This window comes from Paenibacillus massiliensis subsp. panacisoli DSM 21345, assembly GCF_000426545.1.
Taxonomy (GTDB): domain Bacteria; phylum Bacillota; class Bacilli; order Paenibacillales; family Paenibacillaceae; genus Paenibacillus; species Paenibacillus panacisoli.
In genome coordinates this window covers 1-115,343 of record NZ_AUFO01000021.1, presented here as the reverse complement: position 1 = coordinate 115,343, position 115,343 = coordinate 1, and the positions used below count along the sequence as shown (strand labels likewise).

The following is a 115,343-nucleotide window of genomic DNA, read 5'->3' as shown; positions in this document are numbered from 1 at the left end:
CGAAATAGGCACCCGACGTTGGCCAGAAGGTATGGATTATGGCCCCGATGAACAGCGGCACCAGCATCATGCCGCCAGGAATCTTGTCAATTTTCTTCTTAATGTTCATACATTGATCTATCCTTTCTGTATGCTCCATCCCGTTTGTTCCTATAAGATGAAGCCAAGCTTTAGTTAAAGCGGTATCATTTTCGACTTAGGCCAAGCTCCGGGATCAGTCGTGCGAACAAATCATGATATTCCTTCAGCTGACTACCGAAGCTCTCGCTATCTCTAACCATTAATCCCAAGCCATTTTGTCGCATTCGTTCCCGAAAGATCGGGTCCTCGGTCGCCTGCATGAATGCTTGCTCCAGACGATCCGTAATTTCCTGTGGCGTCCCCTTCGGAACGGCCAGCCCCCTGAGTGTTCCAATGAATTCAAATCTTACGCCAGTAGCCTCATAAAGAGTCGGCACCTTAGGAAGCGCTTCCGAGCGTTCGGCCGTGTTCACAGCCAACGTACGAAGCTGCCCTTGTTCAACTAGTGATTTCACTTCGGCAGGGCTAACTGGAACCGCATCCACGAAGCCGCTAGCCAAAGCCGATACTGCTGGACCGGCCCCTTCATAAGGGATGTGTGTAAACGTAACGCCGCTTTCTTTCTCCAACGTGGCAGCCGCTAGGTGCCAGATACTACCCGTCCCGGCGTTTCCCATCTTCACTTCTCCGGGATGTGTTTTTGCATACTCCAGAAACGCCGCAGCTGTCGTCCATGGCGCATCTGCACGAACCGTGATGGCAGAAGGATCAAAATTCGTCTGGGCAATCGGCTCGAATTTCTCATAGGTAATGGGCAGCAATCCCATATGGGGCAGCGTCGTCAGCTCAGCCACCAGATACGTTACCGTATAGCCATCTGGTCGGGCATTCGCTCCCTCCATAAGCCCGATCGCTCCGCCTCCCCCTGTCCGGTTCACCACGATAATCGGCTGATCCAGATACTTCTCGGCAGCCTCAGCCAGTGCTCTGGCCGTGATGTCAGTCCCACCACCGGCAGCATAAGGCACGACCAATGTGATAGGTTTGTTGGGAAAGGAAGCCGCGTCACGTTGCACAGCATCCGAAGAAAATTTGCTGCTGGGTAGCATCATTATAACGATCATTAGCAAAACGATACCTGCTCCTGCAATTACTATATACTTTCGCCATCCATGCCCTTTCACTGCCATCCCCTCTTTTCTGTAGGGTCACCTCCGTCTCTTCATGGTCTGCTTCATGAGGATATCATTCCCTATGGGCTCTGAATCCTGCAGTCGACATTCGTCAGGCGAAGCGCTTATCTCACCTGAAGTGTACCGTAAGAGACGGTGTGCAATCTATCGTATAATCTTATTCCTGATCGTCAAAAACCCCGGCGTTATCGGCATTTGGAGGATCTGCATATCCGCTGGAGGATTTGAAGGTCTCTCTGTACTTGCCTGGTGTAACTGATTTCTGCTTGCGGAAGGTGCGAATGAAGCTGTTCTCATTCTGGTATCCGACCAGCCCGGCAATGTCTGCAATCTTCAGGCTAGAATCCTGCAGCAACTCGCAGGCTTTTTCAATCCGAAGGTTCGTCAGATAATCATAGACGGTGCTTCCCGTCTCCTCCTTGAAGATACTACTGACGGATGAGATGCTCATGCGCACAGCATCAGCAATATTTTGCAGACCGATATTCAGATGCAGATTGTCCTTCATATATTGGATCATTTCCTGCACAAGCTTGTACTCTCTGGATTCACTATGAGCGGTCATATGACCAGATAAATACACAGCTGCTTGTGATAACATAATCTCAATCTCCGAAAGGGTCATGGTCCCTACCTGATTCGTGCTGTAGTGTGCAAGCTCGGACGGCAGCTCAATGCGCTGCAGCTCGGTGAGCTTCAGTAGATCCTGAACCAGCATGTCAGCTGAGATATAGACAACGGACGGTTGAATTCCGTTTTTTCGAATATACTCAGCCCACTGCTGAATCCAGCTCACACAGGCCTCCATATCACCAGATTTCAAGCTGGTATTCATACCGATTCGCCAGGAATCATCCAGAATGCTGCGTGGGTATTCGCCTGTCGGATAGGGAAGGGTCGCATATTCCATAATCGTTCCATAGCCCTCATACAGTCGATAGGAGAGTGCCTCTCTGGCTTCCTCATAAGACTGGTTAATTTGATACACATCCGCTACCGGACTGCCTACTCCAATTGAGATGGTCACATGCAGGTACTCCTGAACCGTCACAATCATGCGCTGCGCATCCTCCAGTAACGAAGGCGCATGTTCTGCCTCTCTTGGCTGAACCACAATGACATAATGATCCTTCTCCGCGGCAATGCTGACTGCTCTCCAGGAGGACATTAGCATTTCCAAAATAATATTATGCAAGGCGTACTTGAGCAGCATCTGATCCTCTTCCCTGTACTCATTGGTCCACTGCCAATAACGGTCAATCGACAACACCAAGACAGAGAGTGGTCCTTCCTCCCAATCCTGGAAGTAGTGCTGCCATTTTGTGCGAACCTCCTGTAAGCCAATGCTCTTGTTCAGGATGTCCTGCACATATTTGGAGCGGAGCTCAGGCAGGCTGCGTTCAGCCACAAGTGACTTCATCTGATATTCGCCCACCCATTTACCAATGATTGGCTCCAGTTCATAGAGATTCACTTGCCGACCCCCACGCTCCCCCGGATTCAAGAGTTGCTGGATTCTTCTGACCGGTCGAAGGGCCGCATAATTATAGTAATAAATCGCTGAACACCCGACCACAATCGAGAGCAACGATAAGAAGAGCATCATGTTCCGGGCCAGATTCACACTTTTCAACATCTGATCCATCGGCACCAAAGATACCAGACGCCATCCTGTCACATCCGAGAAGGTCTGATTCGCCATGTAGGCTAGCCCATCTACCTCTACATAGGTGAACGGGTTCACGTCAAGCTCACGAATGACATGCTGCATGTCTTCCAAAGGCACACTTGTATTCAGCTTTGGGTAGATCAGCTCATGATCCAAATTGAACACATATTGATGGCTGGGGAGATGCGTGTACATTTTGGAGAAAAAACGATCATAGTCCATATTCACCATGACTGCACCAATGATGCGGCCTTGATCTACGATCGGTCTCACTAGCGACAGCAGCTCCACCTGCCCTGGCGTCTGCGCCTCACCAGTCCATCTTCGCTCGATCAGCAGGGGCTTGCTGTTAATTTCTTGGATCCACGGAATCCAGCTTTGATCGGCCGCATCGGTCCAGCGTGATATATAGCCCTCTTCGCTGGAGAGCAGAGCCTCTTCCTGAAGGGAGATAATATACGCCGAATGTATGTCCTCTTCGTTTGATAGTGCTTTCAATAAGGAAAGCTCCTGCTCGGATGAAGGAGGCATTCCACCAGACATCGCCTGAACATATGAAATGACGGCTGGCTGGAACGCCAGGTCTACAGCTTTGCTATCCGATTCCCGGAAGGCACGATTTGTGACATCCAGATTAATTTGAAGCAGCTCCACATTAGGGGTGTTCAGCTCTGTATCCATACCTTTTCTATAGTTGTTATACGAGAAGAGACCAATCAGCGTAATGAGCAGCGAGACAGTCAGCGTCAGAAGCAGGATTAGCCGGGTCTGCTTATTCTTGAACATGAATTTTAACTTCAAACGAAGCATGGTGTATCTCATCCTTCCAGCCTTGAGCATGTATTGCAATTGCATAAGCATACTGCATATTTTATTAAAGAATACTTGCCTGTACAAAGGCATAGACATCGCAATGCAGCATACGAAAAATGCATCATATACTAACTTACACACACAGTATCTCTCATCCTGCATTGTAAGACATTAAAATTGAAATATCAGTGTGCTTTTTAACAGATCCTCCCCTCCTGCTCGCTCATCTCATATACAAATAGTTACTTAACCCACTGGCGCGTCACTTAACAGCGAAGCATCTGCCAGAACGTCGATAAATGTGTCTGAATCCTGACCAAACGCTCACAAACCCGGCCATTTAGCCGATATTAATTATGACTGGCAACATCATTTCATATAGACTAAAGAAGGCGATGACTTGGACATTTACTCCCAATTTATACGAAAAACAGTTCTGAATTATATTGTTGGATCATTCATCGCCGTGATGTTCACGGGCTTGTTTTTTATATTTGTAGCTATAAAAATGCCTGTAAAGGAAGCACTATTCTTAATGACCGTTCTGATGCTGTCCTTAGTAATAATGATTACAGTGGAGCTTGCTGTATTTTTTCGACATCTGTATCCGATTCACAGAATTTATCGTGAAGGCTCTATTCCGTCCTATGAGGAGCTACGGAAAGCTTACATTCAGACCCATCGCCTTCCGTTGCTGGCGATCAAGCGCATTGTACTGCCACATATGATGGGGCTGATGATTCCTGGAATATTGTTGACGTATCTGTCCATCTATATGAAGTGGATTCATGTTCCCTACAGCTATCTGGTGCTTGCCATTGTCTGTGCTCCCGTCGTAGCAGGTATGCATGCATTTATTGAATTCTTCCTGACGTCTCATGCGATCATTCCAGTGGTCAACCACATTCGCAGCATGGCTTACAACCTCTATGGTAAGGATTTGTCTCTAGAAGGCTCGGTTCTGATTTCGGTCCGCAAAAAATTTCTGTATAGTGCCTTTCTGATCGGCACCTTTCCATTATTTCTGTTCAGTATTGCAGGCTATATCCGTCAGGACTATCTGGATCAATATAACTTTATGAGCTATTGGGAATGGACGACTATCTTCCTCGTAGCAGGAGCGATCTTCTCATCCTTCGGTGCATGGGTACTGTCCAGGGACATACAGCATCCGATTCGCAACATCACAGCCTCCATGAGAATCGTTCAGCAGGGGAAGCTGGATCATCTAACCCCCGATATTTATTCGGATGAATTCTCCCAGCTGGTAGCCGGCTTCAACCACATGGTCAGAGCCTTGAAGAATCGGGAGGATATGACCAAGCTGCTCATTCAGAGCTATTTTACTACCCTTGCTACTGTGCTGGATGCCAGAGACCCCTATACGGCAGGGCATTCCAAGCGTGTGGCACATTATTCCCATGAGATCGGCAAGCTGGCTGGCTTGACAGACCAGGAATTGGATACCCTTCGCAAAGCTGCGCTGCTCCATGACATCGGCAAGATCGGGATTCGCGATACCGTGCTGCTCAAGGAGGGCAAGCTTACCGATGAAGAGTTCGAGATTATCAAGCAGCATACCGTGCTAGGTGAGAAAATCCTGCTGCAGATCGAGCCAGCTGATGCGATGGTTGAGATTTTGCCGGGAGTACGCTCTCATCATGAGCGCTACGACGGGAACGGTTACCCCGACCGTCTGGCGGGGAACAGCATTCCTGTAATGGGCCGCATTATCGCCATCGCAGATGCTTACGATGCAATGACCTCGAATCGTACCTACCGTCAAGGAATGACGGAAGAGAAGGCTCTGAGCATTATGCTGGAAGGAAAAGGTACGCAGTGGGACCCGTATTTTACAGGTCTGTTCATTGCCAACTTTGAGCGGATTCGATTGGAGCATGAGGATAAAGGAAGCTCTCCTACGAGTAAACATGCTACAATGTAGGCAAAATGGCATTTTGCATGTGTACGCATCACAAATATAGGTTCAGACGAGCCTGATTTGCTAGAGCCTACCAGCTCTCTTCGTGTCTGCTGACTTTAGCTTGAATGCTGCAGCATGCCCAAAATGCCAGATTCTATGAGCATGAGTAGCTCGTAAAGGGCGGTGTGAATGTATGATTTATCTAATCAAATGGTTGTATAGCTTCGTACTTCCCCCGGGATTGTTCGTGATCTTATTACTAGGCATCAGCATCTGGATATGGAAAAAACAACGCCGAGCAGCTATTACGCTACTCGGCGTTACCGTGTTGCTGTATGCTTCCATGATTCCGTTGACTGGTGATCTGCTCGTTGGTACCCTGGAGCGGCAATATGCTCAGCCACAGGAGACTCATGGTGATATTATTGTCGTACTTGGTGGTGGTGCCACGCAAGGTACTCCCGATCTTGACGGGGAAGGGAATATGCTGGGATCAGCAGCGAATCGACTGCTAACCGCAGCCAGGCTATATGAACAGACAGGCCTGCCGATCCTGTTCTCTGGCGGTCAAGTATTCCCGGACAGTGGGAATGAAGCAGACATTGCCCGCAGACAGCTGCTCGGCCTAGGAGTTCCTCCGCAGAACATTTACACAGAGAACCGCTCGCTGAACACAGAACAGAATGCTAGCTATTCAGCCTTCTTGCTTCAGGAGGAAGGCTTTCAGCGGCCCATACTAATCACTTCAGCTTTTCATTTGCCACGGGCTGTTCTGCAATTCGAGCGGGCAGGCATTGAGGTGACGCCCTTCCCGACAGACTATCTCGCAAGTCAGCCGCAGCACTGGTATGCAGGCAAGTTCTCGCCATCACCCGGCGCTTCATCCGTGATAGGGACTGCCTTCAAGGAGTATCTGGGAATTGCCGCGCTAAAGCTGAAGGACTAATACATGGACCGAATTAAAATGTGTGCATAGAGCCGCTGCAAGCGGGGAGCCCTGTCGATCACTGTTAAGCTTGCTGTTCTTTCGAACGAGGTTGATTAGGTATTGTTTGGAACCTGCAGACGATTAGTCCAGAACTCCTGCGCGTGGCGTCACGCCAAATGCTTTTGCCAGATCCAGAAGCTCCTGCTTCGTGATTCTCTGCTTGATCTCGTGATGGGCGATCAGCATATAGATCTGAGCTGCTTTCTCTACAGTCTCAATCAGTCCAAAGGCTTCATCAATCGAGCTTCCTGTGCCGAAGATTCCGTGCTGTGGCCACAAGACTACACGATGGTCCTTCATCTTGCCTGCCGTAGCACGCCCGATCTCACTCGAACCGGGAACCATCCAAGGAATGACGCCGATTCCGTCCGGGAATACCACCACACATTCAGTACACATCTCCCACAGCGTTCTGGTCAGCAGACATTCGTCCAGATCATGAATGAATGTCATCGCAATGACATTGGTCGCATGCGTATGAATCACGACTCTGTGTGTAGGATCAACCTTGAGTCGCTCAATGTGACTCATGAAGTGCGAAGCAAGCTCACTCGTCGGCACACTACCGTTGCCGAAGCCCCACAGAATCTCCAGCTTCTGTCCATCGGACGAGACGCGTAGTACCCCCAAGTTCATTTCAGGTGCAGCCAGCATGTTCTTGAAATATTTACCCGAGCCTGTCACCACAAAATACTTACCCGCCAATTCAGCTACTGGAAAAGCAGGCTCAATTGTCCGAATTACATGATGGATGTCTAAGTAGCTGCTTACCGTCTCCTCATCCAGCAGCCAGCTGATATTACCGCCGTTCCGCTCGTCCCAGCCCAGACTCCACATATCATATGCGATACCGGCCATTTCCTGAATGAACGGTACGTCGGCAGCATTCACTTCCTTATAGCTTACTTGCCCCATCTTGATCCACTCCTTAAATCTTATATTTTAAAAAGTAAAAATAAATACAGATAAACAATACCTTTTTCACTTTCATCCTACTGCTATATTTTTGTTCAGTCAATAAAACAACACACATAAATTCGTTTTTATTTTTATTTTTCTTTATTTAGTTCTGATTTCAGACAAATTTTCTCATAGAAGCTCCTTTAAATGCTAGTCGTTTACAACTTTATCCTTTTCGGCTTACAATACAACGAGCAATACCGCGAATAAGCTGTCGTTTGCATACGTTATGCAGTTGTCATTAACGCTATGGAGTCAACCCGTAGCAAACCCGAGAGACGGGGGAACGAACATGGATATGCGTCGTATGGCTGTCACACCGATGCAGGTGCCCTGGATGATTAGCCCATCCTACGACTTTGCCACCTATAGAGGAGATGATCGGCAAGAAGTCCGTGTACAGATGATGTGCGGGTATAGTAGCAAGCACTTTGAGAAGATCATTTCGGAGCTGTCGCTTCAATATCATGGGGACATACCTGATGAAGAATATAATAATGCCGGAAGCGCCCTTGTCGAGATTACCTTTGCCCCAGTGCTCCTCTTCAGCGTGTATAGCAAGCTTCGGGAATGGGAGCGATATGACTACAGTTATTTCGAGCCATATACTCGTGGGGAGCGCTCATTGCGGGAGGAGTGGAACTATACGGGAATGTGTCCCAATCCAGGCTTCTATGAAGTGATCAATTCACCATTACGAGCTGTCTACGGCTTCACCTCCCCCAAGATCAGACATTGGGTGCTGAGCGCACATGATTCATATATAGACGTGCTGGCTCATAGCTTTGCATGGCAGGAGGTAGGCTCACAGTCCGAAGCCTGACGAATGAAGCTTCATAGCCATAAAGTAATATACTAGTATGAATGAAAGAACAGCAAGCTTAACAGCAGTCGACAGAGCTCCCCGCTTGGAGCGGATCTACACTTACATTGGATACGGCCAATACAATTTAGAATGTTATAAATCAACAAAAAAACCACCTTCCCCCAGAGTCTTTCCGACCCCGAAGGAAGGTGGCACACCTGCTAACCACCAATATGAGACATCTCCACTTTGCCGTGAGACGTGCGGCCCAGCTCCCGTTCAAGCGAGTACTGATCTGTACGTCCACTCCAGATGGCGTGAACCTGCTCCCTTAGCATGGCATCATCAGCCTCTGATCGCAGTAGCTTGCGCAGATCATGTCCTTTAACGGCAAACAGGCACGTATACAGCATCCCACTCGCAGACAGACGGGCGCGGGTGCACGTGGAGCAGAAAGCATCCGTTACGGAGGAGATCAGTCCAATCTCTCCACGCCCATCCACGAATCTGTAACGAGAGGCTACCTCTCCAGGATAATTCGGCGCAATAGGCTCCAGCGGCCATTGACTTCCGATCCGATCCAGCAGCTCCTGCTTGCTAACAACATGCTCCCGATTCCAGCCGTTCGTATTCCCTACATCCATATACTCAACCATTCTGAGGATGTGGCCCTCATTTCGAAAATATTCAACCATGGGCAGTACAGCGTGCTCATTCACACCCTTCTGCACAACCATGTTGACCTTAACCTCAAGTCCGGCGGCAGCTGCAGCAGCAATTCCCTCCAGTACAGGCGTTATGCGGCTTCGACGGCCATTCATATTCAGGAAGGTCTCATCATCCAGCGCATCCAGACTGACCGTAATCCGTTGCAGACCAGCCTCTCTCAGCTCACTTGCCTTATTGCGCAGCAGACTGCCGTTGGTGGTCAATGAAATATCCTCAGCATCCAGGGCAGCCAGACGCCGAAGGATCTCTGTCAGATCCTTGCGTAATAACGGCTCTCCTCCGGTAATCCGAAGCTTACGTACTCCCAAGTCTATGAATAGGCGTGAGATTCGCTCAATCTCCGCAGCAGACAAAATATCCTTGGTAGGAAGGAATTCATAATCCTTATTAAATATTTCCTCAGGCATGCAATAACGGCAGCGAAAGTTACACCGGTCTGTGACCGAAATACGCAAATCTTGCAATGGCCTGTTATGCTGGTCGTATACAGTCATGATGTCCCCCTATCTACTGCAGCTCAGCTAGCCACGATGTATATATAGTATCTCTTAGATTATCATATATACCCGGCTGTGTCCCTCATAAAAACGCCGAGCCCGCTAAAAAGGCTACGCTCCGTCTAGCTGCAGAGTATTCAATTCCTTAATATTCGTTCTATAAGAGTAAGCTACAGACAGCAGCTCGCAGTCGCCAAGAAGAGAAATACACTGGCGCCTATCCAAAAAAAATACCCTGCTGAAGTTCAGCAGGGCCAAGTGTATATCAATTAGGGGGTTATTAATAATTACTATAGGCGAGGAAGCTTAAATAAAAATGAATGCTAAATAAATCTTTGCTGAAAAAGTACGTCTACCCCTGCTTGCTACTCTTTCTGCGTAGCTTGCTTTCATTCCAGCCACCCGCACCGACCTCTGGCTCACGTTCCAGAATATCCATAGCTTCGTCATAGCGACGCTGCTTGAACAATAAGATCATGTCCTCCAGATCCTCACGATGGAGCAGAGTTACTCTATTCACACCAGCCAAAGTCTTGCAGGAATCCGTGTATCGTCCAGTGGTGATCACAATGGAACGCTGTGCATGATAATAGTTAATAGAAGTGAAAATTTCCTGGACAGCACCCAGACCTACCGGACTCTGCTTGCCATACCGCTTGGCCTGCACTACATTTCTTAGCCCGTGGCGATCTGTGAATACGAGATCTGCTCCGAAGTCGCGGCTGCCAGTTGTCTTGTATACCTCATCATACCCAAGCTCTGTCAGTAAACGATGAAGATAGGCTTCGAATTCCGAGCCATCCTCCATACGATCAATATCCTTCATGGTGATTTTGCGCGGGTTCAGCTCTCGTAGTACACGTGCTCTCCTATGTATGACCCACCGGATCAGCAAGCCTGCCAGGATGAGTAGCCCAATAAGGGCAGTCAAGCCTACAGGCGTATACAATATGTCCATCTTTCGTTCCTTTCTGCTGAAGTTAGATAATCATACGAGGATAAAAAACATATGAATCCATCAGCTACAATGAAAAACGTTCCCAGGTAAAGGAAGCGTAAAGCTACCATTTACACAGGGAACGTTCAGAATGAGCTTATTCCCGCTCCAGCAGTGCCTCACCAGCAATACCTGGCTGCGTCATCTGATAAGGGTCCAGAATAAGATCTAGCTCTTCTTCAGTCAAAACATTATACAGAAGGCAGAGCTCCCGTACAGATTTGCCTGTCTGAATCGCTTCACGAGCAATACGCGAGACGACCTCATACCCCAGATGTGGATTCAGTGCAGTAATGATGCCTACACTGTTATCGACATAAGATTTGCAACGCTCCACATTCGCCTGGATGCCTTCAATACAATGTACCCGGAAGACCATGAAGCCCTGATTCATAATCTCCAGGGATTGCAGCAGATTGTAGACGAGTACCGGCTCCATGACATTCAGCTCTAGCTGACCTGCCTCCGAAGCCAGACAAATTGTATTATCGTTGCCGATAACCTGGAACGCAATCTGATTAATTACCTCACACATGACCGGGTTGACTTTGCCCGGCATAATCGAGGAGCCAGGCTGACGAGCTGGCAGGATCAATTCTCCAAAGCCCGCCCGCGGCCCTGAAGCCATCAAGCGAATATCATTGGCGACCTTGGACATATTCATCATGCAGATCTTCAATGCGGCTGATACCTCGGTATAGGCATCCGTGTTCTGAGTAGCATCTACAAGATGATCATCTGCATGCAGCGGATAGCCAGACAGATCAGCAAGCACCTCGGCCACACGCTGAATATAACGCCGATCCGCATTCAGTCCGGTACCAACGGCAGTCGCTCCCATATTAATGCTCAGGAGATGCTCTCTGGTAGCCGCTAGACGCTTGATATCACGCCCCAACACGCGTGCATACGCCTGGAATTCCTGTCCCAATCGAATCGGCACAGCATCCTGCAGATGTGTACGACCCATTTTGATGACACCGTCGAACTCCTCCGCCTTCTTCTCGAATGCATTGCGCAGCTCGCTCATCGTCCCCAATAGCTTATCCACCATAGTCAGGACAGCCAGATGCACTGCCGTCGGGAAGGAGTCATTCGTAGATTGCGCCATGTTGACATGGTTATTAGGACTCAGTTGCTGGTAATCGCCCTTGGTGAAGCCCATCAGCTCCAGCCCTCGGTTCGCGATAACCTCGTTCGTATTCATGTTAATGGACGTGCCAGCGCCGCCCTGAATTGGATCTACAATGAAATGATCATGCCATTGCCCAGCGAGAATCTCCTCAGCAGCCTTAATAATCGCTTCTGCCTTGGTATGATGCAGACGAGTCAACTCCGTGTTGACTGTTGCCGCTGCTTTTTTGACCATAGCCATAGCTTTAATCAGCTCAGGATGCAGACGCTGTCCTGTAATCGGGAAATTCTCTGCTGCCCGCATCGTCTGAATGCCGTAGTAGGCATCAGGCGGAACTTCTTTTGTACCCAAAAAATCATGTTCAAGCCTCATTGTCCTTCATTCCTCCGCTGTGGATTACTTCCGAACCTGGCCATTCGAGCCAAATCAACAATACTCGGGGCCAGTACCCATTATACGACCGAGTTACAGGTTATGCCAGTCGGAATATGAAGATGTTGGGTTTTACAGGGTATAACAAGGTTAGTGTTCCATCCCTGGATTTTCATTATGGTGTTCCAGCAGGTGACTCCGTCATAATAGATCTGTGCACAGTCTCCCCAACTTAATGTCTTCCTATCCCTTGCAAGACTCTAATGGACGAGTATACCAATTGACGATGATGCCCAGCTAAGCGAACCCGTATGGAGCCTCGGGGCAATTCAAGCAACGAAGTATTCACACGTAAAAAGTGTATATGTGTCATGTAATGAAGGCATATAAAAGAAGTGTATATGTTAGTATATTCCGAGCAGCGGTCTTGAAGTGGGTCTCAGTCAGTCCCGCCATGAAATAAGGCACTTTGGTAAAGATATGTTATTCACTAATGTTCACCACTTTCCTAATACCTTGACCAGATCAAATATGAGTGTAGAGCCGCTGCAAGCGGGGAGCCCTGTCGACCGCTGTTAAGCTTGCTGTTCTTTCCGAACGAGACGTAAAAGTGGATGAACAGCAAGCTTAAAGGCGGCCACTGTCGTTTCTCTAGGGCTTCCCCGCTTTCCGCTAACCACGGATCTCTCCAGACCATTCAATTCTGAAATCCAATTCGGTCAAGGTACCAGCCTGATCAATATTTCATGACCATTCAGTACGGTGCTATGGTACACTGTAACCAATTAGCATCCCGTGTCGGGATCACAGCTTGCATTTGAATAGCGAGACTATTGTAGAATAGGAAGGTCAGACGGATGGAACACTTACTGAACAGCAGCGTCAAGGATATTCAAATTAGTGGAATTCGTAAAATCGCCAATAAGGCTGCCAGCATTCCAGGGGTCATATCCCTGACGATTGGACAGCCGGACTTCCCCACGCCTTCGCATATCGTAGAGGCTGCTCAGCAGGCGATGAATGCCGGCAAGACCGTCTACACCCCCAATGCCGGACTGCCTGAGCTGAGAGAGGCAGCGGCAGCTTTTGTAGGAGCACGATACGGCCAGCATTATAATCCTAACGATGAGGTCATCATTACGAACGGCGCCAGCCAGGCACTGGACATTACGCTACGTACGATTTTGACACCAGGTGATGAAGTCATCCTGCCAGGTCCGATTTATCCCGGATATGAGCCTTTAATTCGACTAAGCGGTGGCATTCCGGTTCTGGTGGATACACGGGACAGTGAATTCAAGCTCACTGCAGAGCTGATTCAGCCTCATCTGAGTGAGCGTACCAAAGCCGTCGTGCTAGGCTATCCTTCTAACCCGACCGGACGTGTCATGACGCAGGAGGAACTGCAGGACATTGCCCGTCTCCTGTCGGGACATGACCTGTTCATTATTTCTGATGAAATCTACAGTGAGCTCGTATATGATATGCCACACGCCTCCATTGCTACGATCGAAGGTATGCGTGAGCGCACCATCGTCATCAACGGGCTGTCCAAATCCCATTCCATGACTGGGTGGCGCATAGGCTTCACGCTGGCTCCAGCTGCGATTACGCAGCATATGCTGAAGGTCCATCAATACAATGTGACCTGTGCCAGCTCGATCAGCCAATATGCAGCGATTGCCGCGCTAACATCCGGAGTGGACGACGCCCTTCCGATGAAAGAGGAATATCGGAGCAGACGCGACTACGTGCATGCACGCTTAACTGCGATGGGACTGCCGCTCTCGAAGCCTGAAGGAGCCTTCTATCTATTCCCATCCATTCGACACCTGAACATGGAATCCATGGACTTCGCTCTTCGCTTGCTGGAGGAGCAGCAGGTGGCCGTCGTTCCTGGAAGTGCGTTCTCTGTCTACGGAGAAGGCTATATTCGGCTTTCCTACGCCTGTGCACAATCCGTGCTGGAGCAAGGTCTGGATCGACTGGAGAGCTTTCTGCAGCGATTGTAGAATTGTATAAAGGTTGGAACTGTATATCCATAGAAAAGCAGCTTAAAGAAGTGGTCTTGTGTCACTTCTTGCTTTCTCTTATTCGATGTTGAATATAGTGAATCATAAGAGGTGCGCTGCATCCACCTAAAAGAAGCCTTGAAAGGAGCAGTTCCTTTCAAGGTTATTTGTAGTTCTTACAACTGGACTTCTATAAAAAACATTTGTTTTGAAGGTTTTAGAATTGAGTAATTTACTTGGGTTGCTTGTGGGATGTTTTCTTCAATCATATCCTCTAAATAGAGCATAAGTGCTTCTTTCGCCATTTCACTCGCTTCATCTTTTGTATGCCCGCATGTTATACATCCTGGTAAATCTGGAAAAGTGACGTTTATTCCATCATCAGCAAAATCAAATAATGCAAAATACTTATATAATTTACCTTTCATGTACCCTCCCTTATTTATAGCCCGCTTGCTTCTTAGTCAAAAAAATAAAAGTCATCAGCTATTTCCCCATCAAAACTAAACAAAACTCTATGTAGTCCTATATTTTCGCCACGGTACCTTATCGGAATATCGACAACTACATGATTATAGTTGAAATCCGGGTAATTTGAATATTTAATGGAAACAGATTGGATTTTCACTTCCAAGAACTCAGGCGAATAATCAGGGAAGTATTCCAGAAATTCTTCTGGCTCTTCCTTTCTATAGCTTTCTGTGTTTACCCAAAAATTTTCGTAAGCCCTCTGCTCTGCTTGTTTTTCCTCAAGCCATAATTTTATCTCTTCAATGAACATTACTTTCTCCTTTGCGTTTTGAATCTTATTCAAAGAATTCTTGTACTAAAATGATATTAAGAGTCTTTGCTTCTGCAGTGGCGGTCGAATAAAACTTATATACTTATTGAGATAATTTTTCTATCCACTCTTTTTTGACAAAAGCATCAGCTTTTATTTCATTAAAATTAATCTCGAACTCAGCATGGTCACCGATTGCATGGGGAACTCCAAAGGAAACGCCCAATGAATCATTCGTGATATATGTGTATATCCCTAACTCGTTCTGCTCACCGAAAGTGTCAGAATGATCCAAGTAATAAAGTAACTCAGAGTCAGAAAAACTATTAATATAATCCCTAGCTTGCGATTCAACATTTAATTCCGGATCATATGATATATATTTTGATTTTCTTAGAATCTCAACAAAATTATCATTTAATTTAACTAAATCTGTGATTATAATCCGCTTCTCGCTGTTCAAATCAATATTAGTTGTAAAAGAAATATTAACAGGGTAAACACCCGATTTAGTATAACCAGTGCCTAGATACTGAATACTCAACAGATCTTTCCCACTGAGCTGTGTAATATAATCCAGTTTAATATCTATGTCTGGATTGTCATTAACATAACTATTCAGGGCTTTCAAAACGTCATTTTTTAATAGTGTATTTATTCTACTCTGTTTTTCTGAATCTTCTAAATTAACAAGCACAGGATAAAAACTCTCTATATTGTTATACGTATACTTTTCCTTTTTGAGATTTAAGATATTTCCGCTTGCATTCTTGTCCTCTTTCTTAAATTCTGTATCATTGGATTCCTTTGAGTAGTTATGATTTGCTAGCTCCCCACTAATCAATAGATCATTATTAACTATTCCACATGAAGCTAGAATAAGTCCAAAAATGAGAATCACACACAATTTCATTTTTTACACCCCACCAATCAATAAAGCATTGCAATAAAATAATAATCGAAAGATTGATTGCCCTATTCTATTCTTTGGAGCATTACCTGATACTCCTCCGAACACTCTTAAAAGGACTCTGCCTCCACTTTCAGTGGTGCAGAGTCCTTTAATGTCTGAATCCGAGAAATTCTTCCGAATACCTTCAAGCCTGCATATGCTGCTACACACCTTCTAAGTGTCCTCAACACTCACACTTGATGGGTCCGCGATACTAGCTACTTCAAGCTCATCTTGAATTGCAGGAATAGCTCGTTGTAATGCGCCAGCATGCTCTTGCCCAGATTCGCATAGACCTCCAGCTCTGAAGTCAGCTCCGGCTCCGGATAGAAGCGTGTATCCCCGGAAATATCCTCCGGCAGTAGCGCCAATGCATCCACATTCGGCGTTGAATAACCTACGTATTCCGCATTCTGAGCCGCTACCTCGGGATCAAGCATGAAGTTGATGAACTGATGTGCTGCCTCCACATGGGTGGCCGTCTTTGGGATGACCATGTTGTCGAACCAGAGATTCGAACCCTCCTCTGGCACCACATAGTCCAGCTTCTCATTCTGATCCATGATCTCAGAGGCATCCCCTGACCAGACAAGACCGACAGCCGCCTCTTCATTAGCCAGCAGCATCTTGATCTCATCCCCTACGACAGCCTTGACGTTGGGAGCAAGCTGCTTCAGCTTGGTCAACGCCTCCTGCAAATGCGCCTCTTCCGTATCATTCAGCGAGTAATTCAGACTGTTCAGTCCCATTCCCATGACTTCACGGGCGCCGTCTGCCAGTAGGATGTTATTGCGTAGTCGTGGGTCCCACAGATCATCCCAGCTATTGAACTCGATGCCCTCCGTCAGCTCAGGATTGAAGACAATACCAACGGTGCCCCAGAAGTATGGTATGGAGTATTGGTTGCCAAGATCAAAGGACAGGTCCAGAAACCGCGGATCAATATGCTTCAGGTTAGGAAGCTGGCTATGATCCAGAGGGATGAGCAGGTTCTCTTCCTTCATCTTGGAGATCGCATATTCCGAGGGGATCGCCACATCAAAGGAAGTCCCTCCCTGCTCAATCTTCGTCAGCATCGCTTCATTGGAGTCGAACGTCTGATAGATGACCGTAATACCTGTCTCCTCCTGAAAGCGATCCAGCAGTTCGGGGTCGATATAGTCACCCCAGTTGTAGATCGTAAGAGTGTTGCCGCTTGTGTAGCCCTGATTCGAGTTCAGCCACGCAGCTACGCCCATAAGAATAAAGGATGCTGCAAATACAGCTACGAATACACGTACAAGTGACTTCATCTAGGAACCCCCATTTCCGCCGCAGGCTCCTGCTCGCGTCTAGCTTTATCTCTTGCTTGCTGGGTTCTGCGAGTAATGAAGTAGTAGCCGACAACCAACAAGACCGTGAACAGGAAGATCAGCGTAGACAAAGCGTTAATGGACAAGGCTACGCCCTGCCGCGCCCGCGAGTAGATCTCGACAGACAAGGTGGAGTAGCCGCTACCCGTGACGAAGAAAGTCACTGCAAAATCATCCAGCGAGTAGGTGAGGGCCATGAAGAAGCCCGTAAAGATCCCAGGCTTGATAAAAGGCAAGATTACCTTCGTAAGCACGTCACGACGTGTAGCACCCAGATCGCGGGCCGCATCAATCAGTGTCGGACTCATTTCCTGCAAGCGTGGCAGAATCATGAGCACCGTAATCGGAATACTGAATGCGATGTGTGACAGCAGCACGGAGACAAAGCCCAGCTTGATGCCGATCATCGTGAACAGAATCAGGAAGGAAGCGCCGATAATGACATCAGGGCTTACAATCAGGACATTGTTCAGTGACAACAACGCATTTTTCACCCGTCTCCGCTGCATCCGGTCGATTGCCAGTGCCCCCATAATGCCGATAATCGTAGCAATGGCTGCCGAGAGCAACGCAATCACAAGGGTATTAATGACGATAATCATCAACCTCGTATCCTGAAACACTTCGCCATACCATTCCAGCGTGAAGCCCTCGAAGCCGTGCATCGTTCCTCCGCTATTAAAGGAGTAATACATCAGATACAGAATGGGTGCATACAGCACGACAAAGGTCAGGAAGAGATAGATGTTAGCAAGCTTGAATTTACCGCCCACCTCGCACCTCCCGTCCGCTGCCAAACAGCAGCATGAGTACAATCATCGCTACGATCAGGAAGACTGCGACCGTAGAGCCCATGCCCCAGTCCTGTGTGACAAGGAAATGCTGCTCAATTGCCGTACCCAACGTAATCACCCGGTTGCCGGCGATCAGTCTCGTAATCATAAATAGTGACAATGCAGGTATGAAGACCGCCATACATCCCGAGCGAACACCGGCCAGCGTGAGCGGGAAGATCACCCGACGGAAGGTCGTCCACTGCGAAGCACCCAGATCACGAGCCGCATCCAGCAAGGAAGGCTTCAGTCCCTCCAAGGCATTATAGATCGGTAGAATCATGAACGGGATGAAGATATAGACGGAGACGAAGACGAAGCTGAAGCTCGTGAACAGAATCTGCTGCTGACCCAGTCCAGCCACCTCGAACAAAGCGTTGATCGGTCCGTAGGTGCCGAAGATGCCAATGAAGGCGTAGGTCTTCAACAGCAGATTGATCCAGGTCGGCAAAATAATGAGCAATAGCCACAACTGCTTATGCTTGGTACGGGTCAACAGATAGGCCGCAGGATAGGCAATCAATAGTGAAAATACGGTCACCAGCAGAGCGTACCAAAATGAGCTCAATGTCATTTGCAAATAGACAGGCGTTAGGAAATTCGCGTAGTTCTGTAGCGTAAATTCCCCATTCACATCAAAAAAGGAATAATAGAGCACCAGCAGCACTGGCGCGATCACGAATACCACAATCCAGAGGTAGTAGGGCAGCAAGTAGACTGTGCGTGTATTACTGGACATGCTGCACCTCTTCGTAGGCCTCCAGACGACGGTCAAATTCCTCTTCCGTTTCCCCGAATCTCATAACATGAATGGCTTCAGGATCGAAGTACAGTCCAATCTCACTGCCCGGGTCCGCGCGCTTGGTGGAGTGCACCAGCCATTCCTGTCCGGAATCATCATAGCAGCTGATCTCATAATGAACGCCCCGGAACAATTGGGTATCGACCTTTACCCTCAGCTTTCCTTCGTTCACACCTGTAATAACCAGGTCCTCCGGGCGAATGACAATCTCCACCGCCTCATTCGGGCGCAAGCCACCATCCACACACTCGAACTGACGGCCATTGAATTCGACCTGATAATCCGCAATCATGCGAGCTGGCACAATGTTGGACTCCCCGACGAAATCCGCCACGAAGCGGTTAATCGGCTCATCATAGATGTCATTAGGCGTACCGCTCTGCTCGATCTTCCCCCGGTTCATGACGAAAATCTCATCGGACATGGCCAAGGCTTCCTCCTGGTCGTGTGTAACGAAGATGAAGGTGATGCCCAGACGCTGCTGCATCTCCCGCAAAATATACTGCATTTCCGTGCGCAGCTTCAGGTCCAGAGCCGACAGGGGCTCGTCCAGCAGCAGCACATCCGGCTCATTCACAATAGCTCGGGCTATAGCTACACGCTGGCGCTGCCCACCAGACATCTCGTCAATACTCCGCTGCTCGTAGCCGTCCAGATTCACGAAGCTGAGTGCCTGCTTTACCTTCTCTTCAATCTCTTTCTTGCCCAGCTTGCGAATACGCAGTCCGAAGGCCACGTTCTCAAATACGTTCAAATGCGGAAACAAGGCATAGTCCTGAAACACCGTATTGACCTGGCGCTCATTAGCAGGCACCTTGTTGACTAGCTTACCGTTCAAATAGATGGAGCCTTCTGTCGGCTCTGCGAATCCTGCAATCATACGTAAAATAGTCGTCTTCCCACAGCCAGATGGCCCCAACAGTGTATAGAATTTTCCACGCTCGATGGTAAAGCTGACATCCGCTAGCACGGGCGGGTCATGATCATAGCTTTTGGTAACCCGGTCAAATCGAATAATTGTACGGTCTTCCATGTTAGCTCCTCCTATCCTCGGCCTTGCACCTGATGCTTCTCTTTTGCTGGTGCGTCTCTCTTGGATGATTACCCTGATCACCAATCCGTTAATAATCCGTATTACTTTGTACTGCTGTATCTTTCATATTCTTCTACTGTGGCTTTCCAGCTCTACTACTAACCTTCATATACACTGATATGGCTTTCTTTCGAACGCTACTGCTGTGACTTCCATGTGAAGTAGCTAGTCACCGTCTCAATCGCTACAGCAATGGCACCTTCATCCGGTTGCAGCTTGGCATGATGCAGTCCATAAGGCGTATCGACACCAAGCCAGAACATGAAGCCTGGAATGTGTTCCAGGAAATAACCGAAATCTTCACCCGTCATGGCCTCCGTGCATTCGGTCAGCTCCACTCCAGGTCGCTCATCCAGCCACTGCATGAACTCGCCTGTGAGTGAGGCTTCATTCCATACCTGAAGATAATTCGAACCATAATTGATATCTGCACGGCATTCGAAGCCTGTCTCTACACCATGAATTAGAGCTTCAATCCGGGATTTGATCAGCTTCATCGTATCTGCTGAGAGGGTACGAATCGTGCCCTCCAGGCGTGCGGTCTCCGCAATGATATTCTGCTTCGTACCACCCTCCACCTTGCCGACAGTTATGACGGCTGCGTCGAGAGGATTGATATTCCGGGATACGATCGTCTGTAGCTGACCGACAAGCTGGCAGCCTGCCACGACCATGTCATTAGCTTTATGAGGATACGCCGCATGGCCACCTGTTCCTGTCAATTCAATGAATAGCTCAGACGTATTTGCGAAGAGAATGCCAGGACGAGTCGCAATCGTACCCACCGGATATTCTGGTGCAATGTGCAATCCTACCATTTGGTCTGGCTTCCACGCTTTGAACTCCTCGCTATCCAGCATGGGGAGCGCTCCCCCCGGACCCTCTTCGGCTGGCTGGAAGATTAGTAACAGATCGTCCGTCATTCGCTGCTTGGCAAAGTGCGTCAGAATCCCAAGTCCGATCGTCATATGCAGATCATGGCCACAGGCATGCATGTATCCGGGATGCTGGGACTTGAACTCCAGCCCCGTATCCTCTGTAATGGGAAGACCGTCCATATCAGCTCGATATCCGAATCTACGTCGCGGCGCTGTACCGTGCACCAGCACCAGTATGCCAGTACGCCATGTCTTGACCTCCAGATGCTCCTGCGGAAGCGTGGAAATATAATCAAGCAGGTACTGCTGCGTCTTGAATTCCTGAAAGCCTGCCTCCGGAATCTGATGTAGCTCTCGCCGGATGCGAGTATATGTATGCAGATCTACAGCGGTCATCGTTGCACTCCCCTTTCGTAAATTCCATCATGCCTAAACTACATCTTACTGAATTACGTCCTACTAAATTACGTCTTACCTGAATTACGGTCGGTCTGGATTACGCTCCAACAGAACACAAGACTCGGCGCAGCCGCCGAGCCTTGTCCGTTATCTATTTCGAAAGAGCATAGCCACTCATGGATTAGAGGGTACGCAGTTCTTGCAGAATCTCTGTCTTGGATTTAGTCTTGTCATCGACCTGCTTAATGATACGGGCAGGCATTCCGGCTACTACGGAGAACGGAGGAACATCCTCGGTGACTACTGCGCCAGCAGCTACCACGGAGCCTTGTCCGATTCTTACACCCTCAAGTACAACGGCATTGGCACCAACCAGGACATCATCCTCCAGTACAACTGGCTGTGCGGATGGTGGTTCAATAACCCCGGCAAGGACAACTCCTGCACCCACATGGCACATTTTTCCGACCTTAACACGTCCTCCAAGCACAGCATTCATGTCAACCATTGTGCCTTCGCCGATCTCCACACCAATGTTAATGACTGCACCCATCATGATGACCGCATTGTCGCCGATACTAACCATGTCACGGATGATTGCGCCCGGCTCGATCCGTGCGTTAATGCCTTTAAGATCAAGAAAAGGAACAGCAGAGTTGCGGCGGTCATTCTCCACCACATAATCTTCTTCCTTAACGTTAGTGCTCTCAATAACAGCCTTGATATCCGCCCAATCGCCAAATACGACACCTGTGCCGCCGGAAATAAAGGCTTGTACATGATCGCCAAAATCTGCTCCTGCCAGTTCACCCTTTACATATACCTTCACAGGGGTTTTCTTCTTGCTGTTCTTGATCAGATTAATGACGTCTTGTGTGTTCATTTCGTTAGACATTTGGGTTCAACAGCTCCTTCATCGCTAGTCATACACTATATTCCTTTATAGCATAAAAGAGAGGGTCCCGCAACGAACACCTTTCAGTGAACGTGAAGTCGGGACCCACTCAGGTGACCGTTCAGCTCGTATTTGGAATAGCCTGCTCCATGCCGCTTGCTTACCACTCGGATCATAACGCAGCCCTATATCTTGATCGAATTCGTATTCCCGATGTCGATCCTATTCCAGTGTGTTCAGCGAAGTATAGATATGGCCCTGGAAGCCCTCGGAAGGCTCACCTTGTGGAATGTTCACGACAACAGCGAAGCCTTGTCCATTGTTCTCAAGGACGATATATTGACGCGTCAGCTTGTGATCGCTACTGGTAGCCTTCAGCATGAGACTGGCATGCTCCAATGCGGACGGAATGTCAGAAGAGCTCAGCTTCTCTGCTGTGCCTACCTCGGACAGGGCCTGCTTCCCTTCCTGCTCCAGCGTATCCAGGCTGAAGTCCGTCGGCAGCTTCGTAATCTCTGCGTAATACTCATCATCAATAGCCATCGCTACGCGGTGCTGATCCGGAAATAACGACATCGCATCGAACACGTATAGCGAGTAGCCTTCACCTTGGGCAAGCTCGGCCGTACGAATCTCATCCGTACCTTCCAGCTTCAACGTGAAATCCTTGGTCGCCGGGCGATCACCGGTTACGACTGTACCCTCTTCTGAAGAAGCACCCGCTCCTGTGGTGCTACCTGCTTCACCTTCTACCACTTGAATTGATGTCAAGGTAAGCTGCTTCAGGGTGTCATCTCCCTCAACAGCCTCTTCTGTATATTCAAAGGAGACAGCCTGTCCTTCGGTCAGCTCAGCAATGGACGCATCCAGATCCTCACTGAATTGAAAAGCCTTGGGCTCCCCATTTACTTCAATCTCTACCGTATGTGGATCAGCCTGTCCACTGTACACCCCGTTGCCGCTCAGTACTTCAGGGGTTACAGGCTCATTCTGCTCCTGAGCTGGCTCCTGCGGAGCAGGTGGCGCAGCCTGTTGTCGGCCACCACAGGCAGACAGCACAAGCACTAGGGAAGCCAATACAACTGCATATACGATCATATGTTTTTTCTTCATTTCAACACCTCCACCATATTAGACGAGTCTGAGTCGAAAAAGTTCCTTAGCTAAGCGAGTTAGCATCCTTAGCATCTTTTACCCTGAAAACGCCAAGGCCCCCCACCCAAATTATTCCTGTAAAATATAGTTCACCATTCTGGATGGCTCGGCTATAATGAACTTCTGTAAATCCCCTGTGATATCCTGCTGTCAGGCAGCTCGAACAGGAGGTTACGTTAATCTACGAATGGAGCTGTCAATGCATGAATACTCATCAACCATCCCGGCAGACGCTGGGACTGCTATACATGATCGGAATTGTCGCTATCTCCTTCTCTTCCATTTTTATCAAATGGTCTGAAGCCGAAGTGTCCGCTATGGCCATGTATCGACTATACCTGACCAATCTGATCATGCTGCCTCTGGCCTGGACATACCGCCGGGAGCTGTTCGGCCTTACCCGCAAGCAGTGGCTGTGGCTCGGTGCCTCAGGCATAATGCTCGGTCTTCATTTCCTGCTATGGATGGCCTCCTTGCGTCTAACGACCGTGGCAAGCTCGACCGTCATTCTTACTCTGGAGCCAATCCTCGTCATGCTGGGCTCCTACTGGATCTTCCGAACCCGCACGAATCGCATGATGCTGCTGGGCATGTCCCTTGCAGTCCTAGGCTCCATCGCTATCGGCGCTGGTGATTTCCACGCTAGCGGAACTGCATTAACTGGAGATCTGCTATCCCTGCTAGGCACCGTTGCTGTGGCTATTCATATGCTCATGGGCAAGCATTTACGGGATCATATCAGCGCCTTTACCTACAATTTCTGGGTATTTGCCATTGCAGCCAGCTTCCTGGCTGTCTATAACGTCAGCAACAGTATTCCGTTCACAGGCTATGCCTGGCGGGAATGGGGCTTGTTCCTGTTGTTAGCGATCGTCCCTACACTATTTGGACATTATCTGTTCAATTGGCTGCTGAAATATATTAATGCAACTACAGTCTCCATGGCTGTCCTTGGTGAGCCTGTCATCTCCTCCATTCTGGCCTGGGTGCTGCTGCACGAACAGCTCACTGTCATTCAGATGACCGCAGGTGCCGTGATTCTGGCAGGAGTCTGGCTGTTCATTCGCTTCGGTAATGATTTTAAGCCATCTGAAGGAACGAGCTCACAGGCCAATTCCAAACCTCCTGCAGCTGTATAACAGCAATACAGTAACATCTCTATGTGCCATGCTACCAGCGCAGGGGCTCACATTCCTTCCACAGTACCCAGCGTCCATTCTCCCGTAAAGGGGCCGTGCCGATATCATAGTCCGTTGCGGTCACGCTCTGTAGATCCAGCACATGCAGCATCCCGCCATAAGTTCCTACATAGAGCTGACTCTCGTCAGGGCTGACCAGCAGCCCTGCAATGGTGCTGCCTACAAAATAGCGCCATTTCTCTTGCCCATCCTCGTCCAGAAGGCGCAGGTAGCCGTATGCATCTCCTAAAATAATTCCCTCTTTCAGAGCTGCGCCGGCATAGACTCGCATGGACTCATCCACGAAAGGCCACTCTTGCTGTTCAAGAGCTGTCTCTGCTCCAGCCTTCTCGGGGACGTATACCGACACGGTAGCTCCGTTATAGAAATGACAGGCATTATACCATACCTGTTTGCCATCACGCGTGAAGATGCTGTAGTGCGGGTAACTGATCTCTGGGGGAATCTCATAACGTGTCCCGCTCTCCACATGCATGAGCACATGGTCACTATCCTGGCTGCCGCAGGCGATCCACTGCCCGTCTGGCGACACACTTCCATGACCCATATCAATCCGTGTATCCTCTAGCTCATGCTTTCGCAAGGAAGGTAGATCAGGTTCAACCAATCCGACCTGCCCATGCTTCACCAGGTACACACCGTGCATGGTGACCAGCAGCACCCTATGCTCCTCGCCAAATGGAATGACCTCTATAATCCTGAATCATGCGCAGCACCTTGGCTGCCAGCTGTGAACGTCTATCCGCCCTTGGCTCCTGATTATCATCCGTTTCTGCCCAGCCACCTGCCATCCCTCTTCTCACGAACTCATTCACTGCCTTGGCATAACGTTTCCCCTCATTACGCCATTTTTCGGCAATGCTCTGATCTAACCATGTCATCTTGTTACTCCTTCCTGACCGTGTTCCTATTTGACTACAATTTTAATCTTCATTTACACACGATTCCTGACGATGAATAAAGAAAAGCAAATTTAAATGGAACATTATGGAGCATGGAGGACATCATGATTATGAACCGCAGAAAAGAACCTTTTCGATATATAATGAAAGACCCTGTAGATTTCGAGCTCCACATTCTCAGTATAAATGGAAATCCGGCCCCTACCAAGCCTGTACCTGCCCGTCTGTATGATATTAGCCGCTCGGGGTGCCGCATATGGATACCACTGGCCCTTCATGTAAGCACCAACAGGATCGCGATCCGTCTGGACTTGCACCTCAATCAAGACCCGCTTCAAATAGAGGGCGAGCTCCGCTGGGGACCACTGGAGAAGGACCAGAATTATTACGGTGTGGAATTTCTGATTCCCGAGCAGGAGCAGGACCGCCTGCCACGTGAACTTCGGATGCTGGCCGGTGATGGTCGCATTATAGTCAAGTAATATAGGGTCAGGAGCATGTCCTACCACTCACAAGGTGTGCTATTCATCTGCTACATCACTTTTGTGAATTTGTTGACTCATCTTCGTCGTCTTTTAGCTCTTGGTCGCTTTGGATAGGGACAATTTGGCCTCACTACTGTCAGCCATGCTACAATAGGCACGATTACTTCATAATTGGTAAATGACAGGAGGATTCGTGATGAGTGATGAAGTGGAAGCAATCGGCTGGGAGGCCATAGACGGCGCTCTGGAGCAAATCTATGGGGATCAGGAGCCCATGCATTATGCCAGCTCCATCCCTTACATGCTAGGAGGAAATGATCCGCTGAACGGAATCAGTGTCTATCAGGCACAGCAGCCCCTTCCCCACTGGCATTTTGTAACGTATGGCTTCTCTGACCTGTATGAAAAAGAGACTGATGACCCTGATTACAGCGGATACGGCTTCGAGCTCACGCTGCGACTGGTCCGACAGCCTGATGAGCAGGAGCCTCCAGCCTGGACGATGAATCTATTGCAAAATCTCGCTCGCTATGTCTTCAGCAGCGGCAATATTTTCAGAAATGGCGATCACATGGATGCGAATGGTCCGATTATGCTTGGATCGGATACGAAGCTGACAGCGCTGGGCTTCATCACAGACCCGGAGCTCAAGGAGATGGATACGCCTAACGGCAAGGTGGAATTCATACAGGTGGTGGGCATTACAGCGGACGAGCTTCAGGTTACGCAGGAATGGAATACACTTGGATTGCTGCATACGCTGGCTGAATATATTCCATCTTATCTGACTGATCTCGGACGTGATTCCATACTGACGAAGCCAGCAGCATTGCAGGCCGTGCAGGAGGGCAGCGAGCGCGAAGGGTCCAGTACCGGATTTCTGTTCGTGGATCAGCTCGGCTGGGAGACGCTCCCCGGGCAATCCCTAGCTGATTCATATACCCTCACCTTGGGAGCGAAGCAGGCAGAGGTAGTCGGTAAGCTGCTACGGAGGAGAATTTTGCACAATCGATCCTTGACGCTTGTTAGCTCGGGTCTGCAGGTCATTCTGGAGCCGGGTGAGCAGCCGTTTGTTACCGAGGAGAATGAGGAGATTCATGTGCAATTGAATGAAGCTGCTGTGAACGAATTGGCAGAGCTGCTTCAGCCGATCGCGGGTACCGTTAGGCTGTCTACTTTCCCGAAAGTACAGGTTCAGGTTGTACAGACTCATATCAAGGATACAGATGGCAACGTCGTACAGACGATTGGATAGTGTAGGCCTTTATATTGATATTTATATTAATGCTGATGTTGCGGTTGATGCTGCTATCACAATGGAGCATCGTACGCAATATATGTACAAGGATGCTTGCTTCTAGCGGGCTTCCTTTTTTGATGTGCACAGGCACATCCACACGCACATTCACAAGCACCTGCACATTCACACGCATGTTGATATCCACCTATGACTGCCTCTTTACTCGGCACATACACTTCCCTTGATAAACATGTTGTTGTCCCCACTAGTTATGCGGCTTAGGTTCCATGTTTCACCAATTGTGGCATGTTATAATGAAGCTTACAGTCTATTCTGGATAACATGTGCAACTCGGCTGGCAATCTACATACGCTATAGTCCACTCCATATTTCTCATACTTAGCATGACGCTACTCATGACACTACATAAGAACTACAGGGAGAGAGCCTTATGAATGATAATGTACAGATTTTGCTGAACGAGACCTGGGAACACATGAAGCCCGTACTAATGAAAGAACAGGCACGTATCGAAGAGCTGGGGAAGCTCTCTTCGCTGCAGGCGGGGATTCACGACTATATCCGTGTCGGTTACCGTAAGGGGAAATTCAATTGGGCCGATGGCAAAATGTTCTTTGAGATCAGTCGTCCGTTTGATTGGAGTGATTCTGCGTATACATGGGATACCGCAATTGATATCACCGAGCTTACCGATGAGCTCATCACACAACAATGGCTGCCCGCCTTCAAGCAGGAGCTGGAGCGCCTGTTCTACGATAATGTTCACGGACCGAAGTATTTCGATTATCATCTGGAGCTTGTTCTGCACTTTGAACGACCTACGGGAAGTGACTCTTTGCAGTGGACAGAGCGCTGGATTCATGAGCCTAAGCTGAGTGAGCTGCAGAAGGCATTACATACTTTTATCCGTGACAAAGTACAAAGCGCTCCTCCCATATATCCGAAAGAAAAGGATCTGTTCCATTTTTCAAGGCAGCTGGTGAATCCAGAGGTATTCCCTGATGACCTTCCCACACTGAAAGAGTTGTGCGAGCACCTAGACCATAAGCTGAAGCCTATTCCCAAGCTCTACGAGGACTGGGTACGCCATTCAGGCCTTGCCTTCCGCTTCTGGGCAGATGATACGTTACTACCACAATATTACGATGCAGGTGGACTTTTTAACCGGACATTGACCCTGAAGCCGGATGAGGCACGTCCTGCAATAGAGTCTTCACAGCTGGACAAGCTTGTGTATGGGGCACTTCGTATCGGTATGATGGATTCCGGGGACCGCAGGCAGTATCTGGAGTACGCAGTTCAACTCGGCTCAGAGCAAGCACACAGCTACCTGCAGCAGGGCAGTGGCACCATCGAAAGTCAGCGGCGTACAGCTCATATCCAAGGGCAGGCGAACGATATTTTACATACGATTCAGATCAAGCTGCTGACAGATACGGAGGAGAGCTATGCAGATGCATTGACCTATCTCTGTGACCTGCTGCGCGAAGGCTTTCCTGTGGAATACAGTCTCAAGCTTGGTGGAAGCAAGTCGAAGCTGCTATTGCCGGTGAAGGGTCTGGCGAAGTCGCCGCTGCACCGTTTCTTTGTAGGCGTCCTCCAATACCCTGCACTGCACCCATTGCTTTCAGAATACGCACAGCTTGCGATGAAGGAATTCGCCTGGTATGGAGATGTGGAGTCGGGTGAAAAGTCAGTAATGCCCGGATCGTATGCGGTGCTTGGGCTAGCTCTGCACAGCAAGGAATATTTCCCACTGCTGCAGCACTATATGAAGCTGGTCGATACAGAGCATCAGCTCGCCCACAATGCATTCGCAGAAGCCTTCATCTCAACGTATCAGCTAGATGAACAGCTGCTTCCGGTGCTCATCTCGATTCTGCTCGGCAGTGGTGAATCTGCCAGACCCGTTAAGGGACTCGCGGACCAATTCGACTCGCCAGAGCTGGCACAGCTGCTCGCGGACCACCTGAAGGCACTGGAGGATTATCAACGTGATCTGGTGCTCTATCTGATCTTTGGAAGTCAGAGCAAGCAGAATCGCTTTCTGAAGCAGGTTGGGCTAAAATAAAGCATATCAGTTGCTTGAATCGAACAGAAACCGTCTCTCAAAAAAGGAGTTGTCCCTATGCAAAATACCGTATCCATCAGATGGCTGCTCGCCCGAATGTATGAGCCTGATCTGGTCATCGCAGATTGCCGTTTCTGGCTGAACGACCCATCTGCCGGGCGTCAAAAATATGAAGAGTCACATATTCCGCGTGCCGTATTCCTTGATCTGGAGCAGGATCTCTCCGCACCAGTCACCACACATGGCGGACGACATCCATTACCGGAGCCGGAGGAGATCGCCCGCGTATTCGGCCGTGTCGGACTCAGCCAGGATGATCGGATCGTAATCTATGATGACAACAATGGCATGAATGCTGCCCGCTTATGGTGGATGCTCACTTATCTTGGTCATACCCAGGTCTACATTCTGGAACAGGACTTCAGCGCATGGCAGCAAGCTGGATTTCCGGTTACGGATGAGCAGCCTGTCGTCATTCCCAAGACCTTTGTTGCCCATCCACAGCCAGATATGATTGTAGATGTAGATTATGTTCGTGAGGTGTCGAAGAAGGCAGAGTCGGCCATGGTTGAGACAGCCGGACCTCAGGTGCTCATCGATTCTCGTGACCGCAATCGTTATCTGGGCCTGGAGGAGCCGATTGACAAGAAGGCCGGACATATCCCGGGTGCCTTGAATTATTTCTGGAAGGATGTTCTGAATGATAACGGTAGCCTGAAATCCTCTGAGGAGCTGGCACAGCACTTTGCCGGACTGGATCAGGACGCAGAGATTATCGTCTACTGTGGCTCTGGCGTCTCCGCTTGTCCGAACGTGCTCGCACTCCGGCAAGCCGGGTATGAGAATGTGAAGCTCTATCCTGGGAGCTGGAGCGACTGGATCTCGTATGAGGATAATTCGGTGGCGACGGGGGAAGAGGTGTAGGTCAGCTTGGAGTAGAGAAGCCTGCGGTGGACGCGGGCTTTTTTTGCGTTGTGGCGGTTGAGAAAGTACACGGTTTAAGGGGCTAAAACGGCTTGGAGATGCGTTCTACAATATATTCAACTCCACCCTTAGTAACAAAGCAACATTCGAAAGCACAAGTGGGGACGTCGGAAGATAAACGATATGAGACGCTATCCGTATCCGGAAGCAGCATAAGATAAAACGACTCGCCGGGCAAAACCCGGCGAGCCTGTATACGCAAGGAAGAATTTGAAACGTCTGCCTTGATTCATCAGAAAGCCTTTTATGACCGCACAAAATCTATGACTTCCCGATTGAATTTTTCTTTTTCCTCATAGAAAGGGGCATGTCCGCTGTTTTCAAAACGAACAAGTTTGGATGTCGATACAATTTCGTGAGCTTGCTCGGCGGCGGGGAACGGACACACTTGATCGTGAACGCCGTGCAGCATTAATGTCGGAACACGAATGGCTTCAAGATCGGAGCGAAGATCCTCCCTGCCGATTGCTTTTACCGTTTCGATCGTGGCATGAACATTTGCCTTCATCCCCATGTGCCATAACCAGTTTTCGATCCCTTGGGAAGGCAGTGTGTGGAAAAATCCTTTAAACATATTCGTCAGCGTTTGCGGACGATCGGATTGAAGCCCGGCGATCAATCCGTTTACCGCTTCTTCGGGAAGTTTGCTCAACGTCGAGGCTCCAAAAAGCATCAATTTGGAAACTTTATGTCCTCCATGCCTTCCCATATACCGCGTTACAACGCCGCCGCCCATAGAAAACCCGGCCAGCGTAACATCATTGAGATCAAGCTGATCGATCACTGCCTTAATGTCGTCTGCCATCCGATCGTAAGTGTACCCGTGCAGCGGATGATCGGAACGGCCATATCCTCGCAGATCGATTCCGATAAAACGGATACCTTGTTGAGGCAGGATCGATTGCTGATACTCGTAAATCCGGTGATTGACCGGCATGCCATGCACAAATACAACAGGTTTGCCTTCCCCGACATCTTCCACGTAAAGCGTGACGTTTTCCTCGACCTTAATATAATGACCATTGGCTGTATGCATCATGATAATTTCCCCCTTGTAGTTAAACGTTCCACTCGATATCGTCACGGTAGGCTTCATAAGCGCGGTCGTACTCCATGATTCGGGCTACCTCTGTAATGAAAGCTTCGTCATAACCCGCTTTTCTAAGTAAATGAAATCCCATTTCCATGCCGGCTGCGATTCCGCCTCCTGTGGCGATACGCCCGCTGTCCACGACCCGTGCACGACTAATACGGCAGGCTGGCGCAAGCTCGGCCAAACGATCGATCGGCACTTTGCCCATCTCCGAAGCTTCCAAGTGATCAGGAGCTTTGCGGCTGGTCGCGGCGATGCCGTCGAGCAGTCCCATTTTTCCGTAAACCCAAGAACCCGTACATACACTTGTCAGCAAACAATGTTCCGGAAGAGAGCGGATATAGCGATACAAGCGACCGTTATGCATTATCTTGGCGTGTTCCGAAGCCTCCGGGAATAAGAAAAGCATCCATATCGGGCTCTTCGGCAAACGAATAATTCGGCACCACTGTCAGGCCGGCCTGTGTTTGTACGGGACGAAGCGAGTCCGCCACCAAAAACACGTCCAATTCCGGATCAAGTCTTCGCGCTACCGAAAATACGCCGTAAGGTGCGGCATAATCGATGACTTCCGCATCTTTGAACACATAAATTCCTAATCGAAATCCGCTTTTCTTCATTACGATGGTTCCTCCTTGAAGAAGTGGTTGGCTTGAGAACATCCTGATGTTATCATAGATTTATCCATTTCAAAAACGAAAAAATACGATAGAATCCATTTCCTTTTTCGATACCTAGGAGGAACAATCATGTTGGAGACTTTGGAAGGACGGTCGCTGCTTACCTTTTTGGCCGTATTGGAAGAAGGGAATTTTAGCCGTGCCGCAGAAAAGCTGGGTTATGTACAATCAACGGTGACTTCGCAGATCCAGTTATTGGAGCAAAGCTGCAATCAAAAACTTTTTCACCGACTTTCCCGCGGCGTAAAGCCCACTGAAGCGGGCGAACAATTTGCGCTTTATGCCCGACAATTTGTACAGCTGGGTCATTCGCTCGAAGAAGCCTTGGAAAATCTGGATCATCCTCGAGGCATGATGCGTTTGGGATCTTTGGAATCTTTTTTGGTAACGCGGATGTCCGATTTTATGCATGCTTTTTTCACAGAATACACCGAAATCAATCTGCTGTTGGAAACGGGATTTCAAGCGGACATCGTTGAACAAGTTCAGTCTCATGCACTCGATTTCGGAATCGTGCCGATGGACCCCAAAAAAGAAGATCTGATTTTCGAACCGCTGATCGAAGAAGAAATGATCGTCGTGGCCTCTAAAAGTCTGGCTCATGTGATCGAAAGCGAAGGCTGGGAAAATACTTCGGGGATTCAGATGGTTGGTTTCGGTTCCCGCTGTGTGTATCATACGGAAGGACTTAAACTGTTAAGCGAAATGGGGTTTCCTTCTGGAAGCCGTTCGACCGGATTTGCAAGTACCGAACTTGTAAGGCAGATCGTCACTTGCGGACTCGGCGTTGCTCTTGTGCCTAAAATCTCGATGGCTCAAGAACTTGCGGAAGGCAGTGTCGTTTCACTTCCCCTGCCTCGACAAGTCACCTTCGTTCACGGGATCGTTCGGCACAAAAAACGTATTTTGAATACGCCTTCCAAAGTGTTTTATCAGGAAATTATCGAATATTTCTCCGATAGAACTTCTATAAGACCGATATAATAAAAGGTGCCGCATACTCAACCGGTAAAATCGTTCCCATCCGTATACTGCATTTTTCACATACAGTTTTGTGAACAACGTCGATGACACGATGAACTAGACATCGGCGAATCCGATTGGAGCGACTGGATTAGCTATGAGGAGAACCCGGTGGCTACAGGTGAGAAATAAGAAGAAAAGGAAGCAAAAGGAGAACGTAAAGGCTGTGAGGAAATGGTTAAAGCAGTGGATGTACCCTCCTAAACAACATAATTTAGGAGGGTGACGTATGAAATTCAATCTTATTGAGATGGATCATTGGCCCAGAAAGCCTTATTTTGAGCATTATTTCAATCATGTCAATTGTACCTACAGCATAACTGCCCATATAGAAATCAGGCACTTGCGAGAAGAATTAAAGCGCATGGACATGAAGCTGTACCCTGCCTTAATTCATATGCTGACCACGGTGGTTAACCGGCACAATGAATTCCGTACTTGCTTGGATTCCGAAGGACGGTTGGGCGTGTGGGATCAGATGTCTCCTAGCTTCACCATATTTCATGAGAGGCATAAATCTTTCTCAAGCCTGTGGACACCGTTCAGCGAGGATTTTCAGACCTTTTATAGTCGCTATCTTCAAGTTATCACAAAGTACAAAAATACGGACCAGTTGTTCCCTGATCCTCATGAACCGCCTAACACGTTCTCAATCTCCAGTATTCCATGGGTTAGCTTTACCGGGTTTAACCTGAATGTCTATTCAGGAGAAGCCTATTTACTCCCTATATTTACTTTAGGTAAATACGTTTGGCAAGATACAAAGCTAATGCTGCCTTTATCTGTGCAATTTCATCATGCCGTGTGTGATGGTTATCATGCAGGCGTGTTATTCAATGAGCTTCAGCAGTTAGCAGAAGAATGCAAGAGCTGGCTGGGAGGTAGTTAACTCTACCTCTCAGCGATGCTCGTTTATGCATGCATGAATCTCAAAAAACTGGCCGTCTGGCTATAAAATTCAGGTGGCTCAAAACACAGATTAGGCGTATTTTTGCTCATCCTCGCTAAGAAACAAGACAAACTCCTAAGTTTCATTCGAAACAAGGAGTTTGTCTGCACTCTGAAAGCCCACGATTACCGTGGGCTTTTACTAGTTTTCCCAAAAATCGTTCGGGAGCCGTCATTACCAGTCAATGCTAAATACCTGGTGATGTATAATAGAGTACAGCTATAGTGCATAGTCACTGCATCGTTGCTTAACTGCACTCATAATCCCTAATTCACATTTTTTTCAAAGGAGTGTCTTAGTTGAAGCTCTATCATTATGATCTTGGCATCTATCCACTGGATTGGGAATTTGGCTTATTCAATATCGAAGAGTATAAAGCGAAGCTGGCCGACAAGTATGCGCAAAATGAACCCTACTACCAAGCTGTAGCAGGAGAACTGACAGTCATCCTGCAGCAGATTGACGAGCTTCTGGAAATGGCTCTTTCCCATTGGAAGCAGCAATTCACCTACAATTCTGAGCTCCGCTGTCCGCCCATGATCTTTGCCCTTCCCTCAGGGGATCACAAGGGAAGTGTCGTATTCGGCATCGTTTTGAAGCGTGAGGAGGATGGCGACACCATCGTGTATTCTCCGGTCCAGCTACCCCATTTGGAGGGGAATTAATGCCAATGCATCCGTTCCTGCTCAAAAGAATCTATGAGCCCCCATATTCCTCTGATGGTCTTCGTATTCTGGTAGATCGACTCTGGCCCAGAGGGGTTACAAAAGAGTCGGCACAGCTGGACTTCTGGATGAAGGAGGTTGCTCCCAGTCCAGAGCTACGACGCTGGTTCGGGCATGACCCTGCCAGATTCGAGGAGTTCAGTGAGCTGTACACACTCGAATTATCTACAGAAGAACTCCAGCCTCACGTAGCCCGAATCCTTGAGCTTGCCTCCGAGAAGCCAGTTACGCTGATCTACGCGGCCAAAGATGTGCAGCATAACCACGCTGTCGTGCTACGAGGATTCCTGGAGTCGCTGCAGACAAAATAGGTTTTATATCAACATAAAATACTCACTTCATGTTCCTCTAATGTCCATTTTGCATATTAATTTAATGAAAATAGCACTTTCTAGCAATTATATAGTTTTTATGTAAAATAATTTCATTTTTTTAGTGCTTAATATCACAAATCGCTCCACCTCTACCGAATAATATAGTTATACACAAAAATAGAGGTGGGTTTATTATGAATAATTGGCTCCTGAGACCATTCACAGCAATCATGTCCCGTCTGAAGTATGCGCAAAAGTTTATCCTGCTTAGTCTTCTCTTAATTTGCCCCCTAACACTTCTAATGAGTAATTGGCTGACAGAGCTGCAAAAGGATATTCGATTTGCTGTCAATGAACAAGAAGGCGTTCATTACATTAAGTCATTATTCCCGGTCATCCTGCAGATTCAGCAGCATCGCGGCCTAGCAAACGGCTATCTGAATGGCGATTCACAGGCCAAGGCCAAGCTCGACGAGGTGGGTCAGGAGCTAGGCAATCTGATAGCCTCTATTGATACAGAACAATCTGGTGCTGCCGCCAAGCTCGGTACGGAGGCAGAATGGAGTAATATAAAAAATGAATGGAGCACACTGCAGTCGAGCGTGATAACGCTAGCCTCGGAGGAGAGCTTCCAGCGGCATTCCGAGCTAGTTCAGAACATACTGGATCTCATCATTCATGCTGCTGATCAATCCGGTCTGACTCTCGACCCGCAGATCGACTCCTATTATGTAATGGACCTGATGGTCAATCACATGCCGGAGCTCATCGAACTCTCCGGACAGGTGCGCGGACAAGGAAATGGTATCTTAGCCCGTAAGCAGCTGACAGAGGATGAGCGAATTAATCTGGTGATTATGAAGAATCAAATTCTAAATACACTCGAAGGTATTCAGAAGGCGCTGACGAAGCTGGGAGAGAACAACGCTACCTCCAGCCAGCGGATCGGAGATATAGGCACGAGCAACGTTCAATCCATTGAACAATTTGCAGCCACTCTTGATGATCAGATTCTGAATGCGACGACGCTATCCATGAAGCCGACTGATTTTTTCGCAGAGGGAACGAAGACGATTGAGACCTCTACGCAGCTATTTAATGTCGTCGTTGATGAGATGGATCATCTCCTAACCGAACGGTATACTTCGCTAAGTGACACCCGGACGGTCATGCTCATTATTGTAGCCGTAGCTGTGCTGCTTGTAGCCTTATTTTATCTTGGCTTCTACAGCAATGTACGCTCCACCATTCGAACCTTGCGAGATGGTGCGGATAAGATGGCACAAGGGGATCTGTCTGAACGGTTCGACCTGCAGACAAAAGACGAGCTACGCTATGTGGGTGAATCGTTCAATAATATGGCAGACGCACTGAACACACTGCTGCTGCGCAATCAGGAAATTTCTGAGCAGGTCGCCGCAGCCTCTGAGCAACTGTCCGCACTAGCCGTAGAGTCAACCTCGGTCACCCAGCAGATTGCTAATTCCGTGGGCTCCATATCCGATGGGGCTGATACGCAGCAGAAGGTGTCGGAGGAGAATGCACAAGCCATGAATGAGGTAGCCGCTGCCATTAATCGCATTGCGGAGACTACCTCGGATGTATCGGAATCCGCTACGAGTATTACGCAGGGTGCAAGACTGGGCGAGGCAAAGCTACAGGAGACCTTCCGTCAGATGAGTAGCGTCCAGGAAGCAGTTCACCATTCCAGCGAATTGGCTGCACAGCTTAATCAGCATTCCAATGAGATCGAATCTATCGTATCTGTGATTATGGAAATCTCAGCTCAGACTCATCTTCTTGCCCTGAATGCCAATATCGAAGCTGCACGCGCTGGCGAGCATGGACGCGGCTTCATGGTTGTAGCCAATGAGGTTCGCAAGCTGGCAGAGCAGGCTACTCATTCAGCTCAGTCCATTACTCAGCTTGTCGGCAATGTCCGGACTCTGCTGGCACGGGTAACGGCCTCTATGGAGGAATCTACAATCGTAACAGAGCAAGGAATTGCCACCAACAAGGAAGCCGTTGAAGCGATCGGTACCATTCTGCATTCCATTGGGCAGGTAGCCGAACATATTCAAGAGGTATCCGCAGCAGCTGAGGAAGTATCAGCAAGCACCGAGCAGGTCACAGCTGCGATTGGAGAGATGGTCGGCGTTACGAGATCTACAGCGGACGAGACACGCAACGTAGCCGCTGCAACCCAGCAGCAGTTATCTTCGATGGAGGAAGTTCAGGCTTCCTCAGAGATGCTGAGTGCAAGTGCGCAACAGCTGCAGGATGAACTGGGCAAATTCGTCCTTAAGCAATAAAAAAATAGGCTGTCCTTATTAACATGCACCTTGCGACAAACAGATGAATCATCATGTTGTCACCAAGGAAAGCATGCTATAAGACAGCCTTTTTTACATCCTCACACCCCAAATTCGGCCAATCTACTAGCCCCTTCGACTTGGCTATTGCTGACCATCCGTGGTCAGCAGCCGGGCCAATCCGTCGAACATCAGCTTCCATCCCTCCTCGGAGGATGTGTCATACTCCTGCTTCGCTTGCTCGATCTCTTCGTCCTGCCAGCCTTCTTCATAAGGAACCACGATCTCCTGTGTAAAGTTCATCTCACAGCCGGATTTCTGGGGCCGGAGCTCGACGATAATTGTGTCCATCGTATCGCTGAATTGGGGCATCTTGAAGGTGAATACGAGGCGCTTGGGTGGATCAAGCTCAAGATACTCACCTGTTGCCATATAATCCTTACCCTCACGATGGTCTGTAATCTGCCACTCCCCTCCGATATAAGGTTCATTGCGGGCAATACTGTTGGTAGCTTCCTGCGTGAAGAGCCATTTCTTGATTTGATCCGGGCTTACCCATGCCTCGTACAGCCTTTCTGCTGACGCTTCGAAGCGTCGAGTCATGTGTAGACGAATGGTTGTGGTTGAAGTTGATGCATGCGCCAATTGTCCTGCTCCTTTCCATAATCAGCCTTGCAGTGATTACATTCCCGTTTCGCAAATAATGAATTTTCACATATGTACCGTTCCATTCTATTATCTGTTAACCTAAGACCGATCATACAGCTCTATTCAGCTACAGACATGGGGCCCAGGCGTTGTACTACCTATACGGTACTGCTACGGATTCAGCTATGGATTCAGCTACGCAACTCCACTTTGTTCAGGATCACTTGTGTCATTCGCCCCATTCCATCTATTATAGAGCTTATAATCTCTACTATTAGAGCGTGTAATCTTACTTTAATACCAAGCGCGTATAATCTCATTTCTAGCGTACCCGATGTATTGAAGCAGTGACTTTGGCGGGCACATGCCCACTCGTTCAAGCCCTGCAGTACAGAGCTTGCTGCTTTACTCTTATGTTGAACTGGAGGATTATGAATTATGAAATTTGCCAAACGCATGGACCCTTTCAGCGAAGGAATATTCAGTCGCTTGCTGGAGCTCAAAAAAGAGCGGCTGGAGCACGGACAATCGGTTATTGACCTGAGTGTGGGGGCACCGAATATCCCCCCGGCACCGCATATTATATCAGCCTTATGTGAAGCGGCAGCAAATGCCGAGAACTATATCTATGCATTAAATGACCAGACGGAGCTGCTGCAGGCGGTTAGTGAATGGTACGAGAGACGCTATCAGGTTGAACTTGACCCTCGTACGGAGATTTGCTCCTTGTTAGGCTCGCAGGAAGGACTTGCCCATATCTCCCTGTCCATAGTTGATGAAGGTGATCTGGTCCTCATCCCTGATCCTTGCTACCCGATCTTTGCTGATGGGCCGTTGCTGGCTGGAGCAGAACTATACTATATGCCGCAAAAAGAGGAGCACGGCTACGTTATCCAGTTACAGGATATTCCTGAAGACATTGCTGACCGCGCTAAGTTCATGCTCGTATCCTATCCGAACAATCCGACGACAGCAATGGCGCCAACACAATTCTATACGGATCTCATTGCCTTTGCCAAAAAGCATGACATTATCGTACTGCACGACAATGCCTATAGTGAGCTGGTGTTCGATGGCAAGCATGCGGGGAGCTTCCTCTCCTATCCTGGAGCGATGGATATTGGCATTGAGTTCAATTCCTTGTCGAAGACCTACGGTCTGGCAGGGGCGCGAATCGGCTTCTGTCTCGGCAACGCTAAGATCGTCTCCATGCTGAAGAAGCTGAAATCCAACATGGACTACGGCATGTTCCTGCCGATTCAGAAGGCCGCTATCGCTGCTATTACGGGTGATCAGTCCGAGGTGGAGCAGGTGCGAGCCATATATCAGGAGCGGCGCGACATTCTATGCGATGGAATGAGTAGTCTGGGCTGGCACATCCCTAAGCCTGATGCCACCATGTTCGTCTGGAGCCGAATTCCTGCCCACTACATCTCTTCGGAGCAATTTGCCATGGATCTATTGACCAGAGCTGGTGTAATCGTAACGCCTGGCAGTGCTTTTGGTCCTTCAGGGGAAGGATACGTTCGTCTAGCGCTGGTGCAGGATCATGAGCAGCTAAGACAAGCAGTCCAATCGGTCGCAATGAGCGGAATTCTTGACACGGATTGATATAAATTGGATGTGCGCCAGTGAGCTAGTTTAGTACATTGCCCGTATCTGATGTCAGATCTAATGATCTGGAGAACGTGGTGCGTGGTGTATTAGCGGACATCGACTTTATACTCGACTTTAGATTCGGTCAACATACTAGCCGTGTGATCAGGAGGATGATCTATATGCTTCACCAGTATTTCCTGCAATGGACAGAACGCCAACAGGAGCACTTGCAAGCTAGTGGCATCGCAACGATTGAATTCATCCATTCTCAAGAAAGCGCGACTAGTGCTACTGCCGATCCTGCGATAGGGGTCCTTCATGAATCCAGTCTCTGCTTGGGCAAGATCGTCGTCTGGTCATCGCAGCAAATGGAATATGAAGTTATACACATCGAGTCCGAGGAACTCATCCTATGGACATATATTGATCATATTGAGAAGAGTGCTGATTTTGGCGAGCTGCTGACAGACTACTGGCAAGCACTTCGTTCTGGAGTACAGCCATAGGCCGTTACCTCCGTTGAAAATGAATCCAAGGAGGAATCCATCGTGACAGATGACATTCAGCGTGGACAATTAGAGCTATGTGAGGGTAACAGGAAGCTGCTGCTTCACAACGGGTTAACGGAACAGCAGCTAACTGATTCAGACATGTACAAGCACCTATCTGTAGAGGTTCGAGATCTTGGGAACGGAAACGTATGGTACAACTTGGGGTGCATCCACTTATCTGGTATGCCCTTTTACGTCTCATTATGCTTTCGTACGCCATGCCTTGTGTGCGCGTATTTATCCGCGGATAGACCTGACTTCCCTAAGTCCTGGGAGGAATGGAGCGAAGAGGCTGAGCTTGTCAAGAAACGGCTGCATGATCGCATCCTCATGGATATGCTAGGCAGACAACCAGATGTACGACGCTCACATCCGTATCCCTACATAGAATATCAACTGGCTTGGGGGACTGTTATCTCCAGCTATGACCCCCGATCTGCTGCCTCCTCCATAGGGATTCACTATAACCTAGGGGACTCATTATGAACTTGGGGCATCCTCTTGCGTTGACGAAATGTCCAGCTTAAGCTTGCTGTTCATAAACTTTTCTGTTTCGTATCAATGAACAGCAAGCTTAACGATGGTCGGCAGGTTCTCCCACTTGCGGGCCCTGCACTTCTATTCGATCTGACTAAGGTACTAGATTAATTGCATCGTTGTAATGCAGGTGTTATCCCCCTCACGGGTAGAAATATCCGCCTCGGACGTCTTGCCCTCATGCTCAATCGTAATATGATAGGTCTGATCACGCGGCAGCCACAGATCGATAAAGCCATTAGACTGAGACTTCACAACGTCACGGTTCATCACGGTATTGCCGCTCTCATCCTCAATGGATATCGTGAACTCCTGATCCTGGAGCTCTCCTTCACAGCCTGTCAGACTATGAATTTCACAGGGATGCGTCTGCTGAATATACGGCGCAATGGACACAAAAAACTCATCACCATCTACGGCATACGTCTGGGTGTGCTCCTTGCTGTCAGTAACCGTCAGCTGATGTGAAGTGATGGAAGCAGATTGCGCATCCACTTGACCTGTGCTAATCTGCTGCACGAAGGACTTGATATCTCCAGTTACCACACTGGTGGTACTCGTCTCCCTCTGCTGCGGCCCCCCCATGAACAGATATGTGCCTACAGCCATTACCACAAGTCCCACGACTATTGAAATTCCTTTTCTCATACAGTTCAACTCCTCGTTCCTATCTCTGATCTGATGCTCATTAGATAAGAGCAACTGTATACATCGGTACACGATCCTCTCTCCTGCGTATCTAGAATTGGCACACTAGCGTACGAAGGAATACGACATATCCATTCATTATAGTAAAGAAAGACAAGTATGCGTGAAATTCGGCATGGAAGTCACTCGATCTTCACATTTCGACCTATTGCTAGTAGAGATGGTATACTATAGCCACATAATGGTCACAACATTGCAAGTCTATCGGAGCAATAGACAGACCAGAAAATAGATGAAGCAGGCATACAATGAATCCGTGCAACACAACACCTGATCCGTGCCTGCTTGAACAGATAATACAGACAAATTAAATTCATTACACTGCACTTGGAGGATGATTAATTTGAAAGTCTGGCTCTTTCTCTTATTTTTCGCGCTCGCCTGGGCCTTCATGGGACTGGCCTTCGCCCTGATCGGCGTAATGCGCAAAAACAAGGCACGTAAATGGCCGTCCACAAACGGCGTAATTATCAAGAAAGGGGCATTCGCCAAAGCTGCTCCTGACCGCCGTCCTACCTTCCAATATCTAGTGAATGGCGTACAGTACGAATGCACCTCCTCCGTTCAGCAGCCTTCGGGCTTCAAGCCGGGAACTTCTGTCTCCGTGCGCTATGACCCTGAGCAGCCAGAGCGTGCGATTATCGACACAATTGCCCAGAATGGTACTATCTTCGCAAGGATTGGCTATGCCTTCCTTGCGACTGGATTAGTTCTTGCATTGATTGCAGCCGCCTTTGCCTGGAGCTCGATGTAAGGAATAGCTCGCCAGGCCGTGTATCTGCTTAGAGCATAGCTCTCGATACTTGGACATGAAAGGAACCTCTCTTCACAGGTGAATGCAGCGAAAGTGAAATGAGCTAAAAAGTGCCTGATCCGAAGACTTATGTCCTCGGCATCAGGCACTTTTTCTTTTCGTCAAACGGCCCCGGTATTTTAACCGAATCTGATTTCAGGTTGAATGATCTCGGGGCCATAGTCGTTAGCAGAAGTGATTAGGTAGAATATTGCAGGATCATCGCTTCACGTGAATATTCATCATAGGCGACCCATAGCTCATCACCCGGCACTACGCCATATACAGGTTCAATGGATTGGTAGATCTTATAGACGCTACCACCTCGCTCCACCGAGATATGGGCCAGCGGACGCTCGCTTAAGGTCCCCTCATATTGTACATCTATAACCCTTGCAGCGCCTTGCTTGCCATTCAAGAGTCTCAGCTCCCTGGTATAATCCTCTCTTTTCATGCTGACAGGTATCACAGCACCCTCTTGCAACGAGAGCTCCTTGGGCACGAACATGCTGTTCGTCCTACGAAGCTGTCCCGATCCGCCCAGACCGTTTCTCTGGGTAGTTGCCCCACGGGCTGTATGGGCAGTATCCCCAGCAGACATGCTCACTTCCATCACCATGAGCTGACGGTTCTGAATCGTCATCGGATACCGCTCTAGCCGAATGATCTCTCCCTGCATCGTTACCATATCAGAGCCCTCCAGCCTGGTTACTTGACCATAGCTGATCATTCGAATCAATCCACCGATGACAGCAAGCGTCGCTCGTTCTCCGGCTCGGTACTCGAATCCGACAGGCTGCACGACAGGGACAGCGTATTGACGATCATTGGCCCTGAAATGAAGCAATAAAGCTTGCCCTCGGCCGACCTCGCCATATTTATCGATCCGTTCAAGTATTGCGTTGTCTATATTCTGACGCTCTGACTCTGCGGGGATATCCCCTGCTGTAGCAAATACGGCACGGTTCCGCTTGCGATCATAGCTGATCAGCACAGAATCACCGACCCGCACCTCGTTCAGGTAGGAGATGACCTTCTTGATCTCTACCTCTCTCATCTGCCCCTCATCCTCAAAGCTGATTCGAAAGGCAACCATCGGCTGATGATTCACCTCCAGTCCTGTCTCCTTCATGCTGACAATCGTTCCTTGTCGCATGACACCACGTGCCACTGCACGCGCTTGCTTACGTTGCGCCAGAATGGGAACGAGTACCAGTAATCCCACAGTGAAGACTGAGATTGCAATCCAGACCACCCAATTGATCACCAACGCCCCACCTTCAAGCACATAGCTCCAAAAGCTCTGCAATGATATCGTATCCTTGCCTGCATATAGCAGCTGTAGAGCCTGTTCATAGGTTAGCTGTTGGGCCGTCGCCTGTCCCATATGCATCAGCCCAAGGGTCTTCTCATCATTTACATAATAGAGAACTTCGCTTCCAGTAGCTTTGAGAAAATGTAGGTTAGGCGCATTCAGCTCATTATAGCTGAGCTGCCCAACTAGTGGGGACACATCCGCGAACTCACCCGTTGCTCTCTGTAGCACATACCCGATAACCTGACCTTGAAGTGGGTCCTTCGCGGAGGAACCAACGATGAGCGCCTCCTCTTCATTTAGCGAGTACGCCTTGGCTTGATATACAGGCTGTGGTGTAGGGACAACTGCGCCCCATTTGTCAGTGGATGCGTTATAATATTGGGCTTGCTTCGGATAGCTGCCTTCTACCCGAACCAGTCTCGTATTATCCCTACCCAATTGCTTCGCAAGCTCTCCAACGATGCGGTCTCTTTCGTCAAAATAAGAGGCCTTATCATCTTCCAGCCCCACCGCCGGAAGTCCGTCCTGATTCAGAATGCCGCTGATGTAAGCCGTCCTGTCATCAATCAGGTCGGCCTCAAACACTGGAATTGCTGCATCCTGATCAAAGGTCTCATTTACCTTGCTTACCCGCACAGGTCTAGCTGGCAGCTGCTCTACCTGATTTAGCATGATTTTGGCCAGCTTCCCTTCATGCACCTCAGCCATAAGCAGCTCCTCGCCAGAGGTCTCACCTGCAATAAGAATTCGGTCCTGCCAGGTCATGACCCCGGAGGTCAGATAGCTGGGCACTGGCAAGGTGGACATCGCCAACTCACTGACTTCACCAGATGGATGGATGACATTCAGTTGCAAGTCCCTGCCCTCATCATAGGTGACAATAATCAATTGATCCTTCTGATAGGATACAGCCAGCACTTCATGGACATTGGCCATGATCGTGGTCTCTTGCAGCCGCTGTCCCGTCTCGCCATCAAACATATGTAGTCGCATGCGGATTCTGTCTGGCTCATTAGTCAGTACAACTACCTTGCGCCCTTCATCAAAATAATAGAATGCCTCCGCTTCGGAATTCTCATAAAGGTTATCAATCTTATCCGTGTAATCATTCCACACAAAAATACTTAGCAATATTACAGGGAATAGAAATATCAGGTTCATGAACAAGCGACCAAAGCTGAACTTACTATTCATTGGTATCTCTCCTTTCATCCACCTGTCATTTCCGACACAGGCGAATCTTGGGCAAAAGCTATACCTTCACCCTTGGTCAAGCCTTACGGCCTGCTGCTCAGCTCCTTACGAAGTACACCTCTGACCTGATGCAAGGAAGCCGGGACCTCCTGCTCTAGCTCCTCTAGTGAAGCAAACGGGAACTCCTTCAGTCTGTGAGTTACATTGGATCGAATATAGCCATCATTCGTAGGGTTCTGCACCAGCAATTCCTCGTACACCTCTAGCAGACCCACTTCCGTCACTCCATGAAGCGCCTGCAGAGCGATTAGCTGTACATAGGATTCTGGGTCCCGCAGTGCACGTATAAAGTCAGCAACATGCTCGGACTTGACCTGTACCTGGCTTTTCCCGGCCTGGTATAACGACTGTACCCGGAAGTCCTTATCCGGATGAGTGAAGAAAGGCAGCACCGAGGGCAGCATATCCACATCCGCAGCATCCAGTATATAGCCAGCAAAGCGAAAGGTCTCGATGTCTTCAATCTGTGGTAATAACGCCAACAGCTCCTCTTCAAAGCTGTACATCCCTTCCGGCATGGACCATTGAATGCTCTGGACAGCTGGCAGCCAGGCTGCTTGATCCACCTCCTGCAGCCACCTGCGGATGACCGGCTCTGCCTCAGCGAAGCGCGATTTCGCCAATACCTGTAGCGCATTGTAGCGAATCTCTCCCGTACTCTCCTGACATAGCCGCAGCAAAAATTCTGCCGTGTCATCATGAATGACCGGCAGCTTGAACATGCCCTTCAGAGCCTGCATCCTTACATCGTCCCTCATCGTTGACGCATAAAGCTGCATCAGCACACGGTCGTCGCCTCCACGAGTCGTTCCGAACCAGGAGCTGTTGTAACGAGCTATAGTCTCATCCAGCCAGCGCTCGTACCAGTCCAGAAAGGTCTCTTCATAGGTAACAAAGGTCTGATGACTCTCCAAATCCATATAGATTACTTTGCCACGAAGCTCTCCCGTAACGACTAGCATAGTCTCATAGCTACAGCCCTGCTCACCAATATTCAGCAACCCTTGTGTCATTTCCGCTATGTATTCATCATATTCGGTATCGCTCATCTCATCCGTGTCAGCCTTCACAGCGTAATCAGCATCCTCGATGATCCCATCCAGCAGGCTTGTAGATTGAATTGCTGATGGCTTATGTAGCCGTTCCAGCTCCATGGATTGGTTGGTACCTAAAGGGTGAACTCCATAATATGGGCCTGCCCCTCCGTTACCAATGTCTGTCAGAAATGCAACATAGGACTCTGGTAGGATAATTCCATGTACCTGCTCGAACTCCTGAAGTTGTGCATGGTGGAGTGGGGGATTTAGCTTATAGCGATGGGAACTGGCTCCGAACACCTCACATTCCTGGTCTGCTTGCGCAGCAAGCGGAAGCTTAAGCCTAATTCGGTCCAATTGTTCTTTAAACATTTTTTCCACTCCTTTCCTCTTAATTATATTAAACTTCCTCTTAACCGTATAATCTTACTATAGACCTAATTTTCATTGCGGATATTCAAGCAACTGCTCTGATATAAATTACTAATGATAATTATTCACATCTGTATTATGATAATTATAACTTTTATCCAAAGTATTCCTTTTTCTATAATCCAACAAAAATATATGAGGTGATTAGATGTCTAATGAGCTGATCAAGACGTTGCAATGGCTGAAGCAAAAAGAATGGGTCGATCTGACACATACCTTTGGCCCGGATTCTCCCCATTTTCCCGCCTTTGCTGCCGCACAATTCACCACCCTGTTCGACCATGACCAGGGCTTCTTTGCCCAAAGCTTTACCTTCCCTGGACAGTACGGCACCCACCTGGATGCCCCGATTCATTTTGTCCGAGGCAAGCGATACCTGGAAGAGCTGGAGCTGAAGGAGCTGGTACTACCTCTGATCGTCATTGACCAATCATCTGCAGCCGCTGCCGACCCTGATTTCACTCTGAGTATCGAGCATATTGAGCAATTCGAAGCACAGCATGGTATCATTGAGCCGGGATCATTCGTTGCACTGCGGACGGACTGGAGCAAGCGTTGGCCAAGTCAGGAAGCCTTCGAGAACAAGGATGCCGAAGGCAACAGCCATTCACCAGGCTGGTCTGTGGATGCACTGCGCTTTCTATTCACCGAGCGAAAGATCACAGCCGTCGGGCACGAGACCTTTGATACAGATTCTGCAATAGATGTCAGCAAGAACGGTTCCCTCATCGCTGAGTACTATGTGCTGGAGCAGGACGCCTATCAGGTTGAGCTGCTCACCAATCTGGATCGTCTGCCTGCGAAGGGAGCTGTCATCTTTAACATCGTGCCGAAGGCTGCCAAGGCCTCAGGCTTCCCTGTTCGATCCTTCGCTATTTTACCGTAATCACAACAGTATTGCTGTTTTTCACTCAACTTATATTCTTCAACTTATCGTAGAAAGGATACTACTCATGCACAGCTTTCAGAGCCAGCCGTTGCAGCAATCATTGACTGCCTTCATCACACAGCATCACCAATACAATGAAGCCTACGGCCTGTTCCCTGGCAATGAAATACGCTTCTACACGCAGCCAGCTACGCCGCAGATCGATGAGAGGATTCCTATGTCCCCCGAGCTGACGGATTTCTACACACACTGCAAGATCAATGATCCTGCAGCTGAAGGCACCAAACGAATGAAGCACGCAACCATCGAGATCGGTGATGGTCCGTTCTTGGACTTTCCTGCGCCCGAGGAGCTATACCGTCAGCAGCTCGGCTACCGCTGGATCACCACGGTAGACCCGAACACACTGGTGACTTCTCCGCACTGGCCTGAGCCTCACGTCGTCATAGCCAACTCTAACAGTGACCCCATCATCGTCGATACCTCTGTCCCGGGCTCGCCCGTGTATGGAGCCATAGAAGGTGGTCAGGCGAAGCTGCTTGCCCGTTCACTCGCTGATTTTTTCCAAGCGCTAGCCATCCTGATTGAAGCTGCTCTGGCGTTCGATGGACAAATAACGGATGAAGACACCTACGAGGTCAAGCCAGATTATGTTAAGCTGATCAAGGAAAAATTGAGTTCCCTGTTAGAGGAAGAGATGATCCATCATTTGCTGGATTACTTATCCATAAGTGAATAGTCCTATCGGTCATCCAGCCTGCAAAATATTGAATTCGAATAAAGGTGGCCACGTGAAATGATCTATGCTGCTTTATTGCGGGGAATTAATGTCGGTGGACATAATAAAATCAATATGAAGCTCTTAAAGGCTACTTTTGAGCGGATCGGAATGAAGCAGGTCACCACCTATATTAATTCTGGCAATATTGTGTTTGCTTCCGATCCGCTGCCTACTACTGAGCTTGCTGTCCAGCTGGAGCAGGCCATCGCTGCTGACTTTGGCCTCGCCATCCCTGTGTTGATTCGCAGTCTGTCAGAGATGGAGCGAATCATCACCACCCTCCCTGACGAATGGAGCAATGGCGACACCATGAAGAGCGACGTTCTGTTCTTATGGGAGGAGATAGACGACAGCTCAGTGGTGGAGCAGCTTCCGCTTAAGGTCGACACGGCAACCGTCCTCTATACACCTGGAGCAGTGCTGGTATCGATCCCCCGCGAGCTGGTGACTCGCAGCGGCATGAACAAGCTGGTCGGTACCCGCCTGTATGCCGCCATGACCATACGCAATGTCAACACGACACGGCAAATATACAAGCTCATGCAAGCTGCTGCTCAGCAGGACCCTGCTGAAGGTGAGAACTGAATATAGGGATATAAAACAAAGAAAGGGAGCCATACAGCTCTCTTTTCTTTGTTTTATATTTTTTTTCAAAATGGCCTTCCGAAACTGAAACCTCTAATTTTCTTACGGCGTATCATTGTGTAATAAATCATCAAGGAGGCTAACACAATGTCCATGTTCAAAAAAATGCTCGCCAGTGTTGGGATCGGAGCAGCCCAGGTTGATTTGATGCTACACGAGTCTCATGTTCGTCCAGGCGACACGCTCACAGGGGTTGTACGTATCCAGGGAGGACGGGTCGAGCAGCAGGTCGACGCCATCTATGCCTTCGTCAAGACCAACTACATAAAAGAACAGGACGACAAGAAATACAACGTGGAGGCCACTGTATCCAAGCATCAGCTTACAGGACCCATGCTGGTAGAGCCTGAGCGCACCTACGAGTTCCCCGTCTCATTCGAGCTTCCAGCGAATACACCTGCTACACTTGGCAGAACGCCTGTCTGGATTCAGACCGGATTAGATATTAAGGATGCTGTAGATCCTAAAGATCGGGATATGCTGCATGTTAGTCCGCATCCTTATGCTGCTGCCGTGCTGGCGGCTGTCGTGGATCACTTGGGCTTCCGGTTACGTGAGGTAACTTGTGAATACACGCCAAAATACAGCAGCTCGGGACAGCCTTTCGTGCAGGAATTTGAATTCGTCCCTGCGAGTCAATTCCGCAGCGAGCTGGATGAGTTGGAGATCTTCTTCACACCTTACGAGCAAGGCATTGAATTGCTGCTGCAAATTGATCGTAAGGCACGCGGGTTATCCGGCTGGCTGGCAGAAGCAATGGATGCCGATGAGCATTTCGTAAAAGTCAACTTTAGCAGCCGCGATATCGAGCAAGGCCCTCCGTTCATCGCGAGTGAGCTGCAGCGACTGATCAGATCGTACGTATAGACTTTGACTACAACATCAACTTCGGGAATCAAGCTGGCTGTCACAGCCATTTTTCATCAAATATAGCCACATTCACAACGGGAGGACATAAGTCTCTCCCGTTGTCTTCGTCCTTGCGCTCCGCTCTACAGCTGCAGCAATTACACCAATTATTGCAATTAGACTGTACCGAGCTCCGGGGATGATCCATCTGGACACTTGTTGTGACTGCCACTGGTCGTGACTGCTCAAGTGCTGCAAGCTTCATATCTGTGCTGGCATGGCCTACATCGCCTTAAAGTATCGATAGATCTGCTCCAGTCGTTTGGACTGCTGACCATTCTTTTTCTCCATCGAGCCAAACTCGAAAAATTTCACCTTCTTGATACCGATATACTGAAACAACGCTCGCTTCATCAGTACCTTGTGTGCATTATTCAGCCACAGCAACGGGTATCTCGTCGGCCCCTCCATCGTGGAAATGACCACGACAGATTTATTCTTCAGCAATCCCTCTGGCATGAGCCCTCCAGATTTGCGATAGGCAAAGTTCGTCGACATGATTCGATCTATGTAACCAAGCAGCATGGCAGGCGGACGTCCCCAGAAAATCGGATAGATGAACACATATTGATCTGCCCACAACAATTGCTCTCGGTACTCCTTCATCTCCGGGTCCTGATATAAATCTCGCCTCCGCTTATGCTCATTGAAGACCAAGCGTGGGTCGAAGTCCTCCTCATACAGATCAAGCACCTTGATCTCGCCAGCACGTGTATTTTCCGTCAGTCCCTGAACGGTCTTCTGCAAAAAGGCATAGTTCAGACTTTGATGATTGGGGTGAGTGTAGATAATCAGGGTTTTCATTTGGCACCTTCTTTGTTATCATTTGATAATAAGCTAGCACAATATTTAAATAGTTGTCAATAGATAATTATCATTTGAAAATAATCCACAACTTGAGGTGACTATATGAATGCCAAAGAAGTACTTTTCCAACAGACGGTGGCTTTCGTAGCCTCGGTGCATCAGGTGCATACCGAATGGACTAAGCTGATCCACATGGAGGGCATCACACCGCTGCAATACCGTATTATCGAATATTTGATGGTTCATCAGCCGCTATCACCCAGCCAGATTAGCGCATGTATGGATGTCTCCATGCCGAATACAAGTCGTGAACTCAAGAAGCTTACAGATAAGGGGCTATGTGTAAAATTTAATGACCCTTCCGATCGGCGTAAGCAGTACTTTCAGCTATCTCCAGCAGGCGAGCAATATATGGGACAGGCATTTGCATGTATGCAGGCACAGCTCAGTACACAGCTAGAAAGCTTGAGCGAAGCAGAGCTTGGTCGGATTACGGAAGCGATGCAGCTACTGCAAGCGACCGTGTTCAAGACAGTCAACTTGTCATCTTCTACACCTACAGATAGAGCTTCAGCTGAACATTTTTTGGGTTCGTAATACTTTCGCCATGTTCGTAGCCTCCCGAATACGGCAGAATGAGTACCAAGAGAACGGTGCTGCATCGACGATTCGCTCTGCGGATTACAGTTGCCCCGCCTCCCTCCAGGCTATTGCCGTCCTTCCTTCTCTCTATTGATAAGATATAGGGCAGCAGCTCTCCTGGTCATTCCCCATCAGGCTATCGCATATCTTCCTTCTCATCCAATTGATATGGCCATAGATATGCGGGTTCCCTGATGCGGGATTCTTATAAAGGTTACGCAAGCGAAAGGAGGCAGCCGTGACTCCCTGCTCTCAATCATCCCAAGGACCCTGTTCCCAAGGACTTAGCAAGAGGTTCACAGGCTAATAATGACCTATGAATAACAACGATATTTTATTACGTAGACAACGAAAATGGGCTGTGCAGCCAGGAAGGCACGAGCTTCCTCTTCCCTATATAGCAACTGCACTTAAGAATATAGAACAACTCGGCTTCACATGTTCCCCTGCCCTGATCAAGGTGCTCTCTACCCTGACTCCAGCTGCTTTCGTAAAGGAATACAAGCAGTTGGTCCGTCAACTCAAGACGCTGGTCGGCGCTAATGTTACTTACACGCCGTTGTTCCCACGCTTCCCGAATGATCTCATTGAAGAGGGCGATGCCAAGCTATACGTCCATAATCTATTGCATTATTTCGGGCTGGCTATGCCTGAGCGTGAACACACTGCACGCCCGTCCCTGATCGATCATCCAGAGCTGAAGGTTATTGAGCTCGGACATCAGGAAGATCTGCCATATCTCATCAGTCAATTAATTCAGGCAGGAACCTCCATATCGGCTACGGATCGGGAGGATATTGAGCAGGTCATCGCTTCCACGGAGGATATCTCTTCACTCTTACCTGCTCACATTCCGCACAAGGAAAATGCCAGCTTCGTAGTTGCTATGCTCCTCCGACACGGCAAGGCGAGTCCTGAGCACATTACTTCCTACTTCAAGACAGCTACAGACATATTGCGGCTGGCAGTCGCCCTGTCTGACGGAGATATCAGCCTCGCCCAGAATACCCGCTTCCGCAAGTTCAAGCGTAGTGAGCGACGCTTGTTGCTGGCGCTACTGGAGCAATGCTCGAGCATCACTGAGGATATGCTTCGCTACAAGGAGCCTTGGATTCGACTTGGTGAGATCCTGCATCCATCTGAATACAAGCAGCGTTATCCGCAATGCTTCGCCGCCTTTGATCTGCTGCGTAACAATCGCCCGTATGCTACCTTCGGAAGCAAGGTTGAACTGGCACTCCGCTGGCAACAGACCGATGATGCTCTGCTGCTGCTTGCGGAGCGTCCAGGCGAGCTGGCGCGTAGATTGGATCACCTGCTGCGCACGCACCCGGAGCCCTATTTCGTAACCGAGCTATTTGGTGACGTCATAGATCAGATATCGACGCCTACACTGCTCCAGCTCATTACGCATTTTACGCAACGCAACGATGAACGGGCATGGCGAACTTTTTTTCCAAAAGGAAATACCGCCAAGGCCTACACCATACCCAATCTTCTGCCAAAGCTGGATACCACACTATGTGCTACATTGGTGCATCTCATCCGTCAAGCGCTGCTGGATCGCTTCGCTGAGCTTCCATCACTGGGCAAGGTCTACATTGATGAGCAATTAAGACAGCACATGGTGCCATTCTCCCAACGCTCAGCCAGCAAATCGCTGCGCACACTCGTTCGCGGAAGCCGGATGAGCCTTCCCGAGGGGAATACCGTGCGCTTCTTCCTGTGGTGGAAGGAAGGCGTCGTGAACGGCAAGCCGACTGGCCGCGTGGATATTGACCTGTCTGCAACGCTATTCGACACAGACTGGAACTACATGGATCATATTTCATACACACATCTAAGCTCACGGAAATTCAATGCTGCACATAGCGGTGATGTCGTTACCGCTCCGAACGGAGCCTGCGAATTCATCGATCTGGACATCGAATCTGTGATTGGTAATGGTGGTAGATATGTACTTACCTCCCTGCATTCCTTCAATAGCCAGCCGTATTGCGATCTGCCAGAATGCTATGCAGGCTGGATGATGCGCAAGCGCCCAGGCTCAGGCGAGGTCTTCGAGCCGTCTACGGTGCTGGACAAAGTGGATATTACCTCCGATACACAGATTGCGGTTCCAGTCATTCTCGATCTGGTGGAGCGCACAGTCATCTGGTGTGATCTGTCGTTCACAAGGGATGTGAGCCATCGTAACAATCTGGAGGGGCATTTGTCCGGCCTCGCTCTAACTGGATATACAATGGCGAACTTACGCAAGCCCAATCTGTACGATCTCTTCCTCCTTCATGCAGAGGCACGCGGCCAGCTTGTGGCTGCACCGGAAGAAGCGGACCTTGTATTTTCTGTTCACTCCGGCATCACTCCTTTCGATCTGGAGACGATTATGGCTCAATATATCGCTTAGCTTATAGGTATCCGCTCCATTCTCACCAGTACAAGTAAAGGGCTGTTCCCAAGTGCCTCAGCACAGGAAAACAGCCCTTCTGTTATGTACTCATGTCCCCATAGAGTTTTACCCGCATATACTAATACCTTGAACAGCTATACTTGTACTACCTTGGTACTCATCTACTGATAAGTCTTCTTCGTACGATCACTTGAGTCCTGCTCAACGCTCAATCCTGCTACTCAACGCTGCCCGTATGTTCGGGCCACATAGTCCAAATACTGCACTCGTGTAAGTCCACCTGTCCGACTGTTAAATTCGTCATAGGAGATTTCTGCCGGGAAGCCATACTCCGCCAGAGCCCTGCCGCGCTCCACCTGATACACAGCATTATCCAGCGCATGGGACCAGCTCCGTTTCTCTGGAGCCCCAAAAGAATCCGAATGCAATCCTGCATACACTCCATGGTTCAAAAATTGAAGTCCCGACTTGAAGTCTGTCTCCGCGGCCAGCTTGGACACCGTGCCAAGCCCCCACGTCAGCTTATAATGCTGCTCCTCCCCTGTGAATCGGGCCTGCTGCCCATACCCCATCGGGAACAGCACATCATCCTCTGTCAAGGTCTTATGAGCGACGTATTCATAAGCACCGCGCAGGAATCGATCATCCATTACGATCCATGTCTGCTCTGATAACGGAGCGGCAATAATCTCCTCCATGGAAGGGTTGCGGCTTGTGGTCTTATATAGATAAGGCCGTACGAAAAGCGGCATGGTCATCACACTGTTCCAGATGCTCTCTTTGCCAAATAGCTTATCCTTCTGCATGCGGCGCAGATCTCCAATAACAAGTACATAACCATCCGTATGCAGGTCCAGCTCTACCCGAAAAATATCGCCCGGAGTTGCCTTATACTGCTGATTCTTCATATACTTGAGCCGCTCCAGCTTGCGTTCATAATCGGCAGGAACTATCTCCGGCAGGCGCTTCAGCCACGCTACGATCTCATCCTTGTCCTTCAATTGCTTGTAATTGAAGAATGGCAAGCTTACAGAATTCCTGTTATTCACAGCAGAAATATAGCTTATTGAATCTCTTTCACTGATGCCTGTCGAGAAGGTAACCCCCTCTGCCTTGAAGCCGCTGACGCTGGTGTAATTAAGCTTCTTCTCCTTGCCCCTAGCCGTCTTGGGCAATACAAACTGGCGCTCTCTGGTAACTATCTCAACGTCGGCCTCAGTATACGAAGCATTACTTACGCTGATTCGCTTTCTTATCACTTCGCCATCAAAGCATACCCAGAAGCCTTTGCGTAGCTCCGTCAGCTCCCAATGCTCCTTCAGCGGTTCCAGACCAACATAATGACGTATTTCATTCGTCAGCCATGCTTCCATTCGCTACCACCTTTCTAGCCACTAACTTGACGTATATCGTTATTCTTGCGTCACCTTGGCCAATGACTGATCTAGCCACAGCTCATACCAGTCCAGAAAATTCAGCCTATCCTTATTGCCAAAATATTGATCAGGATAAATTCCGCCGCTATTCCCGCGGTCATCTACCCAAATCTCTCCATAGGAATTCCCATTTACGATCAGATTCATCGTTACACCGCAGCCAAAATTACTGATGCGCAGCATGCCCGCAGAGTGCCGATTACTGAAGTACTCCTCATCCTTGGCCGCACTCTCGTCCTCGTCTACATCATCCTCGAACCAATCTACTTCCGGGTTCCACGTCTCTGTATAAGGAAATTCCCCCGAGATATCATTCGGTAGATCCTTGTAGTCCAAATCTACATAGATGCCTTCCTCAGGCTTCTCCAGTCCATAATATGGTCCAGCCCCGCCTGAACCGATCTCCATCAGAAAGGCTTTGTAATCCTCCGGGAAACTTACATTCCAGTCGGACTCCAATTGCCGAATTTGTTCAGGTGTCTTGACAGGGTCCAGCTCATAATCATGGCAATCGGCTCCGAACACAGTAAGCTCCGTATCCGCTTGTCTGAGCTGATGGAGCTTCGAGCTAATCCGTTGTAGCTGCTCTTTATACATCTGTTTCACCCATCCTCATGTAATACCTCTAGCAATATACCATCACGAACATACCACCACGAACAATAAATTTACCGATAAAAAATTCATGTTACAACCACAATACTTATAGTTTATCAGATTTATAGCCTCCATGATTAGGGCCCCTAAGGACTACTCGTTCAAGTTAAACGTTCACAAGCCTTACACAGCCAATAAGCCCCTAGACCCACTCTCCTAGACGGGTGGTATCCGAGGCTTGAACATCATGCATGTAAGACATGAATGTGCTTCATATTCTTATTTTCTTACGTTCTTGTGCTACAGCACTCTAGTGCCTTTATGCCGCAGTATTATCAAGCAACGACGAACTACAGATTTTCGTTTGCAATCGCATCTCTTATCGCGGGTCTCACAGGCTGGTTACGCTATTACCTCTCAGGTCTGCTTCGCGCAGTATTCTTCGAATTTGTGCTGTCGCTGCTGCCGGGTCAGACGCGGGCAGGTATAGCAATAATCCTGTCCTTGCACCCGATAAAATTGACAGCAGGCGCTCTTCATCACAGTTAGCCGGTTCGGTACCAGCGGCTCCAAATGAACAATCTTAACGGCAAATGGATTCCGGCGGCAACCAAACACCTGAGATGCATCTGCTTCGTCCCTCAGCAGCTGGTAATCGTCCTTCACCCGTTCCCGCAGAACGGGCTCATCCAGTTCTTCGGCCAGCCACTGCTGCTCCCGATAGAAGCGGCTCGGCCATTGCCCCCAGAGCTGTGTCTCGGCAATGCCACTCACCTCAGCCAGCTTCATCAGCAAGGGCGCCAACTGGCCTTTATAGAGATCCATCCATTGCTGCCTGAGCCAGCTCTGCCTTGCTTCGGCATCGAAAGGACCCAGAGTTTCAGCCCAGCGCTCCAGCACAAAATCCACTCTTGCCCGTCCACTATGCTCCCATAGACGCAGCGATAGGTTCGAAAGAGAGAAATCAGCAGCCGTATTATATGTAGATAACCCATATTGGAATGCCAGTGGAATAGCACCGATCCAGCTAGCAGTGAATGCTGCTGCTACTTGACGGTCCTCCGCCCGCACAATGCGGGTATAGCAATCCAAGTAGTCTGCTACCAGCTGGGGATTGAGCAGGTCTGTCAGTCTGTATACAGCTTTTTCATTATGCGCCATTGCTTGCTGAGCTTCGTCCCGGGACAATTGATTGATGTCAGCACGGAGGGTAATCCCATACTCTTTACTAAGCCGCGTGTCTTCACATAGCCTCATGATCCTTCTCCTTTCGGATCGAGCCAATCCTCACCATTTCTCTATTGATATTGATTATCAATGAAATTATAAGAAAAAGCAGGGCCAGGGAACATGGACTTTAGCGTTCACTATCTGGACAAAGATGATGGGTATCCTGTGACCTCTGTACTTAATCAGAGCTATCGCTCCCTTGGAACTTGTATCCAATTCCACGCACAGTTGCGATGTAGCGATGGGGGCTGTCTGCGTACTCCTCAAGCTTACGTCTCAGATGATGAACATGTACCATGACCGTACGGGTATCACTCCAATGCTCCAGCCCCCACACCTGCTCGTACAATTGCTCCACACTGAACACCAGACCTGGATGACCAGCCATGTAGAGTAAAAGCTGCAGTTCTTTGGCTGTCAGGACGAGCTCCCTACCATTAAGCCTTGCCTCATTTCGGATGAAGTCCAGCTCCAGTTGACCATCGCTCCATATTCGTCTCATGGCAGCTGCATGCGGTCCCCCAGACATAGGTGAGCTTCTCAGCCGGGCCTTTACCCGTGCAACCATAATATCGGGGTCAAACGGCTTGGTAATATAGTCATCACCATGCTCCAGACCTGAAATAATATCCTCGCTCTCCTTCAGACTGCTCAAGAAGATGACCTGAATATCCATATTTCGCTTGAGGGTCTGTATCCACTCCTTACCGGAGCCATCAGGAAGCATAATGTCACAGATGATCAAAGCAGGTCTATACCCATTCAGGAGCCCCACTGCTTCAGCCAAGCTACTGGCCACACGGGTCGTGAAGCCGTGATTATGCAAATAAAGGGACACTAATTCGGCGATATCCACATCGTCTTCTACAATTAAAATATCGCGCTGCTCCTCAATCGCATTCATGTCTTGGTCCCTCCTCCTTGATCCATACAGGCAGCCTGAAATAAAATCCACTGCCTGCTCCTGGCTTACTGTCTACCCTGATATCCCCCTCATGATGATGTATGATCTCCTTGCAGATCGCCAGACCCAGACCAGATCCGGTATGCTGGCTATCCATAGCTGCACCGGGTCCCTTCACTTGGCCAAAGCGCTCAAAAATATGCTCATGCATGGACGGATCGATTCCAATTCCGGTATCTTGCACCCGGATTACGGCCATCAGCACAGCTCCTTCCTTGTTGGCCCCCTGAGACTCCTCTACATGGATGTGAAGGCTGATGGCTCCCGGAGGAGCCGTGAAGCGTAGCGCATTGGATATTAGATTGGACAGCACCTGCTCGATTCGTACCGGGTCCAGGCGAGCGAAGCATGACGAATATGAGCCAGCTGGTGACAGCACCTGCTCATACCGAATACCCCGATCTGCAATCTCATATTCGTATTTATCAAATAGGTCTTTCATGAATGGAAACAGTTCAACCTCCCGCATATGAAACTTACTCTGGTTGGTCTCCAGCTTCGTTAGCTCAATCAGATCCAGTATCATTTGTTCCAGAAGAATGGAACGCTCATAGATTCGATTAGCATACTTGGGAGCATCCTGGGTAATAATTCCGTCTCGCAATGCCTTCGCGAAGCCCTTAATCGAAGTAATCGGCGTACTTAGCTCGTGCGAAATATTAGCCAGTAGACGCACCCGGAACTGCTCAATATCCGCCATCTTCCGATTGGCTTCCTGCAGATGGCTGTTACTCTGCAGCAAGGATTGCGTCCGCTCCTCCACAGTGCGCTCCAGCGAGTGATTCGTCTCCAGCAGCTGTGCAGACAGCTCCTCCTTCGCCTGCAGCGCACTAGAGAAACGGGAAGACAGATTGAGTGCCTGAGTTAACAGAAAAGCCAGCAGCCCCATGGACAGCAGGTCATCTGTTGGCAGCAGGCCTGAATAGAACAGCATATCGTTCAGGGCGAAGATCATGAAGATCAGGAAGCCCATCGCATTCATGAATGAGCCCTTGCGACGACTGAGTAGAGAGCGGGCATATACATATGTCGTGTACAGCAGAATCGGGAACAGCACGACCCAAATATAGATAACGAGCCAGTAAGTATACACGCGTGCAGGCAACAGCAAAAACAATAGTGTACAGCCAAGCATCACAATGGCGGTCATCTGAGGTGCACGGGCGTGAGATTCCGCCGGATACTCTCTATGTATGAACAGCACCACAATCAAGCCGGTCATGGATATTGAGATGTACTCGGCCTTCACGGCCCATTCCCATGGTAAGGATGGTAACAGATACGGGACCGTAGTCTCGCCAAGCACGACTGTTCGTACGCCTACAGCTATACATAGCAAGCTGAATAGCAGCGCGGAGAACTCCTGTCTCCGATTCAGATAGACCAACAGATAGTACAGCGACATCACACAGAATATTCCTACAATGAACATCTGGACAGCGACACGATATACTCGTAGCCAGGATATCCCCTCAGCCATCCCTATCTCCATCTCCTGCCATATCCCCGCATTACGCTGCGAGAAGTTGGAGACCTGGATAACAATCTCATTCCAGCCCTCGACTGGTTCAAAGTAGAAGGTCTTCGGATAGCTTGCTGGCTGCATTGTGGCATGGCTTGTTCCGACGGTTCCATTGCCGCCCTTCAGCTCGCCATTCACCCATAAGCGATAAGCTGAGGCAATGCTCTTGGGGTAAATGCCCAGCATTTGATGCTCGCGCACCAACTGCTCTGGAGCCAGAAAGCGAAGCCGGTACGTGGCATATCCCTCATTAGGCAGATGCCCGGTCCCCAGCTTGTAAGCTGTCCAAGGCTGTGGAACAGATTCCAAGGAAGGCTGCGGGAGCGAAGGTCTTTGGAAATCCTTTGGCTCCAGTAGAGCCTCCCAATAAAATTCCCACTCTCCGTTCAATTCCAGCGTAGGCTGCTGCTCTCCATTCCAATTCGATAGATCTGTAGTGCCAGCCGTCACCTGTCCGAGGACGGGCCCGGCAGAAGCGGTAGATAGTCCCCACCCGGCTGAGCCTTGGGGTAGCATGCACAGGAGGATGACGAACAATATCGCCAAGCATGCAACTACCGCTGCTTTACGGGCTTTCTTGCAGAGGAGTCTGCAATATTCTAGGATCGCCCGTGACGGACTGGCGATCTTCTTGTCAGAGACTAACACTTCCCTAGAAGAGCGTTGTATTCTATAGAATGATTCAAAAGACGGTTCACAAGATGAGGCACAAGATGGGTCATAAAATATACCCAAGGGCTCGCCCTTGCCTATGTCTGTATCCTGCATTGTTAGTTCATCTAGCATGCCAAAGCGATCCTCCATAACTGCCGTCGACTGACTATAACCGCTATGAGCTAGCTTCAGCCGTATTTTTTAGAACACATCGCTATTATATCAGGAGGTTGTAAAGATCGTATTGGCACTTTTTTGAATAAGTCGCTGCGAAGTCCTGAGCCATTGTATGATTCCGTGATTTGAAAATGCCCCTTCCATCAGCCAGATACGACTGTGTAAGGAGCTGTGGAGTTGCCTAGTAACTGTGATCGAACAAAGAGCTTACTACCCCTATTCCCAAGCCTACTTGTGAAGGCCGATGCACAAGCCCTAATGAAAAGCCGTGAGCTTATCCATCCAGACCCGACTGGGCTTTAGTTAGCAGCTTGCCATTCTGAAATGTGAACACAGCATTCGCACCGATCCCCCCGGTACCAAAATAGGAGTAAACAGCCATAGTGGAGGACTCGCTGATCGCATTGCCATCACCACCCATGATCGCGGCAACCTCCTCATAGGTCATACCAATCTGGACCTGCTGATACTGCCCCCATGTAATCCGAACACCGTCCCCCTGATCCAACGGACCATTTTTGCTGGACTCTGTGCTCTCAGCATCTGCTCCCTCTATCACGGCGCTCGCGATGTCCTGCTCCTTTAATTCTTCCGTAAGCTCTGTAATCTTCTGATCACGCTCAGCCAGTCGTTGCTCCAGCTCTGCTACACGCTGCTCAAGCCTCTCGTACTCGATCTGAGAAGGACTGGAAGACTCCCCACAAGCGGCTACAAGCGTGCATATTGCCACCAGACCCGCTCCACCAAGCATTCTGCTCATCTTTTGTTTCATGGAAATACTGCCCCCTATACCCATTGCATTTTTTCTCGTCTGTTATATTGTGTGACCTTTTTACTGTGAAAAAATAATCCATCCTAGTGTATCATGACTGGATTTTTCTGTAACTGAGTCTCAGGTCTGCTTTACGATGCCCTTACGTACATCACCAGGGGGCACTGGCACATAATCAACCGTAAAGACTTGTAGCGCATCTATATCCGCCTACAGGTGGCTTACCTCGAAGATGGCTATAGTGGAAACCTTTCCCCTCGCGAGTATTGCTTCATGGCCACACTCGACTCTCGGACAATCAGCCGTGGCTCGAATTCCACCCGCTCATACTCGGCAGGCTCCGGGGACTGAATACGCTTGAGCAGCAGCTCTGTAGCAAGGCGTCCCACCTCACTGCCCATGATGGATACCGAGCTGATCTGTGGAGACGTGACGGTCGCCCACAGATTATTATCAATGCCGACCACCGCCACATCCTCAGGGACACGCACACCCAGTTCCTTAAAGCGGTTCACAATACCGATGGCTACCATGTCATTTACGGCGTAGATGGCATCCGGCATGAGCTTCAGATTGTAGAAGTAATTAGCAGCCTGTCGTCCAGTCTCAAAGGTGAAATCCTCTCCAAAGTAGACCAAAGACGTGTCCACATGTGCCAATGATTGCTCGTAGGCCCGGTAACGCTCCTCAATCTTGTCCTTGGGCGCTCCGGCATAGGCAATGCGGGTCCTGCCGATCTGGAGTAGATGCTCCATGACCAGCCGGCCTTCCTGCCGCGCCAGACCGACGACATCCGCCTTCAGCTCAGGACTGAGCAGCTTGCTATAATTGATCACGGATACCGGAATGCTCGTCTGATTAATCATACTCTCGATCGTCTTCGGATAAGCCAGCGGCATAATGACCAATCCATCGACATGCAGCTTCTTGATATCTCGCAGCACCTCTAGCTCCAGTCTGGCATTCCCAAGGGTATTTATCTGCACGACCCGGTAGTCATGCTGCTTGGCAGCCTGTTCCACCGCCCAAGCGATGTCGGGAATAATGGCATTACGGATATCCGGCACCGCAAGCGCAATCTGGCGGGTCTGACGAATCTTCAAGCTTTGCGCCGATGTATTGGGCACGAAGCCCATCTCCGCTACCACCTGCAAAATATGGGCTTTCGTCTTGGCACTTATGCCAGTGCTATTGTTAAGCGCTCTGGATACTGTCGCAATACCGACTCCCGCATGCTTTGCCACATCCTCAATCGTCACTTTTTTTCTACTGGCCATGGCTACTACCCTCTCCACTCGGAATCGTTTCCTGTTATTACGGAAATTTTCACACTTTTCAATTAGTATATCATGAATTCTGATAGCTCTTCATCCGTCGCTCCAACAACGATATTGAATAATTTGAATTCCGCTAGTGAATACATGTGTTTAAGCATTGTATTTCTCATTTGATGTGTCTAAAATGTGAATTTCCCTCTCCTAAAACGATTGACACTTTATATAAATTGTGACATCCTTGTGTAGGAAACGTTTCCTATAAAATTTTTCTAATTTAATATTTATGAAATTATACACCTGGATAGGGAGATGACTTTCATGCAAGCATTGAGATGGCACGGAGTAAAGGATGTCCGGATGGAACAGATTGAGGAGCCAACTGCGCTAAAGGGAAAAGTTAAAATTAAAGTAGAATGGTGCGGAATCTGTGGTAGCGATCTGCACGAATATGCTGCTGGTCCCATCTTCATTCCGAAGGATGCACCTCACCCGTTGACACAGGAGCAGGCTCCGATCGTAATGGGTCATGAGTTCTCCGGACAGATTGTAGAGGTTGGTGAAGGAGTAACCAGATTCAAGGCTGGAGATCGTGTCGTCGTCGAGCCAATCTATGCCTGTGGTGAATGTACCGCCTGCAAGCAAGGCAAGTACAATCTGTGTGAGAAAATGGGCTTCCTTGGCCTGGCTGGCGGGGGCGGCGGCTTCTCTGAGTATGTAGCGGCTGATGAGCATATGGTGCACAAGATTCCGGACAGCGTGTCGTTCGAGCAAGGTGCGCTGGTTGAGCCATCGGCTGTAGCACTATATGCCGTCCGTCAGAGCCAGTTCAAGGTAGGAGACCGCGCAGTCGTATTCGGTGCAGGACCGATCGGGCTGCTAGTAATTGAAGCACTGAAGGCTTCTGGTGCATCGGAGATTTATGCCGTCGAGTTGTCTCCAGAACGCAGAGCCAAAGCCGAAGAGCTAGGGGCTGTTGGACTGAACCCAGCTGAAGGAGATGTCGTAGAGGACATTCGTCGTCTAACAAACGGTGGCGCAGATGTCTCCTACGAGGTCACTGGCGTTCCCGTCGTGCTAACTCAAGCGATTCAGTCCACGAAGCTGAGCGGTCAAATCATGATCGTCAGCATTTTCGAGAAGGAAGCACCGATTCACCCGAATCTGATCGTCATGCAGGAGCGCAACATTGCCGGCATCATCGGCTATCGCGACGTATTCCCAGCGGTCATCAGTCTGATGGAGCAAGGGTATTTCTCTGCGGAGAAGCTCATTACCAAACGAATTGCCTTGCAGGATGTAGTATCCGAAGGCTTCGAGACTCTGATGAAGGAAAAGAGTCAGGTAAAAATCCTCGTATCTCCGAACCTGTAAGCTTTTTTTAGAACAGAGGAAGTAGATCGCCAATTCAAGGCCGGTCAAGCTCATTGGACCTTTTTGCTTCCCCGCTTATGGAAGCAAATGCACATGCAGAATGCAGCCCTACACATAGAAGACAGGTAGAGGATATTGTGTTCCTCTACCTGTTTTTATAGTAGTAGCTTATTTCGTTAGATTCGCTGTGTCCTCTCCAGCAGTTCATAGATTAAGGAGATATCCTCTACGTTTATTGGAATAATGAAGCTATCATCGGTCAGCTACAGTAGCTCTCCATTGCTTGCAATAACTTGCTTATACCAGTCAAAGCTTTTTTTACGAATTCTCTGCAAGCTTCCGTTCCCTTCATTATCTTTGTCTACATAGATGAAGCCATAGCGTTTCTTCATTTCCCCTGTACCCACAGATACTAGATCAATGCAGCCCCATGATGTGTATCCCATTACCTCTACCCCATCAAGTTCAACCGCTTTCTTCATTTCTCGAATATGCTCCCGAATATAGTTAATTCGATAGTCATCCTGGATAGTCCCATCCGACTCTATGCTATCCGTAGCTCCAAGACCATTCTCTACGACAAATAAAGGTAATTGGTAGCGGTCGTACAAGCTGTTCAGAATAATCCGCAATCCGATCGGGTCCATTTGCCATCCCCATTCACTGGCCTCCAGGTAGGGATTCTTGACGCCTCCTCTAATCATATTTCCGCTGCTGGATTCTGCATTTTGCCTTGTAGTAACTACTGTGGAGGCATAATAGCTGAATCCAATGAAATCAACAATCCCTTCCTGAAGGATTCGTTCATCTCCCTCTTCCATATGAATTGTAATACCCTTACGCTCGAATTCCTTCAGCTTGAATGCAGAGTACTTACCACGACACTGGACATCCAGATAGAAATGCCTTCTTTGCATTGCTTCTGCCGCCATCTGCACCTCCACCGGATTACAACTCTCTGCATAAACAGGGCTATAAGCAATCATCATACCTACCTTCATACACGGGTTGATTGTTTTGGCCAATTGCACTACTTTGGCAGAGGCTACGAACTGGTGATGAGCAGCCTGATATTCCGTCTGACCATCCCTTGCCTCCAGACTACCGAATCCACCTGCATGCCAAGGGTGGTAGCAGATGACATTAATCTCGTTGAATGTCATCCAGTACTTCACTTTGTCCCGGTAGCGAGTGAACAGGGTGAGACAATACCGCTCGTAGAACTCAATCATTCGTCGATTGGTCCATCCTCCGTAGGTCGTCGCTAGATGCAGGGGTGTCTCGTAATGAGAGATCGTCACGACCGGTTCAATTCCATATTTCAAGCATTCATCAAACACACGATCATAGAAGCAAAGACCCGCTTCGTTTGGCTCTTCCTCATCTCCACGCGGAAATATCCGCGCCCAGTTAATGGATAACCGAAAGCACTTAAATCCCATTTCGGCAAACATAGCGATGTCTTCCTTATATCGATGGTAGAAGTCGATGGCCTCATGGCTGGGATAATATTTCCCTTCCTGAACCACATATGTCAATTCTCTTGGAACGCCGTGACTACCGGCAGCTACTACATCTGCTGTGCTCAGTCCCTTGCCATCTGCCAGATAGGCACCTTCGATTTGATTGGCAGCGGTGGCCCCTCCCCATAGGAAATCAACCGGAAATCCCATATTCGCTCCCATCCCTTCTTATTTAAAATTTAAATACTAGCTGTCGCTGCATTTTTTTGTTCCGAATCCACAAGTTGCTTTTCGTATGCCTTAAAGAACGGATACCAGATTACAATAGAAATTGGAACCAGTACCCAGGAGAATATAAAGTTCTTGATACTCATGGCTTGAATAGCTGCCCCTACACCTATTGGCAAATAGGCTTTGAGATAAATATACGAGCCCTCAATCCAGCCCAGGCTTCCGGCAATATAGCCAAGAGTCGCACAAAATACCGGAGAAAATATTAAAGGGATCAACATAATCGGATTTAGCATAACGGGTGCCCCAAAAATAATAGGCTCATTAATCCCGAATAATGCTGGAATGGCTCCTGCTTTACCAACCACCTTCAACTGTTCAGACTTACTTCTTAACATTAAGATGACAAGGCCGATTAGACTTCCTGAGCCGCCTATTAATGCATAACTAAATGTGTGAACCGCATGGAAAATAGGTTCTTGACCGGCAGCAACCAGCTCAGCATTTTGGGTAATCAATTGGATACTGAGTGGCATAATAAGCGGATAGACCAGCGCCATTCCATGAATTCCAAAGAACCAGAGGAACATTCCGAAGCTAATTAACAAGGCCATCCCCCATGGTGTGTTGACCCCCTCTAATCCAGGAGACAGAACTTTCGTTATACCATCAATTAAATTAAAACCTGTTGTATTTAGTAGCAGCACATTGAAGCCAAACAAAATAATAATATTGAGAATTAACGGTATTATGGAAGAAAAGGCTTGTGCAACGCTTGGTGGTACAGAATCCGGAAGTGTCAACTTGAGTCCCTTCCGATCAGAGAATCTCGTAATTTCCACGCTTACTAGCGCTATAATCATTGCTCCGAAAATCCCCACTGTCCCTAGATTAGTAGCAGCGATCACGCTAGTTACTGTGTCACCACCAGCAGCGATCGTGGATGAGAGCACGCCTGTAGTCATAGGTGCCGCCACCATGAAGAAGATACATAACGAGATAATTCCGTTGGATAATGCGGACATTTTATAAGAAGCTGCCAGCTTGTAGGCAATTGTAAATGAGACCAGTAGACCAAACAGGTTCATTGTCATGTTGTACGGAATCTTCAGAATGGCTCCATAGTTGGTTGCCAGACTAATCCAGCCCTTCAGCAGCCCTGAGAAAATCCAGGCATTATTGGCAATCTCCTCAGTTACTGGAGGTGTGGAAATGATGTTGAAGATGGCACCAATCAGAGTCAAGGGCACCATAGCAGCCAATCCACCTGAAATCGCCTGTAAGTGGCGCTGGTTAGCAACTCTGGCCCCGAATGGAGCCAGCTTGACCTGCATGAATTCTACAAATCGTTTTAACATGATGTTCTACCGCCCTATTCACTTATTTTTGCTGCTAGCTGAAGTATTTTTTCGGCCTTGCCCATGGCATAGTCCATAGGTTCAATGACAGCGACTGGCTTGCTCGTCCGCTCCTTCAATTCGTTGAGCTTGTACGAAATTTGTGGACCAAGGAGTACAAGATCGAATTTGTCAATGTGGTCATCAAAATCCTGAACCGCATGAGCCTCCACCTTTAATGCAATTCCCTCCGCTTCAGCATGCTTCATCATTTTCTGCATCAGAATTCCTGTAGATACTCCGCCTGCACATACCAACAATATATTCATAATTATTCCTCCTAAAGATATATAGTGTCTGTTTCTCATAAGCTAAAGCTTCCGGTCAGATCAAATGCGTTAATCTCTGTCAGCTATGGTCTGATGTAATTCAACTAATTCCTGAATGAGCTCCTGAGCTAGCAAGCTATTCATTAAGTGATCCTGTGCATGAATCAGAAGAACGGAAATTTCTGTTTTCTTGCCTTCGGACTCAACGAACAATAGACGGGATTGTACTTTATGAGCTAGCTTCGAGCAACTTTCTGACTGTTTCATTAACGAGGCTGCCTCTTCAAACTGCTGCTGCTTCGCTGCCTTCAATGCTTGAAATGCCAGGCTCCTTGCCTCACCGGATTTACCAATGAGCTCCATTGCAATTTGCTCCATATTTACAGTATTATTCTCCACTTAACTAATCCTCCAATAAGTCTATTAATTGTACCTACCTTTGAAAAAACGCCACTATACCTATGAAGAGTCACCCTGCTCAGAGCTTATTAAATACTTCGAGAAATTCATCATAGGTCGTAGCCTGTGCAGCTTCGTTGATTCTCGCAGGCGAATCCAGTAATGCCTCGACTTTTCCGTACATCATCGTTAACAAATCTTGCTCTTTCGTATTCACTGCGAACAGTAATATAAGTTTGATTTTCCGCCCCTGATATCGAATTGGAGTCTGGAAGGTACCGATGGCTATCACCGACTTTCTCGAAACGGCTTCCATTGGATGGGGTATGGCGACCGCGCAATCCATAATTGTGGAGTACAGCGCCTCCCTTTTTAAAACCGAATTATAGAATTCCGACTCCTTCTGGATATATCCCGTGTTATGCAGCTTCTTGCATAGACAAGCGATTCCTTCAAGGTAGCCCTCGTTGCCAAAACGAACATATAGTTCCGAGTCCAAAAAGCTATACCCACACGCTCTCTCATCCCTAGTAACCGGGTAAGCCGTCTTATTCAGAAAACGGTTGACCTTGGCTACATCCTCACTGGTTACTAGAGAGTTCACATGAACAATAGGGATGTCATAGCTACCCTGAATTGGTAGAGTTGTGATAATCAAATGAACGGCACCAAATTCTCCACCAGCCACCTTGGGCAACTGATACAACGGAAAATGGCCTATGATATCAATCTGATCACCAAATGAGGACAATAGTCTACGCTTGACCAGCTGGGCAGTACTCAAACCTGAGCCGCACAGAATAGCAACCCGCTGTTTCTCTATTTTTTCCTCCAAAGCGACCGCAATGTGTAGGGCAATATACGTGAGCTCGGACTCATTGATTACGAGATGAAGCTTTTTCTGAAGAATGGGTATAATTGCAGTCGCGATCTCAACAGCTAATGGATAGTTTTTCTTCACTTCTTCTCTTAGCGGATTATCCTGATATTGCCCTCGGCGAATTCGATGCAACATGGAGTTCAAATGCAGGTCAAGATTGGACAAAAAGGTTGGATTATCCGTAAAATCATAACCATATTTGTGCTGGATCTCTTCCATCAAATGATTTGATATCTCTTTAGTTTCATCTTCAATGGTGATTTCTTCACTGTCCATCTTCATAACTCGCTTAGCCTTGAAGCTCTGCTCCAAATAAGCTTGGTCACCTGCTCCTACATGGATGTGAAAAGTGCGCTCCAGTTCACCAATAAACTTTTGAACCAGATTCGAGCTGTTGATATCCTGATCAGGGAGCTCCGCATAGAACCCAAGCTGGATTCGCTTGCAGCTAAGCAGAAAGTCAACTGTTAGTAAATCAACATCACTGTCTGTCATGGAGTACCCTGCTTCATTCAGACCACCGACGATCATATCGTAAATGTACAGGATCTCCCGATTGATATTTTCCGTGACTAGCATATGGTTCAGCTTCCGTAGCAACGAGCCCAGGTCCGTCAATTTCTCCTGGTTGAGCACCTGTGAGAGAACTATTCGCTTTATACTTTCCGAGCCTTGAAGATACAAACCTTTGACGGGCGAGACAATAAGCTCAATTTGTGGAAAAGACTTTAACAACTCAATAATCTTTTTGATGTCATAGTTGATCGTGGTCTTGGATACATAAATTTCTGATGCCAGCTTCTCCATGCTAATGCTATCCTGCGTGGAAGCAAGCTTCAGCAGAATAAAAATCATTCGCTCCTCAGGTGTATTGGGAATGTCCCCCAACCACTCCTGCTGTTGCATCATTTTTTCAAGTAGATTTGAATTTCTCACCTCTTTTTTCAAATAATAGCCATGCTGCCTAGACGATTCGATCTCCAGATCGTAAGGAGCAAACATTTCATTAAGCGCTTTCACATCTGAGCGAATGGTTCTTGCACTTACATTAAAACGTTTAGCCAACTGCTCCCCCGTGATCGGTTGATCTTCACTTAACAATTGTTCAATAATTTCCTTATGCCTTTTGAGTATCAATGGGATCACCACAACTTTCATTGTCTATTCTAACTTCAAAATTCGACATCCTACCATTCAATTAATTTCCTATGTAATGAGGAAATGACCTCGGTTCAAGCTCTCTCTTAACGGAATCCATACAAAATAGTGCAAAGACAACCGCATACGTTCCACATGCGCATTTGACTTTTACATACCGAATCATCTATCCCGGTGATAGAAATCCTTGTCAAAAAGATCCTGCTTTGATACGCTTACATAATATTGGCTTCTTAAAAGAAATTTCACAATTAGGAGGAATAAGCATGACTAAGCAACGCACACGACGTTTTGCCACAGGACTTCTCGCTTTGACTGTATTATCAGGTACTTTGACCTCTTTGTTTGTAAGCGCTAACATTTCTTATGCCGAATCATCTATTCCATCCTACAAGCTGCTGACCAAAGTGTATGACGGAGGTCCCGGTATCTATAAGGTCATACTGAACATCAATACGGAAGTACTCGCGAGTTCGATTGAGAAGGATAGCTTTAAGGTACTCGTTGAACGCACGTACCCACAATTGAATCTTCAAACAGGGATCAGCTATGAAGCCTTCGACAGCAGCAGTCGACAAATCCAGCAGATCTATCTCTCTGACGAGCAAGGGAACGCCTCTGAGCAGGAAGCTGGTAATTACATCACGATCGAAATGACTGTACGGCCTGACGATCCTACTACCAGCCCGATTTATTATGATCTGTCTGCCACACATAATAAATATGCTAATTATCAATATACCATTATCCAGCAGCAGCCCTTGAAAAATACCGAAGGCAGTGAAGTTACTAACCTGACTACAACCAAACACAATCCTTATACTATAGTTGAGCAAACAGTCGATGAATTTGATACTAGTGGAAAATTCAACTACACAGATGCGCAGCATGGAGATATTACCCTCACCTATGCGTCCTACAAGCCTGAAGGCACCGTACAAAAGCGGCCCCTGATTATCTGGCTTCACGGCGCTGGAGAGGGTGGTACGGACCCACGCATTTCGGTGCTGGCCAATGAGGTAACTGCATTAGCTGAAGAGCCGATTCAGGGGTATTTTGGCGGCGCCGAGGTTCTAGTCCCGCAGACGCCAACCATGTGGATGAATGACGGTAGTGGGCAATATACCAAGGATGGCAGCAGCATGTACACCAACGCCCTGCTAGCTTTGATTAAGCAATATGTTGAGGACAACAAGAATACGATCGATACAAGTCGCATCTATCTTGGTGGAGGCTCCAATGGTGGCTTTATGACCGTGAATCTACTGCTTGCAGATCCTGATTATTTTGCGGCAGCCTACCCTGTAGCCGAAGCTTACCTGGATGCCTGGTTAAGTGATGAGGACATCGCGAAGCTGAAGCAAACACCGATCTGGTTCACGGCTGCTGAACAGGATCAGGTCGTCAACACAGCCAAAAATACCACGGCAACCTATCAACGCCTCGTACTAGCCGGAGCACCTCATGTTCATTATTCTTACTTTGACAAGGTCACAGATATCCGGAATGAGTACGCATTGGCGGGGGGAAGCGTACAGCCATATGAATACGATGCACATTGGTCCTGGATCTACGTATTGAATAACGATAGCACCAAGGATTTTGATGGCACGCCTGTGACCGTCAATGGCAAGGCTGTTACCCTGATGGAATGGCTCGCAGCCCAGCGTAAATAGTCCTCACCCGTGGCTGGCACCTATCTCCACAATCAAAGGTATAGAATCTCTCCAAGGTAGGCTTTGTAATGCCTTCTTTGGATCGCATACAAAAAGGGGACAGGTGTACTGTCCCCCAAAATCCAACTATGGTGCAAGATCTACTGAATTGGGCAGACCAGTTTTCCGCCTCATTTTTCAAGTGTCTGTATGAAAACATAAGTGCGCTCGTCGGACAGTTCCTCTGAAAAACCATAGTTTAACCGGTCAAAGCTTCGAATGCCCTCCACGGCTACAATCTGCCGTTCCGCCATAAAACGTACCATTTCTCCCCTGGCCATCTTGACCTGAGTTCCCTTCTCAATAACCTTTCCGTCTATCTGCTGCCCAAAAATACATGTGATAAACCGATCCTCTTTGCTCAAAAAAGGAGAAATGCATTTGCTATACTCCTTGGAAGCCAAATTCAGAACGCAGCTACTTTCGGAGAGAAGCCGATCTGCGAGCTTTCTGCCCCAAAATTGGTAGAGAGAGCTGAAGTCGGGGCCTCCGAGCCTTGCCTGCATCTCCAACCGGTACGGAGTCACCCCGTCAAAAGGACTCAACATCCCATAAAACCCGGATAAAATCCGCAAATGTCGCTGAAGGTAATCCAGCTCTTCATTTTCAAAAACGCCCGGCGCCATGTACTGATACTGGATGCCCTCATAGGAGTAGATAGCCGGCGTCAAATTACCCTTCAAATTCATATGCTGGATCCGCTCGACATTCAGCGCAGCGATAGCATCGTTGCACTTCCACAACGTTTTGAGTTCATCGTACGTAAGTTTTTGAAGCAAATCTAGTAGGTGCTCTGACTCCTCCATAAATCGAGGCAACCCGCGGTAAGCCATGTTATCCGTATCTACCTTCATCTTTTTGGCGGGCGATATTATGATTCTCATCTTGCCAATCCTTCCCTCATATACAGCTGTATCTGTTATGCCTTATGGCAATTCAGCTACTTCTTCCAGTGTATTCCACTTCCATTGGCTGACATTGGAGTCGGCCCTCCTAGAGCGGGCGCATCTGAATCATTCGTCTGGTTACGACTGATCATCTCTGCAATCTTCATCTGAATAATGGGTACCACTAATATATTGAGTAAGACCAGAGACGATCCCGCAAGCGCCAGGGCCAACACATACACATTACGGTTAGCCTTTGTACCTAGCACCTCCTGCAATCGATCACCAGGTCTGGCCAGTGTAGCATGGCCGTGAAGCAGATTGTACGACAAATAATAATAAGAGATGACTTCAACCAGCGCCATACAGTAAGCCGAGACAACAGCATAAATGATCCATCCCAGGATAGGAATCCAAAGCGCCACTTGAGCCAGAAGATTTAATACAGTCCCCCCACTGGCACCACCAATCATCACAAGTACATATACCCACAGGAACTTCCGTGTCCCTACACGCATAATCGACGAGAGCTTCATGTCCCCCTGAACGGCTAGAGAAGGCATAAAGTAAAGTCCCGACCGCAAAAAGGTCCACACGATACCGAACAAAATAGCCATGAGGAACACCAGTAACAAATCTCCCAGCGGTGTCCAATCCATTGCCGAAGGCAATTCGTCCTCTACCTCCAGAATCAGGACAAACATATCGAATATTCGGGCAAAATTGTCCTTCAGCATAATGAAATACAAGGTAACCAAAATAATTAACGGTAGTGTTCGCAATAAAAGGTTGTATTTCAGATAATCAACATACGTAGCCTTCAATCATAGATCTCCTTTACGTCATATTTAATTCGGGTGTAGCTATTCAATAGTACGATCACCCTCACCATGAATCTTGTAGTCTGCGATCAATGAATTGAGCTGTACCGCACTGTTCTTCACCTGATCAGACTGCTCAGTAACCTGGGAGGACTTCTCGCTTGATACTACCATATTTTCGGCGATATGCTGAGTAGATACTGCAGATTGCTCGCTGGCTGTTGCAATTTCATGAATGGCTCTCACCATGGACTCTACTGTATCCCGGACCTGCTGGGAGGTAAGATTAAGCTCCTGTACAGTATGGGTATACTCCACCGTATCCCGGAGATATTGGCCAGCCGTGTCCTCGAGCAGCTGGTAATCCCGTCCTACCTGATGCTTCATGAATTCCAGTAGCTCCTCAGCGCTAGTGGACAAGTACTCCACCGATTGCACAACCTCATGTGTAACGCTCTGGATCTGGTCCACTGCGTGTCTGGAGCTATCAGCAAGCTTGCGAATCTCATTCGCAACGACGGCAAAGCCTCGACCTGCCTCTCCTGCGCGAGATGCCTCAATAGATGCATTCAAGGCAAGCAGATTCGTCTGTGCAGTAATCTCCAGAATTGACTGCGAGAGCATACGAATCTGTTCGACGGCCTTAGCCTGCTGAAGAGCTTCGGCCATTTTCTGGCTCGCCGTCTGGTACACTTCTTTTGCTTGCTGGCTGGATTCACCGGCTTCACGCTGCAATGCCTCGGCCCTCCGACTTGTGCTCTGTGCCGTCTCTGTGCTCTCATGAGAGCGGCTGGCGATGGACTCGATGGCGCTTTTTACTTGCTCTGCAGAGTCATTCATATTTTGGGCATAAGCACTGGTCTCCTGCATCGTGGCGGATAGCTGCTCTACCGTAGCCGAGACATCACGAATCTGTTCATTGAGCGCAGCAATATTATGATTCGTCTGATCACTGAGCCCACTAATATGACGAGACTCACGTACAATACCAGTAATGACGCCGGTTGTATTGCTTGTCATCTCCTTAATAGCACGAGAAATGACGGCAATCTCGTTGTTCCCCTGAAGTAGTCGGGGATCGAGTGAGGCTGTCATGTCTTTTTGAATAATCTGACCACAGTATTCGGTAATCATCTTCATCTGATGCTTGGTTCTACGAATGACCAGGAAGGAAATCGCAGCGAGCAGGAGCACAACCCCCGTCATGACTGCAACGAGCAGGCTCCTGTTCTTCGTTATTTCTTCCTGAGCCTCCCCATACAGCAGCGCTGATTGCTCGTTGTTGTAATCGGACATTTTCGTAATCTGTTCAACTATCGCTGTACTGGACGAGTTAATGCGTCCGCGTTCCTCATTATCATAGGTTCCCGTATCCTTCTTGACTGCCATAATCCCTTCAATATCCTGATAGTATGTATCTATTGCAGCCTGCAATCGGCCATACATCCCCTGCTCTTCGTTGTCCAGATTCATTTGCCCGAAGCTGTTCAGGTTATTGCTTACACTGCCCTTGCCCTTCTGCACCTGCTCGTACTGTTTATCCGTATATTGCGGATTGTCGAGAACCTTCGTATAGTTAGCTCTCATATTGTAGAAGTCTGCCTTGAGCTGAAGAATCACTGTCTGGTGCTGAAAACGGTCATTGTAGAGCGTGCCCGAATCCTTTTTCATCTCATTCATTCCTGATAAGCCTACAAATGTTAACGTTAACAAACCAACCAGGCCAATAATGACCATCATCAACATTGCCGTGCTGATCCTGATATCCAACCTTGCCTTGGAGCTACTGGCTTCATTCGTGCTTCCTGTTTCCATTTCCAATTCCCCCATTTATCTGTAAATGAAATAACCTATCTTGTTATATATCGGTTATTGGGGGCTTGCTCTACATATGATAATATGACTTATCAGTGTTTCTCACTGCATAATTCATGCAAAGTATTGGATAATGATATGGCAATATTGCTATATCAATTTTTAAGGAGTACAATTTAAATAGTATGAAATTCGTAATTCACGTCATTTTCAATAGATAGGAATGGTAGTATGAAAGACAAAATCGTAATGCCCCTCTGGACCTGCTGTCTGTTCATTGTCGTCATGAATACAACGATGTTCAACGTATCCTTGCCTGCCATTATAAAGGATCTTGATATTACGGCTGATCTCGGTGCCTGGGTCATTTCCAGCTACTCGATCGGTTATGCCCTCTCCACAGTAATATATAGTCGCTTGACTGATCGCTTCCCACTGCGCAAGCTGGTCGCAACAGGTCTGCTGACCTTGGGATTAGCCTCTGTGCTTGGATTATTTGCGCATTCCTTCGCCTTATTGCTAGCTACCCGCATTTTGCAATCCGCTGGTGCCGGAGTGATGGCGGGGCTGGGGCTAGTCATCGCCAGTCGATATGTGCCAGCCCAGCGTAGAGGTGCTGCCATCGCCATGATCTCATCAGCTGGAGCCATGGCTTTCGGCCTGGGACCGATCGTCGGAGGTCTGATTAGCGAATATTGGGGCTGGAACGGGCTATTCGCGGTTACTGTGCTTGTTCTTGCTGCTCTGCCTGTGCTCTTGTACTTTTTGCCTCGGGAAAAGTCCTCCGCTGGCAGCTCATTCGATGTTATTGGCGCCATGCTGACTGTCATCAATGCTGCCTCGCTGCTCGTAGCCATTACAACGCAATCCCTGCTGTGGTTAAGCGTCGGAGTCGTGTCGCTTATCGTGCACGCTATATATATACGTCGGGCGAATAATACGTTTATTCATCCCCGGCTCTTTGCGGTGCCTGGCTATACAAGACTGCTACTCATCGGCTTCGGTATCCTGATTCTGAATCTGGGCAACCTGTTCCTGATGCCCTTAGTGCTAGCCAACGTCTTCCACCGCAGCTCACTCATGATCGGACTGCTGATTGCTCCTGGTGCATTGCTATCTGCTGGCTGTGCCCGCTTCGTTGGCCGCTGGATTGATAGTCGTGGAGGCATGCGCTTCCTACTTGTCGGACATGTGCTGCTAAGCGCTGTCCTGCTGTTGTTCATGCTGGAAATTCATGCTTCGGCGCTGATCGTGACCCTAGGGTATCTCATCTTCTCTCCTGCGTTCTCAGCCACGATGGCTTCCGTCAATAATGAAGCTGCCCGGCTGCTGCCTCGGGAGTTGGTGGGCTCCGGAATGGGCTTATTGCAGCTGATTCAATTTTTCGGCGGCTCAATGTCTGTAGCCTTCTGTGGTCTGCTGCTACACAGCAAGAGCTATCTGCCATCTGCAGAGGCCTACAGCTATGTGTATGGCATCCTTTTGATCGTCGCTCTTGTCTCCTTCGGCATCGCCGTATGGCATAGTAAGGCTGCAGTGTCTTTAGCGCAGTCCGTGTCCGACCATTGAGAGACACAGTCGGAATTCCTGAACATTTTCAGCTATAGACTTGCTACATTGGCAAGTATCTACTAGCCTTCTAACTACTCTTGGCCAAGCATGCCCCACAGCCTGTCTGTAAGCTCCTGTAGCTCATCCTTCATAGCAAGCCGTGCAAGCCAGTGCTCCGGGATCTGATCATAACCGTAGTAAGCGCCAGCCAGTTGACCATACACTGCTCCGGTCGTGTCCGCATCATCTCCGAGATTCACAGCGAGTAGTGCCCCTTCCGCAAATGAGCTTGTACGATCAAATGCCCACAAAGCAGCCTCCAGCGAGCGAATGACATATCCGGTCCCTTTGATCTCTGGCGGCTCCCTGTGCTTATACGAACCATCAATGACCTCCTGCAGTCCGGGAGACAGCTCCTTCTCCCCAAGCCAGTCTTGCCATGTCGTGGACGCTAGCATCATCTGTTTGTCTGCTCCCTGCATAGCGGACACCAGCATCGCAGCCAGCACGGCGCACGCTTGTACACTTTCGACCGCACCGTGTGTCGTTAACGAGCTCTGCTCGGCATAGCGTATGGCCTGCACAGGCTGATGGGCATAAGCCATGACCACCGGTGCCAACCGCATAATAGAGCCATTCCCAGCTGTCATAGGGTCTGTCAGACCACTATACGCCTCGCCAGTATGCTCGAAGCGCTCCAGCGCAGTACGAGTCGCATTTCCGATATCAAAACAAATTCCAGTGCTGCTCAGATAACCGGTCCTGTACCAATTCACATATCTGCGCATCTGGTCCCCTGCATCGAAGCCACCGCATCTGACCAGGCTTTCCCCCAGACATAGGGCCATGGAGGTATCATCTGTCCACTGACCTGGCTTCAGGTCAAACACGCCTCCACCAACCATATCCTTCACAGGCGTAAAAGTGCCGGGGCTGCTGAACTCCACAGTGGTGCCTAGTGCATCCCCTACCGCTAGACCGACCAGACACCCATGATGACGATTCCGGTTCACTGTATATTGAGTCATGTACATTCAATCCTTTCTGAAAATAGAATAGACATTCTATCCTATCTAGTTCACTTCTGTTAAATATACTATAAAATAGACCATACATAAGCTTTTTTATAGGCAGGGCACATTCATTGGGTTTATGCCAAATGCTTATTATAATTACATTCATGTCAAGCAACTTGAGGTGTAGGATGTCGTGAAATGGTCTAAACAAATTCAAATCTGGAACGAGACGCCGCTCATACTGCTGGATATCCGTCATATCCGGATGAAAAAAGACGAAGAGCTTCGTTCCTATCGGTTACCTGCGAGCTCCTTCATCTATGTGAATCAAGGGAAAGGATTCATTTCCTTGAGCGGTCTGGAGATTCACCAAGTTCATCATCATGCGATCCACGCTGGCAAGGGAGAATCACTGAGCATCCAGTGTTTAACTGAACCATTGGATTATTACATGATTATGTATAAGTCGTTGCCCGATCCCAATCAGCTTCAGGAGAGCAGTGCAGCTCAGTCGGAGCCTTTCTCTGAAATATATGCTTTCACAGCTGGCCATCCCCTACGTCTTCTTCCTTTGCTGGAACGTATGCTCGAATGCTGGAGGAATGGACGGGAGCTGGATAAATTACAAATGAAAGGGCTGCTGTATCAATATATTTACGAGCTTTATCATCAACGAGAGCTATCTCCACTCCCTGCCCAGAAGCCTGACCTGGCCGTGCAGGTGGCCCAATTTATTCAGCACAATTACCAGCAACAGCTGTCCATGGACCAGTTGTCTCAAGCGATGCATTATAGTACACATTACGTGGCACGAGTGTTCAAGCGCAAATACGGCTGCAGTCCCATGGAGTATCTTGCACGTACTCGCATTCAGAAGGCCAAGCATTGGCTTACTCACAGTGACCTCCCCATCCGGGATGTGGCTGATCGTGTCGGCTATAAGGATATGTATTACTTCAGTCGTCTATTTAAAAAGATGAATGAGGTCACTCCTGCTCAGTTCAAAATGAAGCAGTTGTCTCTGCAAGGTTCAATTCGTCCTGAAATGAGGTTCAAATCGTTCATTGCTTCGATCGAATCAGAACGCTATAGTGTTATAAGTGATAATGATTCTCAATACGGAGCATGGAGTGTGAATGACATGAAATCAGGTCTTAAGCCGACCTTTGCAGCAATGCTGCTACTCTTTAGTCTATCCCTGATTTTGGCGGCCTGTGGGGCTACCGAGCCACAAGCACAGCAGTCGCAGGGAAATGCTGCGCAGACGGGTGATGCTGGTGCTACGGATACTGCTGCACAATCGACCAGAGTCTACAAGGATGCCTTGAATCGGGAAATAGAGATTCCTGTAGAGCCCAAACGAGCTGTGGTGATTACCTATGGTGGCTATCTGCTACCGCTGGGTCTTAAGCCCGTTGGTGTAGACCAAGTAGTATTGGACTTGTATCCTGAGGATATGGCTGGTGTAGAGAGCATTGGAGAGGGACTTGGTAACCTGGAAGCCATCTCGGCACTAGAGCCAGACATCATTATTTTACCCGAATACTTTGATCAGGCTACGTATGATAAGTATCAGGTCATAGCCCCTACCGTCGCTGTATCCTGGGGCGGTGATCCCGATGTAATCAACATTCTTGGAGACATAGGCGAGGTCATGAACCGCAAGGCTGAAGCGGACGCCTGGATCACCAAATTCGAGGCCAAGCTGCAGGGCATCCGAGACAATATCAAAGTCAACCTGCCAGAAGGGGCGACAGCAATCACCTTTATTCTGTACAAGGGTGAATTCCTGCTTGGCGGTAAAGGAGGCACACTTGGCAAGCTCGTCTATGAGGACTTCGGCTTCCAGATGCCTTCGCAGTTCGAGCAATATGCTGATGGCGGCGATGCTCTATCAATGGAGGAGCTGGCTGGCAGCAACAGTGATTACTTCTTCACGCAGATGAATGATGATGAATTACCAGCCATGCTGGATCTGTTCGAGCAACCGCTCTATCAGACGATCCCCGCTGTGAAGAATGATCGCATTATTAATGTCAGTCGTAACAAGTGGAACTACGGTCCCTATCTGGTCGAAGAAGCTGTTGATGAGCTCATTAAGCTGGTAAACGAGAAGATGGAATAAACAACTTGGGCTATAGCCGAAGAGAGCTGCCTTCAATCATCACATAGATGATTGAAGGCAGCTCTCTTCTCTTATCCGTTCTTGTACCCTATTCTCTTACACTTTTCTTTTGCTTTTCCATTTTTTTTTGGATCAATAAATAAAGCATTATCAATGAATAAAGCATAATGAAAATGTTAAGACTCTTGTCTGGCTGTGTTCGTAGCTTCCGTTACAACAATGTACGGATACTCTCCATTAGCAATCTTCCGCTTCCATTCCTGGATCATATCCTCGCGCGTACGGGGCTTCTCCTGAACAACTGCCCCTGTAGTTACCTTAGCCATCCTCATTTCTCCTATGCCATGCATTATTGGATGTTGACCTTCGCCCCGGTTATGGATACATTCCCATCCATCTCCAGCAGACTGGTTTTACATTTAAGCCCAATCGCGTCCTTGGCCGTAATCTGTACGGTATTTCCTGCCTTGAGAGAAAGGGTCCCATCCGCCTTAACCCGAATATCTTTGGTACTGCGCAGCTCGATACCGTGATCATCCAGCAAACGAATCACTACTTCATCATCCTGACCCGTAATCAGAATCTCGTGCTGATCGAAAATAATGGCTTTACGATATTTTGTCATGAATAGCTTGACTGCTGGGTCTTTGATGAAATCGCCGCCCTTGGAGCGTCTACGAATCGAGTGGGTTATAATCGCATCCTGCTCTTTATTGCTCGGGAAATATACATCTACAAAATCGAACAATTCAGGCATGCAGTACCATCCTGTATTCCCCTCAGAGGTGTAGAAGGTTGCATATGGAAAAGCGTGTGTCTCAGCTACAGCTGGCTTGTCCTTATCTATTTCATAGAAAAAGACCTTCACATGATCCTGCTCCAGTCCAATTACCTTGGATTTCAATGTCATTCCCCGGATGCTCTCATTGAGAATCAGTTCCTGCTGCATTCCTTCCTTCGTGGTAAGGACATATTCATGCCAGAGGGCACTATGGCGAATCATAGTCGAGGATTGCAAGACCCACAGCGTCATATTCCTGAACTGGGTCTCGTCTCCGATACTCAGACGCTGCCCGCTCATTCCTTTCGTCTGCACCTTGTAATACAGCAGATTTGAATCGTTAGGCTCAGCTTTTCTGGTAACTGAATAATTGTATGAGCTCAGCTTGCCCTTCTGCGTACCGTCAGGCAGACCGAAGTAAAACTGTTGCTTGCTCGTCAGTGGATCAGGAATCAGCCCCCAGCCAAAACGAGAAGCCATACGCTTCAAGAACTCCCAGTCCGTCTCCTCATACTGTAAAGTGAAGTTTTGAATTGTCTCGTCCCGTAGAGGATGTGTGCAGTTAGCTTCCTTGTATCTGGCCAAGACCTTATCCAGTATAGCCTTGTAGGGCATATTCTTATTTTGATAAGACCTGCTGCGCTTCTCCTCATCAAGCTTGATGGTATAGGATACAGCCTCTGCTACAAGATGAGCTACATCCGCCACCATTTTAATGCGCACCTGACTGATGAGACCCTTGAACAGTAACGTTCGCTTGTCATCATCCTCCTGATAAGACAGCATCAGACCTGCACCTGTATCCATTGCTTCCACATATTTTTCTGGCTCTTCTCCTGTCAGCACCGCTGTAAGATACATTTTCGCATGATTATTGATCCGTTGAACCAGCTTGATTTTTGGATTCTTCAAGGGCAGGGCGCTGCCATTAAGATAGATGATTGGTATACCCATAGGATGATCCCCCTTCGAACGATGACTGCCACGTAGCAGCGCTGCATATATACTTCATGTTTCTCTGGCTAGTCCACAGTATCTTCTACTTGCAATGGTGCACACATACTTATTATTCTCATCAGCTATCCTGCTGTTCAATCGAACGTTGCATATTCCATTCAATAAAAATATTGGCGATCTTCTTCGTAGCTTTATCCACACTAAATTCCAAGACAAGCTCATCGAGACTATATTTCAGTACAGTGATGTCCTGATTTGTATTATCTTGCTGTACAGTTGGCTCTCCATAAGCTTGCAATATAGCATTCAGGTGATCACCTATCTTAATTCCTCTTCTTGTAGCAAGATTGGACGATTCCAGACTTGTAGCTACGAGATAACTTTCTCCATACGCGAGTTCTTCAGCTTGTAGGCTCATTTCAGACATGACTATCAAACGCAGATCTGGGTTGTTATAGTTAGGATATACAAGGTTCCATCGCCTATTTTCATCATCTCCGCTAATGAATCCTTGATTATTAGCTTCATAGTCCTCACCATATCCCAGCTTTTGAATGAGTTCCTGCACATTGGTTGTTCGTTGAATAGCGACAGATTGATATTGTATAGTAAAGTCTTCTGTTTGTAATGAAGGTACCTGTTCTTGCTGCTGAATCTTATGAGGTTCATTTTGCAATGTCACTGATGGAGGTTTCTCTTGACTAGTTATCGCTTCATCTGCAGTACATGCACTGAACAATAAAAGGCATAGCAATTGGACTGCAATTACTGAGTATATTTTTATTGACCTAATTACCAAAAGATATCAACTCACTTCTAGAATTTCCCGACAATGGTATACTCACCATTGTTTTTGCCTAAGCTAGTTTGTCCATTTCGGCTAGTTACAAAAGAAGCATTTTTAAGCTTAATGCCCTCTGACTGCACAATTTCTTTTGCCTTGTTCTTCGGAATGCTCTTCAAGTACATCTGATACTCAGCAGATGAGTTTTGACTAAGGTTATCATAGATTTTTCTGACACCTGAATGCCATGCATTATCACCTGCGTAGACTCCCAGATCAATTCGTTTGGAACTCATCCTAATAATTGGCGTAGACCAATTGCAGTATTGAAAAACATCCCCGTCTCCACTAATTCCTTTTAGATTTTTATTCTTATGAACAGCACTTCTAAAGTCCTCACCGTAATAAATATATCCAAGAATTTTTCCGAAAATCAGACTATTGGCTTTCATTAAATCCTTAGCGTAATCTTTTTCAACACCATGCTGACCATCTGCTGCTCTGTTATCACTGCTTGTATTGAAGCTTCCTGTTCCTTCTTGAATGATAATTGCTAATAATAGTCTAGGATCAATCTGGATTTGATAAGCGTTATCTATAGCCCTTGAAGCTTCCCATACACCGTCTACCTTGCTCTGATTCCATGTCACTTTCTTAAATTTACTCAATCGCTGATTAAGATATTTTTCTGCTTCAGAACTCCCAGAAAGCTTAAGTATTGAGGCAGGAATCCATTTTCCACTAGGTGTATTTGTAGTACTGGAAGGAGGTTTTTCTTCTTCATTTGCAGTGGGAGGTTCTTCTTCGACTGGCTTTTGATACTTCCCAATAATCGCCTGTGCCTCCTGGCTGTATTTATCCTTCGCTGCTTTTACAGCCTTAGGGTCCTTGCTGAGATCTTTGCCGTCTACGAGGCCATGATCATGAGCGGCATACCATTTAGCCGTCAGCTCATTCAGCTTGTCCGCATCAGCCTTGGAGGTTTTCGCAATGGTCCGAATCAGATCCAGCTTCTCACGAATGCCCTTTCCTGCTTGCTCTGCTGCCTTCATCTGCCGGATGTTACCCGTAGCCTGTCCCTCCATCCAGAGCAGGGTCTGCTTCTTCATCTGTTCCTGTGCCCACTTCGGCATGTTCGCCATTTCCCGTAGCTTGGAACGGAGGCCCTCGGCCAACTTTTGCGCTTTGCGCATCCCTACCTCATCGCCGTTAGCCTTGGCAATATACCAAGCCTCCTTATACTTCCTCATCCAGTCCTGGGCCCAATCGGGATAGGTCAGCTTTTGCTTCTTCTGCTCCGCTACCAGGTCGAAGGACTTGGCCTTCTTACGAGCACTGGCGGTAGTTAATGCCTTTAGCATAGGTGTCGCACCAAAGGTAGGCTCTTTCCATTTCATGCCCTGCTTCACCTCTCTCCTGAACAGTAATCTATCAGAACACCCTTACTTCGGAAATGCATGTATCAGGATATGTCGTACCAGATTCTACTTCGAGAATGGTCAGCTTGATCCACGAGGTCTGTACAGGTTCATCCAGCTCATACTTTAACGCATCACTACTCATTACAAGACGCTGCCCCTCGGAGAATTCCAATTGTATTCGCTTGAATCTATTATTGGCGAGATAAGACGTTTTGGATTTGGTTAACCCATTCAAGATTTCAAGCCCGTTCACCACTTGAGGCTGACCAAAGTCCAGCTTCACCCACTCCCCTACTCCGTCGCCAGCGGCACCCTCACACCATGCCGTATTGGCGTTTCCATCAATAAGATTAGCTGGATTATAGTTATTTCCTGATTGATCCGGCAGCGTTGATGATGCCGTAATCTGGTGTACAGGAATACTTGTACGATATTGTGTAAAATCAGTCCTACTCTCGATCCTTTGTACCGGTCTCAGGGTGTAGCCAATTCTGTTGAGTACAGCCGGGTAACGGACAACATCATTACTTTTCCAATTCCATTCCAGGATCGGACCGGATTCCTCGGCAAGCAAGAGCTTCTCACCATCCAATGTCATGACGGGAGCTTCTACCAAATCCACTGGGGGCTGACCGACACTCTGGGATTCCCCAGTTGTCATATCTACCAGAAATAGCTCATTGTCATTAGTCCCCGCATATAACAATTGATCCTTGCTGAGCCACTGCCTCAGCTCCAAACCTGTAGTTGCCACATGCTCATGCTGACTTACAGAATAATCCCGTAAATTAACAATGAACAGTGCACCACTAGTCTGTACAGCCAACCTAAGGCTATCTGGTGAGTACACCACTCCGTAGATAGCGCCTTCTTCATACGGTCCTTGATTAGTAGGAGCCTTCAGCTCCTGCAACGTCTGAGCCTGGAAGCGATACACGTACAGCTTATGGTCCATTTCATACACGCAGCTCTCCAGATCAGGTGAGAATTGGATAAATTGATTGGGCATATCTACCTCTAGCAGCTTCTCTGCTGTGTTTAGGTCGTATATCCCAACCTGCTGATGATCCAGCTCATGTGATTGACGAACCAGAGCAATACGGCTGCCGTCTGTTGATATACCTCCAAGGTATAGCTCATACCATGGATATGCTGCCCCGCTCTTCGCATGTAAACTCTTCATTACATCTTCTATTCGTACATAGCTGCTGCCTGTCGGGTCCGTCAGGTCTACCAGCTGATCCAGGCTCTCACTATCATTTTCACCATACATCAATAGCCAAGGAGTGCCCTGTTGAGCGGACACGTCTGGGTTGCTGCTGCCGTTTGGCGCCTGATTAGTAGTCTGTTCAACAGTGCTGGCAGCCAGAGTCTGATCACCCTGGGCAGCTATGGATTCAGAGCTAGCTCGTTCCTTACTTGTACACGCGCATAGTAGTACCAACAGGAAGATAAGATACAGTACCTTGACTGCATTTGCGCTTTGTCGTAACCGCTCAATCTTTTGATACATCACAGCACCTCAAATGATATTGTCAGCATCTAGTGTGCTGCTAAGTAATCCAAATAATCGACTTTACTCATAATCCATTGCTCCGGGTACGTCCAGTTACCATGTCCATTAACAGTACTGGTAATATCTCTTTTCTCATCATTTTGTAGCTCGACCAGAAAGGTCTTAACGAGCCCCTGATTAGCTTCAATCATCCTCGTATGATCTGGTGACAAGACAAAAGAATTATCTGCAGCCCCAATTCTCTGACTTTGCCCTGTCAACATATCCAGCACATAGATTTCGCTTAGAAATGAGTCTTCATGTTCATGCACCGTATATATAAGCTGCTCTGATTCATCCCACTGCACGATTGAAGATATATTGTGCTCTGTAACTATGAGCTCGGATGTTCCTTGCCGGATAGAGGTGATCATTATGCCATTATTAGCAGCAGGCAAGCTAATCTGATCATGATCTGGAGAGAATTTACCATGCCTGTATCGCTCCAGAGCACGATCCTCAGGGATGGCCTCCACTCCATAATCCTGTTCTAGTCGAATGTTCCATTTCTGACCTGATATACAATCATAGACGTAGAACTGTCCCTCCTGCTCATAGAAATAGTGAGTCAAATCAGCAGAGATATCGAGCAAGTCTCCTGGCATCTCAAAGCCTTGCGCCTTTTTTCGTTCCCGAAGGTCGTAGATCTCCACGTCAGATTGCTCCTCGCCATCCCACCAACGATACACAGCCAATCTACTTCCATCACTGTTCAGCTTTCCCATCGACAGGTAGGAGTCTTGGCTGTCCTGACGCTCTTCATCCGTCTGTAATTCATTGACTAATTCCTGAACCGAAATATAAGATTCGCCAGTAGAATCATCCAATCTGGTCAAGAACATCTCATCCTCACCAGGGCCACCGCCTAATGTCGCACTTAGCAGCCATTCCCTTATATCCTCCTTGGGGGGGACTTTTGTTTTTGCTAGCGATGTGGTCAGTTCTGTCTGAGTTTCAACATCCGTATTTAATAGAGGAGCAGCGCAAGCTGATAAGGTTAAAGCAAGCCATATTATAGATAATTTTTTTATAGAAATCATACTGCCCCCTTTCGCACTCATATTACAGCTAATTCTCTTCGACTTTCTCAAGCGGTCTTATCTATCTTTTCGATCTATAATGGCTAGCCCCTTAATACCGATAGGCTTCTCACTGAGTGACCTCTTAACGACTCCAACGGCTACAAGAAAGTTCACATATTCATCTTTGTGAACCGTAAGACAGCCTGTAGATGTAGGCCTATCTATATTATCTTTGTTATAGCCCTTGTGAATATTGATGCCCGTTGCAGTGTAGCTTGTCTTTTTGGAGCCTTTTGTGGCTGGTACACCTGCTCCATCCCGCACGCGTAGAGCTGGGTATGTGCTTCGATGATAGCCTCCTACGAATTCATACACACCATCAATTACTGTTGCAGCCACACTTTCGTTGTCCGGCAGAGAGCTTGCATTTTTACTGGTGTATTTAATTTGACCATTAACAACTACAATAGCCATTGCTCCATATCTTCCCTCTGGATGATTCTGCTGCGCATAGCTGTAAGACCCGTTGCCTTCAAAGAAAAATACAAGCGGCGTGTTCTTATTACTGGATAGCTTATTCTTAATCATACTGTTGTTCGTATAATCATTTACACGATAAAGCGCCTTCGCCTGTTTGCCCTTTAAACTGTATTTCTTAATGTATTGTTCAATATGACTTACTGCTACTAACCCATCCTTGTACTCGCTCTCATCTGCTGGTTTTTCGTCCTTCGGCTTATCAGGAGCTTTATCCGGCTTCGCGGGCACCTCGGTTACGGGCTTGCTCACAGGCTTGGTAGCAGTCACCTTCGGCCACGGAAGAATACCGTTAGCTACCTGATACAGGTATACCTCCAGCACCTCACGGCTGTAGCCCTTCCCGGCAAGACCATACTTCTTGGCAAAGTCGTATAATGCTGCATTAAGATCCGCATCCCACTCGTCTCCCAGAGGTAGCTTATAGGGGAAGCTGTCTGGAAATTTACGACCCAGCTTATTGAGGTTCTCACGCGCCTGCAGATTGCCGATGCCATACTTCTTACGCAGCTCAGCAGCCTCCTTCGCCAGTGCTGCCTTGTCAGCCACTGTAAGCTTGTGTGCCGCATCGGCATACAGGGCCGACAGCTCTGCCAGACGATTGGCATCCTTATACGACATGGCTGTACTGCCTCGGATCAGATCGTTGATGAGCACATGATCGCGCAGCTTGTTCGCCAGGGCATGAATTTTATTTTGCCGAGCCTTATCACCAGTTGCATGAGCCTCCCACCACTGAGCCGTATATTCATGCATCTGCGATCTGGCCCAATCCGGCATGGCGTCAATCGTCGCAAGCTGCTCACGCACCTGCTTGGCTTTGGCCGCCGCAGCCTTCGCCCCCTTCTGGTCGCCAGCTGCTATTGCCTTATAGTATTCTGCCTTGTATCGCAGCAATAGCTCTTGTGCCCAGGACGGATACTTCTTGCCCTGCAGTTCCTTCATTAACGACTCATATGCCTTCAGCTCTTCGAGCGGTACCTGTGCCGTCAACAGCTTCGCTGCCTTCAAGTGGAATTCCTCGTCTGCCTTCAGGTAGCTTGTTTTACTAGACAAATTCAGCCCCTTGGTTGCCGTAATCTCAACCTTCTTGCCATGCAGGACCAGATCAACATCTGCAGTGAAGCTCATATCATGTCTACTATATACATGCATGCCGCTGGCTGGATTCAGTCGAATGAGAAGCTTCTCCTTCTGAGATGACAAAGCAAGCTCCTTCTCATCGAATTTGGCTTTTTTCCCTGACCGAGTATGAAAAAGCTTGCGCTCAGGCTGCTGAATCTCATCTCCTACAAGCTTCTTCTTACGGATCGCCTGGATAACATAGGCCTCTCTCTCGTTGGCCGAGGGAAAGTATAGCTGCACCGTGTCCCCGAGCTCTGCCACGCATTGCCAGCCCACTCCATTCGCGGTATACATCGTTGGATAGGAGAACCACGTACTACCTGTCGGAGGCTCGGTATCCATATGAAGGTGCAGTCGGACAGACTCATTGGCCCTGTCAATGACTACGCCATCAATCGCTGTTCCGCAGAGCGTCGGAAGATATGCCTCCTCATATGACAGTCCCTCTTCAGGGACAAGCTCGTATACAAATGTCAAGAGACCCTTGACTATTGTGCCTGTTGCACGGTGTATACTCCACTCCCTATTCTTGAATATCACAATGTCCCCTGGTGCGAAGCGACCCGGATCTTCAACCTCGTAATATGTATTTATTTGGTTATTGTTACGACTGCCCGAGGCTGCAGCACTTTTTCGTATAGTGTAGTTAGTCCCCTCAAGTCTGCCCTTCACTTGCCCTCTGGATGTGCCCAGCCAGAATCGCGGAGCCTCAGAGGTCACCTCAGGAATTAATCCCGTTCCTAATCTGGATGCCATTCGCTGCAAAAACAACCAGTCGCTCTCCTGATACTGCAGCGTAAAAGCACCCAACGGACGTTCAGCATCAATTAGATCAATAAAATCACCATGAGGGTAAGCATCAATCCGGTCACGAAACAGCTTGTAATACGTCATCTCCGGCTCTTGATAGCTGCGGCTTGTCGGCCTTCTATCCAGCAGAATCGTATGAGAAGCCGCGCTGAGGGACATGGAGTAGACTCCATTGACCGACCTGACAGTCAACTGGGTGATCAATCCCTTGAAGAGGCATGCTGCTACTTGACTCCCGTCCATCTCATACACCTCGACCGGCTCGTCCTCATACATCAGTTTGTCATAGCCTTGCTCATCGTCATCCGAAATGACAGCGGTTAGATGAAGTCTGCCATGGTCATTAACCTGATGGATCAGATCGAGCTCCAGCAACCTGACAATAGGATAAGGAGCCATGATTTTAATATTTTCATAAGTAAGTATCCGCTCTGACAGGAGACCCATTAGCCCTCACCCTTTCCATCCGAGTAGTTCATTCCTGACCATCTGTATCAAATGAAATAATCCCACACCACATGCACATATTCGTAGAGCAGCTCAGTAGCGCTGGAGAATGATCCACCATAACGTTGTTCTTCCCATTCAACCAAGCCATCGAGACCGATGGTCGGCAGGGCTGCGGTATCAGGCGATCCAACTGCCCCTGACTGGCAGCAATCACATCTGGATTATGCTTGCTGCTGCACATGCCGAATGCAGGGATGTGCATTCCAGGCTCACAATCTCGAATACTTCCCTGCGCTCTGGAGTGAATGAATACCTGCCGTCCTGCTCCGGCTCGAAATACACCTGTTGCGCTCCCATAGCTGCAACGGACTGAAGCTCCATCTACGATATAACTATCACTCATCTCCCATACACATCCTTGCTATATTAATCCTTGCCAGCCAAGACATCCCGCTCGATCTGAAGCCGCTGCAACTGTATCCCCTTCATTGGGAATCGAAGCATGCATTCTGCCACATCCAGATCTACAACAACCTCAGGAGCCCCGGCCCCTTGAACCCTGCATACCTTATGACCACGAAGCTTTCTTTCATCCAGTACCATTTTTTTCAACGTTCCATCTCTATTCCACTCACTAAGCGGGGACAACGCATTAATAACCTCCGTGGAGGCCATAAGCCAACATAACCGCTGTGTCCTGGTGTGCTGGTCAGCAAGAATTACTTGCCGCCAGGCCAAGCCGGGCTGATACTGTTCCCAGATACCCTTCAGCTCATCCGATAACATGTAAAATGGATCATCCAGCCAATCCAGAAAAATAGCCTGTCCATTAACATAAAACTGGAGGGAGGATATATCCTGCTCCTGAGCTATCGCTATTTGCCTCAGCAGTTGTTCCTTGGTCAGATTGAGTGGATGGGCATAATCCGTGAACCGATCATCCTGTATTACACGATAGTACTCTATCTCCATCTCATGAACTCCACCTGTCTGTCAGCCTTTTAGATCCAGCCCATCAGTTCTTCTTCCTCCTGAAAAGGTTCTTCGGGGATGGAGTAGATCACCTTGCTGATCCCTTTGTACTCGCCAATTCTAATCTCAAGTCCCTCTTCCAGCTCCAGCTCAGCGAATTCTGGAAGCTTCACAGCCTCTCCTATACATTCCGCTCCTAATCGCACCACATATTCATGAAAATCCGGAATACAGGCCCAATGAACCTGCTCCACCTCCGGTTGGAGAAGGCGATCCATGTATAATTTGCGCCGGGATTCTAGCTGCTCACCAAGCTCGTGCCAGCAGGTCCACACCCACCCGGCATCATAACGCTCCTCACACGGCTTGGTATCAAAGAACCAATTCCGGTCAAATGCCTGCACCACATAATCATATTGCCGATGCATCAGATAGGTTCGTCTCATGGAAAAGGTGATATAAGCGATCGCTCCCTTGACTCCCTGATCTTGTTCAGTCTTGGCCAGCTTGCATATGCGCCGAAATGCTTCGACAAATTCAGCAGATCTGACATGAAACTGGTTACGATGTTCCTCTTCCAATTTATGAATATAGTCCTTCTTATGTACATCTATGTAATGCTCTCGGAAATGATACATGGCTTCTGCTCTATTCATAAATCCCCCTTTTTTCCTAGTATATAGGAAACGAAAAATCCTACAATGATAGGATAAGCCCATTTTTATGACGGTTTATGCATATTCATGAAAGGCTCCGCTATACACAAAAAACGACACTCTCTATAAAGAGAATGTCGTTTTTTGTAATAAGCTATTCGGTTCGTCTCAGCTGTAGGCTACGCTGTTGCTTCAGCTGAATTAATAATCCCAGAAGAAACGTCCCTTCAGTACATCTTCTGTCAACAGCTTGTAGGTATCCTCTGGAAGCTCCTTCTTCATTTTCTCCAGTACAGCTTCCTTATCACCATTATAATCCTCTGACATGCCGAAGATCGCTTGTTCTTTGTCACCGTCGAATTTCATGATGCGTTCCTTGCCATCCTCGGCAGTCCATGGTGTCCATGCCTCAAGATCACCAGTAGCGCCTGTTCCCGGATTACCTGTGTACAGGAACTGCTTCAAGTAGGAGTTCATCACAGTCGACAGCTCCAGACGTCCTTGGAGATTGTCCTCAGTGAAGTATCCTTGTGGGAAGTAGGACGCAATCCCGTCAGCGCGACCCGTGTAGAAGTCCAGATCAGCACCGTGCGGAGCACCCAGCAGCGTATGGAGACGGTCAGAGATCAGGCCCTCTTTGGCTCCCCATGCGAAGCGATATGCATATACAGAAGGTTGGCCTTCTACAGCCGTCAGACGCTCTGCTACACGCTCGGCGTTGAAGCCAGCATACATCTCGCTACCATACTTAAGAGCAGCTGCGTATTGCGCTCCCTTAGTTGAATCCGTAAACAATGTTCCATCATTAATCGAAGGAGCGAAGTTCGGATCACCAAAGGCAAATCCGGAGAATTCCGTTTCCAGACTGCCGAGCAATACAGGGACCTTATTATAATTACCTTGATCCAGAGCATCAAAGCCTTCCTTTGGAATTACTGTACCATCACGGAACAAATGCGGGAACGGCTCCATACGAATCGCTGTGCTCCCGAAAGCTTTGACAAGACGATCAGCTGAGAGGGAGCGAACGTACGCATCCATTTGGCTGGAGGACAACTTGCTGATCCATGCCTTGGCATTGTCTAAGGAGTTCGCTTTGCCATCCTCAAGAGCCAGCTGTGCGAGTACTTCCTTGGATTTGCGCTCTCCATCTTCTGGAGCTGCTGTAGTCAGACCGCCACTGAACGCGATAGCCTTGTGGTACAGACCTTTACCCAGCGGAGAAATCAGCGCCGCCAGTACATCACGTGCTCCGGCAGATTGTCCAGCCAATGTGACATTGTTCTTGTTACCGCCGAATCCTTCAATGTTGTCCTGCACCCACTCCAATGCGCGGAACATATCGAGTAAGCCGTAGTTGCCAGAGTCATCCAGAGCATTATCCGTAGCGAGTTGGCTATTCTTGAAGAAGCCCAGGGCTCCCAATCTGTAGTTCACGGTAATAATGATGCTGTTGGTGCTGCGAGCCAGCTTCTCCCCTTGGAAATCCTTACCGGAGCCAGTCATATTCGCACCGCCATGGAAGAATACCATAACTGGCAGGTTCGTCTCCTTTGTATCTGGGCGCCAGATGTTCAGGTAGAGGGAATCCTCGCTGCCAACTGTTTTCTGACCGGAGAGCTGCAGACTGTTCGAAGCAAACGTCTTGGCTGCACGAATGCCAGTCCATGCTTCTGGCTCACGTGGTGCTTTCCAGCGCAGCTCGCCTACTGGAGGAGCAGCATACGGTACTCCGAGCCATCCCATTGTGCTATATACATCATTGGTAACCCCTTCAATCAGACCATACTTGGTCTGCTGGAGCGTATTATTTTGGAAGCCTGCATTCTGGAGCTTGTACACACCTGCATCCGCTGCATTAGTTACGGCAGTCAAGCCGCTATTTGCCGGGATTGTTCCTGCCACCAGACCAAATACAGTAGCCACTACCGCTGTACGTTTCAATAAAGCTCTTGTCTTCTTGCTCTTCATCAAGTAATTTCCCCTCGCTGCAATTATTTGTGTGAGTATATAAAAAAACCTGAATTAAGTGAACTTCTATAGCCATCACATCAATGCTACAGATCTTCAGCTCAATTCAGGTTTTGCCATAAACGTAACAATCCTGATCGAAATTAATAACACATATATTGTAAATATATACAGTTAAAATAAGTCTTATTCAGTTCATTCATACAGGGTTTTGCCCGCTATTAAGCGGTTACAATCCTTTTATTAATTTCATGTTAACATATTAATAAAACGTTTGCAATCATAAATATACAAGCTCTACAGAGAGACTCGTATTCGTCTTTAGGACCATTCTACTGGCTTACTAACGCTATTCTCCCCTGCTGCTCAGATGCTTTCCCCTTACTTGATACAGTAAATTATAGGTTGATTTATCGCTTTAATTTTCCATTTTATCAATGATAATTTACACAATCACTGATTTCACTAATTCACTGACCTACGAATGTCTGATCATACCACAAAAGAGGGAATGCCCCTCCTGTATGGAAGGTCATCCCCTCTACCTACGCATTATTTTGCAAGGATAAGCTCAAGCTGAACCGTGAATTCATTCTCGGTCTCAAGCACAACATTATGAGGATTCGTCAGCCCGAAGTCGGAGAACGTCACCTTTGTTGTACCAGACAGCATCAGCTTTCCTTCATTGTACACGGCCTGACTTTGGAACACGACGTCCTTATCCACGCCCTTCACTGTCAGTACGCCATTCATTTCGAATGGTACCGCAGTACCTTCAGTCCACTCTTGTGGTAGCTCCGAGAAGGAGGTTGCCTTGAAGGTCGCTTCAGGATATTGGCTGATATCCAGAAGGTCCGCCGCCTTCACATGCTCGTCCCGCTGCTCATTACCAGAGCTGAGTACGCTCAGATCTACGACGCCCTCTCCAGTGCTGACAGAAGGATCATTCACGTTCAACGTCCACTTTCCTGTAACCGCAGCATCCTCGAAGTTAACAGTCTCCCGAGAAGTCGTTACTGACCAGTACACCTTGGAGCCCTCGGCAATGTTCCAGTCCCCATTGATCTGGTCAGCTTGTACTGCTGTGCTTCCCGAAGCTGCTTCCGTTGATGTCGGCTGCGATTGAGCCGGAACTACGGATTGAATCTCTACATTGTTGCCCAGCGATTGGTTCATGACGTTATAACCGATGATACCTCCACCGATAATGACGACTGCCCCAATGCCTATAATCCACTTTTTATTGTTTTTCATGGAATCTCCCCTTCACGTAATCTCCTCATCCTTGGTATATTATGATATTGAGATATCAAATTTTAGGACATGAGCAGATTGTAGCAAATGTTTGTGTCAGGGAGATGTCAAAATACGGTGAATGTGCTAATATTCGATTTTATTTTACGGTGATAATCACACGCTGATAGTGCTTCAACGGATGCTCCCCGTTATCTTGGACCTCTGCAATGATATGAATGGTATCACCCGACTTGGCATTGGCAGGGACGGTAAAGCTTACTTTCTGCGTATCGCTGCCTTCCAGCGCAATCGTATCCGTCTTCTCACCAGGACTAAGCTCACGAGCTAGGCTTAATTGCAAGCCGCCCATCACCACAGGCTCAGCCTTCGTCGTCACCTCGCTATCCTGATAGGTGTCCGCCTCGAAATATCTCCACCATTTGTATGTCAATGTATCGCCATCCGGATCACTGCCCTCAGCCGTCAAAGTAACCTTCTCACCCGGTGCTGCCGTAAGATCCAGTCCTTCCTTAATAGTCAGCTTCGGATTATGGTTGGCATTCTCATACTCGGGTGTAATCGCCCAATCGGCACGAGCCGCAAAATCATTCTGAATATCATCGAACCAGCGCATCAGCGAATACTCTGCTTCATATTTCTTCGTATAGATATCGTAATCCAATACGTTATTTCTATACAGCTTATCGCTCACTGTACCAAAGCGTCCTCCCCAGCCTCCGTAGCTTGGATCTTCCATGCTGCGCAGCCCGTTGTCAATCAAATAGAAGAAGGAAGGAGAATCACCCTCGGAAATGAAATCATAACGCTTGTACTCTGGATTATTCTTAAGATAGGCCTCTGCTCCGCGCTGCTCCTCATCAAGCTCGCCTTCAATGATGTTGCCATCACCCATCAAGGCATACATACCCAGTAGCTTGCCGTGTCCATCTTTGATATTCGGGAACATCCAGTCTCCCTGCAGCTTGCTGTTCACTTCATCGGGATGAAGTTTCCACGCATAAGCGAAGTGCCAGAAGTTGGACTGGTCATTGATAATGCGAATATCCGGCCAGTTCTTGGCAATGTATTCATTGTAACTGTCGTCCTGATCGAGAATAATGTAGAGGACTACTTTATTGCTGACCTTTTGTCTAATCTGATCCCACTCTGGAGTATCCTTGTACTTCTCTTCGATGGATTTCAGTGCTCTAGCCGTAGTATTCGTACCTCCCCAAGTCTGAACGTACAGATCTCTGGAGTCATCGTCCAGGAACAGCTCCTTCAGGAACTCAGAGCCCTCCGTCTCCTTGGTCATTTCGCCTTTGTCGGAGATATTGCCGATTTTTGTCATACTCTTGAGCGTCTCTGGCTCAGGGTAGCCGTCTGTATGCTTGGACAGATTCGGATAGATTTCCCCGTAAGCATCGAGCATATCATACAGCCACTTTGTTCCTGTCCAGCGGAACGGCTCAATGCCTGCCTCCTTGTCTCCCGCATAGTGGTACACCGAGCTAGTCAGCACGATTCCAGCTAGGTCCATCTCATTGGAATATAACAAAAAGCGAATCACCGAGTTCATATCATCGACTTCACCATCTGTCGTAATGACTGTTCTCGCTTTCTGAGATTGCTGCTGCGTCGTCTCCTGCTGTGGCGGCTGCGGTACCTGCTGATTCGCCTGCCCCGGTGTACCTGCACAGGCACTCAAGCCAACTGTCAGGACTGTACTAACAGCCAGCATATTCCACCATGTATTCTTCCTCATTCGCTCTACCCCTTTTCTTCGATTCTGGATGCTATAAGGATTATTTCCATGTATTCCTTCATTGTTGCATGAAGACAAAAAAACCTGAAAATAAAGCTGCCACTTAAGTGGACAAGCTTATTCTCAGGTTTTGCCTGCATACACAGTTACAATCCTTTAGTGGACAATATAGCACACCCTCTCAGGAATGTAAACGGTTTTATTATAAGTATTCCAAGTTTGAAAGAGATACACTCCTCTTCAAGCTTGGATTATAAATTCCCAACAATTTCGATTCCATCCGCATGCTGCAGTGCTGCCCTAGCCCACTCTATAAAGGTACGCATGAAGCTCTGGGCTTCGGGATCATCGGGATAAAGGGCTTCCAGCTCCTCAAAAATGCGAAACCAGACATCTGCCGGAATCGGATTATCCCAGCAAGCATCAAAAGCTTCATAGCCTTCCCCCGCATACTCTTCATCCAGCGGGTATTGCCGCTTAATGATCTGAATGGGTTCAATAAAATCCTCATCATAAATAAATATTTGTTCAGCATTCTCTACCGCTGACCCTCCCCGCAAGGGGCAGAACGTATAACCAATGCCATTACGTGGCCCTTGGTAACGGAATCGCCAGATGTGAGTCCGTTCAGCCGCTGATGATCCAGTCATGTGCATCCCTCCAAGTCTGCTACAGCCTGACCGCCCTCACTACGTCACGTGCCGCAGAAGGTCCGATAATTGCACATCGAATCAGGCGGCCCTGCGGTATATTCCTCCTGCGCTGTCGAATAGGCGTATGGCTTCGACAGCACATCCAGCAGTCGTTCCATGACACCATGATCCCCCTTCAGCGCGGCCGCAAGCGCCTCCTCCACGCGATGATTACGGGGAATGACTGCAGGATTACTGAAGCGCATGAGCTCAAGCGATTGTTCACGTGTCTGCTGCTGCATCGCAAGTCTGCTCTGCCAGCGTGCATACCATGACACGTATTCTGCTGCCTCAGCGAGTGCAGCCTCTACTGGCTGCTCCAGTGTTAATGCGCGGAAGGTGTTGGTATAATCTGCGTGGTGCTCTTGCATGAGCTGCAGCAGATCAAATATCAACTGCTCATCCGCCTCCTTGTGCTCATCATCGACGTGTCCATCATGCTTCGGCTCATCCTGCCCAGTGACGTTCCCGGTAGCAGTCTGTTGCCCATTCTCAGCTGCTGTCTCAACAGCCTCTTGAGAAGCGAATATTCCCAGCTTGGCCCGCATACCTCGCAGCCAGTGCGCCTGATACAAGTCCGGGAACTCCGCCAACGCCTCCTGGGCTATTCTGATTCCCTCTTCCTCATCCTCATGAAGCAAAGGCAGCAGCGCCTCAGCTAACCTGGCCAGATTCCAGAGAGCAATATCCGGCTGATTACCATAAGCATATCGTCCTTGCTGATCAATGGAGCTGAATACAGTCGCAGGATCAAATTGATCCATGAAGGCACATGGGCCATAATCAATCGTTTCGCCGCTTAAGGTCATATTATCCGTGTTCATAACCCCGTGGATAAAACCGACCAGCTGCCATTGTGCAATCAGAGCCGCTTGCCGCTGGATCACCTGTCGCAAGAGTGCGAGATAACGGGACTGACCTTCTACTGGTAACACATTCGAATAGTGTCGCAGCCATGTATAATCAGCCAGTGCTCTCAGATCCTCCACACCACCCCAGGCGGCAGCATATTGAAATGTACCGACCCTGATATGACTAGCTGCCACTCGCGTTAGGACCGCACCGGGCAGCCCCTGCTCACGCAGAATCGTCTCGCCGGTGGTCACGACAGCCAGACTGCGGGTGGTCGGAATACCTAGTCCATGCATAGCTTCGCTAATAATATATTCCCGCAGCATCGGCCCCAAGGCGGCGCGACCATCCCCTCCCCGGGAATATGGCGTTCGTCCCGAGCCTTTGAGCTGAATATCAAGTTGTTGCCCCGCAGGAGTCTTATGCTCCCCCAACAGCAACGCCCGCCCATCACCTAGTCTGTTGAAATGACCAAATTGATGCCCTGCGTAGGCCTGAGCAAGTGGAGCTGTGCCAGCGGGCACCTCGTTACCTGCCAAGGTCCGAACCGCTTCCTCGCTCCTGAGCGCAGCTGGCTCTAGACCAAGGGTAGCAGCATAGCTTTCGTTCAGCACGAATAGCTCCGGGGCACGTACTGGGGTCGGTGCCTGTCTGGTATACATTAGCTCGGGCAGCTTGCCATAGCTATCATGCCAATTCCAACCAACACTCGCTTCTGTCTTCTTCTCTGTCATGGGAGCCTCCTTCTATACTAATAATGGACTCTTGCAAATAAGAACAAGCACTGCTAATCGCTCCTTATTGTACCCTACCTCAACCAAGACAACACATTCACTTCCTGCCTGAGACGTGTTCTACAGCAGGATTGGACGATAAGCCAGTGCTGTGGCTACCACCTCACTGGGTGATAAATCCTCCATGTAGATCAGATTCGATACGTCTGGCATCAATACATTGCGCTGTAACAGCTCCAAATAGTAATCCACTGCTTCCTCACCATAAGGCTCAAATTCCTGAATCCGCCTTACCAATTCTATTAATTCAACCTCTCGAATATCCGCTACCTGGACCGCAACTGCACCCATACGATAGTCCAACTCCGCACGCAAGCTCATATTTCTCCTCCATTCTCGTTTGTAAACTGTGATATGTATACAGTTGAACTGCATTTTGTGTTCTATTAAATGCTCCGTTAATGCTGCGCTAACAAAAACAGTCTAAGATAGGGTGTACCTTATCTGCAACAAAAAGAAAATTAAAGGATGGTATACCCAATGGGCATTCATACGTACTTCAGGTCCCTCAATGACTTGGAACGAATTATTCGCTGTCCTGGCAAATTCAAATTCGAGGAGCATAGCGTGTCCGCACACTCCTGGAAGGTGGTACAGTATGCGAAGACACTGGCTGACATCGAAGAGCAGCACGGGGTGAGTGTGGACTGGAAGAAGCTCTACGAGATTACCAGCAGCCACGACTATGGTGAGATTTTTATCGGGGATATCAAGACCCCTGTGAAGCATTATTCCATGGAGCTTCGTTCTCTGCTACAGCAGGTTGAAGAGGGCATGATTGAACATTTTATCGATGAGAATATTCCTGAGGAATTCAAGGCGATCTTCCGAAGACAGCTGCGAGAAGGAAAGGACAGCTCGGTAGAGGGTCGAATTCTGGAGGTAGCTGATAAGCTTGATCAGGTCTATGAAGCATTCGCGGAGCTGCAACGTGGCAACACGGAGAAGGAATTCATCGTGATGTACCGCCAAGCCATTATCAAAATCAAAAGCATTGAACTGCATTGTGTAGACTACTTTCTGGAGCATATCCTGCCCGATCTGGTACACGAGGGCATGCTGTCTCCCATTGATATCAAGCAGATTACTGAAGAAGCCCTCGCCCATCAGCCTTGACTGAGGGGCTTTTTGGCATACAAGCCTGAAGCCCCTCGTCTCCAACCCCTTATTTAACAATCCACATGTCTCGCTAACCACACCACTAATCAATGAGCTATACTACGAACCGTTACCTTCTCTGCTTCCTTCTCCACCAACACTTGCTTTACCCATAAATATTACAGCTATTGCAGCCAATGCAATAGGCACAAGAGCGAGCAGGAATACATACGTAATGGATTCGGACATAGCCTCCACGATGACGCGAAGCACCTGTGGTGGAATCTGCGCACGCACCTCAGGCTGGAACACCTGACGCAAATCTCCGAATTGCGCCATATCCGCTCCACCCTGGCCTGCAAATGCCTCCGTCATTCGCTTGGTCAGCACGCTCCCCTGAATTGTTCCGAAGATCGTAACTCCGAGCGTCATTCCGAGCGAACGCAAGAACGAATTCGTAGAATTGGCAGTTCCGCGATAGCGCGGCTCCAGTTGATGAGCAGAGGCTGTTGGGAGCAGCGAGAATGAGAAGCCCACCCCGAACCCCGTAAGAGCCATATACAACGTCAATGCACCACGCGAGGTCTCTGGCGACATGAAAGCGAGCAGGAGCATCCCAGCGAAAAAGGCTACCACTGAAATGGTCATAAGACGACGGAACGTAGTTTTCGTCTGAAATATTCCCCCGATCGAACTCCCCGCCACAGAGCCCAGCATCATTGGGGTGAGAATAAAGCCTGCATTGGTCGCCGATCCACCATACACCGCCTGCACGAACAGTGGGATATAGACCGTCAGGATAATGAAGGTCCCCCCATATAGAAATGCCAGTGCTTGAGCCGAAGCAAAGAGCGGCCGCTTGAATAACCAAAACGGGAGAATCGGGTCCGATGCCCTACGTTCAGCCAGGAAGAAGATTATAGCAAACAGTAGGAAGATAGCGAACAACCCAATGATCACGGGAGAATTCCAATCGTATGTACCGCCACCCAGTTCCAGCGCGAACATCAGACTTACAACAGCAATGACCAGTGTGATGGCACCGATCCAGTCAATCTGCTGCTTATGCTGTGAAGTTGATTCTCGATAAAAGGGGATCACCAAAGCCAATGACAGCAATCCAATCGGGACATTAACATAAAAAATCCAATGCCAACTGATCGTATCTGTAATATAGGCACCAAGCAATGGACCGAGCACACTGGACAAGCCAAATACAGCTCCAATGAGACCTGTCATCTTTCCGCGCTGCTCTGGCGGGAAAATATCGAATATAATCGTGAAGGCAATCGGCATGAGCGCACCGCCACCAATCCCCTGAATCGCCCGAAACAGACTGAGCTGTGTCATCGACTGGGCGAATCCGCACAGCACCGACCCAACAAGAAACACGATTAAGCCAAAAACAAAAAAGCGCTTGCGACCGTACATATCCGAGAGCTTGCCGAAAATTGGCATCCCAGCCATCGTGGCTACCATATAAGCCGAAGTAACCCAGATGAATTGGCTAAGTCCACCAAGATCGGCCACGATAGTACCCATGGCTGTCGCTACAATCGTATTATCCATAGCGGCCATCAGAATACCTAGCAGCAAGCTCGCTACGACCCACTTTCTATGCTGTTCAATCATTGCACACCAGCCTTTTCCTTCAATATTGACTCTATAGCATTTCAGGTATCCATTATATTGAACCCAGCCTACTATGTCACTGATTACTTATTACACCATAGTCAAGACTCATAATCCTCTTCAGGCAGTATAGACAAAATTCAATGAACTTATGAACATGACGGCAAATGAAACAACGACAAACACAACAAGGGCATAAGGCTCAAATGCATTATCATTTAAGCCTTACACCCTGGCTGCTACTCATCGCAAGCTCATCCACTTCCATCAACAACACAGCAATATTGCTACAGTTCCACGGCAACTCCGAAATGGTCAGAGACCACCTCACCACGGATTCCGTTCATGACGACTGTGGAGGACTTCGCCTTGCGCGGCTCGCGCGAGAAAATGTAATCAATGCGAAGATCCTGCGTATTGCCCTCCCAACCACCAATGGACTTTGTCACCGTAGCTCCTGCATCCTTGATCTCAGCGGCAGTATACAGGTCACACCAGCCTTTGGACATCATGTAGTCATAACCCTCACCAGAGATTTCAGCTACATTGTTAAAGTCACCCATGAGGAACATAGCGTCCCCTGTATAATTCCGTAAAATAGCCTCGACCCGATCCCATTGAGGACGGAACGGCTCTTCCTCATCATGCCACCATCCCAGATGCCCATTCACAATCCAGGTGTGGACTCCATCAATTGTCGTGCTGGCGCCGAGTATTTTGCGGGTCTTGTAATTGTTATATATCGTTATACCAGACACATGCTCACAGAAAGTCTCACCAATAGGTGTCCGACTAAGGAACGCCAATCCCTCATCATATCGGAGCTTGCCTGTGTGCACCGGAGCCCATGTCCAGTAATAATCCGCTTTGAGCTGCTGCTGTACAAGATATGCATAATTATTCGCTCTTATGGGCATAGAGGAATCGGTTACCACGAACTTCCCTAGCTGCTTCAACGGAACAACTGGCTCCGTCTTCATTTGATTGACCTCTTGGAATGCAATTACATCGAATTCATGCTCTTTAATGAAATCAGCCATGTAATTAATCTTGGCCAATTGATCCTCTTCAAGCCAGGAGTGCGTGTTCAGTGTCAATAACTTCAAGCCGTCTCACCTATCCTTTGGGTGTGAATCATCTATATTCGTATAGTACAAGTATAACACACACCCTTACAGCAGAAGCGTATATATCGGCATCTGCAAGCTCTGCAGCTACCTACCTCTTGCTGATCTGACTTCGCCCTAAGTAGGTATTCAGAAAATCCGGGTTGGAATTATATACAGTAGCTATTTCTTCAACATCATGGCATTGAGCACGTTCAGCACTACAATCATCCAATGCAAACACTTCATTATCTCCTTGTTAGCGCAATGATTTTCTTACTTATGAAAATTTTAGATTATTTCCGACATGAAACTATACAAAACTACAAATATTTGTCGATATATATTTACTGTACAGTACTGTTAATCGTCCAAGGAGTGGAGACTATGACAACCAAAGATTTATCTAAAAAAGAAGGGCAATCCAAAGTGAAATACAGTATCCGCATGAAGTTATTAACCGGTTTTATGCTGGTCGTTGTACTGCTTGCCGGAGTTAGTGTAAATTCACTCATACAAATCAATCAAATGGACGACAATTCCACCCAAATCGACGAGAAATGGATGCCTCTGGTCGCGTTGCTGGGAAATATGAATGGCGATGTCTCTGACGTGGATCGGCTGGCCGTGACGATGGCCATTCAGACGAATGCCGACGAGATCGCACAGACCGAACAAACGCTGAATGCTTTGCTGACCAGGCTTGATGAGGAAAGCAAGCAATTAGCTACTTTCCTGGAAGGAACCGATCCTGAGATTACCAAGCTTTATGAAACTTACACCACTAATTTTGAATCATACAAGTCCGAGCTACCAACATTTTTGAAATTAGCCCAAAACAATCAGAACGAGGAAGCGCTGGAGATTCACGAAAGAATATATCCAGCCTGGTACACAGCTAATGATTCCCTAGTTCAGCTAGTCGAATTAGGAGCTACCAACTCCAAGGAGATCACGACATCATCTTCAGAACTGACCAGCTTTGCTTATCAGACTATACTTATCGCTACAATTATCGTTTCCATTCTGGCAGTCGGTCTTGCCATTCTGATCTCAATAATTATTTCCAGACCGATTCAGTTGATCAATAAGGCTGCTCAAATGGTAGCCAACGGAGATCTGACCAATGAACCGATCGTATTGCGTAACCGTGATGAATTAGGGGTTCTTGCAAGCTCTTTCAACGAGATGACTAGCAACCTCAGACTCATGATTCAATCGGTCACGGATACAACTACCCAGATTACAGCCTCTTCCGAGGAGCTTCTGGCTAGTGCCGAGCAGAACTCAAGGGCTTCTCAGCAAATTACAGAGCAAGTCGAGGAAATGTCGCTGAGCGCTTCTGAACAAACGAATGTTGCTGAGCGTTCTTCCCAGGCGATGGGTGAAATGTCGATCGGAACCGATCAGATCGCTCAATTGGCGCAAAGCGTATCTGTGGCTGCTGTCGATGCCGCTACACAATCTACCAACGGAAATGAAATCATTACTCATGCTGTAGATCAAATGAGAACAATCCGGGACTCTATCACCTCTCTCAATGAGCTGGTGACTGGGCTCGGGGTACGTTCCGCCGAGATTGGTTCGATCACGGAAGTGATTAATAACATTGCAGGTCAGACCAATCTGCTTGCACTGAACGCTACAATTGAAGCGGCGAGAGCCGGAGAACATGGACGCGGCTTTGCTGTCGTCGCGAATGAAGTTCGCAAGCTGGCTGAGGAAGCTGCCACCTCATCCCAGAAGATCACATCACTCGTACAGTTAATTCAGGATGACACTCATAAGGCCGTGCAGGCTGTGCAATCGAACAGCCAGGAAGCCGAATCCGGAATACAGGTAATTAACGAAGCGGGACAAGCCTTCGGACAGATCTCTGCGGCTGTCAACAAAGTAGCCAGCGAGATTGAAGAGGTCTCTGCCAGCTCTGAGCAGATGTCCGCCAGTACTGACGAGGTCGTTCGTAATGTCGATCAGGTAGCCGAGATCGCCAAGAGCTCGGAAGAGAATGTGCACAGCATCTCGGCAGCAACCCAGCAGCAGCTGGCATCCATGGAGGAGATTACTGCCCTCGCAGGCTCTCTGTCCAGTGTCGCCGAGGAGCTGCAAATGCAGGTCAGCAAGTTCAAGCTATAAGGCTAGCTATAGGCTCAGCTATAAACAAGCTACTAACTTCAAATAGCCTTATCCCTTCATAAAGGGTTAAGGCTATTTTCATAGGGCTCGAACTCTCCCATTGCAGGACCATACTACAATTTCAGACCGTTCTCTTTATCACGAATGTAGATATCGAGCGCTCTGATTCCACGTTGAGCAAGCTGAATAAACAGAATCAGCGCGTATATGCCCAGACCTCCGAAGACAAGGGTAAAAATAATACTGATCAAGGAAATGATACCGAAACCAGCACTAACATTCATATGATCTCTCCTTTCTCTCCAAGCTTAATAGATAATACAATTATTGCCAACCCTTGATAATCATAATAAAATATGCAGGTAGAGTAGATTGATAATCTATCACAAATCGTTCTACCCAATTTTCATTCGACTTCATTATTTTTATTCGACTTCATTGTCGTTTTGCTTTGCCACATTCCCAGCTATGAGGAGACTTACTTATGTTAACTACAGACAATTTATTTTTGGGCCCGAAGCTGAAGCTAACCACTGCCCGAGCCGATGACATTCAGACCATGCTAACCTGGAATGAGGACCCGGAATATTTGCGTCATGTCGATACGGAGGCGGCTATTCCGTATTCCGAGAGACAATTGGAGGGAGAACAGGATTCCAAGGATCGTGAGGTCTATTTCCGCTTGAGAACCCGGACGGAGGATGAGCTGATAGGCTTCGTTGTTATTCACAGTATCGAATGGAACAATCGTACAGGGCAGCTCGCCATTGGGATTGGACTGTCCAAGCACCGCAATCAAGGCTATGGCACAGAAGCACTTCAGTTGATACTTAGATATGCATTTTATGAATTGAACCTTGATCGGGTAGGTTTGGACGTCATCTCGTATAATGCCAAAGCTATTCGCGCCTACGAGAAGGCTGGCTTCCAGCAGGAAGGGTGTGTACGTTCTGCCGTGTACCGGGATGGACAGCGATATGACCGCATTCTAATGGGTATGCTTAGATCCGAATGGGAAGCACAGCAGCAGACTCCAGATAAGCAGCCTTAATATAAGTACAACTAAGTCAGGAATTCCGATGCTCGACCCATGATGAATCGAATCAGAGTATCACCCACTACTATTGCCCCTGTAATAGCTTGGACTACAGATTATCCTTGTTCTCCATGCATGGGAGCATCAGTATAGCTCGAAGCCCCCCTCCTTCCTCGTTCTCCAGGACAAGTCGCCCTTGGTGAGCCTTGGCAATCTGCGCCGCCATCGGCAGCCCTAACCCATGCTCACGGTGTGCCTGCGATTTGTTATACCTGGAGAACGGGAATTGCAGCAGCCAGGGAATCCGGTGCGCTTCAATACCTTGCCCATCATCAGATACCCTGCAGCAGCACATGGTGCCTATCGCATCGGTTGCTACATCAGCACTGTTCATTATTAACACTGCAATGGTTATATGACAGCCTTCAGGATTATGGCGAACACTATTGTGAACGAGGTTGGTAACTGCCCGTAGCAGTAGCCTCTCATCCCCCAGCACCTGAATTCCTTCATTTGCTACCTCCAGGTCCACAGTATATTTCCCGTCAAGACCATTATTGATCAGCTCTGTCGCTACACGCCTTGCAATGCGAGAGAGTCGCAATGGCTGTCTATTCAAGGGCTGCATCTCGTATTCAAGCTTCGAGACCAGGTTCAGGTCCTGCACCAGCTCCCGAAGATGAACTGCCTGCTGTCTAATAATCCCTGCCTGTCTCTGCTGCTCTTGAGTCAAGGCCTCATTGTCCTCCAGATCACTGGCGTGCCCAAGAATCATGGACAGCGGTGTTCGAATATCATGAGAAATGCCTGCTATCCAGTTCGAGCGCGCCGCATCACGACTCTGTATGGCGTCCTTCTTGTGCCGCAACAGCCGGGAGACGTGATTAATCCGTTCCGCCAGATCTGCTAATATCCCTTTGGTCTCAAGACGCACCTCCCGATCCTCGGCTAGTGCCTGAATCCCTTCTGTTAGTGGACGAATCGATTGAATTAGGCGGGAGCCGATCCATAAGGAGAGCAGCACAGCGAGCAGCATGTTACCTGCAAGGATGAGTCCAAGCTTACCGAGCAGACCCTCCACCCAGCTGACGGGTAGAATGTACTGGTATTTGGCGAGACTGTGCTCGGGATAGCCTATTACGACTAGTCCACCAGGATGCTCCCAGGAGAATACGGGATATTCCTGCAAATAGCCTCGCGACCACTTGGCAACATCGGTCAATGAATAGACCCGCTGCAGATCATCCGGTAATTGATAGCTCCAGCCGACACTGCCATCCTCCAGCACCAGCATGGCCCATACATGCTGCTCAGACAGCAGCTCGCTAGCTGATGGCTCCAGTGTGTAGCCCTCAGCTCCAGGCTGTAGTTGCTCTGACACCTGTCGCACGACTGCTGCAGGTGCCAGCTCTGTACTCATTCCCTTACTGAACCATACGACAAGAACGATTCCATTGAGCAGCAGCAGTAAGATGGAGATGAGTACTGTCGAGCTTATGAAGCGTCTCAGGATCCTGACGGTGCTTTCCACTCCTGCTCCTCCCTCCTAGTCCTTGTCTGCTTGTCAGCATCATGCTCACGATTTAACCCCCTTGATTGATCCCTGTTGTAATCAACGCACATCTTCTACAGCCCCGTCCTGCACTAGCAATTTATATCCGAGGCCTCTCACGGTCAGAAGATACTGTGGACTTGAGGGAAGCGGCTCGATCTTCTCCCGAATACGGCGAATATGGACCATCAATGTATTTTCATAGCCATAATAATCGTCCCCCCACGCTGCTTGACAAAGGGCATCATTCGTTACGATTCGATTGCGCTGCTCATAGAACGCTGACAACAGCAGCAATTCCTTGGCTGTCAGTGCATATTCCTGTTGGAGCGCGCGAATTGTGCCACTCTCCAGATTGACCATTCTCTCTCCCAATTGAAATACAGGACGTTGCTCCCGAACTGGCGGAGCGTAGACCCTGCGGAGAACAGCCTTCATGCGAAGCAGCAGCTCACGCGGCAAGAAGGGCTTGACAATATAATCATCGGCACCCAGACCCAGACCGAGCAAGCGGTCTTCATCCTCTCCCCTGGCTGACAGAAATAGTACCGGGACATTGGACATCTGACGAATTGCCCTGAGCAGCGAAAAGCCATCACCATCTGGAAGCATGACATCCAGAATCATCAGATCCGGCTTCACCCGCTGAACCATTTCTAAAGCAGCTGTACAGTCCTGGGCGTGATAAATTCGTGCATAACCATCCTTTCGCAGGAAGCTCTCTATCATCCTTCGGATGTTTGGCTCATCGTCCACGATTAGCAATTTTTTTTGCTGTAATTCATTCATATAATGATCACCTATATTACATCATACCGATTTTCTGTGGTCCGTACAGCTTATAGCAGCTTCTTCGCCGACATTTAAGATTGACGTAAGGTTGTGCTCAGGCTCCTGTCAGGGCCGTCAGCTACACTTGAACCATCTTCTTAGAGACCAACAAGGACAGGAGGAAGCACCGATGAGTCTTATTGTGTCAACACGAAAGCTGACCAAGCAATACGGCCGCTCAACCGTGGTGGATCAATTGAACCTGGAGATTAGAGAAGGTGAGATTTACGGATTTTTGGGACCGAACGGGGCTGGCAAATCGACGACCTTGAAAATGCTGCTCGGACTGACACGACCTACAGCAGGAGAGGTACATATTTTCGGACAGGATCTGGCCCGACAACGCCAATCCATCCTTCGCCGAATCGGTTCATTGATTGAATCCCCCTCCTATTACAGCCACCTTACTGGCCTCGAAAATATGAAGGTCGTTCAGCAGCTTCGACATGGCTCCGATCAGGAAGTGAAGGATGCGCTACAATTGGTCAGGCTGGATCGTCAGCAGCATAAAAAGGCGGGGCATTATTCACTTGGTATGAAGCAACGGTTAGCCATCGCTATGGCTCTCGTAGGCTCACCTCGCTTATTGATTCTGGACGAGCCTACGAATGGACTGGACCCGGCTGGGATGCAGGAAATGCGTGAGCTGATCCAGATTCTAGCCTCGCGCTATGGAATGACGATTCTTATATCCAGTCACTTGCTGAGCGAGATTGAACAGCTGGCGACCTCCGTGGGCATCATTCATCATGGCTCTCTTATCTTTCAAGGAAGCGTAACGGCGCTTCAGGAGCGCAGCAGACCTGATATTCTCCTACGCACCCGTAACGATGCCGCTGCGCGGAGGCTGCTACATACGTACGGACTGAATGCCCTCGCAGAGGATCAAGGGCGCGGTCTGATTCTGGGGCTACTGAGCGATGACGAGATTTGCAAGATTGTGCGCTACCTGGTCCATGCTCAGATTGATGTGCTGAGGATTGAGGAACGCAAGAAATCGCTGGAGCATATTTTCCTGGAATGGACCGGAAAGGGGCAGCCGATATGCTAATGCTGTTGAGGGTCGAATTTTTCAAGCTACGACGTCGGGGGTTTCTTCTCTTCGGCATCGGTATGCTCATCATTGAAGTAGGCTGGGCCTTCTCTGCCATTAGCATGTCTATGGCCCGGAATCCACAGGTTGATGTATGGGCGTCCCTGATTCTGCTGGTAGCCTCCATGAACAGTCTGCTCCTGCCGCTGCTCTCAGCCATCATGGCCTCCAGAATATGTGATATGGAGCACAAGGGCGATACCTGGAAGCTACTGCTAAGTGCGGCCATTCGTCCAGGGCAGCTATATGCTGCGAAATACCTCTGTCTCTGCAGCATCATGCTGGGGATATGTATACTGCAAAGCAGTGCGATGCTCCTCTATGGGTGGATGATCGACAGCTATGAGCCTGTTCCAGGTGTGCTGCTACTTCGTTTCTTCTGTGGAACCGTGCTAACCACGGCGACTGTACTCGCCCTTCAGCAATGGGTGTCCTTAATCGTCCGTAATCAAGCATGGGCTCTCTGTCTCGGCATGCTGGGCGCTTGCCTAGGGATGACTGCCGAATTATTCCCAGCGTCGGTTCGTTCTCTGTGGATCTGGTCGTATTACACCGTCCTCAGCCCGGTAAGCAGCAGCTACGTAGACGAGCAGCTGCAATTCATCATCCGGCATGTCCTGGATACTTTACCCGCAATCATTGGAATGCTGCTTGCTACAGCATTGCTATACACAGCCGGCCACATACATTTATCCAGGCAATATAAATAGGAGGCGATAGAATCATGCTACTGCGCTGTATTACCGCAGAATGGATGAAGCAGCGACGATCAGGAATATGGATACTTCTGTCGGCTCTGCCCCTTGTTAGCGTATTGATCGGCTGCGCGAATTTCATGCTGAACCAAGGTGTACTGCAGCACGAATGGTACAGTCTCTGGTCCCAGGTAGGATTGTTTTACGGTGAATTCTTCTTTCCTATACTCATTGCCATCGGGGCCTCCTATCTGGGAAGACTGGAGCACAGCAACGGAAACTGGAAGCTGCTACTAAGCTCCCCGATCCGTCCAGCGTCCATTTGGCTTGCCAAGCTGTTGATGCTTGCTCTATTCCTTGGATATGTCCAATTGCTATTCCTTATCCTGTATTATGCCGGGGGAAGATGGATCGGACTTCCACCCGGGATGCCCGCTGAATGGCCCAGCTGGATATTCCGGGGATGGGTGGCAGGAATGGCTATCGGAAGTATGCAGTTGGCGTTATCTGTGCGTATTCGCAGCTTTGCTGTGCCCATAGGTATTGGGCTATCTGCATGCATTATAGGCTTGGGCTTGTATGTGCTCAAGCTAGGGCTGTTATTTCCCCACTCCCTGCTTACGATTGGGATGGGAGCGTTGAATCAGGAAGCATTAGCCACCGGCACTATGCTAGGATTTTACGTCATGTGCATTCTCTACATTGCTGCTCTAAGTGCCTTGGCGATTCGACGCTTGGAACGGGGGGATGCAGGCTGAACGATTCTTTCCTGCCTTGAAGCTGACGCTACGTCCTGCGTCCCTATAAATGAAGCAACAGCTACTTGGTCTCATAGGGACGGTATTAATCGCCGATCCCAAAAGGATTAGTCGAAATGGATACATACTCCAGCGATTTCATCCGCTGTAGGAAGTTGGGCTTCTTATCCATCAAGCTATTGGCAATAGTCAGAGACTTCAGATTCTGCAATCTCTCCAGCTCTGGTGGCAGCTCATGAATGCCGCTATAGGCGATGTCCAGATATTCCAATCTGCTAAGCTCTCCAATCTCGGCAGGAAGACTTCGTAATGGCAGCTCCTCCTTCGGTCTGGGACGCCAGCCCGGAGTAGGGCGATCCGAGCTGCCGCCATAGATTCTGAGTTCCCTCAATTGCTTCAGTTTGCGTATCTCCTTCGGAATCTCGACCAGCTCGGCAGACATAATACTAAGACTCTCCAGGCCTGTCAGTTCAAATAAGGCCGGGGGCAGCCTGTCGAGATCCTGTTCGAACACAGACAGATGCTTCAACTGCTGCAGCTCACAAATACGGACTGGCAGCTCGGTAAGCTCGTACCCCTGGATCTCCAGCCAGTCTGTCTGGTGCCGGATGGCATCGTCCAGGTAGCGATCGAACTCCTTATGTTCTGGTAGCTTCAGGAACAGGCCCTGTATCCGGGACATAAGTTCTCTTCTCTCGCTATACTCTACATTCAGAACTCCCATTCGTTCATGGGCAACCGAGCCCAGGAAGAGCGTACCATCCTCGTTCAGAAAGGTCAGATCCTCTGGAAGCGGCGAGCACCAATCATAGAGCCCGTGCACCGCTTCTGCCAGTATTTGACCTGAAGCCTCACAGCAACGATAGTAATAGAATTCTCCTGCTCCACTCATACCATGGTCCAATAGGGATTCCACTTCCCCATTTTCAATAGCTGACATTACCTCCTCGTGTGTAACCCGCCGCACGTCCAATAGATAGGGCTGAAGCCTGTCCAGTAGTTCTGGGGGCGGGGGCTGTATATGATGATAATCATCTCCGCAAAAGGTTGAATATCCACCCACTCCTAGCATGAACTGTGACGTACGCTGGATGGCATATTTAATAAGCTCCTTATAGGCATTTCCCTTCGGATCGGTATACATATTAATAAGATCCCTCCAAAATAAATTGAATTAGCTCGCACTATAGATTCCTTATTATGCCACAATTCCAAATGATGCCCTAGTTCAAAATGCAGCATATTCGCCTCCCTCCTTCCTGTATCTAGCATAGTTACGACTAATTTTTATTTTGGTGCTTCTAGCAGTTATACTATGAATATAGACACGAATCTGGCAGGAGGCTAAAGAGAGTTGATGAGGTCGGAATAAATAAATAGATTATTTGTACATCTACTACACAATACATGAAAAACAGCTTGTCTTGAGGGCAAGTGCATGGAGGTCTGTCACATACATGTTCGCATTTATCGGAATTGCTATGCTGTTAGTCTACGCTTTATTAGTATTTTACATAGGCTGGAGCGGCTGGAGCTGGATGAAGCCTGTCGTATCTGCCAGATTCAGAATCCTGTACATCATTTGCATTATCTTTCTCTCCTCAGCCTTCATTCTGGGCAGACTGTTTGGTAACGCTGCATTCCTGAGCGTGATTGGCTCCTACTGGATGGCGGCCTTCTCTCTGCTGATTATACTCCTTCCCATCGTGCATCTGAGCCTCTGGCTGATCCGTCTAACCCGCCTACGCCATCATGAGCTGCACAAGTGGGCAGGTGCCGCTACTTTAGTTATCTTCCTTGGACTTATGGGTTATGGCTCCTTCAATGCATACAGTCCTGTCGTCCGTAATTATGAAATACAGCTGGATAAACCTGCGGGCGACCTGGATGATCTCAATATTGTCATGGTGTCGGACATGCACTATGGTGGTCTATCCGGAGCTGCACATGCTCGCAAAATGGTCGAGGAGATTCAAGCACTCCAGCCTGACCTTGTCCTTTATGCAGGAGATATTATAGATGACGACCTAAGCGCGTATTTGAATAAAGGCATTGACAAGATTATGGCAGAGGTGAAGGCACCTCTTGGCGTATATGCTGTATTGGGCAACCACGACAAGGATAAGAACTCTACGCAGGAGCTGATCGAATCACTAGAGGAAAGTCACATTCAGGTGCTGCACGACAAGTCCATACAGATCGGGAATAATCTGACGCTGATCGGGCGCAAGGATCGTACCGAAGATGATCGAGCAGAGCTGTCTGAGCTGATCGATGGCGTGGATCTCACTCAGCCTGTGCTGTTAATGGACCATCAGCCCTATGACCTGGATATTGCTGGGCAGCAAGGGGTTGACGTCATGCTCTCTGGTCACACGCACCGCGGACAGATCGCTCCATTTCATCTCATCACTGGGGCAATATATGAGAATGACTGGGGATATTTGCAGAAAAATTCTTTTCACTCCATTGTCTCTTCTGGCTACGGCTTCTGGGGACCCCCAATTCGGACAGGGAGCAGGTCAGAGCTTGTGCAGCTTCAGCTGAGCTTTAGGCAGCCTTGAACATACACAGCTATAACTTGATTCGCAGTCCCTCTCCATCGTATTTTGGTCTAAGAACACGACCACACTTACAATTTCAAAAGCCGATGCACTCTTAAGTTCAAGATGCAACGGTTTTTTTTGTTGCCTGCTACTTTAGTTACAATCCTTTTCTGCATACTCATGAAAACGAAAGAAGGATTATGCGCCGCTAATTCCTGAGCACACTTCCTTTCATCAGTTAAGGTTGATCATCCTTTTTGATTAATTCATGCATGAAATCATATTTTCCTCATTCATCATGCCCAACCACAAACTGCATACTGCCCGTTTTATAACCCAAAAACTTGAAACTTTAGCACTATAAATATTACAAAAAAACAATCCGATACATAATTTGTGAAAATAATACACTTTGTGGAGGTAAAGAAATGATTTGGAGTAACAAAATTAAAAAGCTGGCTTGTGCAGCTACTACACTTGCTTTGGTACTGTCACTTGGCAGCACTAGCTTGACCAACGCATCGGAGCTTGAGGTGGAGACTGTGAACACAGACCAATTCTCCAGTTCCGTCATTGATGCAACCTACGGAGAGATTCCTGCCCTGACGGAGGACATGTTGCTTACTTCCCTGGCTGCTGTCAGCAGCAATGAATATGGAGTAGCCGGATTCGCAGCGGGCACCACTGGTGGAGGTGTCATTGCCGAGAGCAATTCCAAATACATCAAAGTATACAATGCAACGGATCTGGCTAAAGCACTTAAGAAAGGTTCAGGATATAAAGTTGTCGAGATCATGAATGATCTCGATCTGGGATGGAATGAGATTCCTTCTGCTGCCAAGAATAACCCTTTTGCCCAATACGCCACTCCGCTCACACATCCTGTGCTGAAGAAGACCGGTGTAAGCAAAATCAGCATTGACGGATTTAATGGATTGACCATCTTCTCCTCCAATGGAGCCAAGATCAAGCATGCGGGCTTCACGTTGAAGCGGAGCCAGAACGTAATTATCCGCAATCTGGAGTTCGACGAGCTGTGGGAGTGGGATGAAGCAACCAAAGGCGACTATGACCGCAACGATTGGGACTATATCAACATTGAGGAAAGCCATAAAATCTGGATCGATCACTGTAGCTTTAATAAGGTATACGATGGACTAGTCGATGTAAAGAAGGGCAGCACAGGTGTAACGATCTCCTGGTCCGCCTTCCTCGGGGATAATGGGAACTCGAATAGCTGGGTGAACCAACAAATCAAAGAACTGGAGGCCAACCGCTCCAAATATCCGATGTACAACCTGCTTAGATCCCAAGGTCTGAGCACGAAGGATATTGCTGCAGTTGCTGCCAGCCAAAAGAAAGGCCATCTGATTGGTGCTAATGAGTTCGCAAGCGACAACAAGGATCTACAAGTGACGCTACACCATAACTACTACAAGGATGTTCAGGATCGCATGCCTCGCCTGCGCGGTGGCAACGTTCACGCCTACAATATCGTGATGGATAACGGCAATGCATGGCAAGCCAAAAAACTGATTACCTCGAAGATTAATAAGACTCTTGCCGATAAAGGCTTCCACTTCGGTGTAACGAGCAACGGCGCAATCTCTACTGAAGGTGGCTCTGTGCTCGTAGAGAAATCCGTCATTAATGATGTCTCATCACCTGTGCGAAACAATCAGAAGGATGCCAAGAAGAGCAACTACACGGGTAAAATTCAGGTACTAGATACCATCTACACCATGGATGGTGTTACCTTCCGCGGAGGCAGTGAAGATTCTAAGAGTCCGCTCTCTCCAGAGCCAGCAAATGCCATCAAATTTTCTTGGACAGGCTTCAGCAAGCTGCCTTACAGCTATACACCTGACGATCCTTCCAAGCTGAAATCCCGATTGATCAGCTCCAGCGGTGCTGGTGCAGGCAAGCTGAACTGGAAAGGATCGCAGTGGTTAGGAACTAAATAATTGTTGCTGATCTTTGCGTTGTTGCTACCTATGTATAAGCACCTTCACACTTTACCCGGACACAAGTTGGACGAACCTCTCACCTAGGCCATCCAAATCCGGGCGTTGTTAGCCCGGATTTGCTTTATCTTCTTTATGTCCTGATTTCTTTCTAGCATCGTTCTTGGATCAAGTATGTATTAGTTTCCTCATATGTCTTGTTTGTCATGGTCCTGTCAAAAAATAATTCAGTTCGTTATTAAATAAGGAAAATATACACTTGTATCTTATTATTTTTCATGACAGAATAAGGGTATTAAAATTATGATAACAACCATTTACTAAGTCAAAGGAGAATCAGAATTATGAAGAACCATTTATACAGGACGTCTGCAGCCGCACTTATATTGGCCGCGCTAACGAACACCTCTAGTCTAGACCAGGCTCAAGCAGCCTCGGTAGCTCCCATCTCGATCAATGGATCTACTATCTCACAAGAATCCAATAAAGCTATCTTACCAAGCGGTGAAAAAGATATTCCCTCAATCAAATCTGAAAGTGTCAGAAAAGATAAGCTTATTTACGACGGATCTGGGAATGTACTAGAAGATATTAAAAAGAGTGTTAATGCAAATGTAGAAAGCAATCTCTTAGGCATTGCACAAAATTTTCATATTTTTGCTAATGAAGCTTCCCTATTAACACATACAAACGGTAACGTAGCTATTAAAGATCTGAAGAATGGTAACTCCAACTTCGGAACAAATATCCGGGGCAATTCTGAATGGGATAGTATAATGGATATCAGCTATATTCAAAACTTCTCAAGTAACATTAGTCCATCTTCCATCGTATCAGCCCGTCCAAACAAATTCGTAGTTGGAAGCACAGCGGAATTAAGCCTGATGGACAATAACAATGCTATCGGCTTAAATGGAATGAAATTAGATCATGCAACGAATGCTTATCAGGATAAAAACTCATCATACATTGACTTTGAAAGTGAATTCTTCAAATTAGCCGGCATCTCAAGAAGCCTGGCTGAAGATGTGAATGCTAGACAGGCTGTATTAAATAAATACGGGGACAGTTACACACTGGATCTTTCTAATGTGATCGCACAAAACAATAATATTATCTTAAATGTTAGTGCAGCTGAATTGTCAGGAAACGCAGGAGATTTGAGAATCATTGGCTTGAAGCCAGGAACTATTATAATCATCAACTTGGATCTGAAAGGTTATACCGAATACAATTTCGCTAAGAAAGTGATTTTAAGCTATGAGGGCGTTGGCGATCGTTACAACCACGCTGCAGTTGATTTTTCAGATGCCAATTTGCTGTGGAATTTCACAGATTCAACGAATGAATCAGGCTACACAGGTAAAATCCACCTTCATAGAGAATTTCAAGGTACAATCCTAGCTACGGGGGCGACATTAAGCGGCTCGTCCAACATTGATGGCTCCATTATTGTTGATAAATTTATGGGGTCAGGTGCGACTCACCGTTGGGATTTCCAAGGTACAAATACATCATCGACTGTCCCAGGAAACGATGGAGACCCTTCTACTCCAGGTGATAACGAGAACCCTTC

Annotated in this window: 101 protein-coding genes and 1 pseudogene (1 of these 102 running past the window's edge); 37 read left to right on the top strand and 65 right to left on the bottom strand. The window is 48.2% G+C overall.

The window, feature by feature from the left end; translation table 11 throughout:
- The 3 genes from kdgT to K331_RS0117640 form a co-directional block, all read right to left on the bottom strand.
- On the bottom strand, positions 1-109 hold the beginning of the coding sequence (gene kdgT / locus K331_RS29850) for a 2-keto-3-deoxygluconate transporter (RefSeq protein ID WP_036635202.1). 923 nt of this gene lie to the left of the window's left edge; only the first 109 of its 1,032 coding nucleotides appear in the window; the start codon lies at positions 107-109; the stop codon falls past the left edge of the window.
- Positions 110-185: 76 nt separating this feature from the next.
- A complete protein-coding gene (locus tag K331_RS0117645; protein ID WP_404821505.1) occupies positions 186-1,133 on the bottom strand; it encodes a tripartite tricarboxylate transporter substrate binding protein in 948 nt (315 codons plus the stop codon).
- A gap of 238 nt (positions 1,134-1,371) precedes the next feature.
- Positions 1,372-3,693 (bottom strand): helix-turn-helix domain-containing protein, encoded by a 2,322-nt coding sequence (locus K331_RS0117640; protein ID WP_028591338.1) that lies wholly within the window; start codon positions 3,691-3,693, stop codon positions 1,372-1,374.
- A gap of 403 nt (positions 3,694-4,096) precedes the next feature.
- On the opposite strand from K331_RS0117640, the gene K331_RS0117635 reads away from it, so the two are divergent.
- Together K331_RS0117635 and K331_RS0117630 are read left to right on the top strand one after the other, a co-directional pair.
- On the top strand, positions 4,097-5,641 hold the full coding sequence (locus K331_RS0117635) for an HD domain-containing phosphohydrolase (protein ID WP_028591337.1): 1,545 nt from the start codon (positions 4,097-4,099) through the stop codon (positions 5,639-5,641).
- Positions 5,642-5,813: 172 nt separating this feature from the next.
- A complete protein-coding gene (locus tag K331_RS0117630; protein ID WP_028591336.1) occupies positions 5,814-6,566 on the top strand; it encodes a YdcF family protein in 753 nt (250 codons plus the stop codon).
- 123 nt (positions 6,567-6,689) lie between these two features.
- Here the strand turns inward: K331_RS0117630 and rhaD are convergent, their stop codons facing one another.
- Positions 6,690-7,523: a rhamnulose-1-phosphate aldolase gene (rhaD, locus tag K331_RS0117625; RefSeq protein WP_028591335.1), complete on the bottom strand. Its 834-nt coding sequence runs from the start codon at positions 7,521-7,523 to the stop codon at positions 6,690-6,692.
- 337 nt (positions 7,524-7,860) lie between these two features.
- Here rhaD and K331_RS0117620 point away from each other — a divergent pair, with 337 nt between their 5' ends.
- A complete protein-coding gene (locus tag K331_RS0117620) occupies positions 7,861-8,391 on the top strand; it encodes a hypothetical protein (protein ID WP_028591334.1) in 531 nt (176 codons plus the stop codon).
- 203 nt (positions 8,392-8,594) lie between these two features.
- On the opposite strand, the gene moaA is transcribed toward K331_RS0117620, so the two are convergent.
- From moaA to aspA, 3 genes are all read right to left on the bottom strand, one after another.
- Positions 8,595-9,596 (bottom strand): GTP 3',8-cyclase MoaA, encoded by a 1,002-nt coding sequence (gene moaA / locus K331_RS0117615; protein ID WP_036635199.1) that lies wholly within the window; start codon positions 9,594-9,596, stop codon positions 8,595-8,597.
- 355 nt (positions 9,597-9,951) lie between these two features.
- Entirely contained in the window at positions 9,952-10,557 is a 606-nt protein-coding gene (locus tag K331_RS0117610; protein ID WP_036635197.1) for a restriction endonuclease, read from the bottom strand.
- 136 nt (positions 10,558-10,693) lie between these two features.
- On the bottom strand, positions 10,694-12,103 hold the full coding sequence (gene aspA, locus K331_RS0117605; protein WP_028591331.1) for an aspartate ammonia-lyase: 1,410 nt from the start codon (positions 12,101-12,103) through the stop codon (positions 10,694-10,696).
- 857 nt (positions 12,104-12,960) lie between these two features.
- Between aspA and K331_RS0117600 the strand changes: the two genes are divergently transcribed.
- Entirely contained in the window at positions 12,961-14,115 is a 1,155-nt protein-coding gene (locus K331_RS0117600) for an aminotransferase A (RefSeq protein ID WP_028591330.1), read from the top strand.
- Positions 14,116-14,291: 176 nt separating this feature from the next.
- Here K331_RS0117600 and K331_RS0117595 read toward each other — a convergent pair whose 3' ends face one another.
- From K331_RS0117595 to K331_RS0117550, 10 genes are all read right to left on the bottom strand, one after another.
- Positions 14,292-14,543, bottom strand: coding sequence for a type II toxin-antitoxin system HicB family antitoxin (locus K331_RS0117595; RefSeq protein WP_028591329.1), 252 nt, complete (start codon positions 14,541-14,543; stop codon positions 14,292-14,294).
- 32 nt (positions 14,544-14,575) lie between these two features.
- Positions 14,576-14,896 (bottom strand): hypothetical protein, encoded by a 321-nt coding sequence (locus K331_RS0117590; RefSeq protein ID WP_028591328.1) that lies wholly within the window; start codon positions 14,894-14,896, stop codon positions 14,576-14,578.
- Positions 14,897-14,999: 103 nt separating this feature from the next.
- Entirely contained in the window at positions 15,000-15,809 is an 810-nt protein-coding gene (locus K331_RS0117585) for a hypothetical protein (RefSeq protein WP_028591327.1), read from the bottom strand.
- 257 nt (positions 15,810-16,066) lie between these two features.
- Complete coding sequence (locus K331_RS0117580) at positions 16,067-17,140, bottom strand: ABC transporter substrate-binding protein (RefSeq protein WP_028591326.1); 1,074 nt, start codon at positions 17,138-17,140, stop codon at positions 16,067-16,069.
- Positions 17,137-17,973 (bottom strand): ABC transporter permease, encoded by an 837-nt coding sequence (locus K331_RS0117575; protein ID WP_018884808.1) that lies wholly within the window; start codon positions 17,971-17,973, stop codon positions 17,137-17,139. The genes K331_RS0117580 and K331_RS0117575 overlap by 4 nt, the downstream gene beginning before the upstream one ends.
- Positions 17,963-18,772 (bottom strand): ABC transporter permease, encoded by an 810-nt coding sequence (locus K331_RS0117570; RefSeq protein WP_028591325.1) that lies wholly within the window; start codon positions 18,770-18,772, stop codon positions 17,963-17,965. Before K331_RS0117570 ends, K331_RS0117575 begins: the two co-directional genes overlap by 11 nt.
- Entirely contained in the window at positions 18,762-19,868 is a 1,107-nt protein-coding gene (locus K331_RS0117565; RefSeq protein WP_018884810.1) for an ABC transporter ATP-binding protein, read from the bottom strand. Before K331_RS0117565 ends, K331_RS0117570 begins: the two co-directional genes overlap by 11 nt.
- 197 nt (positions 19,869-20,065) lie before the next feature.
- Positions 20,066-21,202: an N-acetyldiaminopimelate deacetylase gene (locus K331_RS0117560; RefSeq protein WP_028591324.1), complete on the bottom strand. Its 1,137-nt coding sequence runs from the start codon at positions 21,200-21,202 to the stop codon at positions 20,066-20,068.
- Between the two features lie 184 nt (positions 21,203-21,386).
- A complete protein-coding gene (gene dapD, locus K331_RS0117555) occupies positions 21,387-22,100 on the bottom strand; it encodes a 2,3,4,5-tetrahydropyridine-2,6-dicarboxylate N-acetyltransferase (protein WP_028591323.1) in 714 nt (237 codons plus the stop codon).
- 222 nt (positions 22,101-22,322) lie between these two features.
- Complete coding sequence (locus K331_RS0117550) at positions 22,323-23,213, bottom strand: hypothetical protein (protein WP_028591322.1); 891 nt, start codon at positions 23,211-23,213, stop codon at positions 22,323-22,325.
- A 245-nt stretch (positions 23,214-23,458) separates the two neighbouring features.
- Between K331_RS0117550 and K331_RS0117545 the strand changes: the two genes are divergently transcribed.
- Positions 23,459-24,394: a DMT family transporter gene (locus K331_RS0117545; RefSeq protein ID WP_028591321.1), complete on the top strand. Its 936-nt coding sequence runs from the start codon at positions 23,459-23,461 to the stop codon at positions 24,392-24,394.
- A gap of 31 nt (positions 24,395-24,425) precedes the next feature.
- Here the strand turns inward: K331_RS0117545 and K331_RS0117540 are convergent, their stop codons facing one another.
- Complete coding sequence (locus K331_RS0117540) at positions 24,426-25,115, bottom strand: WD40 repeat domain-containing protein (RefSeq protein WP_028591320.1); 690 nt, start codon at positions 25,113-25,115, stop codon at positions 24,426-24,428.
- A 1-nt stretch (position 25,116) separates the two neighbouring features.
- Positions 25,117-25,335 (bottom strand): hypothetical protein, encoded by a 219-nt coding sequence (locus tag K331_RS33050; protein ID WP_028591319.1) that lies wholly within the window; start codon positions 25,333-25,335, stop codon positions 25,117-25,119.
- Between the two features lie 131 nt (positions 25,336-25,466).
- Here K331_RS33050 and K331_RS0117530 point away from each other — a divergent pair, with 131 nt between their 5' ends.
- The 4 genes from K331_RS0117530 (at position 25,467) to K331_RS0117510 (ending at position 30,097) form a co-directional block, all read left to right on the top strand.
- Complete coding sequence (locus K331_RS0117530; RefSeq protein ID WP_226383628.1) at positions 25,467-25,838, top strand: PilZ domain-containing protein; 372 nt, start codon at positions 25,467-25,469, stop codon at positions 25,836-25,838.
- 199 nt (positions 25,839-26,037) lie between these two features.
- A complete protein-coding gene (locus tag K331_RS0117525) occupies positions 26,038-27,096 on the top strand; it encodes a suppressor of fused domain protein (RefSeq protein WP_028591317.1) in 1,059 nt (352 codons plus the stop codon).
- A gap of 436 nt (positions 27,097-27,532) precedes the next feature.
- Positions 27,533-29,173 (top strand): DUF6138 family protein, encoded by a 1,641-nt coding sequence (locus tag K331_RS0117515; protein ID WP_028591316.1) that lies wholly within the window; start codon positions 27,533-27,535, stop codon positions 29,171-29,173.
- Positions 29,174-29,230: 57 nt separating this feature from the next.
- A complete protein-coding gene (locus K331_RS0117510) occupies positions 29,231-30,097 on the top strand; it encodes a sulfurtransferase (protein ID WP_028591315.1) in 867 nt (288 codons plus the stop codon).
- Positions 30,098-30,401: 304 nt separating this feature from the next.
- On the opposite strand, the gene K331_RS0117505 is transcribed toward K331_RS0117510, so the two are convergent.
- The 3 genes from K331_RS0117505 to K331_RS32735 all read right to left on the bottom strand — a co-directional run bounded on the left by K331_RS0117505 (position 30,402) and on the right by K331_RS32735 (position 31,870).
- Positions 30,402-31,196 carry an alpha/beta fold hydrolase gene (locus K331_RS0117505; RefSeq protein ID WP_028591314.1) on the bottom strand — a complete coding sequence of 265 codons (795 nt, stop codon included), beginning with the start codon at positions 31,194-31,196 and terminating at the stop codon, positions 30,402-30,404.
- 19 nt (positions 31,197-31,215) lie between these two features.
- Complete coding sequence (locus K331_RS32740) at positions 31,216-31,449, bottom strand: type 1 glutamine amidotransferase family protein (RefSeq protein ID WP_226383627.1); 234 nt, start codon at positions 31,447-31,449, stop codon at positions 31,216-31,218.
- Between the two features lie 160 nt (positions 31,450-31,609).
- Positions 31,610-31,870 carry a DJ-1/PfpI family protein gene (locus K331_RS32735; protein ID WP_226383626.1) on the bottom strand — a complete coding sequence of 87 codons (261 nt, stop codon included), beginning with the start codon at positions 31,868-31,870 and terminating at the stop codon, positions 31,610-31,612.
- A 129-nt stretch (positions 31,871-31,999) separates the two neighbouring features.
- Between K331_RS32735 and K331_RS0117495 the strand changes: the two genes are divergently transcribed.
- The 5 genes from K331_RS0117495 to K331_RS0117470 all read left to right on the top strand — a co-directional run bounded on the left by K331_RS0117495 (position 32,000) and on the right by K331_RS0117470 (position 37,253).
- A complete protein-coding gene (locus tag K331_RS0117495; RefSeq protein ID WP_028591313.1) occupies positions 32,000-32,914 on the top strand; it encodes a LysR family transcriptional regulator in 915 nt (304 codons plus the stop codon).
- 268 nt (positions 32,915-33,182) lie between these two features.
- Positions 33,183-33,842 (top strand): type A chloramphenicol O-acetyltransferase, encoded by a 660-nt coding sequence (catA, locus tag K331_RS0117485; RefSeq protein ID WP_028591312.1) that lies wholly within the window; start codon positions 33,183-33,185, stop codon positions 33,840-33,842.
- 359 nt (positions 33,843-34,201) lie between these two features.
- A complete protein-coding gene (locus K331_RS0117480) occupies positions 34,202-34,567 on the top strand; it encodes a hypothetical protein (RefSeq protein WP_028591311.1) in 366 nt (121 codons plus the stop codon).
- Positions 34,567-34,938, top strand: a complete 372-nt coding sequence (locus K331_RS0117475) for a DUF488 domain-containing protein (RefSeq protein ID WP_028591310.1) — start codon at positions 34,567-34,569, stop codon at positions 34,936-34,938. Before K331_RS0117480 ends, K331_RS0117475 begins: the two co-directional genes overlap by 1 nt.
- A gap of 197 nt (positions 34,939-35,135) precedes the next feature.
- Entirely contained in the window at positions 35,136-37,253 is a 2,118-nt protein-coding gene (locus K331_RS0117470) for a methyl-accepting chemotaxis protein (RefSeq protein WP_028591309.1), read from the top strand.
- Between the two features lie 144 nt (positions 37,254-37,397).
- On the opposite strand, the gene K331_RS0117465 is transcribed toward K331_RS0117470, so the two are convergent.
- Positions 37,398-37,898, bottom strand: a complete 501-nt coding sequence (locus tag K331_RS0117465; RefSeq protein ID WP_028591308.1) for an SRPBCC family protein — start codon at positions 37,896-37,898, stop codon at positions 37,398-37,400.
- Between the two features lie 441 nt (positions 37,899-38,339).
- Here K331_RS0117465 and K331_RS0117460 point away from each other — a divergent pair, with 441 nt between their 5' ends.
- The 3 genes from K331_RS0117460 (at position 38,340) to K331_RS31065 (ending at position 40,537) form a co-directional block, all read left to right on the top strand.
- Positions 38,340-39,512, top strand: coding sequence for an aminotransferase class I/II-fold pyridoxal phosphate-dependent enzyme (locus K331_RS0117460; RefSeq protein WP_028591307.1), 1,173 nt, complete (start codon positions 38,340-38,342; stop codon positions 39,510-39,512).
- 167 nt (positions 39,513-39,679) lie between these two features.
- A complete protein-coding gene (locus K331_RS0117455; RefSeq protein ID WP_028591306.1) occupies positions 39,680-40,006 on the top strand; it encodes an immunity protein TriTu family protein in 327 nt (108 codons plus the stop codon).
- Between the two features lie 42 nt (positions 40,007-40,048).
- The gene (locus K331_RS31065) at positions 40,049-40,537 is read left to right on the top strand and encodes a hypothetical protein (protein ID WP_051289896.1); all 489 of its coding nucleotides are present in this window, start codon (positions 40,049-40,051) and stop codon (positions 40,535-40,537) included.
- Between the two features lie 153 nt (positions 40,538-40,690).
- Here the strand turns inward: K331_RS31065 and K331_RS0117445 are convergent, their stop codons facing one another.
- A complete protein-coding gene (locus K331_RS0117445) occupies positions 40,691-41,236 on the bottom strand; it encodes a CueP family metal-binding protein (RefSeq protein ID WP_028591305.1) in 546 nt (181 codons plus the stop codon).
- A 403-nt stretch (positions 41,237-41,639) separates the two neighbouring features.
- On the opposite strand from K331_RS0117445, the gene K331_RS0117440 reads away from it, so the two are divergent.
- The gene (locus tag K331_RS0117440; protein ID WP_028591304.1) at positions 41,640-42,050 is read left to right on the top strand and encodes a DUF3592 domain-containing protein; all 411 of its coding nucleotides are present in this window, start codon (positions 41,640-41,642) and stop codon (positions 42,048-42,050) included.
- A gap of 238 nt (positions 42,051-42,288) precedes the next feature.
- Here K331_RS0117440 and K331_RS0117435 read toward each other — a convergent pair whose 3' ends face one another.
- Together K331_RS0117435 and K331_RS0117430 are read right to left on the bottom strand one after the other, a co-directional pair.
- Positions 42,289-44,601, bottom strand: coding sequence for a hypothetical protein (locus K331_RS0117435; protein WP_028591303.1), 2,313 nt, complete (start codon positions 44,599-44,601; stop codon positions 42,289-42,291).
- A gap of 83 nt (positions 44,602-44,684) precedes the next feature.
- Positions 44,685-46,070 carry an SMI1/KNR4 family protein gene (locus tag K331_RS0117430; RefSeq protein ID WP_028591302.1) on the bottom strand — a complete coding sequence of 462 codons (1,386 nt, stop codon included), beginning with the start codon at positions 46,068-46,070 and terminating at the stop codon, positions 44,685-44,687.
- 208 nt (positions 46,071-46,278) lie between these two features.
- Here K331_RS0117430 and K331_RS0117425 point away from each other — a divergent pair, with 208 nt between their 5' ends.
- The 4 genes from K331_RS0117425 (at position 46,279) to K331_RS0117410 (ending at position 49,312) form a co-directional block, all read left to right on the top strand.
- A complete protein-coding gene (locus tag K331_RS0117425) occupies positions 46,279-47,016 on the top strand; it encodes a cyclase family protein (RefSeq protein ID WP_028591301.1) in 738 nt (245 codons plus the stop codon).
- Between the two features lie 67 nt (positions 47,017-47,083).
- Positions 47,084-47,758 carry a hypothetical protein gene (locus K331_RS0117420; protein ID WP_028591300.1) on the top strand — a complete coding sequence of 225 codons (675 nt, stop codon included), beginning with the start codon at positions 47,084-47,086 and terminating at the stop codon, positions 47,756-47,758.
- A 57-nt stretch (positions 47,759-47,815) separates the two neighbouring features.
- Positions 47,816-48,385, top strand: a complete 570-nt coding sequence (locus K331_RS0117415; RefSeq protein WP_028591299.1) for a DUF1697 domain-containing protein — start codon at positions 47,816-47,818, stop codon at positions 48,383-48,385.
- Positions 48,386-48,532: 147 nt separating this feature from the next.
- Entirely contained in the window at positions 48,533-49,312 is a 780-nt protein-coding gene (locus K331_RS0117410; protein WP_028591298.1) for a sporulation protein, read from the top strand.
- A 264-nt stretch (positions 49,313-49,576) separates the two neighbouring features.
- Here K331_RS0117410 and K331_RS0117405 read toward each other — a convergent pair whose 3' ends face one another.
- Positions 49,577-50,158 (bottom strand): NAD(P)H-dependent oxidoreductase, encoded by a 582-nt coding sequence (locus K331_RS0117405; protein WP_028591297.1) that lies wholly within the window; start codon positions 50,156-50,158, stop codon positions 49,577-49,579.
- A gap of 105 nt (positions 50,159-50,263) precedes the next feature.
- On the opposite strand from K331_RS0117405, the gene K331_RS0117400 reads away from it, so the two are divergent.
- The gene (locus tag K331_RS0117400; protein ID WP_028591296.1) at positions 50,264-50,758 is read left to right on the top strand and encodes a MarR family winged helix-turn-helix transcriptional regulator; all 495 of its coding nucleotides are present in this window, start codon (positions 50,264-50,266) and stop codon (positions 50,756-50,758) included.
- 361 nt (positions 50,759-51,119) lie between these two features.
- Complete coding sequence (locus K331_RS0117395; protein ID WP_028591295.1) at positions 51,120-53,210, top strand: TerD family protein; 2,091 nt, start codon at positions 51,120-51,122, stop codon at positions 53,208-53,210.
- A gap of 224 nt (positions 53,211-53,434) precedes the next feature.
- On the opposite strand, the gene K331_RS0117390 is transcribed toward K331_RS0117395, so the two are convergent.
- The 7 genes from K331_RS0117390 to K331_RS0117360 form a co-directional block, all read right to left on the bottom strand.
- Entirely contained in the window at positions 53,435-54,586 is a 1,152-nt protein-coding gene (locus tag K331_RS0117390) for an immunity 26/phosphotriesterase HocA family protein (protein ID WP_028591294.1), read from the bottom strand.
- 39 nt (positions 54,587-54,625) lie between these two features.
- Positions 54,626-55,246 (bottom strand): SMI1/KNR4 family protein, encoded by a 621-nt coding sequence (locus K331_RS0117385; protein ID WP_028591293.1) that lies wholly within the window; start codon positions 55,244-55,246, stop codon positions 54,626-54,628.
- A gap of 417 nt (positions 55,247-55,663) precedes the next feature.
- Complete coding sequence (locus tag K331_RS0117380; RefSeq protein WP_028591292.1) at positions 55,664-56,503, bottom strand: (2Fe-2S)-binding protein; 840 nt, start codon at positions 56,501-56,503, stop codon at positions 55,664-55,666.
- A 151-nt stretch (positions 56,504-56,654) separates the two neighbouring features.
- Complete coding sequence (locus tag K331_RS0117375) at positions 56,655-57,380, bottom strand: response regulator transcription factor (RefSeq protein ID WP_028591291.1); 726 nt, start codon at positions 57,378-57,380, stop codon at positions 56,655-56,657.
- Positions 57,367-59,508 carry an ATP-binding protein gene (locus K331_RS0117370; protein ID WP_028591290.1) on the bottom strand — a complete coding sequence of 714 codons (2,142 nt, stop codon included), beginning with the start codon at positions 59,506-59,508 and terminating at the stop codon, positions 57,367-57,369. Before K331_RS0117370 ends, K331_RS0117375 begins: the two co-directional genes overlap by 14 nt.
- A gap of 559 nt (positions 59,509-60,067) precedes the next feature.
- The gene (locus tag K331_RS32730; protein WP_226383625.1) at positions 60,068-60,565 is read right to left on the bottom strand and encodes a hypothetical protein; all 498 of its coding nucleotides are present in this window, start codon (positions 60,563-60,565) and stop codon (positions 60,068-60,070) included.
- A 236-nt stretch (positions 60,566-60,801) separates the two neighbouring features.
- Positions 60,802-61,842: a LacI family DNA-binding transcriptional regulator gene (locus K331_RS0117360; RefSeq protein ID WP_028591288.1), complete on the bottom strand. Its 1,041-nt coding sequence runs from the start codon at positions 61,840-61,842 to the stop codon at positions 60,802-60,804.
- A 318-nt stretch (positions 61,843-62,160) separates the two neighbouring features.
- Between K331_RS0117360 and K331_RS0117350 the strand changes: the two genes are divergently transcribed.
- The gene (locus K331_RS0117350) at positions 62,161-63,213 is read left to right on the top strand and encodes a 2,3-butanediol dehydrogenase (RefSeq protein WP_028591287.1); all 1,053 of its coding nucleotides are present in this window, start codon (positions 62,161-62,163) and stop codon (positions 63,211-63,213) included.
- 263 nt (positions 63,214-63,476) lie between these two features.
- Here the strand turns inward: K331_RS0117350 and K331_RS0117345 are convergent, their stop codons facing one another.
- The 5 genes from K331_RS0117345 to K331_RS0117325 form a co-directional block, all read right to left on the bottom strand.
- A complete protein-coding gene (locus tag K331_RS0117345) occupies positions 63,477-64,886 on the bottom strand; it encodes a 6-phospho-beta-glucosidase (RefSeq protein ID WP_028591286.1) in 1,410 nt (469 codons plus the stop codon).
- 29 nt (positions 64,887-64,915) lie between these two features.
- A complete protein-coding gene (locus K331_RS29830; RefSeq protein WP_051289895.1) occupies positions 64,916-66,265 on the bottom strand; it encodes a PTS sugar transporter subunit IIC in 1,350 nt (449 codons plus the stop codon).
- A 14-nt stretch (positions 66,266-66,279) separates the two neighbouring features.
- Positions 66,280-66,573 carry a PTS sugar transporter subunit IIB gene (locus K331_RS0117335; RefSeq protein ID WP_028591285.1) on the bottom strand — a complete coding sequence of 98 codons (294 nt, stop codon included), beginning with the start codon at positions 66,571-66,573 and terminating at the stop codon, positions 66,280-66,282.
- Between the two features lie 69 nt (positions 66,574-66,642).
- On the bottom strand, positions 66,643-66,972 hold the full coding sequence (locus K331_RS0117330; RefSeq protein WP_028591284.1) for a PTS lactose/cellobiose transporter subunit IIA: 330 nt from the start codon (positions 66,970-66,972) through the stop codon (positions 66,643-66,645).
- A gap of 79 nt (positions 66,973-67,051) precedes the next feature.
- Entirely contained in the window at positions 67,052-69,010 is a 1,959-nt protein-coding gene (locus K331_RS0117325; RefSeq protein WP_028591283.1) for a BglG family transcription antiterminator, read from the bottom strand.
- A 266-nt stretch (positions 69,011-69,276) separates the two neighbouring features.
- Here K331_RS0117325 and K331_RS0117320 point away from each other — a divergent pair, with 266 nt between their 5' ends.
- On the top strand, positions 69,277-70,686 hold the full coding sequence (locus K331_RS0117320; protein ID WP_028591282.1) for a prolyl oligopeptidase family serine peptidase: 1,410 nt from the start codon (positions 69,277-69,279) through the stop codon (positions 70,684-70,686).
- 170 nt (positions 70,687-70,856) lie between these two features.
- Here the strand turns inward: K331_RS0117320 and yaaA are convergent, their stop codons facing one another.
- The 3 genes from yaaA to K331_RS0117305 are packed head-to-tail and all read right to left on the bottom strand — an operon-like array spanning position 70,857 to position 74,248.
- Entirely contained in the window at positions 70,857-71,609 is a 753-nt protein-coding gene (gene yaaA / locus K331_RS0117315) for a peroxide stress protein YaaA (protein ID WP_028591281.1), read from the bottom strand.
- Positions 71,610-71,665: 56 nt separating this feature from the next.
- Complete coding sequence (locus K331_RS0117310; protein ID WP_028591280.1) at positions 71,666-72,436, bottom strand: hypothetical protein; 771 nt, start codon at positions 72,434-72,436, stop codon at positions 71,666-71,668.
- Between the two features lie 39 nt (positions 72,437-72,475).
- Complete coding sequence (locus K331_RS0117305) at positions 72,476-74,248, bottom strand: methyl-accepting chemotaxis protein (protein ID WP_028591279.1); 1,773 nt, start codon at positions 74,246-74,248, stop codon at positions 72,476-72,478.
- Positions 74,249-74,479: 231 nt separating this feature from the next.
- Between K331_RS0117305 and K331_RS0117300 the strand changes: the two genes are divergently transcribed.
- Positions 74,480-75,817, top strand: a complete 1,338-nt coding sequence (locus K331_RS0117300; protein ID WP_028591278.1) for an MFS transporter — start codon at positions 74,480-74,482, stop codon at positions 75,815-75,817.
- A gap of 74 nt (positions 75,818-75,891) precedes the next feature.
- Here the strand turns inward: K331_RS0117300 and K331_RS0117295 are convergent, their stop codons facing one another.
- On the bottom strand, positions 75,892-76,833 hold the full coding sequence (locus tag K331_RS0117295) for an ADP-ribosylglycohydrolase family protein (RefSeq protein ID WP_028591277.1): 942 nt from the start codon (positions 76,831-76,833) through the stop codon (positions 75,892-75,894).
- A 175-nt stretch (positions 76,834-77,008) separates the two neighbouring features.
- Here K331_RS0117295 and K331_RS0117290 point away from each other — a divergent pair, with 175 nt between their 5' ends.
- Positions 77,009-78,940 (top strand): AraC family transcriptional regulator, encoded by a 1,932-nt coding sequence (locus K331_RS0117290; protein ID WP_028591276.1) that lies wholly within the window; start codon positions 77,009-77,011, stop codon positions 78,938-78,940.
- Between the two features lie 176 nt (positions 78,941-79,116).
- On the opposite strand, the gene K331_RS32265 is transcribed toward K331_RS0117290, so the two are convergent.
- The 16 genes from K331_RS32265 to K331_RS0117205 form a co-directional block, all read right to left on the bottom strand.
- Positions 79,117-79,266: a hypothetical protein gene (locus tag K331_RS32265; RefSeq protein ID WP_166653147.1), complete on the bottom strand. Its 150-nt coding sequence runs from the start codon at positions 79,264-79,266 to the stop codon at positions 79,117-79,119.
- Between the two features lie 23 nt (positions 79,267-79,289).
- Positions 79,290-80,675, bottom strand: a complete 1,386-nt coding sequence (locus tag K331_RS0117280) for a contractile injection system protein, VgrG/Pvc8 family (RefSeq protein ID WP_028591275.1) — start codon at positions 80,673-80,675, stop codon at positions 79,290-79,292.
- A gap of 121 nt (positions 80,676-80,796) precedes the next feature.
- Positions 80,797-81,360, bottom strand: a complete 564-nt coding sequence (locus K331_RS0117275; protein ID WP_028591274.1) for a hypothetical protein — start codon at positions 81,358-81,360, stop codon at positions 80,797-80,799.
- Positions 81,361-81,494: 134 nt separating this feature from the next.
- The gene (locus K331_RS32725) at positions 81,495-82,859 is read right to left on the bottom strand and encodes a hypothetical protein (RefSeq protein WP_028591273.1); all 1,365 of its coding nucleotides are present in this window, start codon (positions 82,857-82,859) and stop codon (positions 81,495-81,497) included.
- A gap of 34 nt (positions 82,860-82,893) precedes the next feature.
- A complete protein-coding gene (locus K331_RS0117265) occupies positions 82,894-84,396 on the bottom strand; it encodes a discoidin domain-containing protein (protein WP_028591272.1) in 1,503 nt (500 codons plus the stop codon).
- 29 nt (positions 84,397-84,425) lie between these two features.
- On the bottom strand, positions 84,426-85,274 hold the full coding sequence (locus K331_RS0117260; protein WP_028591271.1) for a TolB-like translocation protein: 849 nt from the start codon (positions 85,272-85,274) through the stop codon (positions 84,426-84,428).
- Between the two features lie 261 nt (positions 85,275-85,535).
- Positions 85,536-88,379: a contractile injection system protein, VgrG/Pvc8 family gene (locus tag K331_RS0117255; RefSeq protein ID WP_028591270.1), complete on the bottom strand. Its 2,844-nt coding sequence runs from the start codon at positions 88,377-88,379 to the stop codon at positions 85,536-85,538.
- Between the two features lie 28 nt (positions 88,380-88,407).
- On the bottom strand, positions 88,408-88,785 hold the full coding sequence (locus K331_RS0117250) for a DUF4280 domain-containing protein (protein WP_028591269.1): 378 nt from the start codon (positions 88,783-88,785) through the stop codon (positions 88,408-88,410).
- A 23-nt stretch (positions 88,786-88,808) separates the two neighbouring features.
- A complete protein-coding gene (locus K331_RS0117245) occupies positions 88,809-89,354 on the bottom strand; it encodes a hypothetical protein (RefSeq protein ID WP_036635191.1) in 546 nt (181 codons plus the stop codon).
- 29 nt (positions 89,355-89,383) lie between these two features.
- Complete coding sequence (locus K331_RS29825; protein ID WP_051289894.1) at positions 89,384-90,010, bottom strand: hypothetical protein; 627 nt, start codon at positions 90,008-90,010, stop codon at positions 89,384-89,386.
- Positions 90,011-90,211: 201 nt separating this feature from the next.
- Positions 90,212-91,981, bottom strand: a complete 1,770-nt coding sequence (locus tag K331_RS0117235; RefSeq protein WP_028591267.1) for a carboxylesterase/lipase family protein — start codon at positions 91,979-91,981, stop codon at positions 90,212-90,214.
- A 552-nt stretch (positions 91,982-92,533) separates the two neighbouring features.
- On the bottom strand, positions 92,534-93,235 hold the full coding sequence (locus K331_RS0117230; protein ID WP_028591266.1) for a YceI family protein: 702 nt from the start codon (positions 93,233-93,235) through the stop codon (positions 92,534-92,536).
- A 139-nt stretch (positions 93,236-93,374) separates the two neighbouring features.
- A complete protein-coding gene (locus K331_RS0117225) occupies positions 93,375-94,982 on the bottom strand; it encodes a DUF1593 domain-containing protein (protein WP_028591265.1) in 1,608 nt (535 codons plus the stop codon).
- Positions 94,983-95,233: 251 nt separating this feature from the next.
- Complete coding sequence (locus K331_RS0117215; RefSeq protein ID WP_051289893.1) at positions 95,234-95,632, bottom strand: hypothetical protein; 399 nt, start codon at positions 95,630-95,632, stop codon at positions 95,234-95,236.
- Between the two features lie 44 nt (positions 95,633-95,676).
- Positions 95,677-97,260 carry a protein adenylyltransferase SelO gene (locus tag K331_RS0117210; protein WP_028591263.1) on the bottom strand — a complete coding sequence of 528 codons (1,584 nt, stop codon included), beginning with the start codon at positions 97,258-97,260 and terminating at the stop codon, positions 95,677-95,679.
- A 120-nt stretch (positions 97,261-97,380) separates the two neighbouring features.
- Positions 97,381-97,641, bottom strand: a complete 261-nt coding sequence (locus tag K331_RS0117205; RefSeq protein ID WP_156897678.1) for a hypothetical protein — start codon at positions 97,639-97,641, stop codon at positions 97,381-97,383.
- Between the two features lie 159 nt (positions 97,642-97,800).
- Here K331_RS0117205 and K331_RS0117200 point away from each other — a divergent pair, with 159 nt between their 5' ends.
- The gene (locus tag K331_RS0117200) at positions 97,801-98,436 is read left to right on the top strand and encodes a YfbR-like 5'-deoxynucleotidase (protein ID WP_028591261.1); all 636 of its coding nucleotides are present in this window, start codon (positions 97,801-97,803) and stop codon (positions 98,434-98,436) included.
- A gap of 102 nt (positions 98,437-98,538) precedes the next feature.
- Here the strand turns inward: K331_RS0117200 and K331_RS0117195 are convergent, their stop codons facing one another.
- Together K331_RS0117195 and K331_RS0117190 are read right to left on the bottom strand one after the other, a co-directional pair.
- Positions 98,539-100,050 (bottom strand): MDR family MFS transporter, encoded by a 1,512-nt coding sequence (locus K331_RS0117195; protein WP_028591260.1) that lies wholly within the window; start codon positions 100,048-100,050, stop codon positions 98,539-98,541.
- 287 nt (positions 100,051-100,337) lie between these two features.
- A complete protein-coding gene (locus K331_RS0117190; RefSeq protein WP_028591259.1) occupies positions 100,338-101,156 on the bottom strand; it encodes an endonuclease/exonuclease/phosphatase family protein in 819 nt (272 codons plus the stop codon).
- 387 nt (positions 101,157-101,543) lie between these two features.
- Between K331_RS0117190 and K331_RS0117185 the strand changes: the two genes are divergently transcribed.
- Complete coding sequence (locus K331_RS0117185; protein WP_051289892.1) at positions 101,544-103,292, top strand: methyl-accepting chemotaxis protein; 1,749 nt, start codon at positions 101,544-101,546, stop codon at positions 103,290-103,292.
- Positions 103,293-103,405: 113 nt separating this feature from the next.
- On the opposite strand, the gene K331_RS32260 is transcribed toward K331_RS0117185, so the two are convergent.
- Complete coding sequence (locus K331_RS32260) at positions 103,406-103,576, bottom strand: hypothetical protein (protein ID WP_018884878.1); 171 nt, start codon at positions 103,574-103,576, stop codon at positions 103,406-103,408.
- A 200-nt stretch (positions 103,577-103,776) separates the two neighbouring features.
- On the opposite strand from K331_RS32260, the gene K331_RS0117175 reads away from it, so the two are divergent.
- On the top strand, positions 103,777-104,343 hold the full coding sequence (locus K331_RS0117175) for a GNAT family N-acetyltransferase (protein WP_028591257.1): 567 nt from the start codon (positions 103,777-103,779) through the stop codon (positions 104,341-104,343).
- A gap of 94 nt (positions 104,344-104,437) precedes the next feature.
- On the opposite strand, the gene K331_RS0117170 is transcribed toward K331_RS0117175, so the two are convergent.
- Positions 104,438-105,859, bottom strand: a complete 1,422-nt coding sequence (locus K331_RS0117170) for a sensor histidine kinase (RefSeq protein WP_028591256.1) — start codon at positions 105,857-105,859, stop codon at positions 104,438-104,440.
- Between the two features lie 81 nt (positions 105,860-105,940).
- Entirely contained in the window at positions 105,941-106,669 is a 729-nt protein-coding gene (locus K331_RS0117165; RefSeq protein ID WP_028591255.1) for a response regulator transcription factor, read from the bottom strand.
- 172 nt (positions 106,670-106,841) lie between these two features.
- Between K331_RS0117165 and K331_RS0117160 the strand changes: the two genes are divergently transcribed.
- Genes K331_RS0117160 through K331_RS0117150 form a run of 3 tightly spaced genes read left to right on the top strand, consistent with a single transcriptional unit; the run spans position 106,842 to position 109,257 of the window.
- Complete coding sequence (locus K331_RS0117160; RefSeq protein ID WP_028591254.1) at positions 106,842-107,762, top strand: ABC transporter ATP-binding protein; 921 nt, start codon at positions 106,842-106,844, stop codon at positions 107,760-107,762.
- Positions 107,756-108,514 (top strand): ABC transporter permease, encoded by a 759-nt coding sequence (locus tag K331_RS0117155; protein WP_028591253.1) that lies wholly within the window; start codon positions 107,756-107,758, stop codon positions 108,512-108,514. The genes K331_RS0117160 and K331_RS0117155 overlap by 7 nt, the downstream gene beginning before the upstream one ends.
- Before the next feature lie 14 nt (positions 108,515-108,528).
- The gene (locus tag K331_RS0117150; protein ID WP_028591252.1) at positions 108,529-109,257 is read left to right on the top strand and encodes an ABC transporter permease; all 729 of its coding nucleotides are present in this window, start codon (positions 108,529-108,531) and stop codon (positions 109,255-109,257) included.
- An 85-nt stretch (positions 109,258-109,342) separates the two neighbouring features.
- Here K331_RS0117150 and K331_RS29820 read toward each other — a convergent pair whose 3' ends face one another.
- A complete protein-coding gene (locus K331_RS29820) occupies positions 109,343-110,401 on the bottom strand; it encodes a leucine-rich repeat domain-containing protein (RefSeq protein WP_051289891.1) in 1,059 nt (352 codons plus the stop codon).
- Positions 110,402-110,714: 313 nt separating this feature from the next.
- Here K331_RS29820 and K331_RS0117140 point away from each other — a divergent pair, with 313 nt between their 5' ends.
- The 3 genes and pseudogenes from K331_RS0117140 to K331_RS29810 form a co-directional block, all read left to right on the top strand.
- Entirely contained in the window at positions 110,715-111,821 is a 1,107-nt protein-coding gene (locus K331_RS0117140; RefSeq protein ID WP_028591251.1) for a metallophosphoesterase, read from the top strand.
- Between the two features lie 410 nt (positions 111,822-112,231).
- On the top strand, positions 112,232-113,767 hold the full coding sequence (locus tag K331_RS29815) for a pectate lyase family protein (RefSeq protein ID WP_036635187.1): 1,536 nt from the start codon (positions 112,232-112,234) through the stop codon (positions 113,765-113,767).
- 344 nt (positions 113,768-114,111) lie between these two features.
- Positions 114,112-115,343, top strand: a pseudogene (locus K331_RS29810) (hypothetical protein); the annotation flags it as partial.

Excerpts from the sequence above, each read along its gene's own strand:
- K331_RS0117305 (WP_028591279.1), bottom strand. The coding sequence starts at position 74,248 with ATGGAAACAGGAAGCACGAATGAAGCCAGTAGCTCCAAGGCAAGGTTG.
- K331_RS0117415 (WP_028591299.1), top strand. The coding sequence starts at position 47,816 with ATGATCTATGCTGCTTTATTGCGGGGAATTAATGTCGGTGGACATAAT.
- K331_RS0117460 (WP_028591307.1), top strand. The coding sequence starts at position 38,340 with ATGAAATTTGCCAAACGCATGGACCCTTTCAGCGAAGGAATATTCAGT.
- K331_RS29825 (WP_051289894.1), bottom strand. The coding sequence starts at position 90,010 with ATGAATAGAGCAGAAGCCATGTATCATTTCCGAGAGCATTACATAGAT.
- K331_RS0117225 (WP_028591265.1), bottom strand. The coding sequence starts at position 94,982 with ATGAGGAAGAATACATGGTGGAATATGCTGGCTGTTAGTACAGTCCTG.
- K331_RS0117550 (WP_028591322.1), bottom strand. The coding sequence starts at position 23,213 with ATGAAGAAAAAACATATGATCGTATATGCAGTTGTATTGGCTTCCCTA.
- K331_RS0117645 (WP_404821505.1), bottom strand. The coding sequence starts at position 1,133 with ATGATGCTACCCAGCAGCAAATTTTCTTCGGATGCTGTGCAACGTGAC.
- K331_RS0117410 (WP_028591298.1), top strand. The coding sequence starts at position 48,533 with ATGTCCATGTTCAAAAAAATGCTCGCCAGTGTTGGGATCGGAGCAGCC.
- K331_RS0117205 (WP_156897678.1), bottom strand. The coding sequence starts at position 97,641 with ATGAGCTTGCGTGCGGAGTTGGACTATCGTATGGGTGCAGTTGCGGTC.
- K331_RS0117585 (WP_028591327.1), bottom strand. The coding sequence starts at position 15,809 with ATGAAATTGTGTGTGATTCTCATTTTTGGACTTATTCTAGCTTCATGT.
- K331_RS0117595 (WP_028591329.1), bottom strand. The coding sequence starts at position 14,543 with ATGAAAGGTAAATTATATAAGTATTTTGCATTATTTGATTTTGCTGAT.
- K331_RS0117430 (WP_028591302.1), bottom strand. The coding sequence starts at position 46,070 with ATGTTTAAAGAACAATTGGACCGAATTAGGCTTAAGCTTCCGCTTGCT.
- K331_RS0117505 (WP_028591314.1), bottom strand. The coding sequence starts at position 31,196 with ATGATGCATACAGCCAATGGTCATTATATTAAGGTCGAGGAAAACGTC.
- K331_RS0117335 (WP_028591285.1), bottom strand. The coding sequence starts at position 66,573 with ATGAATATATTGTTGGTATGTGCAGGCGGAGTATCTACAGGAATTCTG.
- K331_RS0117530 (WP_226383628.1), top strand. The coding sequence starts at position 25,467 with ATGAACCGCAGAAAAGAACCTTTTCGATATATAATGAAAGACCCTGTA.
- K331_RS29820 (WP_051289891.1), bottom strand. The coding sequence starts at position 110,401 with ATGTATACCGATCCGAAGGGAAATGCCTATAAGGAGCTTATTAAATAT.
- K331_RS0117515 (WP_028591316.1), top strand. The coding sequence starts at position 27,533 with ATGAATGATAATGTACAGATTTTGCTGAACGAGACCTGGGAACACATG.
- rhaD (WP_028591335.1), bottom strand. The coding sequence starts at position 7,523 with ATGGGGCAAGTAAGCTATAAGGAAGTGAATGCTGCCGACGTACCGTTC.
- K331_RS29830 (WP_051289895.1), bottom strand. The coding sequence starts at position 66,265 with ATGTTAAAACGATTTGTAGAATTCATGCAGGTCAAGCTGGCTCCATTC.
- K331_RS0117560 (WP_028591324.1), bottom strand. The coding sequence starts at position 21,202 with ATGACCGCTGTAGATCTGCATACATATACTCGCATCCGGCGAGAGCTA.
- K331_RS0117345 (WP_028591286.1), bottom strand. The coding sequence starts at position 64,886 with ATGGGATTTCCGGTTGATTTCCTATGGGGAGGGGCCACCGCTGCCAAT.
- K331_RS0117425 (WP_028591301.1), top strand. The coding sequence starts at position 46,279 with ATGTCTAATGAGCTGATCAAGACGTTGCAATGGCTGAAGCAAAAAGAA.
- K331_RS32725 (WP_028591273.1), bottom strand. The coding sequence starts at position 82,859 with ATGAAATGGAAAGAGCCTACCTTTGGTGCGACACCTATGCTAAAGGCA.
- K331_RS0117320 (WP_028591282.1), top strand. The coding sequence starts at position 69,277 with ATGACTAAGCAACGCACACGACGTTTTGCCACAGGACTTCTCGCTTTG.
- K331_RS29815 (WP_036635187.1), top strand. The coding sequence starts at position 112,232 with ATGATTTGGAGTAACAAAATTAAAAAGCTGGCTTGTGCAGCTACTACA.
- K331_RS0117630 (WP_028591336.1), top strand. The coding sequence starts at position 5,814 with ATGATTTATCTAATCAAATGGTTGTATAGCTTCGTACTTCCCCCGGGA.
- K331_RS0117250 (WP_028591269.1), bottom strand. The coding sequence starts at position 88,785 with ATGAGTGATAGTTATATCGTAGATGGAGCTTCAGTCCGTTGCAGCTAT.
- K331_RS0117445 (WP_028591305.1), bottom strand. The coding sequence starts at position 41,236 with ATGAGAAAAGGAATTTCAATAGTCGTGGGACTTGTGGTAATGGCTGTA.
- moaA (WP_036635199.1), bottom strand. The coding sequence starts at position 9,596 with ATGACTGTATACGACCAGCATAACAGGCCATTGCAAGATTTGCGTATT.
- K331_RS0117420 (WP_028591300.1), top strand. The coding sequence starts at position 47,084 with ATGCACAGCTTTCAGAGCCAGCCGTTGCAGCAATCATTGACTGCCTTC.
- K331_RS0117400 (WP_028591296.1), top strand. The coding sequence starts at position 50,264 with ATGAATGCCAAAGAAGTACTTTTCCAACAGACGGTGGCTTTCGTAGCC.
- K331_RS0117405 (WP_028591297.1), bottom strand. The coding sequence starts at position 50,158 with ATGAAAACCCTGATTATCTACACTCACCCCAATCATCAAAGTCTGAAC.
- K331_RS0117160 (WP_028591254.1), top strand. The coding sequence starts at position 106,842 with ATGAGTCTTATTGTGTCAACACGAAAGCTGACCAAGCAATACGGCCGC.
- K331_RS0117255 (WP_028591270.1), bottom strand. The coding sequence starts at position 88,379 with ATGGGTCTCCTGTCAGAGCGGATACTTACTTATGAAAATATTAAAATC.
- K331_RS0117235 (WP_028591267.1), bottom strand. The coding sequence starts at position 91,981 with ATGAAGAGCAAGAAGACAAGAGCTTTATTGAAACGTACAGCGGTAGTG.
- K331_RS0117265 (WP_028591272.1), bottom strand. The coding sequence starts at position 84,396 with ATGTATCAAAAGATTGAGCGGTTACGACAAAGCGCAAATGCAGTCAAG.
- K331_RS0117185 (WP_051289892.1), top strand. The coding sequence starts at position 101,544 with ATGACAACCAAAGATTTATCTAAAAAAGAAGGGCAATCCAAAGTGAAA.
- K331_RS0117150 (WP_028591252.1), top strand. The coding sequence starts at position 108,529 with ATGCTACTGCGCTGTATTACCGCAGAATGGATGAAGCAGCGACGATCA.
- K331_RS0117545 (WP_028591321.1), top strand. The coding sequence starts at position 23,459 with ATGAATACTCATCAACCATCCCGGCAGACGCTGGGACTGCTATACATG.
- K331_RS0117600 (WP_028591330.1), top strand. The coding sequence starts at position 12,961 with ATGGAACACTTACTGAACAGCAGCGTCAAGGATATTCAAATTAGTGGA.
- yaaA (WP_028591281.1), bottom strand. The coding sequence starts at position 71,609 with ATGAGAATCATAATATCGCCCGCCAAAAAGATGAAGGTAGATACGGAT.
- K331_RS0117610 (WP_036635197.1), bottom strand. The coding sequence starts at position 10,557 with ATGGACATATTGTATACGCCTGTAGGCTTGACTGCCCTTATTGGGCTA.
- aspA (WP_028591331.1), bottom strand. The coding sequence starts at position 12,103 with ATGAGGCTTGAACATGATTTTTTGGGTACAAAAGAAGTTCCGCCTGAT.
- catA (WP_028591312.1), top strand. The coding sequence starts at position 33,183 with ATGAAATTCAATCTTATTGAGATGGATCATTGGCCCAGAAAGCCTTAT.
- K331_RS0117455 (WP_028591306.1), top strand. The coding sequence starts at position 39,680 with ATGCTTCACCAGTATTTCCTGCAATGGACAGAACGCCAACAGGAGCAC.
- K331_RS0117230 (WP_028591266.1), bottom strand. The coding sequence starts at position 93,235 with ATGAAAAACAATAAAAAGTGGATTATAGGCATTGGGGCAGTCGTCATT.
- K331_RS0117570 (WP_028591325.1), bottom strand. The coding sequence starts at position 18,772 with ATGTCCAGTAATACACGCACAGTCTACTTGCTGCCCTACTACCTCTGG.
- K331_RS0117475 (WP_028591310.1), top strand. The coding sequence starts at position 34,567 with ATGCCAATGCATCCGTTCCTGCTCAAAAGAATCTATGAGCCCCCATAT.
- K331_RS32730 (WP_226383625.1), bottom strand. The coding sequence starts at position 60,565 with ATGAAACAAAAGATGAGCAGAATGCTTGGTGGAGCGGGTCTGGTGGCA.
- K331_RS0117380 (WP_028591292.1), bottom strand. The coding sequence starts at position 56,503 with ATGAGGCTATGTGAAGACACGCGGCTTAGTAAAGAGTATGGGATTACC.
- K331_RS0117280 (WP_028591275.1), bottom strand. The coding sequence starts at position 80,675 with ATGGGTATACCAATCATCTATCTTAATGGCAGCGCCCTGCCCTTGAAG.
- K331_RS0117390 (WP_028591294.1), bottom strand. The coding sequence starts at position 54,586 with ATGGAAGCATGGCTGACGAATGAAATACGTCATTATGTTGGTCTGGAA.
- K331_RS0117245 (WP_036635191.1), bottom strand. The coding sequence starts at position 89,354 with ATGGAGATAGAGTACTATCGTGTAATACAGGATGATCGGTTCACGGAT.
- K331_RS0117565 (WP_018884810.1), bottom strand. The coding sequence starts at position 19,868 with ATGGAAGACCGTACAATTATTCGATTTGACCGGGTTACCAAAAGCTAT.
- K331_RS0117195 (WP_028591260.1), bottom strand. The coding sequence starts at position 100,050 with ATGATTGAACAGCATAGAAAGTGGGTCGTAGCGAGCTTGCTGCTAGGT.
- K331_RS0117210 (WP_028591263.1), bottom strand. The coding sequence starts at position 97,260 with ATGACAGAGAAGAAGACAGAAGCGAGTGTTGGTTGGAATTGGCATGAT.
- K331_RS32735 (WP_226383626.1), bottom strand. The coding sequence starts at position 31,870 with ATGAAGAAAAGCGGATTTCGATTAGGAATTTATGTGTTCAAAGATGCG.
- K331_RS0117360 (WP_028591288.1), bottom strand. The coding sequence starts at position 61,842 with ATGGCCAGTAGAAAAAAAGTGACGATTGAGGATGTGGCAAAGCATGCG.
- K331_RS0117295 (WP_028591277.1), bottom strand. The coding sequence starts at position 76,833 with ATGTACATGACTCAATATACAGTGAACCGGAATCGTCATCATGGGTGT.
- K331_RS0117200 (WP_028591261.1), top strand. The coding sequence starts at position 97,801 with ATGGGCATTCATACGTACTTCAGGTCCCTCAATGACTTGGAACGAATT.
- K331_RS0117375 (WP_028591291.1), bottom strand. The coding sequence starts at position 57,380 with ATGAATGCGATTGAGGAGCAGCGCGATATTTTAATTGTAGAAGACGAT.
- K331_RS0117155 (WP_028591253.1), top strand. The coding sequence starts at position 107,756 with ATGCTAATGCTGTTGAGGGTCGAATTTTTCAAGCTACGACGTCGGGGG.
- K331_RS0117470 (WP_028591309.1), top strand. The coding sequence starts at position 35,136 with ATGAATAATTGGCTCCTGAGACCATTCACAGCAATCATGTCCCGTCTG.
- dapD (WP_028591323.1), bottom strand. The coding sequence starts at position 22,100 with ATGTCTAACGAAATGAACACACAAGACGTCATTAATCTGATCAAGAAC.
- K331_RS0117385 (WP_028591293.1), bottom strand. The coding sequence starts at position 55,246 with ATGTATAAAGAGCAGCTACAACGGATTAGCTCGAAGCTCCATCAGCTC.
- K331_RS32260 (WP_018884878.1), bottom strand. The coding sequence starts at position 103,576 with ATGAATGTTAGTGCTGGTTTCGGTATCATTTCCTTGATCAGTATTATT.
- K331_RS0117140 (WP_028591251.1), top strand. The coding sequence starts at position 110,715 with ATGTTCGCATTTATCGGAATTGCTATGCTGTTAGTCTACGCTTTATTA.
- K331_RS0117350 (WP_028591287.1), top strand. The coding sequence starts at position 62,161 with ATGCAAGCATTGAGATGGCACGGAGTAAAGGATGTCCGGATGGAACAG.
- K331_RS0117215 (WP_051289893.1), bottom strand. The coding sequence starts at position 95,632 with ATGACTGGATCATCAGCGGCTGAACGGACTCACATCTGGCGATTCCGT.
- K331_RS0117620 (WP_028591334.1), top strand. The coding sequence starts at position 7,861 with ATGGATATGCGTCGTATGGCTGTCACACCGATGCAGGTGCCCTGGATG.
- K331_RS0117395 (WP_028591295.1), top strand. The coding sequence starts at position 51,120 with ATGAATAACAACGATATTTTATTACGTAGACAACGAAAATGGGCTGTG.
- K331_RS0117325 (WP_028591283.1), bottom strand. The coding sequence starts at position 69,010 with ATGAAAGTTGTGGTGATCCCATTGATACTCAAAAGGCATAAGGAAATT.
- K331_RS33050 (WP_028591319.1), bottom strand. The coding sequence starts at position 25,335 with ATGACATGGTTAGATCAGAGCATTGCCGAAAAATGGCGTAATGAGGGG.
- K331_RS0117510 (WP_028591315.1), top strand. The coding sequence starts at position 29,231 with ATGCAAAATACCGTATCCATCAGATGGCTGCTCGCCCGAATGTATGAG.
- K331_RS0117590 (WP_028591328.1), bottom strand. The coding sequence starts at position 14,896 with ATGTTCATTGAAGAGATAAAATTATGGCTTGAGGAAAAACAAGCAGAG.
- K331_RS0117435 (WP_028591303.1), bottom strand. The coding sequence starts at position 44,601 with ATGAATAGTAAGTTCAGCTTTGGTCGCTTGTTCATGAACCTGATATTT.
- K331_RS0117495 (WP_028591313.1), top strand. The coding sequence starts at position 32,000 with ATGTTGGAGACTTTGGAAGGACGGTCGCTGCTTACCTTTTTGGCCGTA.
- K331_RS0117165 (WP_028591255.1), bottom strand. The coding sequence starts at position 106,669 with ATGAATGAATTACAGCAAAAAAAATTGCTAATCGTGGACGATGAGCCA.
- K331_RS0117300 (WP_028591278.1), top strand. The coding sequence starts at position 74,480 with ATGAAAGACAAAATCGTAATGCCCCTCTGGACCTGCTGTCTGTTCATT.
- K331_RS0117580 (WP_028591326.1), bottom strand. The coding sequence starts at position 17,140 with ATGAAGTCACTTGTACGTGTATTCGTAGCTGTATTTGCAGCATCCTTT.
- K331_RS0117175 (WP_028591257.1), top strand. The coding sequence starts at position 103,777 with ATGTTAACTACAGACAATTTATTTTTGGGCCCGAAGCTGAAGCTAACC.
- K331_RS0117640 (WP_028591338.1), bottom strand. The coding sequence starts at position 3,693 with ATGCTTCGTTTGAAGTTAAAATTCATGTTCAAGAATAAGCAGACCCGG.
- K331_RS32265 (WP_166653147.1), bottom strand. The coding sequence starts at position 79,266 with ATGGCTAAGGTAACTACAGGGGCAGTTGTTCAGGAGAAGCCCCGTACG.
- K331_RS0117525 (WP_028591317.1), top strand. The coding sequence starts at position 26,038 with ATGAGTGATGAAGTGGAAGCAATCGGCTGGGAGGCCATAGACGGCGCT.